Source organism: Sporosarcina ureae (assembly GCF_029267015.1).
GTDB classification, from domain to species: domain Bacteria; phylum Bacillota; class Bacilli; order Bacillales_A; family Planococcaceae; genus Sporosarcina; species Sporosarcina ureae_D.
The window spans coordinates 1-95,291 of record NZ_JARIEA010000008.1 but is presented as its reverse complement, the minus strand read 5'-3'; the positions used below and the strand labels follow the sequence as shown (position 1 = coordinate 95,291).

At 41.2% G+C, this 95,291-nt stretch carries 89 protein-coding genes, 1 pseudogene and 1 riboswitch; of the genes and pseudogenes, 74 read left to right on the top strand and 16 right to left on the bottom strand.

What is annotated here, in order from left to right; genetic code table 11:
* Nucleotides 1-112: 112 nt before the first annotated feature.
* The gene (locus Q7P97_RS01725; RefSeq protein ID WP_303965640.1) at nucleotides 113-1,375 is read right to left on the bottom strand and encodes an MEDS domain-containing protein; all 1,263 of its coding nucleotides are present in this window, start codon (nucleotides 1,373-1,375) and stop codon (nucleotides 113-115) included.
* Nucleotides 1,376-1,653: 278 nt separating this feature from the next.
* On the opposite strand from Q7P97_RS01725, the gene sda reads away from it, so the two are divergent.
* From sda to Q7P97_RS01705, 4 genes are all read left to right on the top strand, one after another.
* On the top strand, nucleotides 1,654-1,770 hold the full coding sequence (sda, locus tag Q7P97_RS01720) for a sporulation histidine kinase inhibitor Sda (RefSeq protein ID WP_085427983.1): 117 nt from the start codon (nucleotides 1,654-1,656) through the stop codon (nucleotides 1,768-1,770).
* Between the two features lie 151 nt (nucleotides 1,771-1,921).
* Nucleotides 1,922-2,575 (top strand): helix-turn-helix transcriptional regulator, encoded by a 654-nt coding sequence (locus tag Q7P97_RS01715; protein WP_369684296.1) that lies wholly within the window; start codon nucleotides 1,922-1,924, stop codon nucleotides 2,573-2,575.
* Nucleotides 2,576-2,627: 52 nt separating this feature from the next.
* Nucleotides 2,628-3,998, top strand: a complete 1,371-nt coding sequence (locus tag Q7P97_RS01710) for an MATE family efflux transporter (RefSeq protein ID WP_303965636.1) — start codon at nucleotides 2,628-2,630, stop codon at nucleotides 3,996-3,998.
* A 160-nt stretch (nucleotides 3,999-4,158) separates the two neighbouring features.
* The gene (locus Q7P97_RS01705) at nucleotides 4,159-5,097 is read left to right on the top strand and encodes a magnesium transporter CorA family protein (protein ID WP_303965633.1); all 939 of its coding nucleotides are present in this window, start codon (nucleotides 4,159-4,161) and stop codon (nucleotides 5,095-5,097) included.
* A 106-nt stretch (nucleotides 5,098-5,203) separates the two neighbouring features.
* Here the strand turns inward: Q7P97_RS01705 and Q7P97_RS01700 are convergent, their stop codons facing one another.
* Nucleotides 5,204-6,277 carry a tartrate dehydrogenase gene (locus Q7P97_RS01700; RefSeq protein WP_303965630.1) on the bottom strand — a complete coding sequence of 358 codons (1,074 nt, stop codon included), beginning with the start codon at nucleotides 6,275-6,277 and terminating at the stop codon, nucleotides 5,204-5,206.
* 321 nt (nucleotides 6,278-6,598) lie between these two features.
* On the opposite strand from Q7P97_RS01700, the gene Q7P97_RS01695 reads away from it, so the two are divergent.
* From Q7P97_RS01695 to Q7P97_RS01685, 3 genes are all read left to right on the top strand, one after another.
* Nucleotides 6,599-7,318 carry a response regulator transcription factor gene (locus Q7P97_RS01695; protein WP_303965627.1) on the top strand — a complete coding sequence of 240 codons (720 nt, stop codon included), beginning with the start codon at nucleotides 6,599-6,601 and terminating at the stop codon, nucleotides 7,316-7,318.
* Between the two features lie 291 nt (nucleotides 7,319-7,609).
* The gene (locus Q7P97_RS01690) at nucleotides 7,610-8,029 is read left to right on the top strand and encodes a helix-turn-helix transcriptional regulator (RefSeq protein WP_303965624.1); all 420 of its coding nucleotides are present in this window, start codon (nucleotides 7,610-7,612) and stop codon (nucleotides 8,027-8,029) included.
* 15 nt (nucleotides 8,030-8,044) lie between these two features.
* Entirely contained in the window at nucleotides 8,045-9,205 is a 1,161-nt protein-coding gene (locus tag Q7P97_RS01685) for a phospholipase D-like domain-containing protein (protein ID WP_303965621.1), read from the top strand.
* Between the two features lie 63 nt (nucleotides 9,206-9,268).
* Here the strand turns inward: Q7P97_RS01685 and Q7P97_RS01680 are convergent, their stop codons facing one another.
* Entirely contained in the window at nucleotides 9,269-10,267 is a 999-nt protein-coding gene (locus Q7P97_RS01680; protein WP_303965618.1) for a DNA cytosine methyltransferase, read from the bottom strand.
* A 161-nt stretch (nucleotides 10,268-10,428) separates the two neighbouring features.
* Between Q7P97_RS01680 and Q7P97_RS01675 the strand changes: the two genes are divergently transcribed.
* Nucleotides 10,429-11,199 carry a hypothetical protein gene (locus tag Q7P97_RS01675; protein ID WP_303965615.1) on the top strand — a complete coding sequence of 257 codons (771 nt, stop codon included), beginning with the start codon at nucleotides 10,429-10,431 and terminating at the stop codon, nucleotides 11,197-11,199.
* Between the two features lie 376 nt (nucleotides 11,200-11,575).
* On the opposite strand, the pseudogene Q7P97_RS01670 reads toward Q7P97_RS01675, so the two are convergent.
* Nucleotides 11,576-11,710, bottom strand: a pseudogene (locus Q7P97_RS01670) (transposase); the annotation flags it as partial.
* Between the two features lie 317 nt (nucleotides 11,711-12,027).
* On the opposite strand from Q7P97_RS01670, the gene Q7P97_RS01665 reads away from it, so the two are divergent.
* From Q7P97_RS01665 to dcm, 6 genes are read left to right on the top strand one after another with little or no spacing between them, the layout of a single operon-like run.
* Nucleotides 12,028-14,793, top strand: a complete 2,766-nt coding sequence (locus tag Q7P97_RS01665; RefSeq protein ID WP_303965613.1) for a Z1 domain-containing protein — start codon at nucleotides 12,028-12,030, stop codon at nucleotides 14,791-14,793.
* Nucleotides 14,783-16,798, top strand: coding sequence for a hypothetical protein (locus Q7P97_RS01660; protein WP_303965612.1), 2,016 nt, complete (start codon nucleotides 14,783-14,785; stop codon nucleotides 16,796-16,798). Before Q7P97_RS01665 ends, Q7P97_RS01660 begins: the two co-directional genes overlap by 11 nt.
* 16 nt (nucleotides 16,799-16,814) lie before the next feature.
* Nucleotides 16,815-17,780, top strand: a complete 966-nt coding sequence (locus tag Q7P97_RS01655; protein ID WP_303965610.1) for a hypothetical protein — start codon at nucleotides 16,815-16,817, stop codon at nucleotides 17,778-17,780.
* On the top strand, nucleotides 17,764-18,450 hold the full coding sequence (locus tag Q7P97_RS01650) for a DUF6339 family protein (RefSeq protein WP_303965608.1): 687 nt from the start codon (nucleotides 17,764-17,766) through the stop codon (nucleotides 18,448-18,450). Before Q7P97_RS01655 ends, Q7P97_RS01650 begins: the two co-directional genes overlap by 17 nt.
* Before the next feature lie 14 nt (nucleotides 18,451-18,464).
* Nucleotides 18,465-19,472: a phospholipase D family protein gene (locus Q7P97_RS01645; RefSeq protein ID WP_303965605.1), complete on the top strand. Its 1,008-nt coding sequence runs from the start codon at nucleotides 18,465-18,467 to the stop codon at nucleotides 19,470-19,472.
* Between the two features lie 15 nt (nucleotides 19,473-19,487).
* A complete protein-coding gene (gene dcm, locus Q7P97_RS01640) occupies nucleotides 19,488-20,780 on the top strand; it encodes a DNA (cytosine-5-)-methyltransferase (RefSeq protein ID WP_303965603.1) in 1,293 nt (430 codons plus the stop codon).
* 84 nt (nucleotides 20,781-20,864) lie between these two features.
* Here dcm and Q7P97_RS01635 read toward each other — a convergent pair whose 3' ends face one another.
* From Q7P97_RS01635 to Q7P97_RS01615, 5 genes are all read right to left on the bottom strand, one after another.
* Nucleotides 20,865-21,164 (bottom strand): hypothetical protein, encoded by a 300-nt coding sequence (locus Q7P97_RS01635; protein ID WP_303965601.1) that lies wholly within the window; start codon nucleotides 21,162-21,164, stop codon nucleotides 20,865-20,867.
* 76 nt (nucleotides 21,165-21,240) lie between these two features.
* Nucleotides 21,241-22,557, bottom strand: a complete 1,317-nt coding sequence (locus Q7P97_RS01630) for an McrC family protein (protein WP_303965567.1) — start codon at nucleotides 22,555-22,557, stop codon at nucleotides 21,241-21,243.
* Entirely contained in the window at nucleotides 22,550-24,463 is a 1,914-nt protein-coding gene (locus tag Q7P97_RS01625) for a DUF8426 domain-containing protein (protein WP_303965564.1), read from the bottom strand. Before Q7P97_RS01625 ends, Q7P97_RS01630 begins: the two co-directional genes overlap by 8 nt.
* Nucleotides 24,464-24,494: 31 nt before the next feature.
* The gene (locus Q7P97_RS01620) at nucleotides 24,495-26,906 is read right to left on the bottom strand and encodes a DEAD/DEAH box helicase family protein (RefSeq protein ID WP_303965561.1); all 2,412 of its coding nucleotides are present in this window, start codon (nucleotides 26,904-26,906) and stop codon (nucleotides 24,495-24,497) included.
* Nucleotides 26,899-27,225 carry a nucleoside triphosphate pyrophosphohydrolase gene (locus Q7P97_RS01615; protein ID WP_303965558.1) on the bottom strand — a complete coding sequence of 109 codons (327 nt, stop codon included), beginning with the start codon at nucleotides 27,223-27,225 and terminating at the stop codon, nucleotides 26,899-26,901. Before Q7P97_RS01615 ends, Q7P97_RS01620 begins: the two co-directional genes overlap by 8 nt.
* 283 nt (nucleotides 27,226-27,508) lie before the next feature.
* On the opposite strand from Q7P97_RS01615, the gene Q7P97_RS01610 reads away from it, so the two are divergent.
* Together Q7P97_RS01610 and Q7P97_RS01605 are read left to right on the top strand one after the other, a co-directional pair.
* Nucleotides 27,509-29,545 carry an EAL domain-containing protein gene (locus tag Q7P97_RS01610; RefSeq protein ID WP_303965556.1) on the top strand — a complete coding sequence of 679 codons (2,037 nt, stop codon included), beginning with the start codon at nucleotides 27,509-27,511 and terminating at the stop codon, nucleotides 29,543-29,545.
* Nucleotides 29,546-29,702: 157 nt separating this feature from the next.
* A complete protein-coding gene (locus Q7P97_RS01605; RefSeq protein ID WP_303965553.1) occupies nucleotides 29,703-30,608 on the top strand; it encodes a chemotaxis protein in 906 nt (301 codons plus the stop codon).
* Between the two features lie 99 nt (nucleotides 30,609-30,707).
* On the opposite strand, the gene Q7P97_RS01600 is transcribed toward Q7P97_RS01605, so the two are convergent.
* A complete protein-coding gene (locus Q7P97_RS01600; protein WP_303965550.1) occupies nucleotides 30,708-30,887 on the bottom strand; it encodes a hypothetical protein in 180 nt (59 codons plus the stop codon).
* A gap of 57 nt (nucleotides 30,888-30,944) precedes the next feature.
* Nucleotides 30,945-31,118 carry a hypothetical protein gene (locus tag Q7P97_RS01595; protein ID WP_303965545.1) on the bottom strand — a complete coding sequence of 58 codons (174 nt, stop codon included), beginning with the start codon at nucleotides 31,116-31,118 and terminating at the stop codon, nucleotides 30,945-30,947.
* Between the two features lie 219 nt (nucleotides 31,119-31,337).
* Between Q7P97_RS01595 and Q7P97_RS01590 the strand changes: the two genes are divergently transcribed.
* The 13 genes from Q7P97_RS01590 (at nucleotide 31,338) to Q7P97_RS01530 (ending at nucleotide 41,164) form a co-directional block, all read left to right on the top strand.
* Nucleotides 31,338-31,760, top strand: a complete 423-nt coding sequence (locus Q7P97_RS01590) for a hypothetical protein (RefSeq protein ID WP_303965542.1) — start codon at nucleotides 31,338-31,340, stop codon at nucleotides 31,758-31,760.
* Between the two features lie 47 nt (nucleotides 31,761-31,807).
* Entirely contained in the window at nucleotides 31,808-34,066 is a 2,259-nt protein-coding gene (locus Q7P97_RS01585) for a PAS domain-containing sensor histidine kinase (RefSeq protein ID WP_303965648.1), read from the top strand.
* Nucleotides 34,067-34,081: 15 nt separating this feature from the next.
* Entirely contained in the window at nucleotides 34,082-34,345 is a 264-nt protein-coding gene (locus tag Q7P97_RS01580) for a hypothetical protein (RefSeq protein WP_303965540.1), read from the top strand.
* Nucleotides 34,346-34,416: 71 nt separating this feature from the next.
* Entirely contained in the window at nucleotides 34,417-34,647 is a 231-nt protein-coding gene (locus tag Q7P97_RS01575; protein ID WP_303965537.1) for an ATP-dependent Lon protease, read from the top strand.
* A gap of 103 nt (nucleotides 34,648-34,750) precedes the next feature.
* On the top strand, nucleotides 34,751-35,344 hold the full coding sequence (locus Q7P97_RS01570) for a hypothetical protein (protein ID WP_303965534.1): 594 nt from the start codon (nucleotides 34,751-34,753) through the stop codon (nucleotides 35,342-35,344).
* Nucleotides 35,345-35,475: 131 nt separating this feature from the next.
* Nucleotides 35,476-36,039: a hypothetical protein gene (locus Q7P97_RS01565; RefSeq protein WP_303965531.1), complete on the top strand. Its 564-nt coding sequence runs from the start codon at nucleotides 35,476-35,478 to the stop codon at nucleotides 36,037-36,039.
* A 106-nt stretch (nucleotides 36,040-36,145) separates the two neighbouring features.
* The gene (locus tag Q7P97_RS01560; protein ID WP_303965528.1) at nucleotides 36,146-36,355 is read left to right on the top strand and encodes a hypothetical protein; all 210 of its coding nucleotides are present in this window, start codon (nucleotides 36,146-36,148) and stop codon (nucleotides 36,353-36,355) included.
* Between the two features lie 445 nt (nucleotides 36,356-36,800).
* Complete coding sequence (locus tag Q7P97_RS01555; protein ID WP_085428006.1) at nucleotides 36,801-37,025, top strand: hypothetical protein; 225 nt, start codon at nucleotides 36,801-36,803, stop codon at nucleotides 37,023-37,025.
* A gap of 117 nt (nucleotides 37,026-37,142) precedes the next feature.
* Entirely contained in the window at nucleotides 37,143-37,685 is a 543-nt protein-coding gene (locus tag Q7P97_RS01550) for a hypothetical protein (protein ID WP_303965524.1), read from the top strand.
* Nucleotides 37,686-38,088: 403 nt separating this feature from the next.
* The gene (locus Q7P97_RS01545) at nucleotides 38,089-38,544 is read left to right on the top strand and encodes a hypothetical protein (RefSeq protein ID WP_303965521.1); all 456 of its coding nucleotides are present in this window, start codon (nucleotides 38,089-38,091) and stop codon (nucleotides 38,542-38,544) included.
* A gap of 56 nt (nucleotides 38,545-38,600) precedes the next feature.
* Complete coding sequence (locus Q7P97_RS01540) at nucleotides 38,601-39,092, top strand: DUF4825 domain-containing protein (RefSeq protein WP_303965517.1); 492 nt, start codon at nucleotides 38,601-38,603, stop codon at nucleotides 39,090-39,092.
* A 135-nt stretch (nucleotides 39,093-39,227) separates the two neighbouring features.
* On the top strand, nucleotides 39,228-40,274 hold the full coding sequence (locus Q7P97_RS01535; protein WP_303965514.1) for a threonine aldolase family protein: 1,047 nt from the start codon (nucleotides 39,228-39,230) through the stop codon (nucleotides 40,272-40,274).
* A 287-nt stretch (nucleotides 40,275-40,561) separates the two neighbouring features.
* Nucleotides 40,562-41,164 (top strand): protein kinase family protein, encoded by a 603-nt coding sequence (locus Q7P97_RS01530; RefSeq protein ID WP_303965645.1) that lies wholly within the window; start codon nucleotides 40,562-40,564, stop codon nucleotides 41,162-41,164.
* A gap of 61 nt (nucleotides 41,165-41,225) precedes the next feature.
* Here Q7P97_RS01530 and Q7P97_RS01525 read toward each other — a convergent pair whose 3' ends face one another.
* Nucleotides 41,226-42,071 carry a DegV family protein gene (locus Q7P97_RS01525; RefSeq protein WP_303965511.1) on the bottom strand — a complete coding sequence of 282 codons (846 nt, stop codon included), beginning with the start codon at nucleotides 42,069-42,071 and terminating at the stop codon, nucleotides 41,226-41,228.
* Nucleotides 42,072-42,854: 783 nt separating this feature from the next.
* Here Q7P97_RS01525 and Q7P97_RS01520 point away from each other — a divergent pair.
* From Q7P97_RS01520 to Q7P97_RS01510, 3 genes are all read left to right on the top strand, one after another.
* On the top strand, nucleotides 42,855-43,349 hold the full coding sequence (locus Q7P97_RS01520) for an RNA polymerase sigma factor (RefSeq protein ID WP_303965507.1): 495 nt from the start codon (nucleotides 42,855-42,857) through the stop codon (nucleotides 43,347-43,349).
* A complete protein-coding gene (locus Q7P97_RS01515) occupies nucleotides 43,336-43,992 on the top strand; it encodes a zf-HC2 domain-containing protein (RefSeq protein ID WP_303965505.1) in 657 nt (218 codons plus the stop codon). The genes Q7P97_RS01520 and Q7P97_RS01515 overlap by 14 nt, the downstream gene beginning before the upstream one ends.
* Before the next feature lie 205 nt (nucleotides 43,993-44,197).
* A complete protein-coding gene (locus tag Q7P97_RS01510) occupies nucleotides 44,198-44,527 on the top strand; it encodes a DUF4871 domain-containing protein (protein ID WP_303965503.1) in 330 nt (109 codons plus the stop codon).
* Here the strand turns inward: Q7P97_RS01510 and Q7P97_RS01505 are convergent.
* Entirely contained in the window at nucleotides 44,482-45,528 is a 1,047-nt protein-coding gene (locus tag Q7P97_RS01505; RefSeq protein WP_303965500.1) for an FUSC family protein, read from the bottom strand. The genes Q7P97_RS01510 and Q7P97_RS01505 overlap by 46 nt on opposite strands.
* A gap of 242 nt (nucleotides 45,529-45,770) precedes the next feature.
* Here Q7P97_RS01505 and Q7P97_RS01500 point away from each other — a divergent pair, with 242 nt between their 5' ends.
* From Q7P97_RS01500 to Q7P97_RS01450, 11 genes are all read left to right on the top strand, one after another.
* On the top strand, nucleotides 45,771-46,025 hold the full coding sequence (locus Q7P97_RS01500) for a GlsB/YeaQ/YmgE family stress response membrane protein (protein ID WP_029053583.1): 255 nt from the start codon (nucleotides 45,771-45,773) through the stop codon (nucleotides 46,023-46,025).
* A 156-nt stretch (nucleotides 46,026-46,181) separates the two neighbouring features.
* Nucleotides 46,182-46,529: an ArsR/SmtB family transcription factor gene (locus Q7P97_RS01495; protein WP_303965490.1), complete on the top strand. Its 348-nt coding sequence runs from the start codon at nucleotides 46,182-46,184 to the stop codon at nucleotides 46,527-46,529.
* A 15-nt stretch (nucleotides 46,530-46,544) separates the two neighbouring features.
* Nucleotides 46,545-47,837: an arsenic transporter gene (locus tag Q7P97_RS01490; protein ID WP_303965487.1), complete on the top strand. Its 1,293-nt coding sequence runs from the start codon at nucleotides 46,545-46,547 to the stop codon at nucleotides 47,835-47,837.
* A gap of 15 nt (nucleotides 47,838-47,852) precedes the next feature.
* Complete coding sequence (gene arsC, locus Q7P97_RS01485) at nucleotides 47,853-48,272, top strand: arsenate reductase (thioredoxin) (protein ID WP_303965483.1); 420 nt, start codon at nucleotides 47,853-47,855, stop codon at nucleotides 48,270-48,272.
* Nucleotides 48,273-48,410: 138 nt separating this feature from the next.
* Nucleotides 48,411-48,923: a YfiT family bacillithiol transferase gene (locus tag Q7P97_RS01480; protein WP_303965481.1), complete on the top strand. Its 513-nt coding sequence runs from the start codon at nucleotides 48,411-48,413 to the stop codon at nucleotides 48,921-48,923.
* Nucleotides 48,924-49,034: 111 nt separating this feature from the next.
* Nucleotides 49,035-49,601 carry a hypothetical protein gene (locus Q7P97_RS01475; protein ID WP_303965479.1) on the top strand — a complete coding sequence of 189 codons (567 nt, stop codon included), beginning with the start codon at nucleotides 49,035-49,037 and terminating at the stop codon, nucleotides 49,599-49,601.
* Nucleotides 49,602-50,510: 909 nt separating this feature from the next.
* Entirely contained in the window at nucleotides 50,511-51,632 is a 1,122-nt protein-coding gene (locus tag Q7P97_RS01470) for a glycerate kinase (RefSeq protein WP_303965478.1), read from the top strand.
* A gap of 66 nt (nucleotides 51,633-51,698) precedes the next feature.
* On the top strand, nucleotides 51,699-53,120 hold the full coding sequence (locus tag Q7P97_RS01465; protein ID WP_303965476.1) for an alanine/glycine:cation symporter family protein: 1,422 nt from the start codon (nucleotides 51,699-51,701) through the stop codon (nucleotides 53,118-53,120).
* A 389-nt stretch (nucleotides 53,121-53,509) separates the two neighbouring features.
* Nucleotides 53,510-53,686, top strand: a riboswitch (cobalamin riboswitch).
* Nucleotides 53,687-53,884: 198 nt separating this feature from the next.
* Nucleotides 53,885-56,068, top strand: coding sequence for a ribonucleoside-diphosphate reductase subunit alpha (locus tag Q7P97_RS01460; RefSeq protein ID WP_483315741.1), 2,184 nt, complete (start codon nucleotides 53,885-53,887; stop codon nucleotides 56,066-56,068).
* Nucleotides 56,056-56,493 (top strand): flavodoxin, encoded by a 438-nt coding sequence (locus tag Q7P97_RS01455; protein ID WP_303965470.1) that lies wholly within the window; start codon nucleotides 56,056-56,058, stop codon nucleotides 56,491-56,493. Before Q7P97_RS01460 ends, Q7P97_RS01455 begins: the two co-directional genes overlap by 13 nt.
* Nucleotides 56,472-57,509 carry a ribonucleotide-diphosphate reductase subunit beta gene (locus tag Q7P97_RS01450; protein WP_303965467.1) on the top strand — a complete coding sequence of 346 codons (1,038 nt, stop codon included), beginning with the start codon at nucleotides 56,472-56,474 and terminating at the stop codon, nucleotides 57,507-57,509. The genes Q7P97_RS01455 and Q7P97_RS01450 overlap by 22 nt, the downstream gene beginning before the upstream one ends.
* Before the next feature lie 338 nt (nucleotides 57,510-57,847).
* Here Q7P97_RS01450 and scpC read toward each other — a convergent pair whose 3' ends face one another.
* Complete coding sequence (scpC, locus tag Q7P97_RS01445) at nucleotides 57,848-59,368, bottom strand: succinyl-CoA:acetate CoA-transferase ScpC (protein WP_303965464.1); 1,521 nt, start codon at nucleotides 59,366-59,368, stop codon at nucleotides 57,848-57,850.
* 432 nt (nucleotides 59,369-59,800) lie between these two features.
* Here scpC and Q7P97_RS01440 point away from each other — a divergent pair, with 432 nt between their 5' ends.
* The 11 genes from Q7P97_RS01440 to Q7P97_RS01390 all read left to right on the top strand — a co-directional run bounded on the left by Q7P97_RS01440 (nucleotide 59,801) and on the right by Q7P97_RS01390 (nucleotide 72,261).
* The gene (locus Q7P97_RS01440) at nucleotides 59,801-63,475 is read left to right on the top strand and encodes a nitrate reductase subunit alpha (protein WP_303965461.1); all 3,675 of its coding nucleotides are present in this window, start codon (nucleotides 59,801-59,803) and stop codon (nucleotides 63,473-63,475) included.
* Nucleotides 63,465-65,081 (top strand): nitrate reductase subunit beta, encoded by a 1,617-nt coding sequence (narH, locus tag Q7P97_RS01435; RefSeq protein ID WP_303965458.1) that lies wholly within the window; start codon nucleotides 63,465-63,467, stop codon nucleotides 65,079-65,081. The genes Q7P97_RS01440 and narH overlap by 11 nt, the downstream gene beginning before the upstream one ends.
* Nucleotides 65,074-65,643, top strand: coding sequence for a nitrate reductase molybdenum cofactor assembly chaperone (gene narJ / locus Q7P97_RS01430; RefSeq protein ID WP_085428037.1), 570 nt, complete (start codon nucleotides 65,074-65,076; stop codon nucleotides 65,641-65,643). Before narH ends, narJ begins: the two co-directional genes overlap by 8 nt.
* Nucleotides 65,636-66,331 carry a respiratory nitrate reductase subunit gamma gene (gene narI, locus Q7P97_RS01425; RefSeq protein ID WP_085428038.1) on the top strand — a complete coding sequence of 232 codons (696 nt, stop codon included), beginning with the start codon at nucleotides 65,636-65,638 and terminating at the stop codon, nucleotides 66,329-66,331. Before narJ ends, narI begins: the two co-directional genes overlap by 8 nt.
* A 30-nt stretch (nucleotides 66,332-66,361) precedes the next feature.
* Nucleotides 66,362-66,841, top strand: a complete 480-nt coding sequence (locus Q7P97_RS01420) for a GAF domain-containing protein (RefSeq protein WP_303965450.1) — start codon at nucleotides 66,362-66,364, stop codon at nucleotides 66,839-66,841.
* The gene (locus Q7P97_RS01415; protein ID WP_303965448.1) at nucleotides 66,822-67,904 is read left to right on the top strand and encodes a sensor histidine kinase; all 1,083 of its coding nucleotides are present in this window, start codon (nucleotides 66,822-66,824) and stop codon (nucleotides 67,902-67,904) included. Before Q7P97_RS01420 ends, Q7P97_RS01415 begins: the two co-directional genes overlap by 20 nt.
* Complete coding sequence (locus Q7P97_RS01410; RefSeq protein ID WP_303965446.1) at nucleotides 67,885-68,535, top strand: response regulator; 651 nt, start codon at nucleotides 67,885-67,887, stop codon at nucleotides 68,533-68,535. The genes Q7P97_RS01415 and Q7P97_RS01410 overlap by 20 nt, the downstream gene beginning before the upstream one ends.
* A gap of 15 nt (nucleotides 68,536-68,550) precedes the next feature.
* On the top strand, nucleotides 68,551-69,084 hold the full coding sequence (locus tag Q7P97_RS01405) for a hemerythrin domain-containing protein (RefSeq protein WP_303965444.1): 534 nt from the start codon (nucleotides 68,551-68,553) through the stop codon (nucleotides 69,082-69,084).
* A gap of 68 nt (nucleotides 69,085-69,152) precedes the next feature.
* Nucleotides 69,153-70,664, top strand: coding sequence for a nitrate/nitrite transporter (locus tag Q7P97_RS01400; protein ID WP_303965442.1), 1,512 nt, complete (start codon nucleotides 69,153-69,155; stop codon nucleotides 70,662-70,664).
* A 43-nt stretch (nucleotides 70,665-70,707) separates the two neighbouring features.
* The gene (locus tag Q7P97_RS01395; RefSeq protein WP_303965440.1) at nucleotides 70,708-71,727 is read left to right on the top strand and encodes a ThiF family adenylyltransferase; all 1,020 of its coding nucleotides are present in this window, start codon (nucleotides 70,708-70,710) and stop codon (nucleotides 71,725-71,727) included.
* 12 nt (nucleotides 71,728-71,739) lie between these two features.
* The gene (locus Q7P97_RS01390; RefSeq protein WP_303965438.1) at nucleotides 71,740-72,261 is read left to right on the top strand and encodes a MogA/MoaB family molybdenum cofactor biosynthesis protein; all 522 of its coding nucleotides are present in this window, start codon (nucleotides 71,740-71,742) and stop codon (nucleotides 72,259-72,261) included.
* A gap of 369 nt (nucleotides 72,262-72,630) precedes the next feature.
* Here Q7P97_RS01390 and moaC read toward each other — a convergent pair whose 3' ends face one another.
* On the bottom strand, nucleotides 72,631-73,122 hold the full coding sequence (gene moaC / locus Q7P97_RS01385; RefSeq protein WP_303965435.1) for a cyclic pyranopterin monophosphate synthase MoaC: 492 nt from the start codon (nucleotides 73,120-73,122) through the stop codon (nucleotides 72,631-72,633).
* Between the two features lie 66 nt (nucleotides 73,123-73,188).
* Between moaC and Q7P97_RS01380 the strand changes: the two genes are divergently transcribed.
* From Q7P97_RS01380 to Q7P97_RS01350, 7 genes are read left to right on the top strand one after another with little or no spacing between them, the layout of a single operon-like run.
* Nucleotides 73,189-74,445, top strand: coding sequence for a molybdopterin molybdotransferase MoeA (locus Q7P97_RS01380; RefSeq protein WP_303965432.1), 1,257 nt, complete (start codon nucleotides 73,189-73,191; stop codon nucleotides 74,443-74,445).
* On the top strand, nucleotides 74,442-74,912 hold the full coding sequence (gene mobB / locus Q7P97_RS01375) for a molybdopterin-guanine dinucleotide biosynthesis protein B (protein ID WP_303965430.1): 471 nt from the start codon (nucleotides 74,442-74,444) through the stop codon (nucleotides 74,910-74,912). The genes Q7P97_RS01380 and mobB overlap by 4 nt, the downstream gene beginning before the upstream one ends.
* Complete coding sequence (locus Q7P97_RS01370; RefSeq protein WP_303965427.1) at nucleotides 74,909-75,355, top strand: molybdenum cofactor biosynthesis protein MoaE; 447 nt, start codon at nucleotides 74,909-74,911, stop codon at nucleotides 75,353-75,355. Before mobB ends, Q7P97_RS01370 begins: the two co-directional genes overlap by 4 nt.
* Entirely contained in the window at nucleotides 75,352-75,585 is a 234-nt protein-coding gene (moaD, locus tag Q7P97_RS01365; RefSeq protein WP_085428051.1) for a molybdopterin converting factor subunit 1, read from the top strand. Before Q7P97_RS01370 ends, moaD begins: the two co-directional genes overlap by 4 nt.
* Nucleotides 75,582-76,151 carry a molybdenum cofactor guanylyltransferase gene (gene mobA, locus Q7P97_RS01360; RefSeq protein WP_303965423.1) on the top strand — a complete coding sequence of 190 codons (570 nt, stop codon included), beginning with the start codon at nucleotides 75,582-75,584 and terminating at the stop codon, nucleotides 76,149-76,151. The genes moaD and mobA overlap by 4 nt, the downstream gene beginning before the upstream one ends.
* Nucleotides 76,148-77,167 (top strand): GTP 3',8-cyclase MoaA, encoded by a 1,020-nt coding sequence (gene moaA / locus Q7P97_RS01355; RefSeq protein WP_198166157.1) that lies wholly within the window; start codon nucleotides 76,148-76,150, stop codon nucleotides 77,165-77,167. The genes mobA and moaA overlap by 4 nt, the downstream gene beginning before the upstream one ends.
* A 13-nt stretch (nucleotides 77,168-77,180) precedes the next feature.
* A complete protein-coding gene (locus Q7P97_RS01350) occupies nucleotides 77,181-78,146 on the top strand; it encodes a 2-hydroxyacid dehydrogenase (protein WP_303965418.1) in 966 nt (321 codons plus the stop codon).
* 174 nt (nucleotides 78,147-78,320) lie between these two features.
* Here Q7P97_RS01350 and Q7P97_RS01345 read toward each other — a convergent pair whose 3' ends face one another.
* Nucleotides 78,321-79,202: a TetR/AcrR family transcriptional regulator gene (locus Q7P97_RS01345; RefSeq protein ID WP_303965415.1), complete on the bottom strand. Its 882-nt coding sequence runs from the start codon at nucleotides 79,200-79,202 to the stop codon at nucleotides 78,321-78,323.
* Nucleotides 79,203-79,377: 175 nt separating this feature from the next.
* Between Q7P97_RS01345 and Q7P97_RS01340 the strand changes: the two genes are divergently transcribed.
* The 13 genes from Q7P97_RS01340 to hepT all read left to right on the top strand — a co-directional run bounded on the left by Q7P97_RS01340 (nucleotide 79,378) and on the right by hepT (nucleotide 95,261).
* Nucleotides 79,378-80,880, top strand: coding sequence for a DHA2 family efflux MFS transporter permease subunit (locus Q7P97_RS01340; protein WP_099693533.1), 1,503 nt, complete (start codon nucleotides 79,378-79,380; stop codon nucleotides 80,878-80,880).
* 80 nt (nucleotides 80,881-80,960) lie between these two features.
* Nucleotides 80,961-82,814, top strand: a complete 1,854-nt coding sequence (locus Q7P97_RS01335) for a tetratricopeptide repeat protein (RefSeq protein ID WP_303965409.1) — start codon at nucleotides 80,961-80,963, stop codon at nucleotides 82,812-82,814.
* Nucleotides 82,815-83,210: 396 nt separating this feature from the next.
* On the top strand, nucleotides 83,211-84,686 hold the full coding sequence (locus tag Q7P97_RS01330) for an aldehyde dehydrogenase family protein (RefSeq protein ID WP_303965407.1): 1,476 nt from the start codon (nucleotides 83,211-83,213) through the stop codon (nucleotides 84,684-84,686).
* Between the two features lie 25 nt (nucleotides 84,687-84,711).
* Complete coding sequence (locus tag Q7P97_RS01325) at nucleotides 84,712-85,860, top strand: saccharopine dehydrogenase family protein (RefSeq protein WP_303965404.1); 1,149 nt, start codon at nucleotides 84,712-84,714, stop codon at nucleotides 85,858-85,860.
* Between the two features lie 79 nt (nucleotides 85,861-85,939).
* Nucleotides 85,940-86,548, top strand: coding sequence for a GNAT family N-acetyltransferase (locus Q7P97_RS01320; RefSeq protein WP_303965402.1), 609 nt, complete (start codon nucleotides 85,940-85,942; stop codon nucleotides 86,546-86,548).
* Between the two features lie 25 nt (nucleotides 86,549-86,573).
* Nucleotides 86,574-87,767 carry an acyl-CoA dehydrogenase family protein gene (locus tag Q7P97_RS01315; RefSeq protein ID WP_303965399.1) on the top strand — a complete coding sequence of 398 codons (1,194 nt, stop codon included), beginning with the start codon at nucleotides 86,574-86,576 and terminating at the stop codon, nucleotides 87,765-87,767.
* A 342-nt stretch (nucleotides 87,768-88,109) separates the two neighbouring features.
* Nucleotides 88,110-89,282, top strand: coding sequence for an aminotransferase class I/II-fold pyridoxal phosphate-dependent enzyme (locus tag Q7P97_RS01310; protein ID WP_303965397.1), 1,173 nt, complete (start codon nucleotides 88,110-88,112; stop codon nucleotides 89,280-89,282).
* A gap of 206 nt (nucleotides 89,283-89,488) precedes the next feature.
* Nucleotides 89,489-91,582 (top strand): beta-propeller domain-containing protein, encoded by a 2,094-nt coding sequence (locus Q7P97_RS01305; RefSeq protein WP_303965395.1) that lies wholly within the window; start codon nucleotides 89,489-89,491, stop codon nucleotides 91,580-91,582.
* Between the two features lie 258 nt (nucleotides 91,583-91,840).
* Nucleotides 91,841-93,232 (top strand): L-cystine transporter, encoded by a 1,392-nt coding sequence (locus tag Q7P97_RS01300; RefSeq protein WP_085428066.1) that lies wholly within the window; start codon nucleotides 91,841-91,843, stop codon nucleotides 93,230-93,232.
* A 208-nt stretch (nucleotides 93,233-93,440) separates the two neighbouring features.
* Nucleotides 93,441-93,665 (top strand): hypothetical protein, encoded by a 225-nt coding sequence (locus Q7P97_RS01295; RefSeq protein WP_303965393.1) that lies wholly within the window; start codon nucleotides 93,441-93,443, stop codon nucleotides 93,663-93,665.
* 293 nt (nucleotides 93,666-93,958) lie between these two features.
* A complete protein-coding gene (locus Q7P97_RS01290; RefSeq protein WP_303965390.1) occupies nucleotides 93,959-94,318 on the top strand; it encodes a DUF3021 family protein in 360 nt (119 codons plus the stop codon).
* Between the two features lie 135 nt (nucleotides 94,319-94,453).
* Nucleotides 94,454-94,864, top strand: a complete 411-nt coding sequence (gene mntA / locus Q7P97_RS01285; RefSeq protein ID WP_099624977.1) for a type VII toxin-antitoxin system MntA family adenylyltransferase antitoxin — start codon at nucleotides 94,454-94,456, stop codon at nucleotides 94,862-94,864.
* Nucleotides 94,857-95,261, top strand: a complete 405-nt coding sequence (gene hepT / locus Q7P97_RS01280) for a type VII toxin-antitoxin system HepT family RNase toxin (RefSeq protein ID WP_303965383.1) — start codon at nucleotides 94,857-94,859, stop codon at nucleotides 95,259-95,261. The genes mntA and hepT overlap by 8 nt, the downstream gene beginning before the upstream one ends.
* Nucleotides 95,262-95,291 lie beyond the last annotated feature (30 nt).

Genomic DNA, 95,291 nt, shown 5'->3' with positions numbered 1-95,291 from the left:
GATCTTTGCAGACCAGTATGCTTCTTTTTCTTTTCTATTCAAATAAATACCTCCCAAAATATGTTCTATGGGAGGAGTATCTCACGAATTATCTTCTATTAGAATGTGTTCACTATTTGACGCTTACTTTTTCACAAATCAACAATCCTAACCCCGTTCCATCCACTTTTGATGACATAAATGGATCACCTATTTTATTAATGATTTCATCGGGGATACCTGGACCGTTATCAGAAACATCAATCGTCACGTGATCAAGATCATCCTTCACGTGAACCGTGATAATTCCAGTTTCCAGAGCCTCAATCGCATTTTTGATTAAATTAATAAATACTTGTCTTACTTTTAATTCATCACCAAAAATAGTCATCTTGGTATTATCTGATTTTACATGTATATCGATCGTTTCCAAATCCAGATCCGATCTCATCTGCATCTTAACCACTTCGATTAACTCCGAAATATTGATCACCTTTTTATTGACTATATGTGTTTCAGCTAAGCATAAAAATTTAGAGGCAATTTGTTCTATTTCTCTTAATCCATTTTTGATCGCATCAAATTGTGCTTGACTCGCTTCACTACGATCATTAGCCATGAGGTCTAACAATTGTAAACGTCCTTGAACAACAGTAAGAGAGGTGCGAAGTTCGTGGGCAATGATGGAAGCTAACTTTCCCGTTATATCTAACTTTTCTCTGCGCGTATCATGGTTTCGTAATTCATTCTCAAACTGCAGTTGTTTTGATATTCCTGTAAAACGAGCAGACTCTTTTTTATATAAATGGGAAGGTAAGAAATTCGTATCCGTCATATGGTATTCATGGGTTTGCAAAAGTTCAATTAAAAGCGAACCAGATAAAGATACACTATCATACGCACATATATTAATGTAATTACCGGTGATATTCGCTACTCTTGAGAAAAAGTCGTCAAAATTTTGTTCGTGTAATGCTATAGAAGGAACAATCGTTTTTTTACTTTGAGGACGCCACGTCACCAACCCCCACCCGCGAAGCATGTTACCTTCTTTCACATGGGGATCAAAGAAGTCATGTAAATCCTTTAAAATGGCTTCAGGGTTAAAACTCTCGTGCGTTTTATAGGCTATGTCGGTATCAACAAAATAGATGTTATCCATTTGCTCTTCCGTGTAACCGATATTTTTGAGGTTTTCTATAACAGAAGCATAACTGGTTGGTCGATCCACATACAGAATGATGTGGTTTTTATCCAGCCCTTCCGCAACATAGGAAGTAGCACGTTCTAAATACTTGTTACGATCTGTATACGTATACACCACATGACCTACTTGTAAGGGATTTACGCCTTTATTTAGTTCTATTTCCCTGTTTTTACCGCTTGTTTTTATCATTTTAACAACCCTCCTAAATAAAATGAATAGTGTGTACTATTATAACATTATATTTACTAAAAGTGATATTAAATTTATAGTTCTTTAGTACAAATAATGCATCGCCTCTAGAAAACATGGACCTGCATTTCAGCCACCCATGTTCCATTGGACGATGGTGAACAATATCTCAACTGCAATAAACCTATACAACTAATTCATTAAATGGTTTACATATTGTACATAAGGGGTATCATAAGCAAACAAAGTTGAAACTACGAAGAAAGTAGGTGCCCCTTATGCTAAATTTATCAAACGCTGCATTACTCGAAGCCTATGAGCGAACAGAGAAAATACGTGTAGAGCCAGCATTTATTGAACTACTAAAAGAAGAAATCAAACGCCGTGGTATATAGATGCCGTGGCGTTTTTTTATTTATGAATAGGTCGAGTGTGTTGAATGAGGCAAGGCGCGTTGTTTTAAGAATAGGCCACTCATTACTTTCATTACATAATAAGAAAAGCTACGATACATAGAGGACTAATGTAGAAAAGAATAGAGGGAGTATCATACGAAATCGTCAATTTGAAATATTGCTGTATTTATTGAAAGTGAAAAAAGTAACCCATAAAGAATTGTCCGAGATGTTTGAAGTGAGTGTCAAAACAATTCAGCGAGATGTGGATAAATTATCTATGATGGGCGTTCCCGTAACTTGTAAACAAGGAAATCAAGGTGGGATCTATATAGAAGAGAGCTACAAATTAACCGAAAGCTTCTTCACGAATGAAGACTTGCAAACGATCACCATTGCATTGTCGATGTACGATAGCATCTCTTCAAACCAAAATAAAGATCAGGTCATGAAAAAACTGGCTCTTATTTCACCGGAGTTGATTGATTTATTGGAGACGGATGCCAATGATTATTTCGTTGTAGATTTTACAGGAGAAAAAATAGATATGAGCGAAAGCGTATATAAGAAAATCAATCATTGCTTGGATGAAGAAGTATTACTGGCCATCACACGCGGTGACGAGCAGATTCTAGTCGCGCCCATTAGTTATGTATTACGGCCGGAAGGGTTATACCTATACGCTTACGACGAGGACTATCTATTGATTGAAATCTCTACAATTAAAAAAGCACAGTGTACGGAAATAGAATTCGAAAGAATATTTATTCCTTACAAAGAAAATACACATATCATGTTCAAATAAGACATTAGGTGTCCTATTGCGGTTGGTATAGTTAATTTCGGAGGGATATCCAATGAAAAATAACTTATATGAAAGCCAATCCATTAATAGACTCATCATGACGTTCTCCATTCCAGCAATCTTTTCTTTACTCATAGAAACGATGACTGCGGTCGTGGACACTTCCTTTGCGGGACACTTAGGTAGCCAAAGCGAAAGCGCATTGACTGCAATGGGGTTATTATCCCCACTGATGGCGGTATTTGTTGCACTTCAAACACTGTTTGCAATTTCCACAGCTATCATGATTTCTACATACTTAGGTCGAAATGACAAAATAAAACTGAATAATTATTTCAAGAGTGGCTTCATCATGACAATCGTCGTCAGCGCCAGTACGTCATTCCTCGTCTACTTATTCATGCACTCTATATTGTCGATGCTTGGTGCCGAGGCGGAAGTATACAAACTGGCGCAAGATTATTTACGTATTATCCTAATCAGTAATATATTCAGTGCGGTCGGGTATACGCTAACAAGTGTCATACGCGCATTCGGAAATCCAAAAGCGGAAGCCATCATCATCGTTTTGTCTGTCGTCATCAACGTCATAAGTAACGCCATCCTGACATTCGGTTTAGAGCTCGGAATGGTCGGGATCGCACTCGGTACACTCATCAGTGAAGTAGTGTGCGCACTGCTGGCTGTCATGTATCTCGTGAAAAACCACAACTGGTTTACATCCAACCCGATTTCGCCAAAAGCATTTATCACCATGTCGTATAACATGTTCAAAATCGGATTTGCCCAAACGACGATTCAACTATTGGCAGGCGTAACAGCATTCATCGTCAATTATCAATTGCTGACAGTAGGCGGCAATGCACATATTGCGATGTGGAATATTGCCAATAAAATGTACACGCTATTGTTGATGCCAATCATTGGTATCACACAAGCCGTTCAAACGATTATTGCGTACTTCAACGGAAAAGGCGATGAAGATAAAAAGCTATTAGTCGTAAAGAAAACCGTACAGTATTGTTTCTTCTACGGAATCGGAATCACAGCGATCGTATTCTTAGTAGGAAAGTATATTCTCGTGCTATTCACAGGGGATCAAGCAATCATCGACTCGGTCATGTCGATCATCCAAGTGATCTTCATCACGTTTCCGATTCTCGGCGTGACGTATACAATCATGACATTGCTTCAAGTGACAGGTAGCGAAATGAAAGCAGTCATGATCGGAGTAACGAGACAAGTCGTTTCTGTCATACCACTCGTCATTATCTTGCCGTACATCTTCGAGAAATATGATATTTTCACAATCAGTCCATCATTCTCAATCTTTTTTGCGATTCCGCTTGCGGATATACTGACTCTTGGGATGGCTTTGTTCTTCTTTAAAAAGGCAAAAAGTGTCTCTAGTGAAGATCACTGATGTTTTCTTCGGAAAGAGAAATTTGCCGTTATTTAATAAAAACCCAACTTTTATAGTGAGGATTTAACATGATGCGGTGAAGTGGAGTGCTTGGAATTAGCACTCAAATGTTTAATTTGTTTCTCAACAAGGAAAATTAGAGAAAAAGGGGGAGAGTCCGATGATGGAACCTGTACTTGCGTATAACAATTGGACATGGGTCCGCATTGACGCAGCCACTCAACAGGAGATTGACGCGTCCCTGGATATCCCACTTGCTAGCAAGCGCTGGGCCATGTCGTTGGACAAACGTCAAAACAGTAATCTAGAAATGGACGGAACTGAAGAGGGAAAGGAATCGATGTGGGGCTCCGTTGTCTATTCCCAGAACGTTGAAATTCGCAGCGAAAAGACCATCCTTCATTATTACCTTACAAAAGATACCCTTCTAACGTCCGGAATCGATACAGCGTTCTTTACAGGTGCTGCCCAACAGCAAGTACTGAAATACATGGACAAAGCAGAGGATGCCATCGAAGGATTCATGGTGCTCATTGGAGAAATTGCGAACGTATTCCTACAAGAAATCGATAGCTTTGAAGACCGGATGCATGATTTACTGTGGAGTGTCAAAGCGAAGAATGATGAGCCAGTCTTTGAACAGATTATGGACAATCAGTTCGAAATTCTAGTTTGGAAAAACCTTATCATTCCGTTCATGGAAATTCAAGAAGCAACAGTGGAAGCATTCGGGGACAACATCATGGAAGGGGATTTCTACAAACGAACGTGTCGGCGTATCCGACGATGCCGCCAGACAATCCGAGAATACAACGAAGAAATAGGCCAACTGGTCGATCTTGAATCGATTATCTCCTCCTATCGAGGCAATGAAATCGTCAAAACATTAACCGTCATCACGATGCTCTTCACACCAGTAGCGGCTTGGGGTGCCTTATGGGGAATGAACTTCAGATTCATGCCGGAACTCGATTGGAAATATGGCTATTTGGGCGCGATTCTCGTCATTGTTCTATCTACGTGGGGGTTATATTACTACTTGCGTAAGAAACATTGGATCGGTAGCGTATTGAACAGCTCGAAGGGGAAGAACTTTTAGTGTGATAGGCAACAAGCTAGTAGGTACCGATCCAAAAGAAAAAAGTGCTATCCTAAAACGGAATAGCACTTTTAATCAGTTAATATTCAAGTATTTATATTTTACGTTATACATACTTCGATTCAATTAATGCCACAATCGCATCGCCCACTTCAATAGTCGAAGCACTACCACCTAAATCCTGTGTCAATGCAGACTTCGTTACCAACAATTCTTCAATCGAATCCAACAACAACTTACCCAAATCTTCAAATCCAAAGAAATCGAACATTTGACTAGCTGACCAAATAGTCGCTAATGGATTCGCAATATGCTGACCTGCAATATCCGGAGCCGATCCATGAATCGGTTCAAACATAGAAGGGTACGTCTTTTCAGGATTAATATTCGCCCCTGCAGCCAGTCCCATTCCTCCAGCTAGTGCAGCGCCTAAATCCGTCAAAATATCCCCGAATAGATTCGACGTAACGACCACTTCAAATCGTGCCGGATCTTTAATCATCAACATCGCAGCCGCATCAACCAGGTAGCTCGCCGTCTCCACATGCGGATACTCTTGACTCACTTCTTCAAATACTTGATCCCAGAAAACCATTGAATAGTTCAATGCATTCGCTTTACTAATACTCGTCAACGTCTTCCCAAGATCTGAAGCTGTCTCAAATGCATACCGAATGATCCGCTCCGTTCCTTTACGAGAGAACACACCCGTCTGCAATACTACTTCCTCCGGCTTACCCTTAAACAGCCAATCACCAGCTCCAGCGTATTCACCTTCACTGTTTTCTCGGATGAACAACATATCAATCGATTCCTTCGTTCCGTTTTCAATAGGACAAGGCGCACCGTTCAACAACTGGATGGGTCGGATATTGACATATTGATCGAACTGTTTGCGAATGATCAATAGTAAATCCCATAACGATATATGGTCAGGCACTCCAGGGAATCCAACCGCGCCTAAATAGATCGCGTCAAATTTCTCGAGTTGCTCCATCCCGTCACTTGCCATCATTTGTCCATGTTCTAAGTAATACTCGCACCCCCATGGGAAGTGGGTGAATTCGAATGAAAGGCGTCCGTCTAGTTCGGCTATGCGTTTCATTACTTTGATACCTTCGTCAATTACTTCTGGGCCGATTCCGTCACCGGAGATTACGGCTATTTTAAAAATTTTCATTTCCTCACTCGTTTCTTTGTATGAATAAATTCTGTTATTAGCGTATCATTTTGAGAGAGGGAAATGAAGGTTAGCGATAACATTAGCGCTGAAGGAGCTAAGCATCTGTATGAAGAATACAAAAAAGTACTGAGTTTCAAATAACAAGTCCTAACTTGCTAGCCGACAGAATTGCGCCATCTAAATGGACGTATTGGAGAGTGTATTAATATGAGTATAGTAGTTATGTTAAAAATAATTACATTATAGTTAATAATTTTCATTTAGAGGTTATAAATTGTACAATTAGCTATATAAGTATATAGAAAGTAGGAATGACATATGGAAGAAGTAATGAAAATTCTAGTTGTTGATGATGAAGATCGTATTCGTCGTCTTCTGAATATGTATTTATCTCGTGAAGGATTCGAAATTGAAGAGGCTAGTAATGGTGAGGAAGGCCTTAAAAAAGCAATAAACGGTCAATTTGATTGCGTACTTCTAGATGTTATGATGCCCGAAAAAGATGGATTAGAAGTCTTAAAGGAACTTCGCGATAAAGAATTTGAAACTCCAATAATAATGTTGACGGCTAAAGGTGAAGAAACAGATCGGTTAAGTGGGTTTGAAATAGGTGCCGATGATTATATTGTTAAACCATTTAGCGTGAGAGAAGTTGTATTAAGGGTAAAGGCTTTACTAAGAAGATCTGATTCGCAAAGTAAGTCAGATGTAAATGCTACAAATAAAAATATCGTAGTATTAACAGATTTAATAATAGATCATGACGCACACCGTGTGACAGCTGAAGGAAGAGATGTTAAATTGACTCCCAAAGAGTATGAATTGCTTTATTTTCTAGCAAAATCACCAGACAAAGTATACGAACGAGAACAGCTATTAAAGGAAGTGTGGCATTACGAGTTCTTTGGTGATTTACGAACAGTAGATACACACGTTAAGCGACTACGTGAAAAGCTAGGAAGTGTTTCAGAGAACGCAGCAAAAATGATTGTAACTGTTTGGGGTGTTGGATATAAACTAAAGGTTTCAAATGACTGAATATATGATCATATATATTAAATTTATTATGGGTAATAAAAATCTAAAATTGTTTTTATATACATGTAGCCAGTAATTTCAATGAAAAATAATACTTATAAAATATAAAATCTACCAGCTTATCCTAATATCACCGGGATAGGTTTTTTGTTTTAGAGAATAATCAAGAATATCAAATTAAAGAAATACTGAAGTTTTCTGTATTTTGCATAAATATAGAAATATAGAAGTTGTAACTAAAAAAATAAACTTTCAGATATGATGTTATCTAGTGAGGGAGGAAGATAAAAGTTGAATTTAGGAATAGTGTTTAAAAAAGCTAGGGCAAATAAAACACAGATAGTTGTAGCGAAAGAACTTAATATAACAGTTGGTGTACTGAGTCATTACGAAAACAATAGATCGATTCCGTCTCTAGAAACTTTTAAGGGGATTTGTAAATACTACGGACTTTCAGCAGATATTCTATTAAATATAAAAGATATTTCTCAAACACCAGATCCGAGAGGTGAGTTACTCGAACATAAGCTAGCGAATATACGGGATCGAATGAAAAAAACACAAAAAGAGATGGCTAGCTTAATCAAAGTCAAAACTAGTATGTGGTCAGAATATGAGAATGGAAAACGTAGCCCTACCATAAAAAAAATTCAAATAATATGTGAAAAGTGTAAAGTGTCTGCTGATTATCTAATAGGAATAAATGTATAGAAGGGAAGTGCTATCATGCATAAGTATGATAGAAATAAGATAGAAAATTATAAAAATATGTTAAAGAGTACAGGTTCATTATCAAGGCTATTCTCAGAAAGTGACATTCCATACTTAGTATCTAGAAGTGTAGAAAATATATATTGTTTAGCCTTTTCAGCAGAAAATTTAGGTCGGTCTGATTGCTCAGCGGATGCAAAGTATGAAGATATAGGTATTGGTTTGAAGACTTTTTTACATGGTAATGGTCGAACGTTACAGAAAATTGCAGAATTCAATAGGAACTCTCATTTGTATCGTGATAAAACGACAAAAGAATTAGTTACTACAATAAGTGAAATGAGAAATGAAAGAATAGCCTTTACTAAAAGAGCACATAATGTTTCCACTATGATTTATCATTGTGTTACAAGGCAACCTGGCAAAGTTAGTATTTATGAAGAGCCTATGGATATGATAGATATCAATAATATAAATGCAATTAAAAAAAACAACAATACGATCACTTTTAATGATCGTAAAAATGAATATAGCTTTAACATAACTAAAAGTACTCTTTATAAACGCTTTATTACACAAAATGCACTTATAGAAGTTAACGTACCTATAATTGAAAATCCCTATCTTGCTTTAGAAAATTTACTACCATCAAGGCATAGTGATACATTAGTTAAAGAATCTAACCCTTTACAACTTGAAGCAGACCATAAATTAGAAGTGCCTAGCGTTATTCTACCATTATTCTCAGACAGGGGGACTAAGCGAAATGTTCCTGAAAGAAGTGGCCTTAATCAATGGAATGCTAAAGGCAGACCCAGAGATCCAAATGAGATCTATATCCCAATACCTAAGTGGATTCACGATGAATTCGAAGACTTTTTCCCGGATCGCGATTCACCATTCCATCTTTGTGTGCCGTCTGGAAAAGTTCTTGATGCGAAAGTGTGCCAGGATGGAAGTAAAGCACTTATGACCAATCCCAATAAAGATTTAGGTAAATGGCTATTAAGAGAAGTTTTGAATCTTCCAGAGAAAAAATTAGTTGATTTCGATATGTTAGAACGGTTAAATATAGATTCAGTTAAAATTGAGAAAAATAGTGATAGTAATTTCTCAATTGATTTTTGTGAAATAGGAACATATGATACATTTAAAATGAAGAATAATTCATTATAAAAACGCCATCCAATTTAAAATGGATGGCGAAGTCTAAATAAGAATGTATTAATAGTCGATTATTTATACGCTCATTTCAACTTTGTCAGTTACTAAATCTACTGTTTTGTATTCAAAAGCATCTAGAGCAAACTTTATATTTTTCGCAATACGATAAACTACTGGTACTACTACAGAATTACCAGCCTGCTTGTACAAATGGGATATAGCTAAGTCTTCTGGAACTTTAAAGTTATTTGGAAACCCTTGAATGTTTAAACATTCTTTAGGAGTCAGTTTTCTGATACCGTGATCCGTGAAAATAAGAGGCACATTATGTCCGCCTGTCCCCATATTTGCAGTAAGTGTAGGACATACACCTGATTTGTTTTCACGTACGTACTTTCTTCTCCATTGATATATTGTTTCTTTACTTACGATATCTTTTTCTAGCTGATCATAGAAAATGCACTTTTCTGGTTTGTAGTAAAAGCGATCATCTACTTTATTTTCGAAATCAATTACATCTGTTAATTTTTTCGTTAAAGGTATTGGGCTAGGGAATTCGAATTTTTCGTAATGTTTTTTTTCGAGAAAAGCTACAATATAAATACGTTCTCTGTTTTGAGGAACATTACCATACTCAGAGCCGTTAAGAATTTTATCTTTTACATGGTAACCATTTGACTCTAAAGCTTCTATTATTACTCGATAAGTATTACCTTTCTCATGACTTACTAAGTTTTTAACGTTTTCTAAGAAAACTACTTTTGGTTTTTTTTCTTGAATTATACGCAACATCTCAAAAAAAAGATTACCTCTATCATCTTCAAACCCTTTTCTGTAGCCGGCTATACTAAAAGCCTGACAAGGAAAGCCTCCTGCAATGACGTCCGTGTCTGGCATGTCAGCAGGTTCTACGTTATGAATATCATCAACATGCAAGTAATGATTATGGTTTAAATTATAAGTAATAGATGCTTTTTCATCAAATTCATTTGCCCATACGATATCAAATCCAGCTTGTTCAAATCCTAATTCAATACCACCAATACCACCAAAGAAACCAGCTAATTTAAACATTATTTCATCCTCCTTTTTAAATAGCGGCGTGCTGCTTTTATTATATAACATAACTATATTAAAAGCGAACATACGCTTCATTATAGTCAGATAATTTGGCGTTTAATAAATAGTTAGATTAAGGTATAGTTAATATTAGTTAATTTGAAGGAGTGGGAGTATTGTTAACAATAAAACAACAAGGTAATCGAACTATCTATACTATTAATAATGCAACGAGATATAATGCTATAGAATCTCTTCCTGACGAAGTAATTAATGAATGCAAAAAATTTGCATTCGACATGTCTTTTGGTAAAGAGGGTGAACATAGGGCTACTAGATCTGGTGGAAAAAACTCCAGAAAGAACGGTGAAATATTTTGTGATGCTTTTAATGGAAAGCTTGGGGAATTCGCTTTTTGGAGATATAGTAGAAAAAGAAACTTAGAACTACCTAGACCTGATTTAGACACTTTTAAATTAGGTAAATGGGATGAAAGTGATTTCGTAAGTGGTAAGTATAATTTAGCAGTTAAAACAACAAAAAGTATTGGTAATCTGTTATTACTTGAAGAAAAAGATTGGGATGAAAAGGGCACATATATTCCAAATAAAAATAAGCCAGGTGCCGGTATTTATCATGCTATTGTATTAGTGAGGTTAGATTCAGATATAACGGCTAGATTCAGATCAGCAAAAAAGTATTTCAATAAAAATGTATCATGGGATGAATTAGAAGAGATATTTGAAGGTTTTTCTTCCGACTATGATATTCCAGGCTATGTAAACCTTAGGAACTTACGTAGAGTTATTCAGCAAGAACACGTAATAAAGCAAGGTGGATATCTAGGAACTAGTAAAACTAAAATGGATGCAACTAATTACTATATTCAAACAGGCAACCTAATGCCTATAGATAATTTGCTACATGCTTTAGTCAACGATAATTAAAAAAATAGGAAAAGCAGCTGCTCTAAGGAGTAAGGCTGCTTTTTAGTATTTAAAAATATCCTGGTCTAAAGCCAAGTGACTTGAACATAAACTCAAGCGCATTCATATTAGATAAATTCTCGACAAACGCTCTAGCGTCTCCTGGACTGTAGAAGGCTAAAGAATCTAGACCGTGTTCTACTTCTCCGCCTCTCGACAAGCATAGATGGAGAAAAGTTAAACCTTCTTTTTTACCATCTACGTTATCTCCTAAGATTAAAATCATACCAGCATCCCCTGTAGGATCAAATATCGTTGCTACGAATTCTTTTTCATCTAGTTTAAATTTCTCTTCATAACCTTCCATAAAATTTAAATACTCACTGATTTCAATGAAGGAAATTGTTTTAATCCATTTATAAATTGTTACTTCAGATTCACCATACTTGCTACTGAAATCCCTCACAGATGTGCCAGATCTGTAAAGTTCGACTATTGTTTGTTTAAATTCCTGGTTATAACGTTTTTTTATTCCGGATACAACCTCTCTATTTATAGGATAGAGAGGTTGTGTCCATACATCTATACTACCACCAGGGTTTAGTGCAATATCTATATATGTATTGTTTAAAGGTTGTAACTTTATTGTGATTTTACTAGTCAGAGAAGCATGTATGATCATATGTAAACATGCTACAATAATTTACATATAGCGATATAATTATAGTGAATATTAGGTTAACTATGTTAATTCGGCAAAATAATTTAATTGATATATTCTAAGTGTTTCACATTAAATTACCAATATTACTTATTGAGTCATAAATGAAGATAGAAGGTGGAAATTAATTGATAATCGATAATATGAAATACTCACAGCTGAAACAGTACATAGAAAATCAATACAATAATCATGGAAGTTGGGAAGTTGTTAGGGATTTTTCGTTTTTATCAGGTGTGTCGGAAGAATTGATTTTCCAAATGATATATTCATCATGCAATTTGAAAAGAGAAGATTTGAATATACAAATATGGAATCAAATAATTGATGAAATGGAGAAAAGGGAAGAAAAGCATAAAGTGCACAAGTTAGGAGTACAAACTTTAAACGACGCTAAAATCCCTGTAGATAAATATTCAGCCTGGCAATTATACAAATCTAGCCTAAATAATAAAGGATTTTCAGACGACTCTATAAAGAGTATTGAGAGTTCCTCTTTTGAAATTTTAAGAAGTCTTACTATGGATTCTAATGAAACAGGTGCTGTTAAAGGTCTAGTTATAGGTAATGTTCAGTCTGGTAAAACAGCGAATATGGCAGCTTTAATGTCTATGGCAGCTGATAACGGGTTTAATTATTTCATAATTTTTTCAGGTGTTATCGAAAACCTGCGCCAACAGACAGCTAACCGTTTATACAGCGATATGAATACAGGTAGTAATAGTAATTTACACTGGCACCAAGTAGATAATCCTTCCTTACGTTCTAAAGCTCCGGAACATAATATAACTAATTTTAATTTGAGTGAAAATGGTAGAGATAGATATTTTACGGTGTGTCTGAAGAATAGCACAAGGCTGAACTCGTTAATAAAGTGGTTGTATGAAGATAAAAATAAAGCTCAGCAATTAAAAATACTCATCATAGATGACGAGGCAGACCAAGCGAGTATTAATACTAGAAAAATTGAAGAAGAAGATCAAACTGTTATTAACAGATTAATCCTTGAACTTGTTAACACGGATCTGGTAAAAGGTATGAATTATATTGCATATACTGCCACACCATATGCCAATATACTGAATGATACAGGCGTTGATACACTATACCCTAAAGACTTTATAACACTTTTGGAACCTTCGGAAGACTATATAGGTCCACAACAGATATTTGGAACAGAAGAGCCGGAAATGAGTCCGCGTATAGATATAATAAGAGACATATCGGATGAAGATGCCGAAATTATACATGAAGCACAAAAGGAAAAACAGGATATACCAGTCACAGATAGCCTTAAGGATGCGATACACTGGTTTATCCTGTCTGTCGCGGCCATGAGAGCAATTGACTATCAAAAGCCAATAACTATGCTAGTTCACACTAGTTTCAGGATTAATGATCACACAAGTATTGCGAGAAATATAGAGGTTTACTTAAGAAGCTTTAAAGGAAATTACAATTTCATACTTCCTCAATTAAAAATAATGTATGAAAATGAAACCTTGGACTTCAAGCGGTCGCATTTTCTTGAAGGGATGAGCGGTTACTCATCTAAAGACGAAGTTCCAGACTATCCGGCATGGGAGGAAGTCGAGCGTCATATCGAAAGAATCTTGCGTCTTGATATAGATGAATTCATCAGTCATATCCCCATAGGTGAGGAAGGGCAACCTAAATATCATAAAGGTTTTCACTTAGTTATCGACAATAGTAGAGCCCAGGCTGATAATCAGATCGTCAGACTAGTCTACCCTAAGAGCAAGACAGCTACAGCCCCTGCATTTATTGTAGTAGGTGGAAACACACTTTCTAGGGGATTGACCTTAGAAGGACTGACTACTACTTACTTTTTACGTACCACAAATCAGGCAGACACATTAATGCAAATGGGTCGTTGGTTCGGATATAGAAAAGGATACGAACTGTTTCCAAGAGTGTGGCTTGATAACAATGCTCTGACAAGGTATGAATTCTTATCACAGATGAATGAAGAACTACGTGATGAAATTATAGGCTTTTCTCGAAGGGGACAAACGCCTTCAGATTATGCTCCTAGGGTGAAAAACTCTGTTGACCATAAATTGATTAGGATAACATCCAGCAACAAAATGCAGTCTGCTGAACCGAGGGAATATGACTTTGCAGGATTTAATTCTCAAACCATTTACTTTGAGAATGATGAAGGCATTTTGAAACATAACTTAGAAAGTACAAAAGAGTTTTTGAACAATCTCCCTGAGCCCGAAGTGAAAAGAAGTAGCATGATTTGGAGAGATATATCTCTGGAAAATGTACAATCTTTTTTGGAAGACTATAAAGTCTGTGAAAATGATATTAAAATGTCAAATCTACCCGCGCTCATTGAGTGGGTTGGGAAAAACTCAAATAAATTAGGTGGTTGGAGTGTTGTTCTATCTGGTTTAGGAGATATTTCAGAAACCAAAAATGATTCGGGCGAATGGAATATCCAGGGATATAATCCTAAGGCAGTCACACGTACAAGGCTAAAAATGAGAAGTAATAAGAAGATTACCAACATAGGGGCTTTAAGAGTTCCTTCTGATTTACTGGTGGACATTGAAGATACATTGACAGCCGAAGAAAAACAGACTTCGAAGATATTAGATGTTCGCTCAATACGAGAAAAGTATGGTTACGGTAATGTGCCTCAACTTGTAATTTATAGAATTGATAAAGGAACTGCAAGGGATCTAATTGTTGATGAAGATGCCAAAAGGGAGCCTCTAAATCTTCCGACTGATGTAATAGGGATTAATGTAATGATCCCTGGACTTTCGAAAGGTGGACAACTTGCTACCTATATATCCGCTAAGATAAATATACCGGAACATGAAGAAGATCATGTAGAGGAGTCCGATGAAAATGCAGATTAAACATGCAATAAATGATGTTCAAAGTATGTCACATGACGGTGGAAAGATATTGCAATCATTGCAAAATAACTATTTACCCTTGATTGATATAGTAGTGAGGGAATCGATTCAGAACAGTCTAGATGCATCAATCAAAGGAGCACACAGTGCAATTGTGGACTTTAAAATTGATAAGTTCAATTCAGAAAAATTAGCGCCTGTATTCCAAGAAATTGATCAGAAACTGGTTGAAATGTATCCGGGTTATCAAGACTTTCTTGCGATTAGTGATAGAAACACATATGGACTGACAGGAAATTATACTTCTGAAGATATGAAAGTTCTAGACAACAGTAACTTCCATAAACTGGTTTTCGGAATTGGGAAAAACCAAAGTCAGGAAGGTGCTGGGGGAAGTTGGGGATATGGAAAAACTAGTTACTTCCGATTGGGAGTTGGAGTTGTAATCTATTATACCCGAATAGAAGAAGAGGGTCAGTATGCAGAAAGATTAATAGCTTCTATAATTGAAGACCCAGCAAAAGGGGAAAGGCTTCTTGAAAATAATGAGCGCGGTATCGCTTGGTGGGGTGAACTTTCAACTGAAAGCGACCGTATTTATCCAATTACAGATCCTGAGAAGATAAAAGAAATACTTCAAATATTTGGCTTGGAGAATTATAAAAAAACGGAGACAGGCACAACAATTATTATTCCATATTTAAATAAGGACGAAAAGGAAGAAGTCGATCAGGACGCCTTGAAGTCCCCGTGGGAAGATAGATATGAGGATGCCATTGCAATGGCAGTACAGAGATGGTATTTTCCGCGTATATGGAACGAACAGTACAGAGAAGTATTCGACAGTACATTTTTGGAATGTAAAGTTAACAATACTGTAATTCATCAAGCTCTTGAGTTCGAGCCAGTCTTTAAGATATACCAGGAATTGTATACATCAGCTTTATTAGGTAAGGCAACAGGGACAAACATAAATATTCAACCTATCAATTTGGGCCGCAATGCATTAAAAAACAGTAAGGAAGAAGTTGGGTTTCTTGCTTTTCGTGAAGTGAGCTATGAGGAAATGGATATGATGCCGCCTAACAACAAACGTTCAGGACTAGAATACTTAGGCGTGAAAGACAAAAATATAATTGAAAGTAGCATGCCAAAAGTAATGGCATATTGCCGGAAGCCAGGTATGGTAATTGAATACAATATCAACGGTACATGGGCTAATGGCAATCTAGCGTTAAAAGAAAACCATATTCTACTAGCCTTTTTTGTACCTAATTCAAATGCCTTGCTAACAGACAACTTTCAAAAAGCTGGTTATAAAAATCTTGAATCCTATTTACGTTCTATTGAAACATCTGACCATGCTAATTGGGAGGATGACGTAAATATAACGATTGTCAAACGGATCAAAGAACGGACTAATCAGGCAATTACCAATGCTTATCAAGATGACAAAGATGCTGAGTATACGTCTGCAACTTCTGGTCTTTCCCGTAAATTCGGTGCAATGTTGCTTCCGCCAAAAAACTTTGGAAAAACATCTACCCGCAAAAAAGACGAAGGTCAAACATCGAATAATTCTGGTATGAGTAAAACAAGAGGTGCTGACATTTCAGTAATACGTTCTAACCCGAAAGATGAAGAAACAGTTGAAGTGGAATTTAAAGCATTTATTAAGAGTAACTCTGTAAACTACGTTTTCCTGCAAGTTTTGACACAGGAACAGAGAATGGATGCAAATGCCTGGTTAAAGGCAATCGGGAGTTCTGTTAACTTTCCATTCTATATCTCAGATCTTCAAGTAAATCAGATAGATGAAGAGATGTTTGGTTTAAAGTACAGTGACATGCCAAGTGAAGGGATTATCTTTAAGCTTAGCAATGACGGTTCAGGTACACTTGAAATAACATCAGAACTGCAGACGGATAGTATTATTGAAGGAATGCTCGTATTAAAAATTTATTCAAATCGTTATATACCAAACGTAGCGATTCGTTCTTTGTAGAAAAGGGGTAAAATTGATGATTCAATCTACCAATCAAATACTCTTATACCGGAAGATTGATTCTGCGATGTCAGAACGGGCAGGTATTGAAGTAGGAGAGCCACACTTTTATTACGAGAGTGCTGGGGGGTTAAAAGAAATAGAACTGGGTCCTGATTTTAATGATGTTTTAACAATCAACGAATTTGATCAAGAATGGACCCCAGTTGAGAATAACTTACTCATAAAGCAGAAATATATATTTAATGATCCTACTGTTTTGTTCGGAGAAGATGGAGTCACAGTGGAAGAGAACCGTATAGGTCTTGCTGTCCATATATACTCTAAAACTTCCAGTATTCAAAAAACAGTAAGCTTCGCCAGTTTCTCTGATAGTCAGAATAGAATTGAATTTCTTTTTGAACATTCTTTTCCTGCTGCCAGTTTGCGGGGGAGTGTTGAGATGGATTTTTTCTTATTTCTAAAAGACAATTTTGAGTGTAAACCTTATCAAGCTGACCAGGTCGGGATGATATTAAGCGAAGGTAACCTATATAGTTTAACAATTGTAGTGGATGGAGAGGGCTCTGCTTTCCCAATAACCGAGTTTAATCAAAAAGACGGCCCATTGTGGCTTCTGGATAAGAATTGGGCAGATGCAACAGAGGATAGTTTTGATAATTCAAATATTAATCTGAAGCTCAATGTAGCACACCCACTTTTTGAACAAATTAAGAGTGGAAAAACCAGAGCAAGCAGATCCTTAATGGGCGATATAATGGTACAAGCCATGTCGATGATCATTCAACAAGTGGTTATTATTGAAGGTAACTCTTTAGACGCTGCAGATGATGCAGTATCTAACAGTATCCTTTCAGTAGTGAACTACTGGGTCATTACATTTGAAGTGGATATATCTACATTATTTACTATCCCAAACTCATTAAGAAGCAGATTTGATTCAGAAATGATGGGAGGCGGTAAACATGATCAAATGGGATAACTTGCAGTATGATGTTAATAAAGCAAACAGAGATTTTGAAAAGCTCACTGTTAAAAGTACATCGGTGGAGCCGGTAGACCTTCCTCCTGAATATCATGAGCTTCGTAGAAAATTAATTCAAGCAAGAGATGAATTATTTGTGGAATACGGCTTCGATAATGCAAACAAACTTGATTACAATTTCGATTTAACATTTGGACTCGAATTATATAATATCCTAGCTGAGGAAGAAAATTTTACAAATAGGGCAGCTACTAATGATGATTTGTGGCGGTATCTATCTATCCGTGTGATACCCGACATAGTACATTCCCGTTGGGGAATGAACGAAGACCATTTTTATAAGATGTCGCGTAGAATCTGGTTGAAAACTATTTGGTGGTATGTCAATCTATCATGGAGAGGGGATACCGAAGAGACATATGAAGTTTTGAAAAACAACTCTACCGACACAATTTTACAGTTAGTAGAACGACCAGGTATTGGATATTATACAGAAATGTACAGAGAATTGCTGCTACAGTATTCTTGGTATGAAGATAAATCAAGAGAAATGTTTCGCCAAGTGCTAAAGTTAAATACTGCCCAACTACTGACTACTTCGCCTGAATTGGTGAAAGGTGGCATAAAAGGCTATGTTTCTACACTTTTTGAAACAGTCAACAAGTAAAGGATGGAATAAAAATGGAGATTTACTATGAAAATTTATATGAGAATATATTTAGTGAGAAAACTAGGGGCTACACACGCTTACGCGTTGTTAGCGGTTATGCTTCTTCTGATTATTTATCTCGCATAATAAGTGAATTTCCTAATTTAGAAATTGAGCTGTATATCGGTATGACATTTCAAGGAGTCTCAAATTCTGATCATTCGGGGTTTAAATCCGTAATGCAGAAGAATGATAATGTAAAGGTCTATTACCAGGTACTAGGGATACCGAATCATATGAAAGTTTATGAATTCAGTAGTGTCACTGAAAAAAAAGTATTTATAGGATCCGCAAATTTCTCGGAGAACGGCTTTTTTAAACATAAAGAAATATTAGCCGAAGTTCTATACTTGCCTGAAATATTATTTGTAGAGCAACAAAGAAACTCTTTATTATGTACAGATCCTAAGATTGATCGTTACATAGATTTTTATGAGAATGAATATAAAGAGTTCGGGGACATGGAAGAAGAAAAACACATCAAATCAGATGCAACAAGAATTGAAAATAAGCATTCGGCAACAAAGAAACGAGAAAGAGCAAGGCATAAATGGGAATTGCTGAGACAGAATATAGACCCCCAATATCACCGTTCTTTTAATATAACTGTCATGTTACCTCCTGAAAATAATCCGCGGTGGGATGATCGAGGAATTAATTCGTGGGTGAACAATAAAACTCCAGTAATAGAACAAACACCTCGTCTATCTTTTTCATTAGTATTCCCACGGGAAGAATTTATTATTTATACAGACGACAATCAAGTTTTGAATGCGAGACTAACAGGAAGATTCAATGGTAACTTGGATATTCTTAATATGAATCTGTATGATTATATAAGGCGTCGTATTGGTTTGTTGGAAAAGAGACCGATCAGTTATCAAGATCTTATGTTATCCGGATACACTACACTTTATTTAACTAGGGTAAATAATAACGAATATATTATGAGCTTTAACAAACAAGACAAATTATTTTAAGAGCGGAGGAATTCAATGTTAAGAATTATAGAGACATTCAGTGGCATTGGAAGTCAAGTACAAGCTCTTAAGAATAGTAACTTGGAACATGAAGTAGTGGCAATAGTTGAATGGGAAATCGGAGCTATGTATGCTTATGACATTATGCATAACGGGTCCCAAAACCTTAAAGATTACAGACATCATACTAAAGAGTCCTTGCTCGATATTCTAAGCAAGTTTGCATTATCTAGCGATGGCAAAGTCGCAATGAGCAACAGAGCACTGAACGCAACACCGACTATACAGCTGAAAGGCATTTTATCTGCTATTGAAAGAAATAACAATTTTGTGGATATTACTAACGTGCATGCTTCAGACCTTCCTGAAGCTGATGTGTTAACATATTCATTTCCGTGTCAGGATTTATCGGTCAGCGGACATTGGCATAATAACACGTCAGGTATTGATCGAGATGCAAATAACAGGTCAACATTGCTTTGGGAGATAGAGAGAATACTCAAAGAGTATACTGAAACAGAAAAAGAATTGCCAAACTTTTTGTTGATGGAGAACGTAAGTAATATTCTTTCCAATAAACACATAGGTAATTTTAATGAGTGGCAAAGTTATTTGGAAAGCTTGGGTTATGTAAACAAGATATATACTTTAAACGCAAGGAACTTTGGTGTACCTCAATCACGAAACCGTACATATTTGGTCAGTGTTCTAGCGAAAAATGTCGAACAAATGGATGAGATAAATGAATATTTCATGGTGAATGACTTAGAGCGAATACCTCTAATCGAAGAACGCATTGCTCCAATAGGGGAGTTTTTGAGGCTTGACTATTCGATTGACAAGTATAAGCAAGAAGCAATTGAAAGTACGCCTGTCTTTACACAATCACGCAAAAAAATATATGAAAATAACATCATCTTAGCAACTGATGACTTATCTAACAACAAACAATTTGCCAGAACAATTACAACTAAACAGGATCGTCATCCAAACTCGGGAATAATAGAATATAAAAATATAGTACTAACAGATATCAATAAGAAATATAGGAATCTGACACCTCGCGAATGCTTTTTATTAATGGGATTCAAAGAAAGTCAGTTTGACTTATTAATAGAGAACAATGCAGACATGGGATTTAACAGAAAAGTGCTATCGCAGTCTAAGTTAATACAATTAGCAGGCAACAGTATTGTAGTTCAAGTTTTAGAGAAAATATTTCTGCAGATAAATGAAATTAATGACAACATATTATCTGTAAGCGGTAAGAGTTGCAATAAAAAAGAGCTAATAGAAACGGCTATTTAATAGTGTGGGATTTTGTGAAAATTTAGTTCAATAATTATAATCTGAAAAAGCAGCCATTCTTAAAGTTAGGCTGCTTTTTGATTTTCAAAAATACCCTGGTCTAATACCGATTGACTTAAACATAAACTCGAGTGCAGACATTTCAGCTATACTATCAATAAAATCCAGGGCTTCTTCTGAAGTGTTAAACGCTAAAGTTTCAAGACCATGTTCCACCTCGCCATCTCTAAATAAGTATAGATGAAGAAAAGTAAGACCCTCATTCTTACCATCTATATTATCTCCTAAAATTAATATCATCTCATTATTACCTGAGGGATGAAATATTGTTGTTACAAATTCTTTTCCATCTAATTTGAGCTTATCTTCATTCCAATTCTCCAAGTGAACTTCTCCTTTTTAAATATAATTCGACAATTAGTAATGCATTCTCTTCATTTATTTAGCTTATTACTGTTAGTTATTTCATAGAAACTCTAAGTAATTTAATCAATCGCTTTATAGAATTATCTATATCGAAAAGATTCACAAAGAAAGTATATACTGTTACTGAATCTTTACCCGAATACCTAATAAGTTCAGGTTTTTCATTAAAGCTATTATTCCACGGATAAATAGTGATCACGCATTCAGCATTATATTTGTAGTGGTAAGCGAACATTTGGTACATATCAGCTTGAGAAATCCCATAATTGGTCGTCGGATCGTTATTAAGTATCTTCCACTTTGTATCGAGTACTACATTTTTATTTTCTTTTTGAATTACTAAATCGGGTCGTAGTGAAAAACGTTTTGGATCATCGAATAAATAGTGAGTTCTATCTTGTGTACGTAAAAAATATTCGTTGTTTGGTAAATTTCTTTTCAATAGAATTGCAATATATGCTTCATATACTATTTCCATTGGAAATAGTAAAGCATACGCAACCGATAATCCTGAAAATGTAGTAAAGCTTTTATTTTGCAAGAAAATCTTACACCACTTTAATATTTGACTATATTCTTTCATATTCCGATCATTTGATATTGTTGAAAAAGCATAGTTTACGTTAGATATGATATCAACGTCATCAAATATATCTAATAACGTTGAAATATCTTTCTTACTTCTTAAATTTTTAGTTTTAGACTTGATATTCAGTAGTGTTGTTTTTAGTAAACGATTTTCTATACGATTTAGATCTAACTTATCGTAAGTAATATAAAATCTTTCACGGTGTACTAAGTTATGTCGAATATGCTGTGGAAAGTCTAAACGTCCTTTGTAGAAGAGTTCATTTCCTTCAAATTTTTCGTAATCCAACTTCAATCCTTTTTTCACTAATGATTGAACTTCATTAATAAACATCTTAATGAATATTTCTAGTAGATTATTTTTAGCTAAATCAAGATTAGTTATATTAAATTTCTTGTAAGGTATATCTGGAAGATATTTTAACATCTCAAGCAATACCCGTTTTGTTTCTTGTTCGGATTGATTTTGTTTATAGGAATAGATTTTGGGTAGTATTTCTATTTCTGTCCCGTTCTTCATTACAAGTAACCCTACATAGTTTTTAAGACGTATTACTTTACCTATCCCTCGTATATTAGAGATAGACATAAAGTGAGCCAACGCTTCTGTATCGTCTATAATGGAAGAACTATCTAGTACAAATTGTTCCAGTAAGTCAAATGTCAGTTCATCTAACTCATGGTACTTATCATTATCTATTTTTTTGTGTCGGGTCAGAATATCAAATTCTTTTACTGTAAAACGTTTTGCAACTTTACTCATATATCTTTTTATAAGCAGCAGGGGTTATAAATGCAGCTTCATTAATTTGATAGATTGTTTTTTCTTCCAAGTCAATTGGAAGTGTAGCACCGAATAACTCAATTTTACTAATTGGCTTTTCCTTAATAAATTGAATATCTGATGTCTTGCCATAGTCTCCTAAAATTAGTTGAATCATTTGGTAGTCCTCATAAAAATATTCTTGCAGCAAAGGAATTATTGAGTTTTTGAAAATGGTTGATAGTTTTTCCATTGTCGGTTCAGACTTTAAGGGCATAAAATAGGCATGACCAATTGTGTGCTCTCGATCATATACAGCTTCAATCCGCAAGTTTATTTTCATTAGCATAGATTTAATATTAATTTCTTCTACGATAATAGAATCTAATAAGTCGGGTGAGGGAAGTAGCTCAATAAAACGGAACCTTCTTCTTAAAGCCGTATCTAGTCGTGCAATTGAACGGTCAGCCGTGTTCATTGTGGCTAAAATAGTTACATTGCTAGGAACACCAAATTCATTTTTAGAATAGGGGAGTTGTAACGTAATTGCTTCAGTTTGACCTATTCTTTTGGATGTTTCAATCAGTGTTATTAGTTCGCCAAAGATCTTGGAAATATTACCTCGATTAATTTCATCAATAATAAATACGTAATTTTTCTTGTTAGGTTGTATTACATCAACAGAACTATTTTTGTGTTTTTCTATTATATGTAATACATCTTCTAGTTTTATTCTATGCAGTTTGTATACTGACATTTGTGTTAATACAGTGTTCTCATTAATTTCATAAATATCTTCTTGAATGTTCTTAAGTAGCCACTTCACATTACGGCTTCTTTTATACTCAGACTTATTTTCAAGCCAACGGTATTCACTTTTTATAACCCCTATAGCATCTATTGTGCGTTCATCTTGAAGTACAAGAACTAAATCACCGATCTTCATTTCATTGATAAATTGGGCGATAACTTTTTTTCCGCCATATTCACTGTAGTTAGTATTATCATCAGGGAGTTCTCCATATCCATCCCAACCAATTCTGATTTGATTTTCTGTAAAACAGTCACTTTTTAAATTCTTATATTTCGAGCCATTTAGAGAAACCTTCCAGATGGAGGGGGACTTTCGAATACCGAGTTTATTATGTTCTTGTATTATTGGGGCAGACGCACGATTACAGAAGTCTTGAAATACACCAGTTTTAATCTCATATGAGATTGATTCACTGTTTCCGATCGTAGCATCCTCTTGCATGACGGGTTTTATTCCTTCGATAAACTCTTCGTAACCATAAGACTGATGGAATGTAATAAAGTCGATTTGTCCATTGTCGCGATAGTTTTCAAAGCGAGCGCGTACTTCCATATAGCTTTTTATTTCAATTTCATTCAATATATCTTCATATGTTTTACCTTCAACTATTGCAACGGCGTAGGCAGTTGTACTATATGTTTTCCCTGTACCAGGTGGTCCGTACAAGATGATATTTTCACCAACAGAATTGAAGGGGGAATTAGGTTTTTGGTTGTAATTGGGAATGTCGTTTTCTTTCATAGTGGTTGTGGTATTTGAAACAGGAGATTTGTAATATCCGGTTTCTTGTTCTTTTAAGAACTCAGAGTACTTTTCCATACCATGATGGAATGATTGATTTCCTGCTGCTATATTTACTTCTTTATAATTAGCTGCAGATTTAATTATTTCTTTTGTCTCTTCAAATAAAATAGAATCTGTAATTTCATATATATTAGGTAAATCTACTTCTAAACCTGTTAATTTGTTTGGTGCTTGTGCTATTGCTGATGTGTATGCTGAAACAGTTGCTTTTTTGTAAGGTGTATTGTTATTACTTATCTGTTTTTCCATCCAACTTTTAAATTTCTCTCTTTGTGTTGTTTGATTCAAGATATAAATCTCCTTTCAATAAATTAAAATTTTATACTCTTTTTTCAAAATACCAATGCAACCGATACTCACAAATCTCCTGCACCCAACCAAACAAAACATCCTCATGCTGCTTCTCAATTTCTATCTGCAGTCCAAACACACCATCCTCAAACACAAACAAACCTTTCGAAGATCCACTCCACTTAGTCATCGGCATCGTAGCAATCAACTTCGCAACCTTATCCTCATCATACTCTCGAAGTAACTGCCCCTGTCTATCCGACAGATCCGCATCACGCCGATAAGGTTTCTCCATCAAGTACCCATGGAAGAAGGGAGCAACTTCACTCGGTGTCACTGGTTTATACCAATCAGATGGTCCTCTAGTTAGCATATACTTCAATAGAATCATTTTATAACTTTTATTCATCAGTGTTTTATTGATTTCAATTAGCAAAACTTTATGTTGAGTCAGTACTTCCTTCTCCAACTCATTTAACTCCTGGGCGTAGTCTAGCAATATCGGATACGTCTTAAACTTCTGCTGAATAGCCCGTGCATCTTCATTCGCTTTTAAATGATACTCAAGATACGTCGGGCGGTGTCCAAGTTCTGCTTTCAAATCAAAATACGCATTGATCAATCGCTGCTGAATCGGTTCATTCTGTTTCATCGCTTCCAGCAAGTCGATGATAGCTGTTTCGAAATGGAATTCGAAATAGCCACTCTCGGTAAATGTTTCGCTGCTGATTTTTGTAGGTAATTCCTTGTTTTCATTAAACACTTCAAACTTCTTCCGCGCATTGCGATAATTCCCGATCAAGTCGATAATCACGCAATGTGACTTACCCGTAGCAATACGCAATCCACGGCCGATCTGCTGAGTGAAGACGGTCAGCGATTCGGTAGGACGAGCGAATAGGAGGGTGTCTACGCTCGGAATATCGACGCCTTCATTGAACAAATCTACAGTAAAAATGATATCGAGTTGGCCTGTTTCTAGTAAGTTTCGTGCATTACTACGCGTATGTCGGTCCGTGTTTCCGTACAAGGCGATTGAGCGGTAGCCTGCGTTGGTGAAGTAATCGCTTAAGTAGATCGCTTGTTTGATGGAAGAACAGAATCCGATCGTTCTCGTTTGTTTGTTTTCGTTCCATGCATCGAGTACTGCTTGTGCGTAGCTGTCTCGCAGTTGTAGGCGTAATAGTTCTTCTTCATCGTACGAGTTATTTCGCCATTTTAATTGACTGTAATCCGTTTCGTCCATCACGCCATAGTAAACGAAAGGAGAGAGCCAGTTTTGTCGGATAGCATCTAGGAAGTGGATCGAAATCGCTTCGTTGCCGTCGCATAGGCTGTAGACGTCTTTGTTGTCGAGTCGGTCGGGTGTTGCGGTTAGACCGAGCAGGAATTCCGGTTTGAAGTAGTCCAGTACGCGTTCGTATGTAGTGGCGGCCGCATGGTGGAATTCGTCCACGACGATTAGATCAAATGCCGTTGGATCGAATTGGTGCAAGTGATATTGTCTCGCGAGTGTCTGGATCGATGCGAAGACGAATTCTGTGTCTGCTTGTCTATGCTGGCCGTTGTAGATTCCACTTGTACGGTTCGGGAAAACCCGTGCGAATGAAGCTTGTGCTTGCGTAAGCAGTTCTTCACGGTGCGCAATAAAGAGTACGCGTTTGTATGATTCCGCAAAGAAAGCCGCTAGATACGTTTTACCGAGTCCAGTTGCGAGTACGACGAGTGCTTTTTCATAGCCGGCTTCGACCGTTTGATTGAGCGCAGTAAGAGCCAGTTCCTGTGCAGGTCGTGGATTTAAGACCGATGATTGATAGGGTGCTGTTGGATCGACGGTACTGCTTTCTTCTTGCTCAGTTGCACCGAATGTCATTTCAATTTCTGTCTTCGATTCCCATACCGAACTAAATGGGAGTTTACGATTCGTTTCATCGTATCGTGTTCTGTACAACTCAATTTGTTCATTGTTGATCGGTACCGTACTGGGAGATAAGAACATCTTCATGAATTCATCCGCAGATGTTTCGAAAATTTCTTCGTCTACTGTCGATGGTGCGTAAAGGTTCCATTCGATTCCTTTTGTCAAAGCGGAGCGCGATAAGTTAGAAGATCCTATGATGACGGTAGAGCTGTTTTTGGATTTGAATAGATATGCTTTAGGATGGAAGGATGTACCGCCACTTTCGATCATGCGAAGTTCAGCAGCAGGTAATCCTTCATGTAATAAGTGCAGTGCATCGGGTTGTGTAATTGATAAATAATCACCCGTCAGTATTTTGATATCCGCGCCACGCATAGAAGCGTCGCGTAAAGCGGGAAGTACTTCATTCACACCAGATTTCATCATGAATGCGGTCATCCAGTAGATCGTATCCGCTTCGGCAGTTAGTCGTTTTAAGTCGCTTAGCAAGTTTTTCGTCAGCAGGCGCAGTTTAGTCATCCGCAACTTCCACCAAATAGATTCTTTCATTGAATCCGCCACGTGCTTTAGCTTTCTGCGCGCGTACAGTTTCCAGTTCCTCGACCGTCACACCATGATAAGTAGCTGCCGCATGGATCAGTTCCAGTAAGTCGGATAGTTCTTCGACAGCATCTTCCGCATTAGTAGCTTCTTCGTACTCTGCCAGTTCCTCGTGCATCTTTTTATTAATTTCCGCTATGTATTGTGAATCATTCAATGTATGCGTTACACATGTTTTTCCGTCGGCTTCGATGATTTCCGGGATCAGGTCGCGGACAAGTTTATTATAGATGGGCATAGGGATCTCTCCTTCAATTCTGTAATTTGCTTTATTCTACCATAATCCTTCGTACGCTGTGATCACTCAAAAGGCTTTACTATCAAAACAATCCAATATCTAGTATTCCTAGTGGCTTTAAATTAAACGGCCGTCTACTACCTGAAAATCATTGACTAGTATGCAAGAATAGTAAATAATGAATAGTAAGCAACTCTATTTGTACAATGTTCGACATGAGTAATAAGAATCATTATAAAGTATGAATTTCCCTTTTTGAATAAGGGATGAGGAGGTGGAACGTATGAATTCGATACTAGACAACCAAGAATACACACAACTAATCGGATCCTTTTCACCTAAGATGATACTATTATCTATTTTAGTTATAGCGTTCGCTTCCTATACCGCACTCGTATTATATGATCGGATGTTGAAACCGAGTTTCTTCAAACGAGAAGTGTGGCTAATATTGGCGACACTCGCTTTATCATTCGGAATTTGGGCCACCCATTTTCTGTCGATAAATTCTTTATTGATTCCAGTTGAAATGCATATTCATTACGGATGGGCATTTATATGTATAGTACCGATCTTTCTTACAGTGATATTTGCGTTTTGGCTCGTGCAAGCCCCGTTGAAAGCTTGTTGGCGACATGCGCTAGCGGCTGCGTCGATTGCTTTTGGTATGAGTTTCATGCATTTTCTTGGCATGAAGGCATTAAAAGTGGATGCGTTAATTATCCACGATTGGAAACTAGTGATTGCTGGAAATATAGTGGGTGGATTGTTTGCGTATGTGGCGCTGAAGGCAATTAGTCATCCCAAACGTACGTCGTCATCGAAATGGCTCGCTACGTTCAGTTTGGCAATGGGGACGCTATCTGCACATTACTTAGGTATTTTTGCTACTTCGTATTATATAGAAGAAGGACAAGCAGTAAGTGAATCGATCATGCATATGCAGATGATGAATACGTTGATCGGTGTGGGCGTTGGGTTATTGCTACTCGGCATGTTATTGACTTCCTATGTCGACGGTTATTTGGATTATTGGCTGAAGTACTTCGACGTGCTGACGAAACTCCCGAATCGACGGAATTGGGAGCGTTGTTTGACGGATGAAGTAGCAGCGGGAGATATTGCCGTTTGGAATTTCCCTGATCTACAGCGCATCAATCAATTATACGGTTATATGGCAGGGGATAAGATTTTACAAGAAATCGGTGAGTTACTGTCGAAATGGAAACCGTCATTTGCGGAACTCTACAGAGTGAGCGGTAATCGCTATCTGTTTTGCGTGCATCAGACAGGTCGTTCGGCAGATTTTTATAAAAACTTGGTCATTATGCAACGTGAGATCGATCAATTGCTACCTATCAAGCGCCAAGAGATGCGGTACGTCTGTGGCTTGGCTAAGGCGGACAAGAATAAGACAGTAAAGACGTTATATAAAGAAGCATTAATGGTCGTTGAACAAGCAACTGCTTCCCATGAGTGGGGATTGCTGACGTTTGATCCCGCGAATCATGGCATGTCATACGAGCAGGATGTTTTGCGTGATATTAACAAAGCGCTTGATGAAAATCATATTTATATTGTCTATCAACCGAAAGTAAGAGGGGACAATGAGGAATTCGTCGGGGTAGAAGCATTGCTTCGCTGGACGCATCCAAAACTTGGAGCCATCCCGCCAGCGACGTTCATTCCCATATTGGAGCAAGATGGCCGTATGGGGGAAGTGACGGACTGGATTGTCCGGGAAGTATGTAGGCAAATTCATAACTGGGATTCACAAGGCGTGCATGTGCCGCAAGTGGCAATTAACATCCCAGGCGAATACGTGACGGAGCCACAATTACTCGATTTATTATGGAAAGAGACCAATGCATACAGATTCGATCCGAGCCGTATTGAACTAGAGATGACGGAAACAAGTACCGCCAAGTCCACCACTCAGGCTATTGCTGCGATGAAACGATTCAGACGCTACGGGTTCTCCATCGCACTCGATGATTTTGGAACAGGCGTGTCTTCTTTGTCCTTTTTACAGCAGATGCCCATTACGACACTGAAAATAGATAAGTCCTTTACAGATGAAGTACCAGCACCAGCGAAAAAGTGTGCTGTACTGAATGCCATCCTTGCGATCGGTTGCTCGATGGATCTTTCTATTGTGATTGAAGGTGTGGAGAAGAAAAAACAAGTGGACTTCTTGCTCGATTTACAACCTAATTTGATCTTTCAAGGATATTACTTCTCCAAGCCTTTAACCGTTCCGCAATTGGAAGAATGGGTGTTGGAGTCCAATAAACAGCGTCTCTGTACGAGTCATCTGTAATTGGCGGTTGCAGTCAATAAGGAACTAGATTTATTTTTATTGTCCTAGATTGCTAGTTTGTTTCTATGGTATACTAGTCCTATCGCACCGACAAGTTATGGAATTTATCGATAAATATACTATGAATAGACCACATTGTCTGAGAGGGTGGAAAAATTTGTCCAAGGATTCAGGGATTTTATTGGAAAGTGGCACAAATGAGCTGGAGATTGTCGGATTTGAGATGCAAGGTAATCGCTACGGCATTAACGTGATCAAAGTAAAAGAGATTATTATGCCATTGAAGATTACACCGATCCCCCACGCGCATTTTGCGGTAGAGGGAATTATTCAGCTACGTGGTGAAGTATTACCTGTCGTCAGTATGGAAAAGATTTTAGGAATGGCGCCATCGGAAAATCCGCAAGATGCCAAGTATATTGTCGCTGCTTTCAATAAACAAACGGTTGTCTTCCGTGTACATAACGTCACACAGATTCACCGTATTTCTTGGAATCAAATTGAGAAACCTTCTGGGATCTATGCCGCAGAAAGCTCTCAAGTCATCGGTGTCATCAAGCTCGATGGCGAAATGTTGCTGTTGCTCGACTTCGAGAAGATCATTTTGGATATTAATCCGGAAGCAGGTATTAACGTGGAGCAAGTGAAGAAGCTTGGAAAACGTGAGCGTTCGGATAAACGTATTTTGATTGCGGAAGATTCACCGCTATTGCGCAAGTTATTGCATGATACGCTAAGTGAAGCCGGCTATGCGAATCTCGACTTTTATGAAAATGGTCAAGACGCGTTCGATTATTTGGAGTCGTTAGTGGCGGATGGCGTAGACGTGAAGAAAGTAGTCCAGTTGGTCATTACGGATATTGAGATGCCGCAAATGGACGGTCATCACTTCACAAAACGTGTGCGTGAAACACCGCAACTATCCGGTCTACCTGTCATTATCTTCTCTTCACTCATCACAGATGATCTGAAGCATAAAGGGGACAGCGTCGGAGCTGACGACCAAGTCAGTAAGCCGGAAATTGCCGAATTGGTATTGAAGATCGATAAGTATATATTGTAAGAATGAGAGACTTCCGTTTTATGCGGGGGTCTTTTTTCGTTCATAGACTAAAAACACGCCACGTACCGATACCGGCAAGTGGCGTGTTAAGTGGGTTGTTTATTTATCGTCGTCCCGTTTCACCTTATCATCGATCGGAACATATTCTCCCTTAAGTCCATCTTTTTTGATGTCGTAGTATTTATCTGCACCTACTCCACCTTCATCGATCATTCTTGAAATACCTTTCGTGCGCATTTCATGTTCCTTCACAATCTTTTTACGGTCGTCATTCTTCATATTCGTTTCCACCTTTCACTAAAATGATGTGACTTTACACACTGATCTACCATTTACTTATTCTTTATTATTTTCATCTTTGGATACTTCTATGATTTCTTCTTGCGGTGACACTTTTTTAATATCATAATACTTATCCGCACCCATCCCGCCTTCATCGATCATCCTGGCGATTTCCTTCGTACGCATTTCATTTGCTTTCACAATTTCTTTTCTGTCGTCTTTAGCCATTTATAATTCCTCCTTTAAATAAAATCTTCTTTTACTCTTTTAGGAAATATAATCTGTGTCTGGACTCTTTATTGAATCTTCTTTCTATTTTACCACAAATGCGTAAAGGAATGGGGAAATATAGGTACTCTACTAGGTGATTTACAGAAAATTTTCATTATGGAAAGACAACTGAATGAAACAAATGGTATATTTAGTGAAAAGAAGGGAGTTGTGCGTGTGAAAAAGCTCTTTTTCCTCGTTTTTGTGCTTAGTAGTCTGTTGGTCGGATGCGGTGAAAATACAGTATCCTATTCGGAAGTAAAGCAGGAGCAAGTCAACGAAAACGTCAAAAGATTTATTCAGAGTGTACAGGGGAGTCAGGATATAGAACGCAACGGAATATATAAATACTATGATGAAGCACATATTCAATACTTATACGTAACGCAGGATTTTCTCACTAACGGAAAAGGTTTTGGTGGGTTAGATATCGAAACAGATAAAGATTCTATGCATGTATATTTGAAGGAAAATGATGAGCCGACAGAAGATACCTATTGGCTATATCGAATTAAATCAAATCGTGAATTTACCTATTCCAAGATCTACAAAAATGGTGAAGAGACCTATTTCGGTACGATTGGCGTATCTGGCGACTAACGACTAAACATTTACTGTCGAAAAAAGGGGAGTGCAAGCAAGTGGTAATGAATATAAATAGAAAAGCGCATATTCCTCATATATATACGAAAAACAATGAAATCTATAAAGTCAGTGATGGATTCGTGCGATTAACTGGATACGAAGAAAGGGATCTTATAGGACGATCACTTGCAGATGTAGACGTATTACTAAAATCTGAACATCAACTATCCATTCAAACCATTCAAGATGAAGCGCGCGTCTATATTTATAACAATGAACTATTGCCGATTGAAGTGACAATCAGCTTCAGAACACTCGATTCCGATGTGAGCGTCTATTACTTTCAGAAGCTAGAAAGTCCTTCATTAGACTTCACGTTAAATAATTTCGGAAGCACCGCAGCCAATAAAAATGGTTCTGTCGCGATTTTTAGCTATCCAGAAAGAATTCTTCTGCAGTATGACGAGAACTATATAAACGTCTTATTGTCGATGAATAGTAATTCCGACAACGTATTAGGTAATCATGCTGTATTTCCAGACGCCATCATGGATGTACTATCCGAAGGCATGTCTCTTCACGAATTTGAAGTGAAGGTTATCGGCGCTGGGGGAAAAGTGACGTATTGGGATATCAATATAAAAATGATTACGGGGGAACGCGATCGTCAGTTTGTTGTAGTTTCTTTTTATGATGTGACGCAGAGGGCTTATAAGAGAAAGTGCTCTGAAAAACGTCATGCAGGGATGGAACTGATTTTGGATAATATTTCAGACGCGGTTACTATTTTGGATAAGGATGGGAACTACGCCTATATAAATAATATGGCCAAAGATTTCCTATCACCCTATCTTCCGTCTCATCTCACGAATTTTGAATCCATGTCTACTAAAATAATCTATGATGCGTATGAATTAAACGATATAAATGGAGAGAGGATTGCGTTTGAAAATACGCCCGATCAGCGCGTGTTACGTGGTGAAAAGTTAAGTAATCACAAAGTCATTGCAACGAGCGAACGGTCTACGAAGTATTTTTCATGTGAAGGCCAACCCCTTTATGATAGGGCAGGAAATATTGAAGGCGCTATTTTGATTTACAAAAACACAGCGCTTGTCCATAAAGTAGTAGAATATCAAGCGCTACGAGAAAACATGGACGTATCTCCCATTTATTATCTGTCCTTTTCTCCAGAAGACTACAAAATCGATTATATTAATCAATACGCATTTCAATTTATTCAGATGCAGCGAAGTGCTATCTCTACAGAACTAGATATTATCGGAAGATCGTTTTTTGATTTCTATAGGGCAGATAATTTACATGACGTGAAAAATGAAATCCACACTTCTATTACAACCAAAATTCCTTTTGTACACAAACATCAAGCCGTGTTGCAAGGAGAGAAAAAGTATACAAAAACTATATTCCACCCGATATTTACGTGTGACAATATTGTAGAGAAAATCGTCGCGGTAGGGTTTGATATAACGGATGAGGAAATCGCAACGGAAAATATGGAGAAACTACTCACAATGCAAGAAGAAATCTTCATTAATATATCCCACGAACTCAAAACACCGTTAAGTGTCATATTCAGTGGTGCACAATTGGTGAACTTGTATTTAGAAAAAAATTCTCTCGAAGAACATAGGGAAGAGCTCTTCCATATCAATAAAGCCACGATCGGAAATTATTATCGACTCATTAAATTGGTCAACAATATTTTGGACATTTCCAAGTTGGAATCGGAAGTGTATGAGTTGAGCACATACAATTATAATATAGTAGAGATTGTTGACGGGATTGTAGACTCGGTATCAGACTATACGATGTCACTAGACATTCAACTCCTCTTTGATCCTGAAGTGGAAGAGGTAATGATGGCATTGGATGTTTATAAATTCGACAGGATTTTACTCAACCTTATTTCAAATGCTATTAAATTCTCTGCAACAGGTAAACAAATACTGGTGAAAGTAGTAATAACCGATCAAAACACTGTAAGAATCTCCGTCACGGATGAGGGGATCGGAATCGCGCAAAAAGACCTGCACGATGTCTTTAAGAAGTTCATCCAAATAAATCGTAATTTTAATCGTCTATCTGAAGGCGCAGGACTTGGTTTACCTTTAGCTAAATCTCTAGCTGAACTGCATGGTGGTACCCTGTACGTTGAAAGTGTTTTAGGTAAGGGGAGTACATTTACTATTGAACTGCCCATCGAGAGTTCCACTACTAACGGAACTATATATGAGCCTACTCATGATATGGATCGGATGGAGAGAGTGAAATATGAATTCTCGGATATATATTTCTAAAAGGGGCATGAAGATATGGATTTGAATACTGGGATTGTAGTTTTAAGAAATTTATTCATGGGTTTATTCATTATTTTATTCGTTGTGGATATTTACTCAAAAAAATCTTATAAAGTTCAATACAATGTGTCCTTAACACTCGGAGTCGTCTTTTCAGCTGTAATCTGGGATTGGCTAATAGGATTCAAAGTTGGGTTTATTGCTCTGTATGTTATTTTTGCTGTAAAAACAATTTTTGACGTTAGAAAAAGAGAAGTAGAGATGAATGCAGATGTATGAACGCAAAAGAGTCCGTTAACGCAATCGGACTCTTTTGCGACAGTCAGGTAGGTAGATGAAGGAGGAGTTTTGTGAAGTACTTGTTGTCCGTACTAGTGGCCATGTTTTCGGGGATGTTGATCTTCTTTGGTCCTATCGGAATATATATCTTATGTGTACTGATCATCGGAGTCATTTTCAGGTCATTCCTATTAATTAATGAAATCCATAAACAAGTCGTACCAGCCGATAGCAATGACAGAGTGAAAGAGGCGTACGAAAGATATATAAAAGAGAGAGACGAAAAAGAAACGGAAAGCTAATCTATGACGTACTTAAACTTTCCGACGCGATCGCTTGATATTGCAATCAGACCGAACTAGCTGAATAAACAAGTGGATTCGTCTGAAGATAAAGGGGATTTATATGAATACAAAACGTAAAAAGAAGGTCTGGGGGATAGGTGCAGGAGTATGTATTGTACTTGTTGTAGCTTTCATATCTTGGTATTATCCGTTATCGACTTTTAGCATTCATCAAAGCTTTACCTATCATCCTAGTTCGGAAACTCATAACAGCAAAACCTACGAAGAAGAGATGGGTCAGTTTAAAGCTGCCTATGAGAAAGATCTAGATAAGGATTTAGAAAGTGATCATCACAACCCTACAGTAAATCGAACTCAATTTATTCTTCCGATTTTTGAACAAGAATGGCTGATCGGTACGGACTCGAAAACAATGGATAAAGACAAACTGGATAGCATGCTTTTCGATGTACAAAATGCAAGAAACACCTTGTTAAACCTTGTGTCTGAAGGAGAGTATTCTAGGGAACAAAGAGTACATCTAGTAGATAGTTTAAATAACTTCCTGAACTTAGAAGAGAGTATTAGATTTATAAAAAACGGAAAGTATTTTTCGAGAAGTGATTTACAAACGATGTTAGGTAATCTACAAGGCAATTTCCGGGCAGTTTTTGATCACTATACTACCGTCTTTTATGATGTATCTCATCAATAAAAGTATGTTTTATAAGCAGCTGCCAGAATACCGCAATAGAGTAAGAATAATGAGTGAGAGAAGGTAACTTGTAAGGGCAATTGAATCTTTACATAACTGAATGGCGTAATTAAAAAAGGAGTGGGAATGTCTTGGCAAATAAAAATGTAAAAATGCTCAAAGTCGGATATCTTTGTTTTTTGTTGCTGCTTACTGGAGTATTATTTGCTGCATGTTCAAACGCTAAGACAGAAGATCAAAACGCGGGTATTGTCGAGAAAGTTCTTAAGCTTCAATTCAACGGACCTGACCAAAAAATTATAGATTTTCTTCAAAATCCTGATTACACAAAGGTCGTAGATGGAAAGGAAGTCAATGATGAGTTCGAACAGTACATCACAGAAGTATACGGAGATTATTTCACAAAAGACTATCTAATCCCATTCTTTCAAACAGCAGGTTTAGTTTATCCGGTTGCGGCAGAACTTTCTGGTTACGAATTAAGTTTGAAAGACACAGTCGTTAAACAATCTGAGAAAGCTTCCAACAGATATACATTCACTGCAACTGTCGGTTATACAAAAGATGGTGAGAAAGAAAAGACGGCAGATGTATCAGGAGTTGTCCTGTTCTCTACTAATGAAAAGGGAAAAATCGGCAAGTTTGAATATGGTGAAGACAATGGGTTGTATAAAGAATTAACTTCAGGTGAATAAAGATTTTTTCTGTAGTCGAGGGCGAAAATGGAGTGAGATTTTGTTGGAATTGAGACACTTTACCCACCCAATGGGCCATTCTGTTACGTAATTAAGGGGGACGAAAATGAGCAATAAATCTACTTTAGCCGTTTTTTTAATTGCAATTCCTATACTGACCGCAGCATTTCTTATCATTAACCCAAATCTATTACTATCGGGCGGCTATGAATTAGCTCTTGATGGATTTGTACTATCAAGAACTTTAGTGATTATTTTCATATTGTATATGCTATTTAAATTAGGTTTGGTTTTAGTTAAGCAATCAGACAAATAGTTTTTTATTAGAATGGTGTATTAACAGAATAAGATTTGAGCTTTAAACGGGCCGAAGTGAACGGTTATCAAAAGGGGATGGATACACTTGAAAAGACCTTTTAGTACCTGGTCAATTGTTTTTATAGTTTTAGGATTAGTGGCATTTGTGGTCAATTGGATGACACCTGAATTAATGGAGCCTGTTGTTCTAGTCGGTTATATCTTTTTAGTAATTGGCATGATCTTTAGTTTTATCGCTTTTCTCAAAAGGGAAAATGGCGTAATGAAAATAATATCATGTGTATCTTTTTTCATCATTTTACTTTGCCTTGTATTGATTGAACCACTTATGTTTGTCTATATACTTACTTGGTTAAAGAACATATTTTAACAAACGGGTACAGTTTAATGAATAAGGACAGGGCTACAATCGGGCCAAATTATTGGAAGAGGAGATTGAAAGAATGAACGATATGAATTTTATGGGGGCAGGAAATTGGATTGGTATGCTCTCAACAATTTTAATCATTACTTGTTTTTATTTTACACTTACATTTTTCCAACATTTAAGACTTAACGATGAACGTGTTGTTAAACAGTCAAAGTTAGCAGCAGTTATTTGTTTAGCACTTGGCTTGCTGTTACCCGTCTTATATGGTTTTTATATGTACAATCAGATGATGCGGTGAAAAATAGGTAATGTGCGACAATCGGATGCTGATTGTGACATAAATTTTATTCCATTAACGGGCCACTTAGTGCAAAAGCGAGATGGCTTTAAGGCTTTAAAAGGAGGCATTTAGATCGTGCTTAAATCACCTGATGACTTTGTGAAATATTTTCCTTGCGACCTAAGGGGTGATATAAAATATTCTTTCGATATAGGTATTGAGGATTGTAAACAGTTTTGTGAGGAAGTTCTTTGTAAGGTATTTAAAGATTCCAATGCTTATCCATTGAATTTTGTAACTGTGGAAGACGAGAATCACTTTGAATTTCTAAAAAAAGAAATCGAAAAATTAAACTTTAGTTTTAAAATAATAAATAATCATCCAGAAGAATTTTATATTTTAATCAAAATAGCAAACGAAGAGGAATTTTTGAAAATCAGTCCATTGATTAACTATTTAGCTTTAGTACAATCATTGTGTTTATTATCAACTTCAAAGAGTAATTTTCATATTGAAGAAGGTGTCCCTAAGTTTTGGTCAAGTTCAAACAACAAAGTTGTCGGTACTTTGAAAGAGAAATCAACCTTCATTTCTTTTGAAAATGCAGGACTAGTCGTATTAGTTGGAACGAATTGTTCAGTGGTAGCAACTCATTTAAAGGAAATTGATAATGAATAGTTAATGCTTAAGACGAAAAGGAATTTTTGTTTGCGAGGATGAAGAAATATTCTACTCTGGAAGCATTTCTTATTGAACTATCGGGTGCGATTGTGGCACAAGTTTTTTTGGCAAATACTTAGTTGATCGGAGTGGAAGTCGGCGACTCTGGGAGGATCAGCGAGAGCCGTAGCGCAGGACGGCTTTTGCGAGTGGAGCGTAGCGAGAAGGAGCACATCTTTGCACTGACAGGTGAAACACCCAGCGAGCGAAGTGAGGGGTGTGGTTCACCGCCCGCCCATAAGACACGCGTCCGGCTGCAACGCAGATCAACGGGTTCCAACAACTATCCCGCAATCTAATTAACGAACGTTGTGTGAATCACATCTACCTTAAGGTTTTAGCATGAATAGAGGTAAAACAAATGAAACTTTTACGAAGATTTAGTATCGCTATACTTTCTGCACTAGTATTTTCTTTAGGTTTGGCTTTTTTTGAATATACATCTTCAATGGAACAGCAAGATGGCGTTAGTACCTTCACTATCAGCGCGCTGTTTGTCCTATACCTCCTTTATTCCTTACCCATATATATAATTGGTGGGATTGTGTACTCGCATTACGTCGATGTCTATTTCGAGAAAATTGTGTTTCGTAATGAAGTCTTAAAATACATCACGTACATCCTCGTATATATAGCAGGTGGGTTATTCATTGTAGGCTTACTTTTACTCATCACGTACCTGATCGACGGAGAAGTCTCGGGATTACTCCTATCCAATATTTTCATACTCGGAATGTTAGCTTCGTTATTATTTTTCCATATTTCATTGCTTGTAAACAAAGTGTTGAAAATAAAAGCAAATGGACCTTTCATGTAATTTTGACTTTTTAATTCGATTAGCTTGATCAATGAAGACGAATGAGGGGATGAAAAATGAAGAACATCAGAAAGCGTTTGCTACTACCACTATCTTTACTCCTTCTATTGACGGGTTGCAGTTCCATTGCGAATCAAAAGAGGGAGGATGCATTTCAATATAAGGGATCACTGATTGGGGATAATAGTGCTGTTATTCATATAATTGAACAACTACCATACGCTGAAAAATTCCATGAGGTTTCGCTTGAAACAAAAACACAGCCGTATGGAATGACCATCATGTATGAAAAAATAGATACGGTAATGACTGAACGTGAATATGAGGAAGCGGCTGTTTACAATGCTAGTTATCTATTTACATTAATTGATAATGCCGAATGGGTTGCCTTTGATTTTGAAGGCCATTCATATAAGATGAGCAGATCGAAGTTAGAAGACTGGTACGGTAAGGAATTACATGACGTTACAAATGAAAATGAGTTGGAAACTTTTATTCAACGTGCGCTTGAGCAAGAGAGCGCTTTACATCAGCTTTTTATAAAATAAGTACGTTCTAGCCGCTTCTAATTAAAGAACAGTCGAAACATTCGACATTATAAGAACAATTTAAATTGCAACAGACACCCACATTTCTATGGTATACTTGCAAAAAAAATCAAGCATATTTGGAGATGGACAACTATGATACGATTTGAAAATGATTATACGGAAGGCGCTCATGAGCGAATTCTGAAACGATTGATTGAGACGAATGAAGAACAAACTCCTGGATACGGTATGGATGAACACTGTGAAAAGGCTAGAGGATTTATTCGGAAAGAGTGTGAAGCACCAGAAGCAGATGTCCACTTTTTAGTAGGGGGAACTCAAACCAATACGACGATCATCGCTTCGATTTTGCGTCCATATCAAGGCGCTATCGCTGCGGAGAGTGGCCATATCGCTACACATGAAACGGGTGCCATTGAAGCTACAGGACATAAAGTGCTTACGTTACCGAGTGAAGACGGGAAGATTACAGCTGATCAAGTGAAGGAATTAGTCGATGCTCATTGGCGGGATGCAAGTCCTGAGCATTCTGTGCAACCAGGTCTCGTCTACATTTCGAACCCTACAGAAAACGGAACGACTTACACAAAAGCTGAATTGGAAGCTCTGAATAAAGTGTGTGAGGCATGTCAGTTGCCACTCATAATCGACGGGGCTAGATTAGGGTACGGTTTGGCGTCGCCAGATAACGATATCACGCTGGCGGATTATGCACGATTATGTGACGTATTCTATATTGGCGGAACGAAAATCGGTGCCATGTTTGGCGAAGCGGTTGTCATCATAAATGAGTCACTAAAAAAAGATTTCCGCTATTTGATCAAGCAAAGAGGTGGCTTGTTGGCTAAAGGACGACTTTTAGGTATCCAGTTCGAAACATTGTTTGAAGATGGTTTGTACTATGAAGTTTCAAAACATGCTGTGGATATGGCGTTGATCCTTCGCCAAGCATTTGTGGAAAATGGATTTGCCTTACGCTATGACTCCACAACGAATCAGCAATTCCCGATTTTGCCGGAGTATGTCATTGCGGAATTAAGCAATAACTATTCATTCTCTCACTGGGAAAAGGTAGATGCGAGACATAGCGCGGTTAGATTTTGTACAAGCTGGGCTACGAAGAAAGAACATGTAGAGATGTTCGTCAACGACTTACATCGTGTATGTATTAGATCATAAATCGTTTCGTGATGATCTATACAATTAATTGATGTATCATCCGTTTCGGTTTATAGTGAACTTACAACATTATACGTTCCGCTTCCGTTAAGGGGAGTAGCTATTACAGTAATGGTCGTCAATACAGGATATACATCCTCGGCCTTACTGGCAACTCACGTTGTTTGCGAGACCTTACCAATTATTTGGTGAGGTCTCTTTTAGTTGTAACAGAGACATCAAAGCCACTAATTGGTCTTGATGTCTCTTTTTTATTTTTGAAAACTACTGGAGGTCATATATTGAGTATGTATCAAGAACTTGTAGATTCGATCATTATAAATAATAAAAATCGTCTACTGGACTATAATTCTTCTTTGCAGCTAGTCGGAACAGGAAGAAGTGCATTTGTTTTTAGGTTGATATCTTCCAATAAAGCCATTAAAGTGTTCTTTCCAGATTCTACGTACATCGCGAAAGAAGAAGCTGTAGTGTATCAATCACTTACAAGTATTCGCTATTTCCCTTGTATTTATGAAACAGGAGCGAATTATGTAGTGATGGATTATATTGAAGGGGATACACTTTTTGATTGTATGACGAAAGGGCGAGTCATTACAGACGCTCATATTAAAGAAATTGATTATGCATTATCGCTAGCATCCAATACAGGGTTAAATCCTTCTGATATTCATTTGCGCAATATATTTATTACACCGGATGATCAAGTGAAGCTGATCGATGTGGCGCGGTATAGACAGAAGAAGGACTGCAGACAGTGGAGCAATCTAAAAAAAGCCCATCGCCAATTTTATCGAAAACGTTTCTTTTGGAAGAAAGTCCCGAGCGCGTTCTTGAATGCTGTGGCGTTCTTGTATAAAAGGGGACTCATACCATCGTATCGGTTATGAAGAATGTCGTGGAAAAAATAAGAAGGGACCGAATTCACAATGGATTCGGTCCCTTCTTATTTTAATATGTAACCCAGCTTAATCCCGTAGTTCCTTCGCCTGCATGTACGGCCACACAAACACTCAGTGAAACGACTTGAACGTGTACAGATGGAAATTCCTTCAGTAGCTCATTCTTCCATATTTCAGCGTCATGTTCATTGTGGCAATGAATAACTGCTACTTCCGGTACAGAACCTGTTTCCATATCGGCACGGAGTAGGGAAGTGACATGTTTCTTTGCTCGCTTCATGGACCGAACTTTTTCTGTCATCACGGCTTTCCCGTTCTCGAAACTGATCAGGACTTTAATGTTCAGTAAATTACTTAAGAATGCCTGTGTCCCAGAAACGCGTCCACTTTTATGCAATTGGCCAAGACCACCCGGAATAAAGGACAACTTCGAGTGACAAGCCATAGCGTTAAGGGTTGCGACCACTTCTTCAGGTTCTTTGCCGTCTGCGAACAATTCATTGCCAACTTCAATCATCTTAACCATCGGAAATGAACCAATTTTTGAATCGATAGGATACACAGGGAAGTCTGTCATGTTCGCAGCCGCTCGAGCAGTTTCAAACGTTCCAGAAAGTCCGCTAGACAAGTGCACAGCGACCGCAAAGTCATATCCATCAGCCTGTAGTCTTTCATATAATGAAGTCATCTCACCGATTGCAGGTTGAGAGGTTTTTGGAGAAAATTTTGCTGCACGTAATTTATCGTAAAACGCGTCCTTCGTAATATCGACGGACTCTTTATAACAGACATCGGAAAAAACTACACCCAGTGGCAGAATATATACATCATATTTTTGGATGAATGCATCATCCAGTTGTGCAGCGGTATCTGTAATCCAAGCTATTTTCTGCAATAAATGTTTCTCCTCTATACTAATGTGATTTTGAAACGTACATGACCTATTCATAATCTACACTACTGCATAGTAACGTCCTAGTGACAGTTGTCATATCTTGTCGAATTATTGTGGTTGCAGTCATAAATTGAACATATGTATAGAGAGGAAAACGAATAGTAGTGTAGGAATTAACGGAGAGTCGTACAGAAGTGGTTTGTGGATCGTGTCATTTACCATCTGTCAGGTAATAACGGGTTCGGTACATGGGAAGAAAACGTTAAAGGGAACAAAGTATTTCATGTTAAAATAGATTAAAAGAAGGCGTTTTTTAAAAAATGGGAAGTTGAGTTTGCTGCTGAACATGACGATATTGTTGTTGAAAGATTTAAGAGTGTAGGAGACGTAGAAGGAAAAGAAGCTTTAGAATATTTGTTTGATAATTTTTAAGATTAAACAATCAGGGTGCGTTTATGGAATAATGTTTGAAGCGCTCATTTAGTGGATCTTCGTTACAGCCGGCGACTCCGGGAGGTTCACCGCCCGCCCATAGGACACGCGTCAGGCTACAGCGCAGATCAACGGGTTAAACAGCTAATCTTTCTAGGGGCATTAACGGCAGAAGGTTTGTGCTTTAATCAGGACGTGTTGAAAACCAGTCAACTAACAGGTGAGTATATTCATTTCGAATATACTTATTTTTTTGGATTTACTTTGGGTCTAAAACATATAAAACTTTTAAGTGTTTTTTGTAACGTAATTGAATTCTAGGAGTTATATAAGTATAAGGGGTGAAAAGAGGTGGACTTTGAGGAAATCTATCACGAATACTTTCAAGAAGTTTTTTTGTTTATTAGATCATTATGTCACGATGAAAGGATAGCTGAAGAAATTACGCAAGAGGCATTTTTTAAAGCGTTAAAATCACTTGAAAAGTTTGATGGTTCTAAAGATGTTCGAGCATGGCTTTTTACAATTGCCAAGAATACATATTTCTCGCACTACAAAAAAATGAAAAGACAAGGAAACCTAGACTTAATAGAAGAACCAATGATGGAAGTACAATTTGTAAAGCATTTGATGAATGAGGATGATGCTTTTACTGTTCATCAGTTCATCCACTCGATGAATGAACCTTATAAGGAAGTATTTTCACTACGCACTTTTGGCGAATTACCCTTTGAAAAGATAGGAAAACTCTTTGGAAAAAGTGCGGGATGGGCAAGAGTAACCTTTTATAGAGCAAGGAAGCAAATTTTAGAGTATATGGAGGATATGAATTATGAACGAGATTAAATGCACAATCATTCAGGATGTTTTACCTCTTTATATTGATGAAGTTGTTAGTCATGATACAAAAGAGATGGTAGACGAGCATTTACGGCATTGTCATATATGTCAACAGGAATATGAGTCAATGAAACAAAGTCTTTATCTTCCAGTAGAAAAACCCTCCCCGCTTTTTAATACTATCAGCAAGAAGTTTCGTAAGAAAAAAGTGGTGATTTCAATTGTATCCGTTTTAGTAACGGCAATTATTTTAACGGGAGCGTTTTCTTATGTTTTCCATTACAAAACGGTTATTCCATACTCAAAAAATCTAATTAAAATTGAAACACATGATGACAATCAATTGGTTTCCCATTACTTTGGTGAAAGTTATGCTAGCTTTAACGGAACACATCCTTTGCCGCTTGAAATCGATGGAGAGAAAAAGAATGTGAGTTTTATTTACTATACAAAAACAATTGCCGATTCGCCTACAAGAAAACTTATTAATAATGAAAACAGTCATAATGAACAAGAATATACTTTTAACCTTCCCGAAAGTGAAAAAATTGATGCTGTGTATTATGTAGATTTTGATGTAGAAAAAATTGCTAGAAAAGATTCTTGGGATTCTCTATTAAAACGCGCAGTATTGATATGGGAGAAATAACGAATTCTTCAACAAATTATTTAAGTTGAAGAATGCTATTTTATTATCAAAGCGCGATTGCTTAATAAGCGATTGCGTCTATTCGCAATCGGTCCAAATAATTAAAAAAGGGCAAAATAATGTATAGTTAAATTACCAAAAATTCAGATTAACAATAAGGGGGAGAACTTTTTGAAACTAAAATCTAGGATAATTTTTTAGTGAATTGATTTTACCCGAAGATACGCCAGAATTTGTTGAAGTAAGTGACTTTCAGCAAATTGATTGGGATAAAAAAGCTGTGAAATTCGGTGATATTAACAATATTATTGGGAATGAAAATAAATCAGGTGTTATAGGTGCTGATATGCCAAGTTTAGGCGTTCAAAAGTGGATGTGGCACCTTTGGGGAATTAAGAATCTCGAGGCAACTAAACTAACGGTTGTTGGTCTTCACAGAGAGACGGGAACTGTCCATCAACCGAATCCGTTAGTCAGGCAAAGCGATCTTTATTCTTCAGCTTCAGGCGTTAATTTCACACTAGAAGGTTTATAAAACTGATCTACTAAGTTATAAATAGTGATCAGTTCATAGAGAACGACAAACTCGGGTGGGAATTGGCTTGGATGTCTCTCCTCACTAGTTGTGATTTCCTTATTGTCATCCCAGAAAAGGTCGGTAACATTTTTTAATTGTGACTCATGCTTCTTCGGGTTGTAATCAATGGAATGCTTCAAGTCGTTCGCAAGCTCGGTTACAGCGTGCATAATCCGATCGCGTTCTGCCGACGTCCAGGAAATGTGCTGTTCCGGTATGTTCAATAAAGTACCCAAATGATATTCGAGATTATGTAAAAACAACAACTGCTTTTCAGCCATGAGTAGATCTTTTTCTTTCCCTCTAACCCACGGATACAATTTCGATTCATTGCGTTGAAAATGAATCAATGTTTCCGTTTTCCTGATTTCCTTCGTAAGTTGCTTGGTCGTCTCTAGCTCATCTCGACGGTTTGTGTGCACGTCATATAAAATCGTTCGGAATGTCCGTTCCAAAATAGTTCCTGCTCGCTCACTAATGCGTTGGATGTTTTCTACAATATCTCTCCTGTAGTTTGGTGGAAAGACCAACATATTTACTATGGTGGACACAAGCAAACCAATAGTAGTTGTACCAAGTCGAATGAAAAAGGCGAATAAGTAGTTGCTGTGGATGACTTCGACCATGGCGACCGCGGTCAATGTGGCAACGAGTAGGCCAGCATGCAAGTTTAATCGGTAACAGACTAAAATAGTGGCAACCGCTGCTAATGTATAGGTAATCGGGGAATTCCCGAAGAGCGTGATAAAGAGTACAGCAAATGCGGAACCGATAGCGGAAGCCGGAAATCGTACGAGCCCTTTTTTGATGGAATCACTAACGGTCGGCTCAATTGTAACGATGGCTGTGATGACCGCAAATACTGGTGGCCAATTAAACCATTCACAAATAATAGCTGTCAAAAAGATCGCTATGCCTGTTTTTACTATTCGACTGCCGTTAAAATGAAAGGATCGCATACCGTTATAACCTCCTGTTTCTACTGCGTATATCTAGTACTGTAGTACATTATATCATCCCCTACCATCGGAACGTACGAGCGCTATTTATCGCTTGAATATACCTACACAGATTTTTATGTGGCGAATACTATGCTGTAACAAGGAATAGATTGCTAATAAGGTGTCACACGATTACTTCATTATCCTGTTCGTAATTTGAGTACTCAATACGTTGGAAAATAAGGGAAGGGGCGTGTGTAATGAGTATCCTTTTATATTTAATAATTGGCGGTGTCATTGGCTGGTTTGCTAGTCTGATCATCGGCAAAAGTGTCCCAGGCGGTATCGTTGGCAATATTATTACAGGGATCATAGGTGCGTGGATCGGCGGGAGCTTATTCGGCAGCTGGGGACCGCGCTTAGGAGAATTTTATGTTGTACCTTCTATTGTAGGGGCCCTGATTTTTGTCATTGTTGTCAGTTACATTATGAAGGCGGCGCGGAAACGACGATAACTAGATAGGTAAGGGGTTCCTACATTGTCAATATGACGAGAGGAAGCCCTTTTTTCTTTGGTTGAAATACATAAAACGATGAGAGCTAAATGTATTATTCCACTTGCGTATATAAGCATATCCTTATATGGTAGTAGAGAAGTGGAGGGATAGACTATGAATACACCTGATACGGTTGATCTACAACGCGCATCACGACTATTAAAATTGCTAGGAGACCCCACACGGTTGACGATGATGAAATTACTCAAGTCACATGAATGCTGTGTTTGTGAATTTGTTGCGATTTTTAAAATGAGTCAGCCAGCTATTAGTCAGCACTTACGTAAACTTCGAGATATTGAGTTGGTTAAAGAAGAACGTAGAGGTCAATGGATTTTTTTCTCGATCAATGAACATCATGAAGATTACCCGTTTATTCAAAGCATCCTTGAACATCTTCCAGAACAGAATGAATCTATCGCTGAATTGGAAGCACAAGGGCTTCGAATTTGTTGTGAATAAGGAGGAGAAAGTACGTTGGCTATAACTGCATCATTGATTTTCATCATCACACTTATTTTTGTCATTTGGCAGCCTAGAAACTTCTCGATCGGATGGTCTGCCTGTATTGGCGCGATCATCGCATTGTTAGTTGGGGTAGTGAACTTCCAAGATGTTATGGATGTAACTGGGATTGTATGGAATGCTACGCTTGCTTTCATCGCGATCATCATTATTTCATTAATCTTAGATGAAATTGGTTTTTTCGAGTGGTCGGCTCTACATATGGCTAGATTAGCCAAAGGCAGCGGTATTCGCATGTTTATTTATGTCAGTCTGCTAGGTGCAGTCGTTGCTGCTCTGTTTGCAAACGATGGGGCGGCCCTAATATTAACGCCCATTGTACTATCGATGGTACGAAATTTGAATTTCAATGAAAAAATGATTTTTCCATTTATTATGGCCAGCGGTTTTATCGCTGACACTACTTCTTTACCGTTGGTTGTAAGTAACTTAGTGAATATTGTTTCAGCAGACTTTTTTGATATTGGATTTGTTGAATACGCAACTAGAATGATCGTTCCGAATTTATTTGCATTAGTTGCCAGTATATTAGTGTTGTTGTTATTCTTCCGTAAAAGTATTCCGAAAGACTATGATGTATCAGATTTAAAAACACCGAAAGATGCGATCAAAGACCTCAAGTTGTTTCGACTTGCTTGGGTAATTTTAGGTGTATTACTTATAGGATATTTCTCAAGTGGGTTTACGGGATTGCCTGTATCTATTATTGCGGGGCTTACGGCGATATTTTTTATGGCTATGGCGCAAAAAAGTCCAGCCGTTCATACGAAACAAGTGCTTAAAGGTGCACCTTGGGCGATCGTATTCTTCTCTGTCGGGATGTATGTTGTGGTATACGGATTGCGTAATGTCGGTCTAACGGGTGTATTGGCGGATGTCATTCAAACTGCAGCTGATCAAGGACTCTTTGTCGCAACGATTTCAATGGGCTTTATTGCAGCGATCCTGTCATCACTTATGAATAATATGCCTACGGTCATGATTAACGCGTTAGCCATATCGGACACAACTACGACAGGTCCCATTCGCGAAGCGTTGATTTACGCGAATATTATTGGATCGGATTTAGGTCCCAAAATCACACCAATCGGTTCATTGGCCACCTTATTATGGTTGCACGTACTGTCTCAAAAAGGCGTGAAGATCTCTTGGGGTAGCTATTTTAAGATTGGTATTATATTAACAGTCCCTACACTTCTGATAACACTAATCGGACTGTATCTATGGCTGTCAATTATACAATAAGAAGGAGATATCATTATGTCGAAAAAAATACTTTATTTCTTATGTACAGGCAACTCATGCCGTAGTCAAATGGCTGAAGGATGGGGCAAAGAGTATCTAGGGGAAGAATGGCAAGTGCTTAGTGCTGGAATTGAAGCGCATGGCGTGAATCCAAATGCAGTAAAAGCTATGAATGAAGTCGGCATCGACATATCGAACCAAACTTCGGATATCATCGATCCACAAATCTTAAACAAAGCAGATTTTATCGTCACTCTTTGTGGGGATGCCGCTGACAAGTGTCCGATGACACCACCTCATGTCAAACGGAATCATTGGGGGTTTGACGACCCTGCAAAAGCACAAGGAACAGATGAAGAAAAATGGGAATTCTTCCAGCGTGTGCGCGATGAAATAGGTGCAAGAATTGCCGATTTTTCTAAAACAGGTCAATAAATAGCAGACGCTGTAGATGCCTAACCGGGGCTATCCATTGACATGTGAAGCGCTCCTTTTACATATTGTCTTGTCTTGCAAATAGAATAATCTGATAATTTGTGAGATAATCAGATAAATGAAAAGGGGGGGTTCGTCATGGATAGTCGATTTCCGATTGGGGAATTACAGGTTCCGGGTCATGTCACGTTGGAAGATATTCAAAAGTGGTTACAAGAAATTGATACCTACACTACTCGATTAAGAGAAATTGTAGATTCATTGAATGAGGAAGAGTTACACAAAACGTATCGCGAAGGAAGCTGGAACATTCGCCAACTCGTCCATCACATTGCAGACTCACAGTTAAACATGTACCAACGTCTGAAGCTAGCGTTAACAGACGATAATCCGACAGCGCCACCTTTCAATCAAGACAAATGGGCAGTGCAACCGGATACTGAACTGCCTGTTGAACCTTCTATTAAGATGCTTGAAGGGATCAATGAACGCATCGTAGCACTTGGGAATAGTTTGTCGGAAGATCAACTGACTCGGACATTTATCCACGCAGTCAATGGCGAAGTATCAGTAGCGAAAAAGGTAGCCAAGTTGGCTTGGCATGAAGAGCATCATTTGGCACATATTAAACTCGCACTCCAAAACGGATAAATCAGATGGGCTTATCGAACGTAGATAAGCCCTTTTTTAATGGATAAAGCTGTTAGATTAGTCATCTGTAAAATGGTAAACTAGAGGATATTCATATAGGGGGAAATGGCGATGAAAAAACTAGTGGTGCTGTTGGCTTGGCTCATTGGAAGTATTCTGTTTGGCATAGCGACTAAGCTGCTAGATTCCGTCCCGTTTTTCGGAGACGTCTTCACGCGGATGGGCATTTGGGTATTGATTGCCACGGCGATTGCTGCATATAGTAAAACGGTGGTTCGTGCAGCCGTTCATACATTTTTGTTCTTTTTGGGCATGCTAATCGGCTATTATATGTACTCCGCCCATTTATTCGGTGTGTATTCGACGATTGATATGAAGTACTGGGGCGCTGTAGCGGCCTTTACGCCATTTCTTGCGGTGGTCGTCTGGTATGCGAAAAATGGTAGGTGTTTGGCTAGTTTTTTACCCGCGTTACCAATGGGATTGATGTTAAGTCTCTCACTAGGAATCGGATTTTTTTATTTGCATGTGAATTACTTAGAAGAATTTATTATGTACATTATTTTGTGTGCGATTTTCTACCGAAACTTTAAACAACTAACTATGGTGATTATTCTTTCCGTTATGGTCACAGGTGTAATTGAATTGACGCCATTGTATTGGTTCTTTATATTTTGATTTATACTACTTTACGGACCCTTTCCTATCTATGAAGAGGGTCTTTTATTGTAGATCTGCAATCATTCAAAGTTGAATCTCCTATTTTAATCAACTCCACACCAAGTCATCTGTTCAAAATGAAAATAACCTCATTTTAGAATTGACTGAATTATGATAAAATGAATAAATGGAGGTTTACTGATGTTGAAGGTTGTGGTGATATTTCTGCTGGTCGACTTGGCTGAAATCGGCGGAGGTTATTTAGTTTAGCAATGGTTGAGCGAAGGTAAATCCGCGTTGTTCGAATTATTCGGCGGTATTGCCTTAATTTTATATGGTGTAGTAGTCACATTCCAAACTATTTGTGCCACTGCCAAAGGAACCATTATGACGGTTATATCGGAATAATGAATTGAATAGCCTAAGACCAAAACGCACCTATTAGCTAGCAGGTGCATTTTGTGTCGTTTCATTCGCGTGCGCATGATCAGTAGAGGTAGATGTATAGAGCGCTCGCGTCCGAACTATGAGCGAATCTACGGCCTCATAGAGCGGATAAACACCTCAATAGAGCGAATAAACACCCCCATAGAGCGAATAAACCCCTCCTTAGAGCGCATAAACACTCTCATAGAGCGAATAAACCCTCCCATAGAGCGGATAAACCCTCTCATAGAGCGAATAAACCCTCCAATAGAGCGAATAAACCCTCCAATAGAGCGGATAAACACCTCAATAGAGCGGATAAACACCCCCATAGAGCGGATAAACACCTCCATAGAGCGTATCCACCCAACTAAACAAAAAACTAACCATCTACAAAGCACTCTGAAGGAGGCCTTCGATAGAAATACTTTAACCATCCACTATTTTACGGTAACTTTTCCCGCATAATCTGCTAGAATACACATAAAGGGAGTGAGAGTCGTGAAGATTGTTATTGCACCTGATGCATTTAAGGGCAGTTTGAGTGCGGAGGAAGCGGCCGACGCTCTATCTAATGGAGTGAAAAAAGTGTTTCCAGACGCAGAGGTCGTACGGTTACCTGTTGCAGACGGAGGGGAAGGGACGCTGGATGCGCTGATTTCGTCAACTGGTGGGACCATCCACACGGTGTCTGTGCAAGATCCGCTTGGAAGAGTGATCGATGCACATCTGGGAGTGCTTGGAGACGGCGAGACAGCGGTTATTGAAATGGCTCAAGCATCGGGATTGATGTTGCTTGCGAAAAAAGAACTCAATCCGATGAAAGCGTCTACATACGGTACGGGTCAATTGATTCGTCATGCGCTCGATCGAGGATATCGTAAATTGATCATCGGGCTTGGGGGCAGCGCGACGAATGATGGAGGTACAGGTCTGCTTGAAGCTCTCGGAGTGAAATTTAAAGCGGCTGGATGGCCGTTAGAAATGAATGGCTCCACGCTTTCTGTATTCGACGAAATTGATAGTTCAAAACTGGATAAGCGGTTGCTGGAGGCAGACATTCGCATTGCGTCTGACGTGGAGAATCCGTTGATCGGAGAACAAGGAGCGTCGGTGGTTTTCGGTCCGCAAAAAGGAGCCGATCCGGAAATGGTCTTGGATTTAGATGAAGGGTTGGAGCATTTTGCGGATGAGACTGAAAGAGTGACAGGTGTACGTTTGCATGAACTGCACGGAGCGGGCGCAGCAGGGGGAAGTGCAGGCGCGTTAATTGCCTATTGTGGCGCAAGTCTGGAAAGTGGAATCAGTGTCGTGCTTGAAGCGATAGATTTTGCACACCATCTATCTTCTGCGGATCTTATTCTGACAGGTGAAGGAAAGACGGATCGGCAAACGCTTGCCGGCAAAGCATTAATGGGTATCGCGAAGCTTGCGAAAGCAGAGGGGGTTCCGGTCCTCGTCATTTCAGGGACTATTGATGAAGCGGCACGTACGGAGTTGCTCGGATGGTTCTCTGAATTGCATGCATTGGATGACGGAGAGAAGTTATTGGCTGAGTTGATGTCTAACGCAGCAAATTTATTGGAGAATAAAGCAACTGTAGTTTTGCAGAGTAGAAACTAGTTATTTTATTATGCAAGGCATAGTAAGCAAGCGAGTAGGGTATAGAATACACAAGGAGGTGGTCAGATGTTTCAAAATGCGATCGACTGGCTTGTAGGGCCGGCGAATAATTTCATTTGGACATATGTTTTAATCGGACTTTTATTGGCAGCGGGTTTATATTTCACGATTCGAACGAAATTTGTACAAGTACGCTTATTTCGTGAGATGTTCCGTCTAATTGTAGAGAAGAAAGATAGTAATGACGGGGTATCGCCATTTCAGGCATTCACAATCAGTGCCGCGTCACGCGTAGGGACAGGTAACGTAGCAGGGGTTGCCCTAGCGATCGGAATCGGTGGACCCGGTGCAGTATTTTGGATGTGGGTTATTGCTTTAATCGGTATGGCAACTGCATTCATTGAAAGTACATTGGCACAAGTGTATAAAGTGAAAGATGGCGATACCTTCCGCGGAGGGCCAGCATATTACATGGAAAAAGCACTCGGTTGGCGGAAACTTGGTATCGTGTTCGCGATTTTATTGACGATGTGTTTTGGATTTATCTTTAACGCAGTGCAATCGAACACAATCAGTCAATCGTTCACAGACGTATTTGGCATTCCACATTGGGCTGTAGGAGTAGGGCTAATTGTCCTGACTGCAGTGATCGTCTTTGGCGGTGTGCAGCGTATTGTTAAAGTAACGCAGACAATCGTCCCTGTAATGGCAACATTTTATATTATCGTGGCCTTGTATATTGTGATATTGAACATTACAGAAGTTCCAGCGATGATCGCATTAATTATTGAGCACGCATTCGGTATTAAAGAAATCATGGGTGGCGGAATCGGTATGGCTATGATGCAAGGTGTACGCCGAGGTCTCTTCTCCAATGAAGCAGGTATGGGTAGTGTGCCAAACGCAGCAGCGACAGCAAACGTATCGCACCCTGCAAAACAAGGACTCGTACAATCATTAGGCGTATTTTTCGATACCATCATCATCTGTTCAGCAACTGCCTTCATTATCTTACTTGGCGGCTTGTACCAATCAGGCGAAACAAATGGTATCTTATTGACACAAGCGTCCATGGAAGTACACGTAGGCGCATGGGCACCATACTTCATCGCCGTAGCGATCATGTTCTTCGCTTTCAGTTCCATCATCGGTAACTACTACTATGGAGAAACGAACATAGAATTCATCAACGCCAACGTCATGTGGAAACGAATCTATCAAGTGCTCGTACTCGCAATGGTCTTTTTCGGAGCCGTTGCAAAAGTACAAATAGTCTGGGACATGGCAGACCTATTCATGGGACTAATGGCCATTATCAACTTAGTCGTCATTCTACTCCTAGGCAAAATCGCCTTCAAAGTACTCGACGACTTCACCAAACAACGAAAAGCCGGTAGAAACCCCGTCTTCAAATCAGCTAGCATCCCTGGCCTAAAAGGCGCAGAATGTTGGGAAGAAACAGCTGAAAGAGCAGAAGATCGTTTGTGATATTGAGAGGTAATATTGGGCTTTTAAAGTTTTGAACTTTGGCCTTACGTTCTTTAGACTTTGAACTGGTACTGAAAATACAGTGAAGTTTCTAGGTGGTCTACGTTAGAAAGTAGGATTGTAGCGGAAGCAGGGGGCGACTCCGGAAAGCGTCCCCCTGCTGAAGCGGAAATCCCTTCTCCACACTAATTTCACAATCTATTTAAAAACATTCACACAAACAATTTAGTCAAGAAGTAAAAAGTTTGATATACTATAAAATACTGAATAAGAAAAATCGAATCGTAGTTCAGAAGAAGGATTCTGAACATCGGTTCGATTTTTGTTTTGCATGTTCGAACACAACATGTTAGGGTTATATATGAATCAACACACTATATATAGTGTGTAACAGTAATTAGATGAATTGGTACCCACCACGTTTAAAAGGGAATCCGCCACGAACGGAGCTGCCCCCGCAACTGAGGGCACGGACGACTATCTTATGAAAACCACTGCTTCGGCGGGAAGGAAAGATGGAAGAACGATGTGCCAGCCAGTAGACCTGCCAGTCATCTCAGCAAAACATTCTTCGGGGTTGGAGAGTGAAAGCACAAAGCAGTCTTTTTTCAGTCTGCCTAAAACTTTCCGCTATCTACTACACGTCAATCGACGACTCCCGATTATATCGGGAGTTTTTTTATTTAGTACATAACCGAATTAATTAACTAAAGGGAGCGGATATAATGGCTATTATTCAAGAATCTGTGGGACTTAATTTATTGATGGAAAACTTACAACAGGAATTCGGCAAGAAACAAATCGAACCGTTGATCGAAGCGAGTGAGAAATTCCAGGAGCGTCACCCAGCGAGCTCAGCAACTGAGTGGACGAACGCAATGGTACTAGAGTCTTTAAGCCGTATTGATGAAGCGAATGCGTATTGGACGTTTGTAGCAGCGCGTATTTATTTATTCGACGTCTATGCAAAGCAAAAAGCATTGCGTGGAGCGGATGTCTATACCGATTTTGCGAAAAATGTAGAACGCTTGGTGGAACAAGGTTTATATACACCCATTCTGACAGAGAAATATAGCCAGGACGAGCTTCAGGAAATCGGTAAGCTACTTGATCCTTCTCGTGACCTATTATTCACATATATCGGTTTGAAAACATTGGTAGACCGCTATGTAACGGTAAACTTTAAGAAACAGTCCGTGGAGCTTCCGCAAGAGCGCTGGTTGATCATCGCGATGACGTTAATGCAGGACGAAACAGTAGACCGCATTCATAAAGTGAGCGAAGCGTATTGGGCGATGAGCAACTTGTACATGACAGTAGCGACGCCTACATTGTCGAACGCAGGTAAAATGCACGGTCAGCTATCAAGCTGTTTTATCGATACAGTCGATGATTCACTGCAAGGGATCTACAACAGCAACACGGATATCGCGAACTTGTCGAAATTCGGTGGCGGTATCGGTGTCTATATGGGGAAAGTTCGTTCTCGCGGTGCATCGATTCGTGGATTCGAAGGGGCGTCAAGCGGTGTTCTTCCTTGGATCAAACAGCTGAACAACACAGCAGTCAGTGTCGATCAACTCGGTCAACGTCAAGGTGCCGTAGCCGTTTATCTCGACGTATGGCATCAAGATATCTTCACATTCCTCGATCTCAAGCTCAATAACGGGGATGACCGTTTACGCGCACATGACATTTTCACAGGCGTATGCTTGCCGGACTTGTTCATGGAAAAAGTTGAGTCCCGTGAAGACTGGCATTTATTCGACCCACATGAAGTCCGCACGAAAATGGGCTATTCATTGGAAGATTTCTATGATGAAACAAAAGGACAAGGTACATTCCGCGAGAAGTATGAAGAATGTGTCCGCAATGAAGATCTATCAAGAGAGACGGTTTCAGCGATTGAAATCATGAAACGGATCCTACGTAGCCAGCTGGAGACGGGAACGCCATTCATGTTCTACCGCGATGAAGTAAACCGAATGAACCCGAATAAGCATGAAGGTATGATTTATTCTAGTAATTTATGTTCAGAAATACTCCAAAATATGTCAGCGTCTACACATGAATCGGTTACACTCGAAGATGATATGGTCGTCACACGCACAAAACCAGGCGATTTCGTTGTATGTAATCTGTCATCAATCAACCTTGGAAAAGCTGTTACAGCAGACGTGCTAGACCGTTTGATCAACATTCAAGTACGCATGCTCGACAACGTCATCGATCAAAACCAAATCCCGGTTGTACAAGCGCAACGCACAAATGCACGCTACCGTGGAATTGGACTCGGCACATTCGGCTGGCACCATTTACTCGCATTGAAAAACATTCAGTGGGAGTCAGAGGAAGCGGTGAATTTCGCAGACGAGTTATATGAAAATATCGCGTATTTGACAATTAAAGCTTCAATGGAATTATCAAAAGAAAAAGGTGCGTATCCACTGTTTGATGGTTCCGATTGGCAAACAGGCGAATACTTCGAGCAACGTGAATACGATTCCAATAAATGGCGTGAACTGCGCATGGACGTGGCAATGAACGGTATGCGTAACGGCTACTTGATGGCAGTTGCACCGAACAGCTCGACATCGGTTATCGCAGGCTCAACAGCATCCATCGACCCAGTGTTCAAGCCGTTCTATCATGAAGAGAAGAAAGACTATAAATTACCGGTTATTGCACCGGATCTAGATCACAATACGTATGACATTTACCGTCGTTCTGCTTACATCGTCGATCAGCGCTGGTCTATTAAACAAAATGCCGCGCGTCAGCAGCACATCGATCAGTCGATTTCATTCAACATCTATGTACCGAACTCCATCCGAGCATCTGTGATTTTGGACTTGCACTTGCAGGCATGGAAATCGGGAATGAAAACAACGTACTATATGCGTTCAACCGCAGCAGAGATTGAGGAGTGCGAGTGGTGTCATTCTTAATCGCCTATGCATCCTGGAGCGGCAACACACAGGAAGTAGCGGAATTGATTACGGAAAATCTACTACGTGAAGGCGTCGAAGTCGATACTTATCGTATTGGCATTGGCGTCATCCCAAATGTTAAAGAATACGACGCGTTGTGCATCGGTTCATTCACATGGGAAAAAGGGGCAACGCCGGATGAAGTCAAAGATTTCGTGGCGGACGTCGGCTATAAACCGGAGCTCGTCTACGTCTTTGGCACAGGGGATACCCAGTTTGGCGGCGATGATCTATTTTGCAAAGCAACAGACAAGCTAGCGAAATTTTATCATTCCCCATTTGAACCATTGAAGATCGAACAAAGCCCGCGCGGCATGCAAGAACAAACTGTTACGAATTGGACGAAAGGAGTGCTCGAACATTGGAGACACTTACACGAGTAAAAGTACTGAATCCTGCAAACCCGAATAAGGCAACAGCTATTTTCGGTGGGGAAGCAAGCGGCATCCTGAACTGGAACGACATCGCGCACCCTCATTTCTATACACTACGTCAGCGAATCCGAGCTCTTTTCTGGACAGCGAATGAAGTGGACATGACACAAGACGTCAAGCAGTTCTCAAGCCTGACAAAAGAAGAGCAATCCGCATTCCTAAAAATTATCGGTCTACTGGCTACACTTGATGGTCCACAAACCGTCATTGCAATGAAAATCGCAGACTTCACAACGGATCCTTCCGTCAAATCGATTCTAGCGACAATTGCAGACCAAGAAAGCGAACATAATCACAGCTACGCGTACGTACTTTCATCTGTCACGAACTTGGACAAGCAAATGGAAGCCTTCGAAATGGGACGTACAGACGAAGTATTAATGAAGCGGAACGAACGAATTGTAGATGTCTACAATGAATTTGCGGAGAACCCAACAATCGAAACGGTTCTAAAAGCGATGGTCTACACGACGTTATTAGAAGGTCTATTCTTCTACAGTGGCTTCGCGTTCTTCTATAACTTGGCGCGCCACCAGAAAATGGTCGGCACATCGACGATGATTTCGTACATCAACCGTGACGAACTGCAACATGGTAAGGCAATCAGCGATATCTTCCGCGCAGCATTAGCTGAAAATCCAGAGTACAACACAGACGAATTCACGGAATGGATTTATGACCAATTCCGCCACTCCGTCGAACAAGAAGTCATCTGGAGCCGCTACGTATTAGCAGGTATCGATGGCCTGGAGCTAGAGGAGATGGAAGGTTACATCAAGTATCGCGCAAACAAAATGTTGCGCATGCTCGGTTTGAGCGAGATCTACCCAGAGTTCACGGACAATCCAATGAAGTGGATCCGCGCGTACGTCGATAACTTCGACGATACGAAAACGGATTTCTTCGAACAAACTAGCCGTCAATACGTGAAGACTAGTGATTTGAATGGTTTTGATGATTTGTAATAGGTAAGGAGGAGGGGGACCCGTGATGGGTTCCTCTTTTTTTGACTAGGGTAGGGGAAGGCATCGTGGGTCAACTCGTGTTGTTTTTCGAAAGGAAGTCGTTTCTGAAATGCTCAATGAACGTGGCTGAGTGCTCTATCAGGCAACTTAAGCGCTCTATGCCGGTGCGTGACCGCTCTATCAGCCGTGTTATTCGCTCTAAGCCGCCCCGCGAACGCTCTATCGGGCATGCTATCCGCTCTAAGCCACCCCAGCCACCCCAACCTTCAAACTCCAATAAAAATCCACACAAAAAACCGAGCGGGTTTACCCCGCTCGGTCTCTTCACAACTATAAAATTACTTTTGAGCTTCTGCAGTCTTGTGCATAGTCTTGTTTTTCGCAAGATTCACGTGCCAAGATAGAGCTTCTTCCAAGATGTGTGGAGTTTGTCCGCCAACTTGTTCAACGGCTCTGTTGTAATAATCGCGTAGCTCGTCCTTGAAATCAGGGTGAGCACAGTTCTCGATCAACAACTCCGCTTTTTGTCTTGGAGCTAAGCCGCGAAGATCCGCGTAACCTTGTTCCGTAACAATTACGTCTACATCATGCTCCGTGTGGTCTACGTGAGAAGAGAAAGGTACGATTGATGACACGTCTCCGCCTTTTGCGTAAGACTTCGTAACGAAAATCGCGATGCGCGCGTTACGAGCGAAGTCACCAGATCCACCGATACCATTCATCATGCGTGTACCGCTAACGTGTGTAGAGTTAACGTTTCCGTAGATGTCTAGCTCAAGCGCTGTGTTGAATGAAATAATACCCAAACGACGGATTACTTCCGGGTGGTTGGAGATTTCCTGTGGACGGAATACCAACTTGTCGCGGTATTTACTGATGTCGTCTTGGAAGCTGTCCAAACGTTTTTTAGAAAGAGTCAATGAAGTAGCAGAAGCGAATTTCACTACGCCGTCATCGATCAAGTCGAAGATTGCGTCTTGAAGTACTTCGGAATATACTTCGATATCTTTAAACTCAGAAGTTCTCATACCGTCAAGTACTGCGTTTGCAACTGAACCAACACCTGATTGAAGTGGCATTAGCGTTTCATCCATGCGACCTAATTTGATCTCGTCACGGAAGAAGTTTAACAAGTTGTTGGCAATTTCTTGTGTCTCTTCGTCTGGAGGAACGATAGGGGATGGAATATCACCTTTCTCCGTAAGAACGATTCCGACAACCTTTGCAGGATCTACTTTGATTCCTGGTGTACCGATTTTATCTGTTGCACTATATATAGGGATTTCTTTACGTTGGTTTTGAGCATCTGGAATATAAATGTCATGCAAGCCTTCAAACTCCATAGGTGCATTCACGTTCAATTCGATGATGACATGCTTCGCTTCTTGAACGAAAATCGGAGAGTTACCAACAGAGCCAGTCGGGATGATATATCCTTCTTCTGTGATAGCAGCTGCTTCGATGATCGCATAGTCAACAGGTCCAATTACGCCTTGACGAATCCATTCAGATGTATGAGAAAGGTGCTGATCGATGTAGAAAGAATCACCTGAGTTGATTTTACCACGCATTGCTGGGTTGCCTTGATAGGGAACGCGCAAATTGATAATGTCTGCGTTTGCCATCAATTCATCAACGTTTGGGCCCATGGAAGCGCCAGTGAAAACGTTTACTTTGAAGTCTTCAGTCTTGCCTCTTTCTGCCAATGCCAATGGAACCGCTTTTGCGTCTCCAGACAAAGTAAATCCACTCAGACCTAGAGACATTCCATCCTCGATCCAAGATGCTGCTTCTTCTGCTGTAACAATCTTGTCTTTCAGTGCTTCACAACGAAGTACCTTGTTTAATTCGTTTGCCACGGTATCATCCACCTTACCTTTCAATTTGTATATAATTCTATCATTTATATAAATAAAATCAACACAATATTATGAGAACTATACTGATTTATCCACTTATTCAATAAAAACACTTGAATTGATGAAAGATTACAAAAACCATGCAATGCGTGGAATAGGCGATAGCTGAGAGTTTTCCCTTACGTAGAAATGTCAAAAGAACATTGTTATGGAGAGAATAGGGAATTCCCCGATAGAAACCTACTAAAAAACACGTATACTTATATAATATAAAGGAATTTTATGAGAATTAGGTAAAAGCTCACATGTTATACAAAAAAGAATAGGGAATACCCTTAGTTTGAATTCAGATTACTTAGTTTATTTCAGGGTATGAAGATTAGTAGGTCTACTACATGTACTCTACATTCTGAGAAGGAGTGGAAATGTTCGATGAAAAAGAGATTCGGATTGAATTATTTTAAACCCGTAGAAAGTTTTTCTGGAAATTGGTCAGTATTGGAAGAGAAAAATCGTGATTGGGAGAACATGTACCGTCAACGTTGGTCGCATGACAAAGTAGTGCGCACGACGCACGGCGTAAACTGTACAGGCTCATGTAGCTGGAAAGTTTTCGTCAAAAACGGCATTATCACATGGGAAAATCAGCAAATCGATTATCCTTCTTGCGGTCCAGATATGCCGGAATTTGAACCCCGTGGATGTCCACGTGGCGCATCGTTTTCTTGGTATGAATACAGTCCATTACGCGTGAAGTATCCTTATATAAGAGGGAAACTGTGGCGTATGTGGAACGAAGCTTTGCAGGAAACGAAAGATCCTGTGAAAGCATGGACATCAATCGTCGAAGATCCCGCTAAGTCCAATGAATACAAGAAAGCGCGCGGCAAAGGCGGTCACGTTCGAATTCATTGGCGTGATGCGACGATGCTGATCGCAGCTCAACTCATCTATACGGTACAAAAATACGGTCCGGATCGCGTAGCTGGATTTACACCGATCCCTGCTATGTCGATGGTCAGTTATGCATCGGGCGCACGTTTCATTTCATTGCTCGGTGGCGAAATGCTCAGTTTCTATGACTGGTACGCAGATCTTCCACCATCTTCACCACAAATTTGGGGTGAGCAGACGGATGTTCCGGAATCAAGTGACTGGTTTAACGCAGGCTACATTATTATGTGGGGCTCGAACGTTCCGCTTACCCGTACACCGGATGCACACTTCATGACAGAAGTTCGTTATAAAGGAACGAAAGTCGTTTCCGTCGCGCCGGATTATGCGGAAAGCGTAACGCACGCAGACGACTGGATCGCAGCGAACCCGGGAACAGATGCAGCGGTTGCTCAAGCGATGACCCATGTTATTCTAGATGAATTCTATCAAAAACGTAAAGAACCGACATTTATAAACTACGCCAAACAGTACACGGACATGCCGTTCTTGATTTTATTAGATCCGCATGAAGATTCCTATAAAGCAGGACGTTTCTTGCGTGCAAGTGATCTTGGACAGCAGTCGCCACACGCAGAGTGGAAACCCGTGTTATTTGATGAAGCGAAAGATGAAATTATAGTTCCGAACGGCACAATGGGGCAGCGCTGGGAAGAAGACGTCAAGTGGAATCTGCAGCTGGAAAATGCAGATGGCACCCGCGTTGAGCCTGCGTTATCCATTGAAAAACACGCAGAGAAATGGCAAGAAATTCATTTCCCTTACTTTGATAACCGAGGAAACGGCACATTCAAGCGCCCAATCCCTGCGATGAAAGTTCAATTCGCAGACGGCACAGAGCGTTTAGTTGCGACAACATACGATGTCATGCTGAGTCAGTACGGCGTCAATCGAATCGACAGTGAGCTAGAAGCGACAGGCTATGACGACGTGACTTCTATCTATACGCCGGCTTGGCAAGAAGCGATCACGAACGTTAAACCTGAACTCGTTACACAAATCGCAATGGAATTCGCACAAAACGCCATCGACACAGGTGGTCGTTCCATGATCATCATGGGAGCGGGAATCAATCACTGGTTCAACAGTGACACGATCTACCGCGCGATTCTTAACCTTGTAACGTTGACGGCTTCACAAGGAGTCAACGGCGGAGGCTGGGCGCATTACGTAGGACAAGAGAAATGTCGTCCGATTGAAGGCTGGAGCACGATTGCCTTTGCGAAAGACTGGCAAGGTCCGCCACGTCTGCAAAACGCGACTTCATTCTTCTACTTTGCGACCGATCAATGGAAATACGAAGAAGCGGGTACGGATACACTCATGTCACCGCTCGGTGGAGAAGCACGTTACCAGCATCCGGCAGACTATAATGTACTCGCAGCACGTCTCGGCTGGTTGCCATCGTATCCACAGTTCAATAAAAACAGCTTAATGCTTGTGGAAGAAGCGGCGAAGCTTGGCAAGACCGATACAAAAGAAGTTGTTTCACATGTTGTAGACCAGTTGAAATCAGGCGAACTACAATTTGCGGCAGAAGATCCAGGCGCACCAGAAAACTTCCCGCGTTCCCTATTTGTCTGGCGTTCGAACTTGATCTCCAGTTCTGCAAAAGGGCAGGAATACTTCATGCGACACTTACTCGGTGCTTCAGACGGCTTGCTTGCAACGCCGAATGAAGATATGAAACCGAAAGAAATGGTTTGGCGCGATGACGTAGAAGGAAAGCTGGATTTACTCGTAGCACTCGATTTCCGTATGACGGCGACACCGCTTTATGCAGACATCGTGTTACCAGCTGCTACTTGGTACGAGAAAGTCGATCTGTCATCAACAGACATGCACCCATTCGTCCATCCGTTCAATCCAGCAGTCAATCCATTATGGGAATCAAAATCGGATTGGGATATTTACCGCGAAATCGCGAAAACATTCTCGACACTTGCGGAAACGCATTTGCCGGGCGTCTACAAAGACTTGGTCACATCGCCGTTAGCACATGACTCCGTTCAGGAAATTGCGCAGCCGATGGGCGAAGTGCATGACTGGAGTAAAGGTGAAATTGAAGCGATCCCTGGTAAGACGATGCCAGGCATGACGATTGTCGAGCGTGACTTCACAAAAATCTATGATAAATACATTACCCTCGGACCGCTATTATCCACAGGGAAAACCGGCGCACACGGCGTCAGCTTCTCGGTAGCTGATGAGTACGAAATGATGAAAGGGATCAACGGTGTATATGACGACGATACCGTAAAAGACGGTTTGCCGAAATTGTACACAGCGAAACACGCAGCAGAAGCGATGTTGACACTGTCTTCCGCAACGAACGGCCGTGTATCGCAAAAAGCGTTTGAAGCGGCAGAGCACGATACGGGCATGGAACTGAAAGATATCTCGGCAGACCGTGCTGCGGAGCGATTCACATTCGCAAGTATTACTGCGCAACCGCGTGAAGTCATTCCAACGCCAGTCTTTAGTGGTTCCAATAAACTCGGTCGACGCTACTCGCCATTTACAACGAATATCGAACGACTTGTACCATTCCGTACATTGACGGGCAGACAGCATTTCTACGTCGATCACGAATTATTCCTTGGATTCGGCGAAGCATTGCCAGTCTATAAACCAACACTTCCGCCATTCGTCTTTGCGGATCGGGATGCAGAAGTGAAAGGTGGACAAGATGCACTCGTCCTTCGTTACTTAACACCGCACGGTAAGTGGAATATCCACTCGACGTACCAAGACAATCAGCATATGCTGACTTTGTTCCGCGGAGGTCCGACTGTCTGGCTATCGAATCTCGATGCAGAAGAACACGGAATCGACGACAATGCGTGGCTTGAAGTGTATAACCGAAACGGCGTTGTCAATGCACGTGCCGTCGTCAGTCACAGAATGCCTAAAGGTACGATGTTCATGTACCATGCACAGGATAAGCATATTCAGATGCCTGGCTCGGAAATTACCGAGCAACGCGGAGGAAGCCATAATGCACCGACGCGAATTCACATGAAGCCGACTCAAATGGTAGGCGGCTACGCACAGCTCAGTTATGGATTCAACTACTACGGACCGATCGGTAATCAACGTGATGTCTACGTCGCAGTCCGTAAGATGAAGGAGGTCAACTGGCTTGAAAATTAAAGCACAGGTTGCAATGGTGATGAACTTAGACAAGTGTATTGGGTGTCATACGTGTAGTGTGACGTGTAAAACGACATGGACGAACCGCGAAGGCGCCGAGTATATGTGGTTCAATAACGTAGAAACAAAACCGGGGATCGGCTACCCGAAACGTTGGGAAGACCAGGAACTCTATAAGGGTGGCTGGCAGTTGCGAAAAGGAAAGCTTGAACTGAAATCAGGTTCAAAGCTTTCGAAAATCGCACTAGGGAAGATCTTCTACAACCCGGATATGCCCGAAATGAAAGATTACTATGAGCCTTGGACATACGACTATGAAAAGTTAACATCTGCACCGGATCGTGAACATACGCCAGTTGCGCGTGCCAAGTCCGTCATCACGGGCGAATACATGGATCCGGAGTGGGGCCCGAACTGGGAAGATCAGTTAGCAGGCGCTCATATCACGGGACCAACTGACCCGAATATCGAGAAAATTGAAGAAGAAATCAAATTTAACTTTGAACAAGCATTCATGATGTACTTGCCGCGACTATGCGAACACTGCTTGAATCCGAGTTGTGTAGCATCTTGTCCTTCAGGTGCCATGTACAAGCGTGACGAGGACGGAATCGTTCTTGTCGATCAGGATGCCTGTCGTGGATGGCGTTACTGTATGACCGGTTGTCCGTACAAGAAAGTTTACTTCAACTGGAAAACGAATAAAGCAGAGAAATGTACATTCTGTTTCCCACGGGTGGAATCTGGGTTACCAACAGTCTGTTCGGAAACATGTACAGGCCGAATCCGTTATTTGGGTGTTTTGCTTTACGACGCAGACCGCGTACAGGAAGCAGCATCTACACCGGATCCAAAAGATTTATACCAAGCGCAGTGTGATTTGTTCTTAGATCCACATGATCCCGAAATTATCGAGCAAGCAATCAACGATGGCATTTCTGAGGATTGGATTGACGCAGCACAGAACTCACCTGTTTATAAGTTAGCGATCGAGTACAAGTTAGCATTCCCGTTGCACCCGGAATATCGGACGTTGCCAATGGTATGGTATGTACCACCGCTTAGCCCGATCATGAACTACTTTGAAGGGAAAGACTCTATCAAAAATCCGGACATGATTTTCCCGGCTATTGAAGAAATGCGAATTCCGCTTCAGTATTTGGCGAATATGCTAACGGCTGGAGATGTAGATATTGTCAAAGGAGGTTTGCAACGTATGGCGATGATGCGTTCATACATGCGTGCAGTTTCTTCCGGCAAAGACTTCGACGAATCTAAACTAGAACGCGTTGGATTGACTGCCAAACAGACAAAGCAAATGTATCGTTTGCTGGCCATTGCGAAATATGAAGATCGTTTTGTGATTCCGACTTCACATAAAGAGAGTCAGATGAACGTGTACCGTTCCCAAGGTTCTGCAGGATATGACGGCATGGGTACGTATGGTGAACAAGCACCTGCCCAAAATCCGTATTCCTCATTCTCCGTAATGGGTTCGGACGGAGGTTGTGACGGTTGCGGTCCTGTAACACCAGGAGCGGCTCCAGTGAAAACAGGCAAGCAAATCTATGAAGAGAATTTCTATGGGGGGATCTGGCGTGATTAATCTTGATCTCTTATATGAAAAGAAGCATATCTTCGGCTTTTTCTCCCATCAACTGAACTACCCGGAAAAGCTAACATTCCATCCAGATATGTGGAATGAGTATGTCACAGAAGATGCTGCAGGTTACGAGGACCTGCAGCTCTACTGGGAGACAATGCAAACGTACAGTTTGGATGAAATACAAGAGATGTACACGTACACATTCGATTTCCAAAAAGACGCTACGCTGTTTATGACTTATGTGAAATTTGCAGACTCGAAAGAGCGCGGTCAGACGCTGGCGCAATTAAAAGTGTTATACGAAATGTTCGGGCTCGAAATGCCGGATGAAGAACTATCTGACTTGCTTCCGTTAATGTGTGAATTTATTTATGCAGCTGAATGGAAGGGAGATCCGCGAGCGCAACAGAGCTTCACGATGTTGCTTGCGGTCATCGAGGACGGTTCGTATTTCTTGATGAAAGCACTTGAGAAGTATGAAAGTCCGTGGCTTCATTTGATCCGTGCACTGCGTGAAACATGTAAATCATGTATTCAACGGGAGGTTTCCGCTAATGACTAGTCAATTTTTGTGGGTCATTTTTCCTTACATCTGTATCGCAGTATTTATTGTAGGACATATTTTCCGCTATAAGAACGACCAATTCGGCTGGACCGCGAAGTCGAGCGAGTTCATCGAGAAGAAGCAATTAATGATTGGTAGCTTACTGTTCCATATCGGAATCTTCCCCGTCATTTTAGGGCATGTGGCGGGACTTGGGATTCCAAAAGAATGGACACGCGCAATGGGAATCAGTGACCATATGTACCATATTGGTGCTGTATGGGGTGGCGGATTCTTTGGAGTCGTGACGTTCGTTGGAATGATTATTTTAACATCCCGTCGTTTCACGATAAAAAACGTACGCAAGCTATCTTCTAGATCGGATTTAATCGTCAACTCGTTGTTGCTGTTCATCGTATTTCTTGGTGTCTACAGCTCATTGATCACGAACACGATGACGCCGGGATTTGATTACCGTGATACGATTTCGGTCTGGTTCAGGTCCTTACTGATATTCCAACCGGAAGCCGCGTTCATGGCGTCTGTTCCGATTATGTTTAAGCTTCATGTTTTGACAGGGTTCCTTATTTTCGCGATGTGGCCATTCACGCGCCTTGTGCACGTTTGGAGTGTGCCGTTGAATTATGTGGGCAGAAGTTATATTCTATATAGAAAACATCAGCCGACCAAACAGTCACCTCGTTAAGCGAATGATGAATAATAGGAGATCATATCTATGACGGGACAACCAAAGAGTAATTTCCAACTGGCGATCGACGAATTGAAAGAAACGCTTCATGCCGATTTCGTTGCTCTCGCGTTAGTGGATTTACAAAAGAACCACCACGAATTAAAGTGGCGATATGTCACGGGGAATATAAGTTTACGCTATCGTAGAATTGTTCTTCATTCAGGTAAAGGTATAGCAGGGAGCGTTTTCAAAACAGGTAAGCCTCTGAGAATCGAAAATGTGGAGACGTCCGTAAAGTATCAGGATTTATATAACTATCCCATAATCGTATTTGAAAAGCTGAAGAGTTTTGGCGCGATTCCTTTGTTTCAGGAGGATCATGTGCAAGGTGTACTTCTGATCGGCTACCGTGAAGTGAATCGGTTGACGGCTGAAAAGTTTGAGGAGTTTAAGCGGATAGTAGGACCTCAATTCGGACCGTTTCACATGAAGGAGCGATTGAAAGATGACTATATTGAACAATGACGAGCTAACCACTATGCTTCACAAATTATACGACCGCACGACGGAAGCAATGTTCTTTTTCGGCGCACGCGGTGAAATGTTGTCAATGAACGAAGCGGCGAAAAGCATTATGGAGCCAGCTATCTATAGCAAAATGCAACGGGGCGAAGCAGATGCGATGTGTCTTACATGTCGGGGGTTTACAAGTGAAGACGAGCAGATGACATGTGTCTCGTGCTTCATGGAAAAACCACAGCAGACACTATCTTCATTCCAGCTGTATTTGGAGACGAAAGATGTAGGGTTACAACCGTATAGTGCGACGTATCAAATACTTGATAGAGAGCAAGAAATTTCTGTACTAATGCTGCGTAATTTGACACGTCAAACGCAAACGTCAGAAGTTCTCCATCAAAAATTGCGCATGCAACAAGTGATTTTAGCGCAGGAAAATGAACGCAAACGAATTTCACGCGAGTTACACGACAGTGTGGCGCAAGAAATGCTCAGTACGCTTGTCGACTTACGTGTACTGAAATACATGGGCATGAACGACAAAGCCCTTGATAAGTTGCGGCATACAGAAGGCTCATTAATGCGTTTACTCGATGAGATTCGTCATCTATCCGTTGAACTGCGACCTGCTGTACTCGATGACTTCGGATTGGAAGCAGCTTTTCGGACGCACATGAAGAATTTAGAGAAGAATTATGGACTATATATTCACCTAGAATCAAATTTGAAGAAAAGCCGCTATGACGGTGCGATTGAAACCGTTGCTTACCGTATTGGCCAAGAAGCGATTTTGAATGCCATGAAATATGCGCAAGTAGAAGATGTCTTTTTGTATTTGGATGAAGTTGATAATCAGCTGCAAATAAAAGTCTGCGATGAAGGGGTTGGCTTCGACGTCAATGACTTTTCACCGCAAGGCACGGGCCTCGGCTTATATGGCATGAGGGAACGAGTAGAACTAGTAGGCGGTGGTTTGACGATTATTTCCAGTCAGCAAGACGGCACGACAGTTCAGGCAACTATTCCATTGAAGAGGGAGAGAGCAACGAGTGAAAATCATAATAGCTGATGATCATGCAGTCGTCCGCACAGGTTTCATGCATATATTGAATTTCCAGGAGGATATGGAAGTTGTAGCAACAGCTGCAGATGGATTGGAAGCGTATGAACTGGTTGCTAAACATAGACCGGATATTATTTTACTGGATCTAAGCATGCCTCCTGGCCAAAGTGGATTAATTGCGACAGGCAAAATTCATGAAGACTTCCCTGAAACGAAAATTGTTATTTTGACGATGTATGATGACGAGGAGTATATGTTTCATGTATTGAAAAATGGGGCGGCGGGCTATATTTTAAAAAATGCCCCCGATGAAGAATTATTACATGCCATTCGTGAAGTGTATGATGGCGGCACGTATGTCCATCCATCGATGGCTACTTCGCTCGTGCGCGAGTTTGTGACAAAAGGGCCGAAAGAGGCAGATGAAGATGATCCGTTCAAGATTTTATCTAAACGTGAAATCGAGATTTTGCCACTTGTCGCAAAAGGGTACGGCAATAAGGAGATTGCAGAAATGCTTTATATTTCCGTCAAAACTGTAGAAGCGCATAAAGCGAAAATGATGGACAAGCTGCAATTGAAGAGTCGTCCTGAACTCGTCGAATATGCGTTACGCAAGAAGTTTTTAAGTTTCTAACGATTGAGGTGAAGGATGATGGTCAATACAGGACTTACGCATACGCTACCTGCACTCCGCGTGCTTGAAAATGAACATCGCTTCCTAACGACTTTGATGGAGGAGTGGCATGCGATTGTACTGGACTTCGAGAATGAAAGATTCACGCGTGACGAAGGTCTAGAAGCGCTTAAACGATTGCGTGTGTTAGTCGTCGAATTCATTGATCCGCTGAAGAATCATACGGAAAAAGAAGAAGAATTCCTATTTCCGATGCTTGCGAAATATGTAGGCAGTGATCAAGGACCGGTTCAAGCGGTGCAAGAAGAACATGACGAAATCGATGCGTTTATCGGACATTTTCTTCATCATACAAGAGGCGATCTATCGGAATTTACACTCGCTATGATGCAGGATGTCGTAAAAGATGCAGGCGAAGCGTTTGAAGTCATCATGATTCATTTTGTAAAAGAAGAAAACGTCATTTTCCCGATGGTATTATCGGTGTTACTTGCAAAAGAGCAAGATCAATTATTCGATCAATTATATACATCGATTCTACCGGAATAATAAAAGTAAAACCTTATAAAAGAGTAAGTGGGTAGTTTTGCAACTAACTTTAGATTGGATGGATTCCTATGACACAAAAGATTCAGTTGCCTTTGCAAACAGCAAATCTAGTTGTCGGCTTCATGGTGTGGGTTCTAATATCTTCCTTGCTGCCATTTATCAGCGAAGATATTAATATTCCACCAGAGCGTGTGGCCATCATCACAGCAATCCCTGTAGTACTCGGTTCCATATTGCGGATACCGCTCGGCTACTACGCCAACGTCTATGGCGCGCGTATGATGTTTTTCATCAGTTTCATCGTCTTGCTATTTCCTGTCTACTACATAAGTGAAACATCAACAGTGACAGGACTTTTGATCGGCGGAACGTTACTTGGGATAGGGGGAGCGATTTTCTCTGTTGGTGTTACGTCGCTACCGAAGTACTATCCTAAGGAAAAGCACGGACTCGTCAATGGTATTTACGGGATGGGGAACATCGGAACAGCGATCACGACGTTTTCAGCACCGGTCCTCGCGATGAAGTTCGGCTGGTCCATGACCGTCAAAATGTATTTGATTTTATTACTTGCGTTCATCGCGTTGAATTTCTTCTTCGGTGACCGTAAGGAAGTACGAGTGAAAGCACCGATTGTCGAACAGATTAAAGGTGTCTATAAGAACGAGAAATTATGGTTCTTCTCGTTGTTCTATTTCATCACATTCGGTTCATTCGTTGCGTTTACGGTGTTCTTGCCAAGTTTCCTCGTCAATTACTTTGAGCTAGATAAGGTAGACGCGGGACTTCGAACAGCCGGTTTCATCGTCGTTGCGACGTTGTTACGCCCTGTCGGTGGTTGGTTAGGTGATAAATTCCAACCGTTATTCTTATTGATGGGTTGCTTCGCAGGTTTGACGATTTCATCTATCGTACTGGCATTTTCACCAGGTATCGGACTGTACACAGTCGGTAGTATTATGATTGCGGCAGCTGCAGGTCTCGGGAATGGTGTCATCTTTAAACTAGTCCCGATGTATTTCAGTAAGCAAGCAGGTACTGTGAACGGAATAGTATCAATGATGGGTGGTCTTGGTGGATTTTTCCCTCCATTACTACTCGCAACTATTTTCTCGATGACAGGTTCGTATTCAATTGGCTTCATGGCATTTTCGCAAGTATCGTTAGTCAGTCTCGTATTGGCTTTCTGGCTTTACTACATGGATCGTACAAGCTTGTCTAAAGAAGTATTTGATTCAACAGGACAAGGGATTCTCGTGACCAATTCAAAGGGACTTATAGTTTCGGTCAATCCGGCATTTACGAAACTAACAGGGTATAGTGAAGAGGAAGTGCTTGGTCAAAGTCCGAATATCTTAAGCTCAGGCAGACACGACCGAGAATACTACGACGACATGTGGCGCACGATTGATCAACAAGGTGAATGGCAAGGTGAGATTTGGAATAAGAAAAAGAACGGTGAAGAGTACTTAGAGTTCCTATCTATCAGTTCTGTAAAAGATGGAACAGGCGACGTCGTTCGCTACGTTGGTTCGTTCAGCGATATTAGTCCAGAAGCAAGCGTAGGCAATCGGTCATAACCGGTTGCCTCGCTTCTCGTTTTAATGAAAGGAAGTAGATCCAGTGGAAAATCGATATTCGAGGCAAACGTTATTTCAACCAATTGGCATGTCGGGACAGAGACAACTAGCAGACGCACATGCAGTCATCATAGGCTGTGGCGCGCTTGGCTCTTCCATTTCGGAGACGCTTGTACGTGCGGGAATTGGAAAAGTTACACTTGCGGATCGTGATTATGTCGAAGCGTCGAATTTGCAGAGACAACAATTATTTGTTGAAGCAGATGCGAAAAACAGTGTACCAAAAGTGGTCGCGGCAAAGCGACGTTTGCATGCTATTCGTGAAGATGTGGAGATTATAACGTTGCTCGATCATATCGATGGACCGTTGCTCGAAGAAATCGCGGTAGGCGCGGATATTTTACTCGATGCAACCGATAATTTCGAGACGCGTTTGTTGATCAATGACGTCGCATGGAAACTGAATATCCCTTGGGTCTACGGTGCAGTCGTCAGCAGTTCAGGCAGCGTCTTTCCTTTCATTCCAAGCAAGACACCGTGTTTCCGCTGTTTGCTACCGGTCATGCCAGCGGTCAATGAAACATGTGATACAGTAGGGGTAATTGCGCCCGCTGTACAGATTTCGGCTGCACATCAAAGTGCGGAAGCGATGAAATGGCTGACGGGGAATGAGTCGGCTATGCGCACGAAACTTCTGCATTTTGATGTGTGGAACAATACATCAGTTGAAGCGGGAATCAGTCGGATGAAAAAACCGCAATGCGAGACATGCGGGGATCATCCAACGTATCCGGCACTGCATCAAGCAGCCGGTACACAGTATGCCGTACTATGCGGACGTGATACGGTACAAATCATACCGGACGCGGGACGTCAGCTGACGGTGGCAAACGGTGTGAAAGTCGCGAAGCAGTTAGGATCCACGTTCCGAGAGACACCATTCTTCGTGGAGTTTCAGGCGGAAGGGTACCGTTGTATTTTATTCGGCAATGGCAGACTGTTGATTCACGGATTGAAAGATATGCGAGAAGGACGAAAAATCTATCATTCATTATTCGGCTAGGGGGAATGGGAAATGGAAGAGGCTCATTTGCCGCAGAAGGCGCGTAATCAATCGATTGCAGTCGCAGTATTGACGATCAGTGATACGCGGACGAAAGCGGATGACAAGAGTGGTAAAGTGATTTGCGAAAAGTTGGTGGAAGCTGGACATACTGTGAAAGCGTATGAAATTTGTCCGGATGAAGCGGAGCGTATCGTAGAGCGGTTATCCGTTTGGTCGTCCGATTCATCGATTCAAGCCATGATCTTCACGGGCGGCACGGGCATTGGCGCACGGGACATTACGATAGAGACCGTGTCACCTTATTTCACGAAGCCATTGGACGGGTTCGGTGAGTTGTTCCGATTTTTAAGTTATACCGAAGACGTAGGATCGAAAGCGTTACTCAGTCGTGCGACGGCTGGGGGAATCGGCTTGCAGGCGGTGTTTTTATTGCCGGGCTCTTCAAAGGCAGTGACGCTTGCGATGGATAAGTTAATTATTCCCGAGTTGCCACATATCGTGCATGAATTGGAGAAGCACTTGGAGGCTTGATAGAGCGTTTGGCGTGTTAGATAGAGCGGATGCGTGGCTTGATAGAGCGTTTGGCGTGTTAGATAGAGCGGATACGTGGCCTGATAGAGCACTCATCGCGCCACATAGAGCGGAAACGCGGCCTGATAGAGCACTCATCGCGCGGCATAGAGCGGAAACGCGGCCTGATAGAGCACTCAACGTGCCACATAGAGCGGAAACGCGGCCTGATAGAGCACTCATCGCACCACATAGAGCGTTCACGCGACTTGATAGAGCACTCAACGTGCCGCATAGAGCGGAAACGCAGCCAGATAGAGCACTCAAGCCACATCATTGAGCACAACCACTCTCCAACACGCCCAACTCAATCAAAAAAACGCACGGAATTTACTCCGTGCGTTGGTAATCACCATTTTTTCCACCAGACTTATGCTGCAGCATCGTCGGTCCGATGACCATATCCTTGCCAGCGGCTTTACACATATCATAAATGGTCAATGCAGCGGCGGAAGCGGCAGTCAAAGCTTCCATTTCGACGCCGGTGACGCCTTTTGTTTTGACTTCGGCTTGAATAAGCACATTATAGTGGGAAGATTCTTTATCGATATCCCAATCGAATCTAACATCCACGCCCGTTAAGGGAAGGGGATGGCACATGGGGATGATGTTGGACGTGTTTTTTGCGGCCATAATGGCGGCGACTTGCGCAACTGCGAAGACGTCTCCTTTTTTATTCGTACCATGGGTGATTTGCTCGTGAATCGATGCGTTAACCATAATTGATGATGTAGCAATCGCCGTACGTAATGTAGTTTCTTTCTCGGACACGTCGACCATTTTGGCGCGGCCTTGTTCGTTGAAGTGAGTAAGTTCGGACATGTTGATCATCCTTTCATTTCGTTTCATTGTACTCATTAGTATACCAAAAGAAAGTAGGAGATGTACGTGGTAGAAATTCGAAAACCTATTCAAGTGGCGGAAGCTGTAGAACGAGTGATGAACAATGTACATAAGTTGGGGACGGAGACCTTGCCGTTAGAAGATACATATGGACGTGTGTTGGCCGCGCCCATCATAGCAAAACACGACGTACCGCCTTTTGATCGCTCGCCGTATGATGGTTTTGCGATTCGTGCGGAAGATTCAGCAGGAGCATCAGGTACTGATCGCAAAGCATTTCACGTCATCGGAGAAATCGGTGCGGGACATGTGGCGGATCGTCCACTTGAGCGTGGTGAGTCGTTCCGTATTATGACAGGTGCTCTCATTCCTGAACAAGCAGACGCAGTCGTAATGCTTGAGCAAACGGTAGAGAATGAGGGAGGTTTTACGCTGCGCAAGCCGTTTGAAACGGGCGAGAATATTTCACGTCAAGGTGAAGATATGAGACAAGGTGAGACGCTGATCGAAGCAGGAACGATTATTCACCCAGGAACGATTGCGTTGCTTGCGACGTTTGGCTATGCCGAAGTATGCGTCGCGAAACGTCCAATTGCCGGAGTGCTCTCGACGGGTACGGAATTGCTGCGTGTTACGGATGAACTGGAACCTGGCAAGATCCGCAATTCGAACGGACCGATGATCAATGCGCAGTTGACGCGGATAGGGATTGATTATAAATCATATGGCATGATGGAAGATGACTTAAGTGCATGTACTGAAATCGTCAAGAAAGCGCTGGAAGAAACGGACCTCCTCATTACGACGGGGGGCGTGTCAGTTGGGGATTATGATTACTTGCCAAAAATATATGAAAGTCTCGGGGCAGAAGTGTTGTTCAATAAAGTGGCAATGCGACCGGGAAGCGTGACGACGGTGGCAGTGCTTGGGAATAAACTATTGTTTGGCCTGTCCGGCAATCCTTCCGCATGCTTCACTGGATTTGAGCTGTTTACGCGTCCGGCTATCTTATCAATGATGGGCTGCACAGCGCCTTACATGCCACGCATTCAAGCGAAACTGGGAGATGATTTCAAGAAAGCCAATCCATTCACTCGTTTCGTTCGTGCAAGCTGGTCGATGACGAATGAAGGAATCATTGCCACGCCCGCTGGTTTCAATAAATCTAGCGCCGTGTCTTCGATCGCGCGTGGTAACTGCATCATCGTTTTACCAAGTGGGACTCGCGGCTTTGAAAAAGGCATGTCGGTGGATGTATTGCTGCTAGGAACGGAGCAAGGCGCGGAGTGTTGGGAACTGTGAAGACGCTACACGTTGTTGGCTTCAAGAACAGCGGAAAAACGACGCTTGTTTCCCATTGGATTACCGTGCTCAATCGCGCTGGTTTCGAAGTGGCCGTACTAAAACATCATGGCCATGGAGGCACACCAGAACTACCTCCAGCACATACGGACACGATGCAATTTCTTGATTCTGGAGCTGTCTCCACCCTTGTCGCTGGCGGCGATATGATACAATTGATACAAAATAAAGAACATTCATTTGAACAACTAAAGGCATTGGCTGCGTTAGGTGAGCCGGATGTTTTATTAATAGAAGGCTATAAAAAAGAAGCTGGTGAGAAAGTGGTGCTCATCCGAAATGAAGAGGAACGGGAAGAGTTGGAATCGTTGCCTGGAATCATTCGGACGGTGAAAACAGCTGAGTTGTTCGAAGATATCACACGACTCGACGACTGGTTGCAACAATGGGTGGAGGCGAGAGAATGAAACGTTATGAAATCATAGACACGCCGATTGACGTGCAGAAATACAGTGATCTAGTTTTGCATCCTGCAGCGGGCGCCGTGACGGTGTTCACGGGACATGTACGTGAATGGACGCACGGTGTTCGCACATTATACCTCGCGTACGAAGCCTATGTACCGATGGCGGAAAAGAAGCTGGCGGAAATCGGTTCGGAGATGGAAGCGAAGTGGCCGGGAGTTCAAGTCGCTATGGCGCATCGAATCGGTGAGCTGAAGATTTCCGATATTGCTGTAGTTATAGCTGTTTCGTCTCCGCATCGTAGGGAAGCTTATGAAGCGAATGAATACGCGATTGAACGCATCAAGGAAGTCGTGCCGATCTGGAAGAAGGAAATCTGGGAAGACGGTGAAGAATGGATCGGTGCACAGAAGAAATATCCGAAGAAAGGAAGCGAATCACAATGATTACAGTTCATTACTTTGCTAGATTACGTGAGTTGACAGGTAAAGGGGAAGAGTCTTTGGATCGTGCACCTTTGACGGTGGAAGAATTGCTTAACTGGGCAGAAGAAACGTATCCGGGATTTGGTAAAGAGACCATCCATGTCGCGGTGAATGAAGAATACGCTTTGAAAGAAGATGTTATTCAATCAGGAGATGTCTGCGCGTTCATTCCACCAGTGAGTGGCGGATGAAAACGGTAGGAATTCTACTGGCAGGCGGAAAGTCTAGACGTTTCGGTTCACCGAAAGCATTCGCGACGCATGAAGGCCACGAGTTCTATCATTATTCGCTCGATGCGTTACGTCCATTTTGTGATGAAATCGTGGTAGTAGCGCGATCGGAATTTGTGAGGTGTTTTCCGGATACGGTTCACGTTACGACGGATCTCGAAACATTTGCAGGGATGGGACCGCTGGCAGGCATTTTATCCGCGATGGATAAGGTGGAAGCAGACCGATACGTCGTGCTGCCATGTGACATGCCGTTTATCGTGGCCGGTGTGATAGGAAAGTTGCTTGAATTACACGTAGGGGATATTTCTGCAGTCACAGTCGACGGGAAACGACATCCGCTCGTTTCAATTTGGAGTGCGAATGTGAAAACGTCGATCAGACAAGCGTTACTAGACGATAACCGTCGTGTAATGCATGTCCAGTCGCAACATGAAGGTCAGTGGATTGAAGGAGCCTTATTGACGGATACTCCAGAAATTGCTTTTAAAAATGTCAACACGCCATGTGAACTGGAAAGGGGATGAAGAAGATGAATGCCATTGTAGATCAACTCGGACGACCGATCCGTGATTTGCGTATTTCCGTGACGGACCGTTGTAATTTTCGTTGCACATATTGCATGCCAAAAGAGATCTTCGGGGATGACTTTTTATTCCTTGCGAAGAATGAATTATTGTCATTTGAAGAATTGGAACGTTTGGCTCGGATTTTTGCGAAGCTAGGTGTGAAGAAACTTCGATTGACGGGCGGGGAACCGCTAATGCGCCGGAATTTACCCGAGTTGATACAGAAGCTTCACGACATCGAAGGGATCGAAGACATCGGACTTACAACGAACGCAGTACTGCTCGGTCAATATGCGCAACCGCTTTATGACGCGGGATTGCGCCGGCTAAACATCAGTTTGGATGCACTTGACCCAGAACTGTTCGGGCAGATCAATGGCCGTGGCATTTCACCTGATCTCGTTCTCAAAAACATTCAAAAAGCGCAGGACATCGGCTTCACGATCAAAGTAAATATGGTTGTACAAAAAGGCGTTAATGAAAGTGAAATCCTCCCGATGGCTAAATATTTTAAAGAACGCAATATTACGTTGCGCTACATCGAGTTCATGGACGTCGGAAATGACAATGGCTGGAGCTTTGAAAAAGTGGTCACGAAGAAAGAAATTTACGACATGCTGGCTGCTGAATTCGATATGGAGCCTGCAGAAGAAGACTATTATGGCGAAGTGGCAAAACGCTATCGCTATACAGGAACAGATGCACAAGTTGGATTCATCACATCGGTTTCAGAGTCGTTTTGCTCCACTTGTACACGTTCTCGTCTATCGTCTGAAGGGAAATTGTATACGTGTCTGTTCGCATCAGACGGCTTTGATCTACGGGAATTAATTCGCTCAGGTAAAACAGATGAGGAATTGTTTGAAGAGATCGCGAACGTCTGGAGAGGTCGTAAAGATCGCTACTCTGACGAACGTACGGAACAGACTGTGAAGAACCGCAAGAAGATCAATATGAACTATATCGGTGGTTAAAGGAGCGTTGTCCATGAAACCAGTAGTATATATTTGCCGCGAGATGCCAGAAGACGTAGTTGCGCCTGTTCGTGAAAAGTACGACGTGCGAATGTGGGAGTCAACGAGCGAACCGGTACCGCGGGACGTGTTGTTGAAAGAAGTGGCTGACGTAGACGCGCTGTGGGTCGTCATTTCCGATCAAATCGATAAAGAAGTGTTTGACGCGGCACCGAAATTGAAACTGATCGTCAACATGGCGGTCGGATATAATCATATCGATGTACAAGAGGCGCAGGCGCGCGATATTATCGTGACGAATACGCCAGACGTACTGACTGAAACGACTGCAGATTTGGCTTTTGCATTACTCATGGCGACGGGCCGCGATTTAATTGGAGCAGAAAACACGTTGCGTGAAGGACGATGGACATCATGGGAGCCTCTAGGTTTCACAGGTATGGATATTCACGGTGCCACTCTCGGTATCGTCGGTATGGGCCGGATCGGTGAAGCGGTGATGCGACGCGCGAAAGGTTTCGATATGGACGTGCTCTATCATAATCGTACCCGTAAGTCTGAAGTGGAGGATATGTACGGCTGTCGCTATGCCGAGCTTCCAGATTTGCTGGCGTCTTCTGATTACGTGTTAATTTTGGTGCCGTATAGTGAAGAGACGAAGGGGATGATTGGTGAGCAAGAGCTGTCTCTGATGAAGGAGACTGGGATTTTGATTAATGTGGCGCGCGGCGGGATTGTGGATGAAGATGCATTGTTTGATGCGCTCCGCACGAAGAAGATTCATGCGGCAGGGCTAGATGTGTTTGAGACGGAGCCTGTTCCGCTCGACCATCCGTTGTTGACGTTGCCAAACTTGACGGTGTTACCGCATATTGGAAGTGCAACAGTGAAGACGCGCAAGGCAATGATGAAGTTGAACGTGGATGCATTGCTTGCGTTTGCGCTAGGGGAAGAGCCTAATCATCAGGTTCGTGGTTAGTAGTGATGTGTAGTGATTCCCCCATAATAGACAAATAAAAACGTCTTCCAACACCGAAGTGGTTTCAATAACATAATTTGTTTACAACTAGAAACCACTCAACCTAATCCTCAACAACTGAAAAAGAGACTAGCAAAGCCATGGTTGCGGACTTTGCTAGTCTCTTTTTTGGTTTCATTGAGATTTGTGGATGAACGACCAAATCGCCGCGGATAGTTCGATTACTTGTAGCTGCAGTTCGGAGCCTTCGAAGGCTTGGCGGAATGAGCGAACGACGGATTCTAGTAAATAGAGTCGCGGGTGGTCAGATGATAACTCGTCCAATAGAAATTGGCTGTAAAGCATTCTTTGATGTTCTTCTTCGGATAACTTTTCGATGAACTTTTGCAAACTCTCGATTAGCACTTCGCGTGTCATCGGATAGAACTCTGCGGCTGTTAACATGTCTTCTAGCAAGCTCTGTGACAGGAAGTGTGCGTCACGTTTTACGATGTCCGGCACGAGGACTTCCATTCGTTGCATGACGAACTCTACTAGTTTCATCGTATCGATTTGCTCTGTAGTGGAACTTTTCCAGACGTTGAGCGCATGTTGGATGAAGCCGAAGAGTAACGATGCGCAATCATAAGAGTACGGTTTTACTTCCTCGCCGTAGACGTTGACTAAACGTTTCGCAATCCATGCGAGTTCTCGAAAATGCATCTGTTTGACGAATTGACGTAGCTCGTCATCAGGCGAATGAACAATCGTTTCAAATAACGGAAGCAAATTTTGTTGTCGGTTCATCGTCAAACGAATTTCAATTTGTGCAGAAAGTAGGGTAGGGTCTGCTAAATCCTTGCCGATCGCCAGCTCGTTTCTTCGTAAGTAACTTATATAATAAGCATCGCGCAATATCGCCATGAGACATTCATTTTTTGAAGAGAAATAATTATAGAACGTTCCCTTTGAAATTTGTGCTGCATCCAAAATATCTTGGATGGATGTCGCGTGAAAGCCTTTGTCGATGAATAGTTTTTTTGTTATAAGCAATACATGTTTTTTTCGGTCGTTCATAGATAATCACCTGTATGTTTGGATTTGTTTTATACTGTGTGTATACTACATATATTATTCTTAAAACATTGTTATATCAAGCTTTTGAATCTATAGGAATTTATTAGTTGTAATAAATGAACTGGCGGTATAAAATATAAACCTGACATATTTTCACGTGTTATAGGAGGGTAAAATGGTAGAATCATTAGAAATTAAAAAAATGCATGAGAAGCCACCTTATGGCATCATTGCAATTTTGTTCATTGGTGCGTTTGTTGCGATCTTAAATAATACTTTACTGAATATCGCATTGCCGGTCATTATGGAAGAGTTTTCGATTACTCCATCAGCTGTTCAGTGGCTGACGACGGGGTATATGCTAGTTAACGGGATTATGATTCCAGCCAGTGCGTTTTTCATTCAGAAGTTTACCAATAGAAGAATCTTCATTACAGCGATGGTGCTCTTTTCGTTAGGAACGTTTATCGCCATCATTGCGCCGACATTCTCTTTACTAGTCGTCGCGCGTATGATCCAAGCATCCGGTTCCGCATTGATGATGCCGTTGTTAATGAATGTTATGTTAACAGCTTTCCCGATCGAAAAACGGGGAGCGGCACTAGGTATGTTCGGTCTGGTAATGTTTACAGCACCCGCTATCGGACCGACATTGTCCGGCTGGGTAGTCGAGAATTATTCATGGCGGACGTTGTTTGAAATCGTTTTGCCGATTTCATTGTTGACACTAGTCCTTGCTATCGTCAAGCTGAAGAATATTACGCCGAACCGCGATGTCCGCATCAACTTTTTCTCGTTGGTATTGTCGACAATCGGTTTCGGTGGCCTGCTATACGGCTTTAGTTCAGCGGGTGAAAAAGGTTGGGGTTCTCCAATTGTCTATGGCACGATCGCGCTCGGAACGATAGGGCTTGTATTGTTTATACTAAGACAATTACGTATGAAAGAACCAATGCTCGATTTTCGAATTTACAAGTACCCGATGTTTGCACTCGCTTCCGTCGTATCGATGGTGCTGTCTGTAGCGATGTTCTCGGGGATGATTTTGACACCGTTGTACGTGCAAAATGTCCGTGGTATTTCACCACTGGATGCAGGACTGCTCATGTTACCAGGTGCTGTTTTAATGGGGATCATGTCGCCAATCACAGGTCGTTTATTCGATAAATATGGCCCGCGTGTCCTCGTCTACACAGGGTTGATCATTTCTGTAATCGGAACGTATTTATTAAGTCAACTGCAGATGGATACAGGCTATTATTATTTAATGGCGGTGTATACATTCCGGATGTTCGGCTTGTCGATGGTAATGATGCCGGTTATGACAAACGGAATGAACTCGTTACCGATGATCTCAAATCCACATGGTACGGCAATGAATAACACTTTGCAGCAAGTATCTGGTGCGATTGGTTCGGCCTTGTTATTGACACTCATGACCAAACGGTTGGATGTGTCAGCAGCTAACCAAGTGAAGGATTTGGCTGCATCTGGCGTCGATGTATCTACTATGAAAGAAGAGATTGGACGTCTGGCGATGCTGGACGGCGTCAATCACGCGTTCTTCATCTCGACAGTTATTACATTGGTCGCGTTGATACTATCGTTATTCATTAAACGGGTCATGCCACCGACTTCACCAGCTATTGGCGAAGTGAAGGAACAGTCTGAAAAGTAAAATAAGGAGTTTCGCGTGCTACTATGCATGCGGAGCTTCTTTTTAGTATGGTATAGTAAAAAGAAAAGGTTGTGTTCGATGTGATAGGGAATAAAGAAAAATGCCCATGCGGAAGCGGGGAAATCGTAGAGAACTGCTGTGGCAAGACAGATGTGCCGGGCACAAATCAAATACAAGCAGAGCTTAAGCAAATACTGAATAGCTACTATGAAACTACATTATCTCCTTCAGAGATTAAAACACTTGAAGGCTTATTAAAAGAGTGGGGAGGACGTCTTGGTGAGTGGATGGAAGAAGAGGAACTCGTGACGAATGTCAGTGATTATTACTTCTTCATCGTCCGTAAAGATCTATGGAGACGTCATCTAGTAAAAGCATTGAATCGCACACAAAATAGAGCAGTACGAGCTATCTTGAAGAGCTGGCAGAATGCGTTCGTTACGTTTGCAGAAGTATCGAAGGCAGATAAAGAAGTCTACCATATGAAAGAGATTCTTGGGACTGGCGAGTATTTATTGGCAAGGGAAGCAGGCGAACCAGAAGACGTGCGGGCTGTCATTGCGATTGTCCTAGAAGAGATGCGCAATGACGAGCGTTGGGTCATGCCGATTTCTGCCATCGCGGTGAATGAGCATATGAGTACCGAACTAAAAGCACGTGTGCAGGAAATAGCGGAAACGAGCGAAGAAAAAAATAGCTTCGATTTTTTCAAAAAGCATCTCGTGGATATTTATGAAGTCGTTTGCAAACTCGACGTTCAGACATTATCAGATGTAGTCGAGCAGAACTTCACGCCATTACAACGTGAAGTAGTAGAAATACTGGATGCTAAACTCGAAAAGGAAGAGCTGTATCCAGGTGCGTATGAAATGTTGCTGTCCTTGATGGCCTACTACTTTACCGATCAAGATCCGAAATTCCGTAAGCCGGAAGTACTCGCGGCAGCGGCGTTCCAATTGGCTGTCGATACGAACATGATCCCGAATACGTATACACAAGCGGAAGTCGGAAAAATGTTCGACGTATCCGTATCTTCTTTCCGTAAGCATACAGATATTTTGCTAGAGAAAATTGAAGATCTTGAAAAAATGATGGCAGAAAGACAGACAGAAGTTCCGTATCATATTGGTACTAATCCTCTTCCGTCCGAGCAAATGAACTGGCAAGTGCATATGTTGACGCAAAAGCATGACTTCGATTCGTTTGAAGAAGCACAGGCATATATTCAAGAAGCCATTCAGCAACCATTTGAGCCGGAAAACCAGCAGCAAGAAGCGCAAATGCTTTGTTATATGGCATATAACGCAGAAACGGTAGAACAGCGACGTGACTTTGCAGAAGGGGCATATGGCGCAGATCCGACGAATGTCGATGCGTTGTTGCTTCAGACAGAGTTGACGGATTCGAAGGACGAGCAGGATAAGTTCTTCAAGCAAGCTATTTTCTCTGGAGAAAAGCAGTTCGACGGTCGTGCGGAAGATGCGTGGAAGTTTGCACCGAATCGTCCGTATTTGCGCAGCCTCATGCTGTACGGTGTATGGTTGTATGAGCAAGGCCGTTTTGCGGAGGCGAGTGAGATGTTTATACGTCTGCTGTCGCTTGACCTCTTTGACCATCAAGGTGCGCGGTACTTGGCGATTTCTTCTTTGATTCATCAAGGCGAGATTGATCAGGCGACACGATTGTTGGAGGCGACGGTAGAAGTTTCTGAAGGCGATGCGGCGTATTGGTACTTGTCTTGGTTGGTGGAGATGGAGCGTGCGCAAGGTGAGTCTTCGGAGCGTGCTTTAGAGTTGTTTGCGAAGGCGGAGCAGTTGAATCCACATGTGAGTAAGTTGATGGAGATGGCTGTGGAGAAGATGAGTTATCCGAAGAGTGCGGCGCTTACGCCGGGTAGTCATGAGGAAGCGCATTATATTTGGTATTTGTTGTAATGAATGTTGGCCGTCATGGCGAGTTGGAGTTTCCGACTTGCTGTGGCGGTTTTTTTTGCATTGGTGAATGGGAAGGCACCGTTGATCTGCGTTTTAGGCGGACGCTTTCCCGCGGGAGTCGCCGCCTAAAACGCAGATCAACTAGTTTGCCCTTCTATTTTAGTGATATGTAAAGATCTCCAGCTACATATAAAACGAAGGCGTCTCTAATCAGTAGGCTTGTTGCGGGAGCCATCTGCAGGCGCTGAAGTGGGGGGAGTACCGTTTCTTACTTTGATTAAACCGTTTAAATCTTGGGAATATACCTTGTATTAGAGGAATAGGATGATATATTGTCGAACAATTCTAATAGGGACAACTTACGAAAACTATATGGAGTAGAGAGGAGTAGTTTTGATGAAGCTGACTAATTATATCGATGGTGTTTGGCAAGGGGAGGCGGCTCGTTATACGGCTGTGCTTAATCCGGCGAATGGGGAAGAGTTGGCACAGGTGCCTTTGTCTACGGAGGAAGAGGTAGGTCAGGCGGTTGTGGCAGCGAAGAAGGCGCAGAAGAAATGGGCTTTGGTGCCGGCACCTAAGCGTGCGGATTATCTCTATGAAATCGGCCGCATGATGAAAGATAAAAAAGAACATCTTGCACGCGTGCTGACGAAGGAAATGGGTAAAGTAATAGAAGAGGCGCGTGGTGAAGTGCAAGAGGGAATCGATATGGCGTTCTACATGGCAGGAGAAGGGCGTCGTTTGTTTGGTGAAACGGTACCGTCCGAGCTGCAGGATAAGTTCGCGATGAGTGTTCGTGCACCGATTGGCGTGGTGGGTCTGATTACACCGTGGAATTTCCCCATTGCGATTGCGACGTGGAAGTCGTTCCCGGCGATTGTGGCGGGCAATACATTCATCTGGAAACCGGCGACGGAAACTCCACTAATGGCGTATGAAATGGCGTTGATATTCGAAGAAGCTGGTTTGCCGCATGGTGTGGCGAATATCGTCTTTGGTTCAGGCTCAGACGTCGGTACAGCACTGATTGAACATCCCGACGTTCGCGTGATTTCGTTTACTGGCTCGACGGAAACAGGTCGACATGTTGCGGAGTTGGGCGGTCGTCACTTGAAGAAAGTATCGCTTGAAATGGGTGGCAAGAACGCGGTCATCGTATTGGAAGATGCAGATATCGAGCTCGCGGTGGAAGGAATTTTATGGAGCGCATTTGGAACGGCGGGGCAACGTTGCACAGCTTGCAGTCGAGTTATTGTTCATCAAGATGTCAAAGAAGAGTTGCAGAAACGTCTGATCGAGAGTATGAAAGATTTGACGATGGGTGATGGACTGGATGAAACGGTAAAAGTGGGTCCTGTCATCAATGAAAAGGCACTTGAGAAAATTCAAAGTTATATTAAAATCGGCAAAGAAGAAGGTGCAAATCTCGTAGCTGGCGGAAATGTGCTGAATGAAGGTAAATTCGCTAGCGGACAGTATTTCGAACCGACGTTATTTGTAGATGTCGCATGGGACAGCCGATTGGCACAGGAAGAAATCTTCGGACCAGTTGTTTCGTTGATTACGATCAGCAGTCTGGATGAAGCGATCGAAGTGAATAACAGCGTAGCTTATGGCTTATCCAGTTCTATTTTCTCGCAAGATGTCAATAAAGTATTCCGTGCACAACGCGATCTGGACACCGGCATTGTCTATATTAACGCAGGCACGACAGGCGCAGAAATTCATCTGCCATTTGGCGGAACGAAGGGTACGGGGAACGGTCATCGAGACTCTGGTGTGGCGGCATTGGACGTCTTTACGGAATGGAAGAGCATTTATATCGATTACAGCGGCAAGTTGCAGCGCGCGCAAATCGATACGGAATGAACTCACAGGAAGAAGGGATGAGCAAATGAGAGTTGTCGTATTAGGTGCAGGATTAATGGGAAAAGAAGTAGTTCGTGATTTAGTCAAGCAGGACGAAGTGAAGAAAGTGTATCTTGCAGATCGTGCCATTCGGCAAGCGGAAGATTTTGCAGAAGAACTAATGAATGAAAAGCTCGATATTTTATTGCTCGATGCGACGAATGAAGAGCAACTCAGTGATGTCATCGGGCTTGGGGATATTGTCGTCAATGCACTGTTTTATACGTTCAATGAATCGGTTGCTCGCTGCGCTGTAGAACGGGGCGTACACGTTGTGGACTTAGGTGGACATATCGGTGGAGCAACGGAAAAAGTTCTCGCGCTAAGTGAACAGGCTGCCGCGAAAGGTGTGACGCTCATTCCTGACCTCGGCGTGGCACCGGGTATGATTAATATTCTTGCGGGTTACGGCGCGTCTTTATTGGATGAAACGAAATCGATCAAACTCTATGTAGGCGGTGTTCCGGTCAAACCCGAACCACCCTTAAATTATAATGTCGTGTTTTCATTGGAAGGATTATTCGATCATTACACGGATACGTCCCGCGTTATGCGAAATGGTGAAGTGAAGGAACTGCCTTCATTATCGGAAATCGAAACGCTTGAATTCGATCGCTATGGCGAAATGGAAGCCTTCCATACATCAGGCGGTACGTCGACCATGCTCGAGTCATTTCCTACTATCGAAACGCTAGAGTACAAGACGATTCGTTACCCAGGTCATGCTGACAAGGTTCAAGTACTAGTCGATCTCGGCTTACTATCTAGGGAATCCACAATCCGAGTAGATGGTAGACCGCTACGTGTGCGCGACGTCATGCTCGCTCATTTGACGCCACAATTACGTCTTGGAGAAAAATCGGACGCTGTATTGCTTCGCGTCATAGTTAGCGGAATCAAAGATCAACAACCGCATACGGTAACGTTCAATATGATTACCGAAAAAGATCAGAATACCAATGAAACGGCCATGGCGCTAGCTACAGCGAACACGATCTCTGTCGTCGCGCAAATGATTGGCAATGGGGTTATTACGCAAAGAGGCGCTTATCCACCGGAAAAAATCGTGCCGGGAAAACTGTATATCGAAGAAATGAAGAAACGCGGAGTTGTCATCGACGTACAACAGACCTAATACAGTATATACTGGTAGTAAAGCGTGGATTTAGATCTCAACAGACCATCTCCTCGTATTACTAAGGAGTGAAGTGAAAATGCATGAACAAACATTAAATACCTCTCAGATGGGACTACAGCATTTGGCAACGAATCGTCGGACGTTGAATAGACTATTCAAATTCGTACTGGTGGATTTCGGCTTTCTCGACCATATTCCGTTTCCGATTATGCGTAAGGCATTAAAGAAGAAGATTCTACATGCGGTCTATTTGACAGATGGCATCAACGTCTACGGCTACGCAATCTATCAAAAAATCCCGAAGTACGGTGGGATACACGTGCTGTACTTGGCAATTGCGCCCGAATTCCGTTCGTACGGGTTAGGCAGCGTGATGCTTCGCCGTTTGGACGCGTTATCGCCGGAAGGCATTTTACTCGAAGTAGAAGATCCGGACTTGTCCCAAAATGAAGAACAATTATCTATTCGCACTCGCCGTATCGCGTTTTACGAACGCAATGGATTAACGCTCGACCAAACAATCAAATTGACGAATTTCAAGCATCCATTATTATTGATGACTAGTGTCAAGTTGCCGGAGCTGAATGAGCGCAAGTTCCGGAAGTTTTATCGACAGTTGTACAACCGAGTATACCGTGTACCTGTCGGGCAAATTGCAGTAAACGCTTGGATTGAAAAAGCATAGTTTCATTGTAAAGGAGGACACGAAGATGGACTTTACATTTACAGATGAACAGAAAATGTTGCGACAAACGGCAAGACAGTTCGTGGACGCGGAAATCATGCCACACATTGCAAAATGGGATGCACAAGGAAGCTTTGACGAGGCAATTTGGAAACGACTTGCAGATCTAGGGTTCATGGGCGTCTGTGTACCGGAAAAGTACGGTGGCAGCGGCATGGATTATAATGCTTTGGCGATACTATGCGAAGAACTCGAACGTGGAGACACAGCTTTTCGAACGGCAGTTTCCGTACACATCGGCTTAAATTGTATGACACTGATGCAATGGGGAACGGAAGAACAGAAGCAAAAGTACCTGGTGCCGCAAGCGAAAGGCGAAAAAATTGGCGCATTCGGATTGACGGAACCGGGCGCTGGCTCGGATGTTTCCGCGATTCAGACGACGGCAGTTCGTAACGGCGATGACTATATATTGAATGGCCAGAAAACATGGATTTCACTTTGTGATTCGGCAGACAACTTCCTCGTTTTCGCTTATACGAATAAATCGAAAAAGCACCACGGCATTAGCGCGTTTATTGTAGAGCGTACACTGCCTGGGTTTTCATCGAAAGCGATCAAAGGGAAATACGGTATTCGTGCAGGTAACACCGGTGAGTTGTTCTTTGAAGACGTTCGTGTACCTGCCGCGAATTTGCTTGGCGAAGAAGGCGAAGGGTTCAAGATTGCGATGGCGGCACTTGATAACGGTCGCTTTACGGTTGCGGCTGGCGCTGTCGGATTATTGTATGCCTGCCTCGAATCCAGTGTAGAGTATGCAACGACGCGTGAGACATTCGGCAAGAAGATAGGAGAACATCAGCTTGTGCAACAGATGCTTGCGAAGATGGAAGCGGGTTATCAGATGAGCCGGCTTCTTGTATATCGTGCAGGTGAGCTGAAGAATCAAGGAGTTCGTAATACGCGGGAAACGTCGCTTGCGAAGTGGCAAGCTTGTGATTTTGCCAATCAAGCAGCCGATGATGCAGTGCAGATTCATGGGGCGTATGGGTATTCGGATGAGTATCCGGTGGCGCGTTATTTGCGTAATTCAAAGGCGCCTGTTATTTATGAGGGGACGCGGGAGATTCATACGTTGATGCAGGCGGGGTATGTGCTTGGCGAGCGTAGTGATAAGAAGTTGAATCGCATGTTGCCGAAGTGGCCGTTTGAGGAATGAATGCATAGCAAAGAGACGATCTCATATAGGGATCGTCTTTTTTGCTGTGTGAGTGGGAGAAGGGAGAGAGGCCTTCCAGGCGGACGCTTTCCCATGTGCGTGGCTTGAGCCTCCTCGACACCAGGTTGCGTAGCTTGTGTTTGCCCTTGTACTTGCTCATCGATTTTCTCGTATTTGTCTTTACTCACGTAAGGACCCTCCTTTAGTTATCATTATCGAAAGTATTCCCCTATTGTTACCCTACAAACCTGTGATATTCATTGGGAAAACGATTCCGAATGAACTTTTGCGTGTTATAATGAAGTCATTAACTATCCTATAACAGCCAAGGAGCGTGTCTTCATGAATTTTCAACCTTCCAAAAAAATGTCCATTTTCTCACCAGCTATTTTTGGTGATCTGAAAGCAGCCGCTGAAGAGAAGAAAGCAACAGGTGCACAAGTCGTCGATCTAAGTCTTGGGAGTCCTGATCTTCCACCTGACGAACGTGTACGTAAAGCATTGTCCGAACAAAGCGCGCTTGCCTCTTCTTACGGTTATACACTCGGAGGGACGAAGCGATTCCATGAAGCGGTCGCGAATTATTATAAACGACGCACCGGTGTCGTCATTAATCCCGATACGGAAGTTCTTCAGACGATGGGTTCTCAAGAGGGTCTTGTCCACTTGCCGTTCGCATTTTGCGATGAAGGAGATTATGTTCTGACAACGAATCCTGCCTACGTCGCGTATGACGCGGGAATTAAATTAGCAGGTGCAGTGCCGTATTACATGCCATTACTTGCAGAAAACGGCTTCTTACCTGATTTGAATGAAGTCCCAGAAGACGTGCTGAAAAAGACGAAACTTCTCATCTTGAACTTACCCGGAAATCCAGTACCCGCTATGCCAAGCGAAGCCTTTTTCGAAGCAGTCGTAGCGTTCGCGAAGAAATACGGAATCATCGTACTGCATGACGCAGCCTACTCGGAGTACTATTTCACGGGCGACCGTCCCGCAAGTTTCCTCACAACACCAGGCGCAATGGAGGTCGGTATGGAAATCAATTCACTATCAAAAAGCTTCAGCTTGGCTGGTGCACGGATCGCGTACTTCGTCGGAAATGCAGAAATGATCAAAGTCATTCGCGAACTAAAATCCAATCTCGACTATGGAACATTCGGACCGATTCAAGAAGCCGCCATTGTTGCGCTGGATAACGGTGAAGAAATTACGGATCGCCTACGCGCTGAGTTTTCGAAACGTCACCATGCCTTAATGGACGGACTCGCATCTTTAGGCTGGGAAACGACACCGTCTGAAGGGGGAATGTTCGTCTGGGCGAAGTATCCATACGACATGAATGACAAAGAATTTGTCTTTGAAGTCATTAAACAAGCAGGCGTCGTGATGGTGCCTGGCAGCATCTTCGGCACAGCAGGGCATGGCTTTGTCCGACTCGCTCTCGTGCAGAAAGTCGAATTGATCGAGCAAGCGATTGAACAGCTTAGGGGATTATCGATTGTCAGTAACTAAACAAAAGCGAGGGAGAGTGGATTTCTACTCTCTCTTTTTTTATTGAAAAATAATTGGGTCACTATTCATTCGACAATCCGTCAGCAACGAAAAAGGTGAAGGCGATCGACAATGAAAGAAGTTATAGAATTTAAAAATAAAGTGTAACGAAATCAAAAGTTTTCGGTCTACTTTAGTACACATCAAAACTAAAGGAGATGAAAACTATGAATACAGGCAGATGGCTTGTTGTACTTGGTACAGCGGGAACGATCGGTATCTTAGTGCTGATCAGTTTCCTATTCTGGCCGAAAGTCGGAATTACATCCACAAAGTCTGTGCTTGCGGGCCAGTCGCTGAATATCTATTTTACTGACCCTGTGAAAAAGAGCATGGATGCTTCGCAGTTTCATGTGACGAAAAGCAATAAGAAAACCCAAGCTGAGCTTTCGTACGGAAATGGCAATACCTCATTACAAATAGGTGAACTACAACCAGGAAACTATACATTGCATATTCCATCGAATAGTTTTGGTATATGGAAGCGAGCAGAGGATAAGGTGCTTTCTTTCACCGTTCTAGAATCAATGCAACCTGTAAGCTCCATTAAAGAAATCGAAAACTTCTTCGAGCGGATAGAGCCGCAAGGAAAGAGTGAAATCATGATGGAATCTTCCACGGAAGATAAAGCTTCTTCAGCATCTGGTGGCGGTCCCGATTATTCACAGACCAATCAACAAGTAGCAGGGGTAGATGAGGCGGACCAAGTCAAAACAGATGGTGACTACCTTTACGAAGTCTTAAACGGAGAAGGGCTGATCATCACAAATATCCGCGATCCAAAAGACATGGTCCATGCTAGCAAGGTAGATTTCACGGATGGATTCTATGCAAACGAACTGTACGTCGATCAAGACAAAGTCGTACTAATCGGTGGTCAAAATCTAAATGCCCCAACATCCAATATGGATTCAAAAATGACGGAAGATCGTATGATGCCGATGCAACAACTATCCGTCATTCGTGTGTATGATGTCACGGACCGAACAAGTCCGAAACTTATTCGTGAAACAGGGGCAGAAGGTTACGTAATCGGTACGCGTAAAATTGGTCCATACGTTTACATGATTACAAATAATCAACCATTCCTTTGGTACGATCATCCAGTACCGGCAGAAGATCAGTTATTGCCGAAAGTCTATGATTCAGCAGTCGAACAAAAAGTCCAATCGCTAGCACTTGATAAAATCTCCATTTTGCCAGGCGCGATGGAACCTTCTTACTCGATCATCACAACACTTGATATCGAATCAGGGGAAAAGGGTGGAGTGAATACGAAAGCGTATCTTGGAAGTGGCGAACAACTTTACATGTCAGCAGATCACCTCTATCTGACGTCTACAAACTACCAAGACCAACATCAAAATACTAGCGAAGTATTCAAATTCGGTTTGGATAAAACGCAAGTGAATTTCCTTCAAACCGCTCAATTAAAAGGTACCATCTTAAATCAATTTTCGATGGATGAACACAACGGCTATTTCCGAACCGTCACAACAGAAGGTAATCTATGGGATGAACGTAATAAAGCGAAAAACCATTTGTTCATTCTCGACGAAAATATGAAGCAAGTCGGATCAGTCGAAAATCTGGCGGTCAATGAACGCATCTATTCCGCACGGTTCCTTGGTGATAAGGCGTATATGGTCACATTCCGTGAAACCGATCCGCTGTTTGTCATGGATGTAGAAGATCCGAATAATCCCAAAGTGCTTGGCGAATTGAAGATTCCAGGATTCAGTAATTATTTACACCCGCTTGACGAAGGGCATTTGATAGGCTTCGGCTATGAAACAATTGCGAAGAAAAATCCACAAGGTGGCGAGCCGATCATCCAAACGGGTGGTATGAAAATCTCTTTGTTTGACGTAACCAATTTCGCGAACCCGAAAGAAACTGACACTGAAATCATCGGTGGACAGGGAACGTATTCATCGGTACAAGATGACCATCATGCATTGTTCATCCATCCGTCGCGTAGCTTGTTCGGTTTCCCGGTCAGCATCTATCAACAATCTGAACGTGATGGAGGCGTCGTAGATTTGCAAAGTTCAGGCGCAATGATTTACGAAATCACAGTAGAAAGAGGCATCGTCCAAGCAGCTGATTTGACGCAGCGCATGACAAATGACTATATGGACTGGGAAAAAGAAATCCGCCGCTTGTTATATAGCGGAGATACCGTTTACACGATTGCTCCAAATGAAGTTAGAAGTTACGCGTTGAACGGATTTGCACCGCTGGATACACTAGCGAAGTAAATGCTAACTGATCTTAACTCGTTGATGGGAATACCGACTCTATGCAGCTTAGTCGGTATTCCTTTTTTATTGGACTTTTCGATACATAACGTTAATGGCTATAACTGTTATAAGAAGAGACGTTAGTTCAAGTAAGTAGCGCAATAGATTATCTACTATAATTAAACTTTAAATCTTACTTGACGAATAGGGATTAAGGGGATAGAGTATAGTTTATAAGAAATACAATAATAATATACAAAAAGAGGGGATAGAATGATGAATACTTTTTTACTTATTGTGAACATTGCGGGCCTATTGTTGCTCGTCGGTCTATTATATAGAATGAATCGCAAAAAGGTCTCATTTTCAAAACGCGTTTTTACGGGGCTTGGGCTCGGGATTGGATACGGACTTATTTTACATTTTGCATACGGGACAGAGTCAGAGATCCTCAAGCAATCGATGCCGTGGTTTAACTTAATCGGAACCGGCTATGTTAAATTACTGCAAATGATTGTTATGCCACTAGTTTTTATTTCCATCTTAGCGGCCTTTACGAAAGTAACCATCGGAAAAAACTTTGGAAAAATGGCAGGTACGATTTTAGGTATGCTCGTCGGTACAACCGCGATTGCTGCGATTGTAGGGATTTCAGTTACGCTTCTATTTGGACTGGACGCTTCTGAAATTGTGTCAGGGGAAGCAGAAGCGGCACGTGGGCTTTCTATGGAAGAAAACCTCGAAACTGTAGCCGATCTCTCGCTACCTGAGAAGCTCATTGATTTATTACCTGCTAATCCTTTCCTAGATTTCACAGGGGCACGTCCAACTTCAACCATTGGGGTCGTTATTTTTGCAGCATTCCTTGGGTTTGCTTACTTAGCGATTACAAGAAGAGATGAAGAAAATGCGGTCACGGTGAAAAAAGGAATTGACGCGATTTATGCCTTGATCATGGGTGTTGTACGAATCGTTCTACGTTTGACGCCATATGGTATTTTGGCGATTATCGCGCGAACCGTAGCGACGTCCGACTTTATGGCCATCTACAGTCTCGGCAAGTTTGTCCTTGCTTCTTATGTTGCCTTAATAGTGATGTTCGGCATTCACTTGCTCATTATTACATTATCGGGATTAAATCCAGTGACATATGTGAAAAAAGCAGGAGAAGCATTAATATTTGCCTTCACATCACGCTCAAGTGCAGGTACATTACCGTTAACGATTCATGCACAAACAAACCGTTTAGGTGTACCTGAAGGGATCGCAAACTTTTCTGGTTCGTTTGGTTTATCCATCGGGCAAAATGGCTGTGCAGGAATTTACCCAGCGATGCTCGCTGTCATGATTGCTCCATCAGTAGGTCAAAACCCACTTGAACCAATGTTTTTATTGACATTGATCGCAGTTGTTGCGATTAGCTCATTTGGTGTAGCTGGCGTTGGCGGAGGCGCAACATTTGCTGCAATTCTTGTCTTGTCGGCACTAAATCTTCCTGTCGCACTTGCGGGGTTATTGATTTCAGTTGAACCATTAATCGACATGGGCCGAACTGCTGTAAACGTTAGTGGTTCAATGACAGCCGGTGTCACTACAGCCCGCGTAACTGGTGAACTTGACAAAGATATGTATAATGAATCACTTGAAAAACAAACAGTAGAAGCTTAATTTTTAAGAAATCCCGTAGAAGACAGCTTTGTCTCCTACGGGATTTTTTACGCGAACGAACATCCAATTAAAGCATCAAGTGGCACTAGATAGAACGCTATTAAATCTATTTAAGTAATTTGGATATTTCTGCTATAGTAATAGGAAAGTAAGAGTAGGCTTATAATTTTGTAATAGGGCCATTTTGAGGAATGAAAGAGGTGTAGTAATGAAAAACTTTATTGAGTTTTTAGAAAAACTAGAACGTAATAAAATTTATTATACTTTAGACAAAACTAGAGAAGAATATGTAAGGGTTGATATTTCAGTTCCTGGCGAAAGATGGGAAGTTGAGTTTGCTGCTGAAGATGGCGATATTATTGTTGAGCGATTTAAGAGTGTAGGAGACGTGGAAGGAAAAGAAGCTTTAGAATATTTGTTTGATAACTTTTAAGATTAAATAATCGGGCGCAATTCTGGAATAAGGATTATGCCATTAAAGGGTCAGATTATTTAAGAGGCGAGAATAATACAAGTGAAAAAGTGCTTATATATCTCTTTTGTTTTAATTTACCTAATTCATTTGACGAACATCACATTGTTTAAAGGTGAATGGAACGGTATCGCAATGTGGCTTAGTACAGGTTTATTTATAGATGGTACTTCATATTATTTATTTAATTATAAAACTACATCTAAAAAAAGCGCACCATAATACCTTTATTATTCTGACGGGAGATAAAAGCGATGATTACAAAAGCACTTTTAAGAGGTGGGATACCATTCGTTATTATGAGTGGCATTGCATTATCGTTATATTATCAAGGAAAGTATTTAGATGCTAAAGGGACATTTATAGCTAGTTTTATCGCCTTTTTTGTAGGAGCTGCAACGGTTATTTATAACATCGATCATTGGAGTTTTGCCAGGAAAAGTGGTGTCCATTTTTTAATTATGCTGGTAACTGTTTATCCAATACTTTTGGTAAGTGGCTGGTTTGAAGTTACCTCTGTATGGGACGCTTTGAAGATTTTTCTCTTTTTTATTTTGGTTGGCTTAGTTATATGGAGTGTCATGTCTGCATTAGCCAAAATCTTTTCATGGTAATAATAAATAGGTATCCATTATCGGGCGCGTTAATGGCAAATCGTTATGTAAGAAACGAGTGAGGTTGAGGGGAGGAGTAGCCATTTTTGGTTACTCCTTTTATAATAGATAAAACAGACGAAAGTGGTGAGAGTCATGCTATCTGAAGAAATAAAAAAAGAAGTTGTAGACTTGCTAAATGAACGAGTAAATCCGTCATTTATTTTATTATTTGGATCTCATGGAAAAGGTACTGCTAGAGAAGACAGTGATATTGATTTGGGTTATTATGCAGTTGATTTACTTTCATCATATGAACGTTTTATATTAGCGGGTGAACTAGCACAAGTTGCTAAAAGGGAAGTCGATTTAGTCAATATTCGAGAAGTAGATACAGTATTTGCTATGCAAATTTTTTCAACAGGTAAGTTACTTTCTTGCCGTGATGAAAATGAGTTTATAAAACAGCGAATGAAGGCTTTTAGTATGTACATTAACCTTAACCAGCAACGAGCAGAAGTATTACAAAGCATTCGGGAAAGAGGGAGTGTATTCGGCGATGAATGATGTGATTTTAAATAAAGTGACAACCATCGAACGTTGTGTGAATCGAGTTCATGAAGTATATGATCAGAATGTAGATAATCTAAAAGATTTTACTAAGCAAGATAGCATTATTTTAAATATTCAGCGTGCTTGTGAAGCTAGTATCGATTTGGCAATGCATATCGTCAGTGAAAAGAAGTTAGGCATACCAAAAGCAAGTCGTGATGCATTTAAGATGTTGCAAGAAGCTACTATTATTGATGAATCATTAGCTAGCACACTAATGAATATGGTAGGTTTTAGGAATATTGCTGTACATGATTATCAATCAATAGATTTAGAGATTTTGGAAGCAATTGTAGAAAAGCATATTAACGACTTTAAAGACTATACGAAAATCGTCTTACGTGTTCTTTAGGAAGGTAAGTCAGTTAATAAAGTCACTTGG

Coding starts and splice junctions, on each gene's coding strand:
- Q7P97_RS01725 (WP_303965640.1), bottom strand. CDS start 1,375: ATGATAAAAACAAGCGGTAAAAACAGGGAAATAGAACTAAATAAAGGC.
- sda (WP_085427983.1), top strand. CDS start 1,654: ATGCTAAATTTATCAAACGCTGCATTACTCGAAGCCTATGAGCGAACA.
- Q7P97_RS01710 (WP_303965636.1), top strand. CDS start 2,628: ATGAAAAATAACTTATATGAAAGCCAATCCATTAATAGACTCATCATG.
- Q7P97_RS01705 (WP_303965633.1), top strand. CDS start 4,159: ATGATGGAACCTGTACTTGCGTATAACAATTGGACATGGGTCCGCATT.
- Q7P97_RS01700 (WP_303965630.1), bottom strand. CDS start 6,277: ATGAAAATTTTTAAAATAGCCGTAATCTCCGGTGACGGAATCGGCCCA.
- Q7P97_RS01695 (WP_303965627.1), top strand. CDS start 6,599: ATGGAAGAAGTAATGAAAATTCTAGTTGTTGATGATGAAGATCGTATT.
- Q7P97_RS01685 (WP_303965621.1), top strand. CDS start 8,045: ATGCATAAGTATGATAGAAATAAGATAGAAAATTATAAAAATATGTTA.
- Q7P97_RS01680 (WP_303965618.1), bottom strand. CDS start 10,267: ATGTTTAAATTAGCTGGTTTCTTTGGTGGTATTGGTGGTATTGAATTA.
- Q7P97_RS01660 (WP_303965612.1), top strand. CDS start 14,783: ATGCAGATTAAACATGCAATAAATGATGTTCAAAGTATGTCACATGAC.
- Q7P97_RS01655 (WP_303965610.1), top strand. CDS start 16,815: ATGATTCAATCTACCAATCAAATACTCTTATACCGGAAGATTGATTCT.
- Q7P97_RS01650 (WP_303965608.1), top strand. CDS start 17,764: ATGATCAAATGGGATAACTTGCAGTATGATGTTAATAAAGCAAACAGA.
- Q7P97_RS01645 (WP_303965605.1), top strand. CDS start 18,465: ATGGAGATTTACTATGAAAATTTATATGAGAATATATTTAGTGAGAAA.
- dcm (WP_303965603.1), top strand. CDS start 19,488: ATGTTAAGAATTATAGAGACATTCAGTGGCATTGGAAGTCAAGTACAA.
- Q7P97_RS01630 (WP_303965567.1), bottom strand. CDS start 22,557: ATGAGTAAAGTTGCAAAACGTTTTACAGTAAAAGAATTTGATATTCTG.
- Q7P97_RS01620 (WP_303965561.1), bottom strand. CDS start 26,906: ATGACTAAACTGCGCCTGCTGACGAAAAACTTGCTAAGCGACTTAAAA.
- Q7P97_RS01615 (WP_303965558.1), bottom strand. CDS start 27,225: ATGCCCATCTATAATAAACTTGTCCGCGACCTGATCCCGGAAATCATC.
- Q7P97_RS01610 (WP_303965556.1), top strand. CDS start 27,509: ATGAATTCGATACTAGACAACCAAGAATACACACAACTAATCGGATCC.
- Q7P97_RS01600 (WP_303965550.1), bottom strand. CDS start 30,887: ATGAAGAATGACGACCGTAAAAAGATTGTGAAGGAACATGAAATGCGC.
- Q7P97_RS01595 (WP_303965545.1), bottom strand. CDS start 31,118: ATGGCTAAAGACGACAGAAAAGAAATTGTGAAAGCAAATGAAATGCGT.
- Q7P97_RS01585 (WP_303965648.1), top strand. CDS start 31,808: ATGAATATAAATAGAAAAGCGCATATTCCTCATATATATACGAAAAAC.
- Q7P97_RS01580 (WP_303965540.1), top strand. CDS start 34,082: ATGGATTTGAATACTGGGATTGTAGTTTTAAGAAATTTATTCATGGGT.
- Q7P97_RS01570 (WP_303965534.1), top strand. CDS start 34,751: ATGAATACAAAACGTAAAAAGAAGGTCTGGGGGATAGGTGCAGGAGTA.
- Q7P97_RS01560 (WP_303965528.1), top strand. CDS start 36,146: ATGAGCAATAAATCTACTTTAGCCGTTTTTTTAATTGCAATTCCTATA.
- Q7P97_RS01555 (WP_085428006.1), top strand. CDS start 36,801: ATGAACGATATGAATTTTATGGGGGCAGGAAATTGGATTGGTATGCTC.
- Q7P97_RS01545 (WP_303965521.1), top strand. CDS start 38,089: ATGAAACTTTTACGAAGATTTAGTATCGCTATACTTTCTGCACTAGTA.
- Q7P97_RS01540 (WP_303965517.1), top strand. CDS start 38,601: ATGAAGAACATCAGAAAGCGTTTGCTACTACCACTATCTTTACTCCTT.
- Q7P97_RS01535 (WP_303965514.1), top strand. CDS start 39,228: ATGATACGATTTGAAAATGATTATACGGAAGGCGCTCATGAGCGAATT.
- Q7P97_RS01530 (WP_303965645.1), top strand. CDS start 40,562: ATGTATCAAGAACTTGTAGATTCGATCATTATAAATAATAAAAATCGT.
- Q7P97_RS01515 (WP_303965505.1), top strand. CDS start 43,336: ATGAACGAGATTAAATGCACAATCATTCAGGATGTTTTACCTCTTTAT.
- Q7P97_RS01505 (WP_303965500.1), bottom strand. CDS start 45,528: ATGCGATCCTTTCATTTTAACGGCAGTCGAATAGTAAAAACAGGCATA.
- Q7P97_RS01500 (WP_029053583.1), top strand. CDS start 45,771: ATGAGTATCCTTTTATATTTAATAATTGGCGGTGTCATTGGCTGGTTT.
- Q7P97_RS01495 (WP_303965490.1), top strand. CDS start 46,182: ATGAATACACCTGATACGGTTGATCTACAACGCGCATCACGACTATTA.
- arsC (WP_303965483.1), top strand. CDS start 47,853: ATGTCGAAAAAAATACTTTATTTCTTATGTACAGGCAACTCATGCCGT.
- Q7P97_RS01480 (WP_303965481.1), top strand. CDS start 48,411: ATGGATAGTCGATTTCCGATTGGGGAATTACAGGTTCCGGGTCATGTC.
- Q7P97_RS01475 (WP_303965479.1), top strand. CDS start 49,035: ATGAAAAAACTAGTGGTGCTGTTGGCTTGGCTCATTGGAAGTATTCTG.
- Q7P97_RS01465 (WP_303965476.1), top strand. CDS start 51,699: ATGTTTCAAAATGCGATCGACTGGCTTGTAGGGCCGGCGAATAATTTC.
- Q7P97_RS01460 (WP_483315741.1), top strand. CDS start 53,885: ATGGAAAACTTACAACAGGAATTCGGCAAGAAACAAATCGAACCGTTG.
- Q7P97_RS01440 (WP_303965461.1), top strand. CDS start 59,801: ATGAAAAAGAGATTCGGATTGAATTATTTTAAACCCGTAGAAAGTTTT.
- narI (WP_085428038.1), top strand. CDS start 65,636: ATGACTAGTCAATTTTTGTGGGTCATTTTTCCTTACATCTGTATCGCA.
- Q7P97_RS01420 (WP_303965450.1), top strand. CDS start 66,362: ATGACGGGACAACCAAAGAGTAATTTCCAACTGGCGATCGACGAATTG.
- Q7P97_RS01415 (WP_303965448.1), top strand. CDS start 66,822: ATGACTATATTGAACAATGACGAGCTAACCACTATGCTTCACAAATTA.
- Q7P97_RS01405 (WP_303965444.1), top strand. CDS start 68,551: ATGATGGTCAATACAGGACTTACGCATACGCTACCTGCACTCCGCGTG.
- Q7P97_RS01400 (WP_303965442.1), top strand. CDS start 69,153: ATGACACAAAAGATTCAGTTGCCTTTGCAAACAGCAAATCTAGTTGTC.
- Q7P97_RS01390 (WP_303965438.1), top strand. CDS start 71,740: ATGGAAGAGGCTCATTTGCCGCAGAAGGCGCGTAATCAATCGATTGCA.
- moaC (WP_303965435.1), bottom strand. CDS start 73,122: ATGTCCGAACTTACTCACTTCAACGAACAAGGCCGCGCCAAAATGGTC.
- Q7P97_RS01370 (WP_303965427.1), top strand. CDS start 74,909: ATGAAACGTTATGAAATCATAGACACGCCGATTGACGTGCAGAAATAC.
- moaD (WP_085428051.1), top strand. CDS start 75,352: ATGATTACAGTTCATTACTTTGCTAGATTACGTGAGTTGACAGGTAAA.
- mobA (WP_303965423.1), top strand. CDS start 75,582: ATGAAAACGGTAGGAATTCTACTGGCAGGCGGAAAGTCTAGACGTTTC.
- moaA (WP_198166157.1), top strand. CDS start 76,148: ATGAAGAAGATGAATGCCATTGTAGATCAACTCGGACGACCGATCCGT.
- Q7P97_RS01350 (WP_303965418.1), top strand. CDS start 77,181: ATGAAACCAGTAGTATATATTTGCCGCGAGATGCCAGAAGACGTAGTT.
- Q7P97_RS01345 (WP_303965415.1), bottom strand. CDS start 79,202: ATGAACGACCGAAAAAAACATGTATTGCTTATAACAAAAAAACTATTC.
- Q7P97_RS01340 (WP_099693533.1), top strand. CDS start 79,378: ATGGTAGAATCATTAGAAATTAAAAAAATGCATGAGAAGCCACCTTAT.
- Q7P97_RS01330 (WP_303965407.1), top strand. CDS start 83,211: ATGAAGCTGACTAATTATATCGATGGTGTTTGGCAAGGGGAGGCGGCT.
- Q7P97_RS01325 (WP_303965404.1), top strand. CDS start 84,712: ATGAGAGTTGTCGTATTAGGTGCAGGATTAATGGGAAAAGAAGTAGTT.
- Q7P97_RS01320 (WP_303965402.1), top strand. CDS start 85,940: ATGCATGAACAAACATTAAATACCTCTCAGATGGGACTACAGCATTTG.
- Q7P97_RS01315 (WP_303965399.1), top strand. CDS start 86,574: ATGGACTTTACATTTACAGATGAACAGAAAATGTTGCGACAAACGGCA.
- Q7P97_RS01310 (WP_303965397.1), top strand. CDS start 88,110: ATGAATTTTCAACCTTCCAAAAAAATGTCCATTTTCTCACCAGCTATT.
- Q7P97_RS01305 (WP_303965395.1), top strand. CDS start 89,489: ATGAATACAGGCAGATGGCTTGTTGTACTTGGTACAGCGGGAACGATC.
- Q7P97_RS01300 (WP_085428066.1), top strand. CDS start 91,841: ATGAATACTTTTTTACTTATTGTGAACATTGCGGGCCTATTGTTGCTC.
- Q7P97_RS01295 (WP_303965393.1), top strand. CDS start 93,441: ATGAAAAACTTTATTGAGTTTTTAGAAAAACTAGAACGTAATAAAATT.
- Q7P97_RS01290 (WP_303965390.1), top strand. CDS start 93,959: ATGATTACAAAAGCACTTTTAAGAGGTGGGATACCATTCGTTATTATG.
- mntA (WP_099624977.1), top strand. CDS start 94,454: ATGCTATCTGAAGAAATAAAAAAAGAAGTTGTAGACTTGCTAAATGAA.
- hepT (WP_303965383.1), top strand. CDS start 94,857: ATGAATGATGTGATTTTAAATAAAGTGACAACCATCGAACGTTGTGTG.